Raw genomic sequence first — 109,178 nt, 5'->3', positions numbered from 1 at the left:
CGCCACGGTGTTGCCGATGTCGTGCAGCTTGAGATCGACGAACACCTTCTTGCCGGCATCGACCAGTTGCGGCACCAGCGCGAGCCCGCCGGCATAGGCGAGCTGATAGCCGATCTTGTAGAAGCCGACGCTGTCGCCGAGCTTGTCGATCATCGCTTTCGCGGTGTCGACGCCGGGCACATCCAATGCAACGATCAGCCGGTCGCGATCGGCGGGGTCGGCTTGCGCCATGACCTGTTACCTCATCATCTGTTGGGCGAAGTCGATCAGTTGCCGCACCATCGCCTGCAGCGCGGCGACGTCGGCGGGAAGTTTCAGCCGATCGGTGTCGTCATAGGCCTGATGCGCGAAGGAGAGCGCGAGCTGATTGGGAATCACCGGCGCGCGGCAGCCCGACAGGATCAGCCGCAGCGCGGCGAGGCAACGCGCGCCGCCGAGTTTGCCTTCGGAGGCAGACGCCAGCGCGAAGGCGCGTTCTCGAAACACCTGACCTTGGGTCTCGTGCGGGTCCTCGACCCGCGATACCCAGTCGATCGCGTTCTTCACCAGCGGCGGCGGCGCAGAATTGTATTCCGGGCTGACGATCAGCACGCCGTGATGCGCGCCGATCATCCGCTTCAGATTGATGGCATTGACCGGCACGCCGGATTTGGCTTCGAAGTCGCCGTCGTAGATCGGCAGCGGAAAATCGGCCAGCGACAGCCGGGTGACGTCGATGTCGGCGCGAACGAATGCATACGCGGCGGCGGCCGCCAGCCGCACATTGTGCGAGCCGGTCCGCAACGAGCCGGGAATGATGAGGATCTTCACCGCTGACATGACGCCGACCTCCTGCCGACAAGCGCGACCATGGCCGCGCCCTGTTTAGCCAAGTTGTCAGGGGAAGGAACGCCGGATTTTCCCGGAGCGTCAGCGTCTGTGGAAAGGCGCTGTCACGAGCGGCGGCACGGCCGACGGCTCAGCCCTTGCGATAGACCCAGACCCGGGCAGGCGGGATGTTCATCCAGATCCGCTCGGACGCCTCGGTGGCGACGCCCGGCAGCGATTTCGGAATTGGCGGCGCAACCGAATAGGTGAACTGCACGAACGGCGCGCCGGGTTCGAGCAGATTGAAGGAATCGCGGATCAGCTTCATCCGGGTCAGCATCGGCTTGGTCACGAGCGGAAGCCCCGACACCACCGCGGTGGCCGGCTCGGGCAGCACGTCCCACAGCGTATCGCGCAGCCGATAGGCATCGCCCTGGACGATCGTCGCTTGCGGATAGCGTTCGCGCAGAAGCGCGCAGAAGCTCGGATTGTATTCGACCAGCACCAGGCGTTTCTGATCGACGCCGTGCTCGACCAGCGCATTGGTGATCGCGCCGGTGCCCGGGCCCAGTTCGATCACCGGCCCGGTGGAATGGATGTCGACATATTGCGCCATGGTCCGGGCCAGCAGCTTGCCGGACGGCATCACCGCGCCCATGTGCAACGGCTTCTCGATCCAGGAACGCAGGAAGCGAACCTCGTCGTCGAGACGGGGCTGCTTCTTCAACGCGCGAACCGAGGACTGCAAAGCCATTCCGCTACCAAACCGGGGAGGTATTTTGGCCCAGTGTCAAATTATTGTTACAGAACAACTATAGGGCACTCCCCGGCCGGTCAAGCTAGACGGTTAGGGAGTGTTCGCGCGGGAGCCGAAGAAGTCCTTGACCTTGGAGAAGAAACCCGCAGCTTCCGGTTGGGTTGCACCGGAGGATAATTTTTCGAACTCGGCCAGCAGCTCCTGCTGCTTCTTGGTCAAATTCTGCGGCGTTTCCACGGCAACCTGGACATACATGTCGCCGACCTGACGCGAACGGAGCACCGGCATGCCTTTTCCCGCAATGCGGAATCGCCGGCCGGTCTGGGTGCCCGACGGCACCTTCACCTTGGTTTTGCCGCGCTCGATCGTCGGCACCTCGAATTCACCGCCCAGCGCCGCCGTCACCATCGAAATCGGCACCCGGCAGTGCAGATCGGCGCCGTCGCGCTGGAAGATCGCGTGCGAGGCGAGCGACAGGAAGATGTAGAGATCGCCGGGCGGCCCGCCACGGAGGCCGGCCTCGCCTTCGCCGGCGAGACGGATGCGGGTACCGTCCTCGACCCCCTGCGGAATGTTGACCGACAGCGTCCGTTCACGGGTGACACGGCCGGAGCCTGAGCAGGACGGACACGGGTCTTCGATGATCTGGCCGCGGCCCTGGCAACTCGGGCAGGTGCGCTCCAGCGTGAAGAAGCCCTGGGCCTGACGGACGCGGCCGGCGCCGCCGCAGGTCGAGCAGGTTTTCGGCTTGGTGCCGGCCTTGGCGCCGATGCCAGAGCAGGACTCGCAGGTGACCGAGACCGGGATTTCGATCTGCGCGGTCTTGCCCTTGTAGGCGTCCTCCAGCGTGATCTCCATGTTGTAGCGCAGGTCGGCGCCGCGCTCGCGGCCGGTGCCGCGACCGCGCTGTCCGGCCATGCCGAACAGGTCTTCGAAGATATCGGAGAACGACGAGGCGAATCCGGCGCCGAAGCCGGGACCGCCGCCGCCCATGCCCTGTTCGAAGGCGGCATGGCCGTAGCGGTCATAGGCGGCGCGCTTGTCGCCGTCCTTGAGGATTTCGTAGGCTTCGTTGATTTCCTTGAACTTGATCTCGCTCGACGCATCGCCCGGATTGCGATCCGGATGCCATTTCATCGCGAGCTTGCGGAAGGCGCTTTTGAGCGTCGATTCGTCGGCGCTCCGCTCGACTTCAAGGGTTTCGTAGTAGCAACGCTTGGTGGTGGACATCCGTCAAACCTGCTCGATTCAATTGACCCTCGAGGGAACGTGCACGCTTCATGCAGTCCCAGGCCCAACGAAAGCAACCCCCACCTGAAGTCCGCAAGCGCGTTCGTCAGATGGGGGTTACGTTATCCGTCATGCGGCCCTTAGGCTGACTTCTTGTTGTTCTTGTCGTCGTCGACCTCGGTGAAGTCGGCGTCGACGATGTCTTCCTTGGCGGCGTGCTTGGCCGCGTCGGACTCCGCCTGCTGCGTGTACATCGCTTCGCCGAGCTTCATCGAGGCCTGCGCCAGCGTATTGGTCTTGGTCTTGATCACCTCGGCGTCGTCACTCTTGAGCGACTCGCGCAGATCGCTGAGCGCGTCCTCGATGGCACGGCGCTCCGGCTCCGCGACCTTCGAACCGTGCTCGGCCAGCGCCTTCTCGGTGGAATGCACCAGCGCATCGGCATGGTTCTTGGCGTCGACCGCTTCGCGGCGGCGCTTGTCCTCGGCGGCGTTGGCTTCGGCGTCCTTGACCATCTTGTCGATGTCGGAATCCGACAGGCCGCCCGACGCCTGGATGCGGATCTGCTGCTCCTTGCCGGTCGCCTTGTCCTTGGCCGAGACGTTGACGATGCCGTTGGCGTCGATGTCGAACGTCACCTCGATCTGCGGCATGCCGCGCGGCGCCGGCGGAATCCCCATCAGGTCGAACTGACCGAGGATCTTGTTGTCGGCCGCCATTTCGCGTTCACCCTGGAAGACCCGGATGGTGACCGCGTTCTGATTGTCTTCCGCGGTCGAGAACACCTGGCTCTTCTTGGTCGGGATCGTGGTGTTGCGCTCGATGATCCGGGTGAACACGCCACCCAGCGTCTCGATGCCCAGCGACAGCGGGGTGACGTCGAGCAGCAGCACGTCCTTGACGTCGCCCTGCAGCACGCCGGCCTGGATCGCGGCGCCGATCGCCACGACTTCGTCCGGGTTGACGCCCTTGTGCGGCTCCTTGCCGAACAATTGCTTCACGACTTCCTGGACCTTCGGCATGCGGGTCATGCCGCCGACCAGCACCACTTCGCCAATCTCGCCGGCGGTGAGGCCGGCATCCTTCAGCGCCTTGCGGCAAGGTTCGATCGTCTTCTGCACCAGATCGTCGACCAGCGCTTCGAACTTGGCGCGGGTGAGCTTCATCGTCAGATGCTTCGGACCGGACTGGTCCGCGGTGATGAACGGCAGGTTGATCTCGGTCTGGGTTGTCGACGACAGCTCGATCTTGGCCTTCTCGGCGGCTTCCTTGAGCCGCTGCAGCGCCAGCTTGTCGTTGCGCAGGTTGATGCCCTGCTCCTTCTGGAATTCGTCGGCGAGGTAGCTGACCAGACGCATGTCGAAGTCTTCACCGCCGAGGAAGGTGTCGCCATTGGTCGACTTCACTTCGAACACGCCGTCGCCGATCTCCAGGATCGAGACGTCGAAGGTGCCGCCGCCGAGGTCGTAGACCGCGATCGTGCCGGCCTTGGTCTTGTCGAGGCCGTAGGCCAGCGCCGCCGCGGTCGGCTCGTTGATGATGCGCAACACCTCGAGGCCGGCGATCTTGCCGGCGTCCTTGGTGGCCTGACGCTGGGCGTCGTTGAAGTAAGCGGGGACGGTGATCACCGCCTGATCGACCTTCTGGCCGAGATGCGCCTCCGCGGTCTCCTTCATCTTCTGCAGAATGAAGGCGGAAACCTGAGAGGGCGAATAGGTCTGGCCGTCGGCCTCGACCCAGGCGTCGCCATTGGAGGCTTTGACGATCTTGTAGGGAACGAGCTTCTTGTCCTTCTCGACCATCGGGTCGTCGTAGCGACGACCGACGAGGCGCTTCACGGCGAAGAAGGTGCGCTCGGGATTGGTGACGGCCTGGCGCTTGGCGGGCTGACCGACCAGCCGCTCTCCGTCGTCGCTGAATGCGACGATCGAGGGGGTCGTGCGCATGCCCTCTGCGTTCTCAATGACCTTGGAATTCTTGCCGTCCATGACGGCGACGCACGAATTGGTGGTGCCGAGATCGATCCCGATGACCTTTCCCATGGTGCTCATATCCTTCTTTTTGCGGCGAGTCGGGCGGGCCCTGACGGCGCACCAGCCCCAACCCCCAAATATCAAATGCTCGCGATTGTGCGGCGGTGAGCCTCATATAGGAGGGGGGGGTGGGGGCTGCAAGGACTGGCGGGCGGCCTCGCCTACGAAAACATCGGCTTTGATGAATCATCATCGGGCTCCGACGCGCCGCCGGGGGCGGTGGTTTTGCAGCACGGCAAAAGGGGTCCGCTTGCGGCCGGTCGTCCCAGTGTGCGGTTGCGCCTTGACCGGACGTCAGGACGTGATCAGGTGCCCTTCGGCCGTCGCATCTTCGCCCGTGCGATCGCCCCGACGGGCAGCCGCCACCAACCATCGAACGGCCTCAATGCGACTTCAGTAGAGCCCACCATGAGACAGATAGCGCGCCTCCTCGCCTTTGCCCTGGTGCTTGCCGCGACGCCCGCAGTCGCCGACACCATCTATCCACGTGGCATCCGCGTCGGCCTCACGCCGATGCCGGGAATGACCGAGTCGAAGGCCTTCCTCGGCTTCGAATCCGCCGGCCACGGCGCCAAGGTGCTGTTGGCGGAATTGCCGGGCCCGGCCTTCACCGAGGTCGAGGCGGCCTTCAAGGCGGTGCCGGAAGGCGCGATGGGCAAGGTGAAACCCGAGAGCCTGGAGACCGCCGCAGGCACCGCCTACTACACGGCCGAGGACGGCGTCGTCGGCGCCGACAAGGTCCGTCGCTACTCGCTGATCGTGTCGGGCAGCAAGGCGTTCTCCGGCTATGTGGCGGTGCAGGTCGCCGACAGCGAGGCCAAGACCTACTCGGACGAGGCCGTGAAGAAAATGCTGAGCTCCGTCTCGGTGCGGCAGCAGGTGCCGGTCGAGGAGCAGGTCGCGCAGATGCCGTTCGACATCCGCGAACTGGGCGACTTCAAGACCGTGCGCACGCTGGCGCCCGGCGCCGCGCTGCTGCTCGCCGACGGCAACGAGGACACCGGCATCGAAGGCGCGCCGTTCATGGTGCTGGGCCTGATCGGCTCGGTGCCGGAGCAGACCGACGATCGCGCCCGCTTCGCCCAGCAGGCCGCCGCCACCATTCCGGGTCTGCGCGATGCCAGGATCACAACGTCCGAACCGATGCGGATCGACGGCTCGCCGGGCTTCGAGACCCGGATCGACGCCGTCAGCGGCAAGGACAACACACCCGTCACCGTGGTGCAGTGGCTGCGGTTCGGCAATGCCAGCGTGGCGATGCGGGTGATCGGCAGCTCGCCGCGCGACCGCTGGTCCGACGCGTTTCCGCGCTTCCGCAAGGTCCGCGACGGGCTGAAGGCGCGCTGATCAGGCGCTGGTGTCGGTGCCGTTGGCGGCTGCGGGCGCGGGCTTCGCGCCGCCCTTTGAAACGCCGACCAGCGCCGGGCGCAGCACGCGCTCGCCGATCATGAATCCGGCCTGCACCACCTGCACCACCGTGCCGGCCGGCACCGACGGATCCGGAACTTCGTACATCGCCTGCTGGAAGTTGGGATCGAACTTCTCGCCCTGCGGATCGAACTTCCGGACGCCATTCTTTTCCAGCGCGTTGATCAGCGACCGCTCGGTGAGTTCGACGCCCTCGATCAGTCCCTTGAGACCGGCGTCGGCATTGGCGCGGGCTTCGGCCGGCACGGCGTCGAGCGCGCGCTGCAGATTGTCGGCGATCTCGAGCACGTCGCGGGCGAAGGCGCTGACGCCGTAGGTCCGCGCATCGGCGACCTCCTTCTGGGTCCGGCGGCGCAGATTCTCCATCTCCGCCAGCGTGCGCAGCATCTTGTCGCGCGCCTCGGCGGCTTCCTTGACCAGCGCTTCGTTCGCACCTTCTTCCGGGTCGTCCGGCATGATGTACGGCTTGGAAACCACCGGATCGGCAGCGGCCTGCGGCTGGTCCTGGTTGTTGTCCTTCGGTCCGTTGGAATCGGTCATCACGCTACCTTTTCGAAATTTCGTCTGGATCGGTCGGGAATTGGGCTGGCCGGGATATCGTGGTTTGCGCCGCCAAAATCAAGCTTGGCGGCGTCTCAGCCGCCCAGCATCTGGCTGACGATGCGCGCGGTGTAGTCGACCATCGGGATCACCCGCGCGTAGTTCAGCCGGGTCGGACCGATCACGCCGAGCACGCCGACGATATGGCCGGCGCCGTCGCTATAGGGCGCGATGATGGTCGAGGAACCGGACAGCGAGAACAGCTTGTTCTCCGAGCCGATGAAGATCCGCACGCCCTCGGCGCTCTCGGCGCGGCCGAGCAGATCGACCACGCCGCGCTTGGTTTCGAGATCGTCGAACAGCCGCCGCACCCGTTCGAGGTCTTCCAGCGCGTGCAGATCCCCCAGCAGATTGGCGTGGCCGCGCACGATCAGCTGGCGATCCTCGCCGTCGCCGCCCGACCAGCTCGCGATTCCAGCCGAAATCACCTTCTGGGTCAGCTGATCGAGCTCGGTGCGGTCCTGCGACAGCATGGTTTCCAGCTCGAGCCGCGATTCGGCCAGCGTCCGGCCGCGGATCCGGGCGTTGAGGAAGTTCGATGCCTCGGTCAGCGCCGATGACGGCACGCCCGGCGGCAGCACCAGCACCCGGTTCTCGACCTGGCCGTCTTCGGCGACCAGGATCACCAGCGCGCGCTCCGGCTCCAGCCGGACGAATTCGATGTGCTTGAGCCGGACGTTGGATTTGGCGGTCAGCACCACGGCGGCCGCCCGGGTCAGGCCGGACAGCCGGGTCAGCGCTTCGCCGAGCGCGGCCTCGACGGTTTTGGCCTGCCCAACGGACGAGAGCTGCGCCTGGATCGATTGCCGCTCCGGCTCGGTCAGGTCGCCGACCTGCATCAGCGCATCGACGAAAAAGCGCAGGCCGAGTTCGGTCGGCAGCCGGCCGGCGGAGGTGTGCGGCGCGTAGATCAGGCCGAGCTGTTCCAGATCGGCCATGACGTTGCGCACCGAGGCCGGCGACAGCGGCATCGAGATCAGCCGGGAGATATTGCGCGAGCCGACCGGCTCCCCGGTCGCGAGGTAGCTTTCGACGATCTGGCGAAAGATATCCCGCGAGCGCTCGTTGAGCTGCGCCAGTCCGGTATTGGGCGCGATCAGGCCGATCGGTTCATGATGAGCCAACTTGTCCTCCGTTGCCGTTCTAATCTGTCGTCGCCGGCGTCAGGTTACAAGTCGGGAGTCTGGCCATGAGCAACCGCTTTGGGCGACCGCCCTTGCCGCTGGAGCGCTCCGCCCCTAAAAGCAGCCCGGATCGCCATTTCCCGAAATTGACGGAGAATTCCCATGCGGCCAAGCCGCCGTGCGCCCGACGAACTGCGCGCCGTTTCGCTGGAGCGGGGCGTCGTGAAATACGCCGAGGGCTCCTGCCTGGTAAAATTCGGCGACACCCATGTGCTGGTGACGGCGACCCTCGAAGAGCGGCTGCCGCCGTGGCTGAAGGGCCAGGGCCGCGGCTGGGTGACGGCCGAATACGGCATGCTGCCCCGCGCCACGCTGGAACGCACCCGTCGCGAGGCCGCGGCCGGCAAGCAGAACGGCCGCACCGTCGAGATCCAGCGTCTGATCGGCCGCTCGCTGCGCACCATCGTCGACCTGCAGGCGCTCGGCGAGCGCCAGATCACGGTCGATTGCGACGTGCTACAGGCCGACGGCGGCACCCGGACCGCCTCGATCACCGGCGCCTGGGTGGCGCTGGCCGACTGCCTCGCCTGGATGAAGACGCGCAACATGCTCAAGGGCAATGTGATGCGCGACAACGTCGCCGCGATCTCCTGCGGCATCTACAACGGCACGCCGGTGCTCGACCTCGATTACGCCGAGGATTCCGAGGCCGAAACCGACGCCAATTTCGTCATGACCGGCGACGGCCGGATCGTCGAGGTGCAGGGTACCGCCGAAAAGACCCCGTTCTCGCAGGACGAGTTCCTGGCGCTGATGGCGCTGGCGCAGAAGGGCGTGGCGCGGCTGGTCGATCTGCAGAAAATGGCGGTGGCGTGAGTCATTCTTGCCACCCATTCGCGGCCGCTCCTGAGCTACGCTAGCGCCGCCATGCATCGACGAATCAGCGGCCAGCTCGTGATCGCGACCCACAATCCCGGCAAGCTCGCCGAGATGCGGGAACTGCTGGCCCCTTACGGCATCGCGGCGGTGTCGGCCGGCGAACTCAGCCTCGGCGAGCCGGACGAAACCGGCGACAACTTCCGCGCCAATGCCCGCATCAAGGCCGAGGCCGCCGCGCAGGCGGCGCAATTGCCTGCATTCGCTGATGATTCTGGCCTGGCCGTCGATGCGCTCGACGGCGCGCCTGGAATATTTTCCGCGCGCTGGGCCGGCGAGGGCAAGGATTTCAACGCCGCGATGGCGCGCATCGAACGGCTGCTGCAGGAGCGCGGCGCCACCGCGCCGGCGCAGCGCGGCGCGCATTTCGTCTCGGCGCTGTGCGTCGCCTGGCCTGACGGCCACGTCGAAGAGGTGGAGGCGCGCGCCGACGGCACGCTGGTCTGGCCGCCGCGCGGCACCGCCGGCTTCGGCTACGACCCGATTTTCCTGCCGGAGGGGCATGAGCGAACCTTCGGCGAAATGACCAGCATCGAGAAGCACGGCCTGCCGCCGCTCGGGCTCGGCCTGTCGCATCGCGCCCGCGCCTTCGTCAAACTGGCGGAGATCTGCCTTGCGCGCTGATCCGGATCGCGCCTTCGGCGTCCAAGCCTTTGGTGTCTACGTGCACTGGCCGTTCTGCCTGTCGAAATGCCCGTATTGCGACTTCAACAGCCATGTCCGCCACGCCGCGATCGACGAGGACCGCTTCGCCCGCGCTTTCGCGCGCGAGATCGAGACGACCGCGCAGCGCATCGGTCCGCGCGAGGTCACCTCGATCTTTCTCGGCGGCGGCACGCCGTCGCTGATGCAGCCCTCGACCGTCGGCGCGATCCTGGATGCGATCGGCAAGCATTGGCGCGTTGCGCCGGACGCCGAAGTCTCGCTCGAGGCCAACCCGACCAGCGTCGAGGCGACGCGGTTTCGCGGCTATCGCTCAGCCGGCGTCAACCGCGTCTCGCTCGGCGTGCAGGCGCTCGACGACGTTTCGCTGAAAACGCTCGGCCGGCTGCATAGCGCGCAGGAAGCGATGGACGCGGTGGCGATCGCCCGCTCGGCATTCGACCGCTACTCGTTCGACCTGATCTATGCGCGTCCGGGGCAGACGCCGGCGATGTGGGAGGCCGAGCTGCGCCGCGCGATCGGCGAAGCCGCCGAGCATCTGTCGCTGTATCAACTCACCATCGAAGCCGAGACGCCGTTCTTTGCGCTGCATCGCGCCGGCAAATTGCAGACGCCGGACGAATCCGCATCGCGCGCACTCTACGATGTCACGCAATCGGTCTGCGCCGAGCTCGGACTACCCGCCTATGAGATTTCCAATCACGCCCGCCCCGGCGCCGAGTGCAAGCATAATCTCGTGTACTGGCGCGGTCAGGAATATGCCGGGATCGGCCCCGGCGCGCATGGCCGGCTCGACATAGGCGGCACGCGCTACGCCGTCGCCACCGAAAAACGACCGGAGAGCTGGCTGATGCGGGTCGAGGCCAGCGGCACCGGCGTGGTGACCGACGACCGCCTCAACAGCGAAGAGCGCGCCGACGAATTCCTGCTGATGGGCCTGCGGCTCGCCGAAGGCATCGACCCGCGGCGCTATCAGGCGCTCGCCGGTCGATCGCTCGATCCATCGCGGATCGCGATCCTGCGCGAGGAAGGCGCCATCATCGTCGACGCCGACGGCAGGCTGCGCGTGACGCAGGCCGGTTTCCCGGTGCTCGATGCGGTGGTGGCGGATCTGGCGGCGTGAAGTTGTCATTCCGGGGCGCGCCGCAAGGCACGACCCCGGAATCTCAGTTCTCATCACCGCGGGATTCCGGGGCTCACCGCTGTGCGGCGTCCCGGAATGACCGGCTGAACTAAGCCCCGAAACTCTTCGGCGAGCCGGCCACCGGCTGGCCGCCGCCGGTGGCGACGCGCATCACGGCGAGTCCGCGTTCATTGCTGCCGTCGGCGCGGAAGCGGAACAGGCCGTCGATGCCGGCGAAACCCGACGGACTGGTCAGCACGGCGGACGAGAACCGCTGCGGGCCTTGCGTGCGCGCCAGCGCGGCGACGAGCGCTACCGCGTCGTAAGCCAGCGTCGCGGTGCGCACCGGCTCCTGGCCGAAGCGGGTGCGATAGCGACCCGAGAAACTGCGGAAGCCGGACGGATCGGGTGCTGCGTAAAGGCCGCCCTGCAACGCCGGCGTTGCGAACACCCGCGGATTGTCCCACAGCCCGGTGCCGAGCAATTGCACGCGGCGCAGATCGGCGCCCGCCGCGGTCAGCGCGTCGGTGACGCTCGCCAGCGCGTCGCCGTCATCGGCCAGCAGCAGCGAGTCGGCGCCCGACAGCGCCTGCGCGATGGTCCGGGCCGGGCCGGCACGGTCGGCGCCGTATTTCTCGAACGCGGCGATGCGGCCGCCCTTGGTCCCGACCATCTGCTTGAAGGCGGCCTCGACCACGCCGCCATAGGCGTTGTCGGGCAGCAGCGCCGCATAGGAGCGTTTGCCGACGCTCGACGCATAGCCGATGATCCGGTTGACGTCGGACTCCGGCAGGAAGCTCAGCAAATACACGCCGCGGCCGGCGACGCTCGAATCCGTCGAAAACGCGATCATCGAGACGCCGCGGGCACGGGTGAGCTGCGCCGCGGCCGGCACCGATTGCGCGAACAGCGGGCCGAGAATGATCTCGGCGCCTTCGTCGAGCGCCTGCTGGGTCGCGGCCTGCGCGCCCTGCGGATTGCCGGCGTCGTCTTTCAGCAGCAACTGGATATCGGGATTGTTGAACTCGGCGAGCGCCATCTCGGCGGCATTCTTCATCGACTGCGCGGCGACGCCGGCATTACCGGCCGCCGACAACGGCAGCACCAGGCCGACCTTGACCCGGCCGCTACCGACCGATTGCGACTGCGGCGCGGCCTCCGGTGCGTTCGGCTGCTGGCCGAACTGGCTGGAGAGAGTCTGCTGCGTCCCCGAACAGGCGGCGAGCAACGGCGCGCCGAGGATCAGTCCGACCGCCGTGCGGCGGGTCGTTCGCAAAGACTTCGTGTTTGGATCGCGCAGTTCCGCCATGACATCTCTTGCAGGGACCGGCGACGCCAGTCCGATTTTCCGGTAGTTCAGTCTGGTCCACCGATGGTCGATGGGCCAACCATCATAACGTCGGCGAATGATTAACCAAAACAAAAGGTTTGTGCTCGCCGCCAGTGCCGCGACAATGTGCTGTCCGGTACTCCGCCTTTTCTCCTAGATTGTGTCCATGCGCATAAAATCGGCCAGTCCCGCTGTTCCTGTGTCCGCCTCCGAACCCGACGTCCGGACATTTCTGGTCGCGGGCCAGAAACTGATTGCGCGGCGCGCTGCCCCCGGGCTGCATCTGGTCGCGACGCCGATCGGCAATCTCGGCGACATCACCTTGCGTGCGCTGGAAACACTGGCCGGCGTCGATGTCATCGCCTGCGAAGACACCCGAATCACGCATCGGCTGACCGAACGATACGGCATCCCGGCGCAGCTGAAACCCTATCACGAACACAACGCCGCGCAGGCGCGTCCGAAGATTCTGGAGAAGCTCGCGCAAGGCGGATCGGTCGCGCTCGTCTCCGACGCGGGTACACCGCTGATCTCCGACCCAGGCTACAAGCTGGTGCGCGAAGCGTACGATGCCGGACACGATGTGATCGCACTACCCGGCGCCTCGGCTGTGCTGGCCGCGCTGGCGCTGGCCGCGCTGCCGACCGACCGCTTTTTCTTCGACGGCTTCCTGCCGGCGAAGCAGGGCGCGCGCCGCAGCCGGTTGAGCGAACTGGCGGCGATCGACGCGACGCTGGTGCTGTTCGAGGCCGGCAGCCGGATTCACAACAGCCTGCGCGATCTCGCCGACGTGCTGGGCAATCGTGACGCTGCAGTGTGCCGCGAACTTACCAAGCTGCATCAGGAGGTGCGCCGCGCGCCGCTGGCGGTGCTGGCCGAGACCGCCGAGACGCTCGACACCCGCGGTGAATTCGTGGTGGTGATCGGCCCGCCGGATCCGGGAGCGCAGGTCATGAGCCTGGACGCGCTCGACGGCTGGCTGCGCGAGGCGCTGCAGCGCGACAGCGTCAAGGATGCGGTGGCGCAGGCCGTCGAAATCTCCGGGCGGCCGCGCCGCGAGATCTACGCCCGCGCACTCGAATTGTCGCGGCAGCGCGAGGCCGACGATGGCGAAATCTAAGAGCCCATCGGCTCCGCCCGCGCCGGAACGCGTCGCGGCATTCCAGACCGGTATCTCGGCGGAGACGCGCGCGGCCGCGTATCTGATGGCGAAGGGCTACCGGATCCTGGCGCGGCGATTCAAGACGCCGTATGGCGAAATCGACATCGTGGCGCAGCGGCACAAGCTGATCGCCTTCGTCGAAGTCAAAGCGCGCGCCCGGCTCGACGACGCCGCCTATGCGGTGACGCCGCGACAGCAGCAGCGCATCATCGCTGCGGCCGAGGCCTGGCTGGCCGCCCACCCCGACCACGCCGCATTCGAGCTGCGCTTCGACGCGCTGCTGGTGGCGCCGAAGCGGCTGCCGCAGCATCTGCCCGCAGCGTTCGACGCAAGCCCATGACCGCCGAATCCTCGACCTCCAGATCCTCGACCGCCTCGCCCGACGGACCGATCGCCCCTTTCGCTCACAACCCTGGAAGCTCTGCATGACATTGAAGGTCGCCGTCCAGATGGACCCCATCGCGCGGATCAACATCCGCGGCGATTCGACATTCGCGCTGCTGCTGGAGGCGCAGAAGCGCGGCCACGCGATCTCGTACTTCACCCCCGACAAGCTCTCGCTGCGCGGCAACGACGTCATAGCGTCCGTGCAGAGCCTGAGCGTGCGCGATCAGGAGGGCGATCACTTCACGCTGGGCGAGCCCGAACGCGTCGATATGCGCAACTTCGATGCGGTGCTGCTGCGCCAGGACCCGCCGTTCGACCTCGCTTACATCACCAGCACGCATCTGCTGGAGCGGATCCATCCGCACACGCTGGTGGTCAACGATCCGGCCAGCGTCCGCAACGCGCCGGAAAAGCTGTTCGTGATGGATTTCGCCGAGCTGATGCCGCCGACGCTGATCAGCCGCAATCTCGACGAGATCAATTCGTTTCGCGCCGAGCACGGCGCGGTGGTGATGAAGCCGCTGCACGGCCATGGCGGCGCCGCGGTGTTTCGCGTGCTGCCGCAGGACATCAATTTCGGCTCGCTCTACGACATGTTCGCCGTCACTTTCCGCGAGCCCTGGGTGATCCAGCGATTCCTCCCCGAGGTGAAGCACGGCGACAAGCGCATCATCCTGGTCGACGGTGAGTTCGCCGGCGCGGTCAACCGGGTGCCGGCGGCGGACGACCTGCGCTCCAACATGGTGCGCGGCGGCGCCGCCGCCGCGACCGACCTGTCGGAGCGCGAGCGCACCATCTGCGCGACGCTCGGCCCGAAGCTGCGCGAGCGCGGGCTGTTATTCGTCGGAATCGACGTGATCGATGGTTACCTCACCGAGATCAACGTCACCTCGCCGACCGGCATCCGCGCCGTGGCGCGGCTCGGCGGTCCGGATATCGCCGGACGGGTCTGGGACGTGATCGAGCAAAAGCGGTCGTAAGCGGCGCCAGCGCCAGCGCCGGTATTTGACGTTAGTTGGGTCGTCCCCTCTTGCTAGTTCGCCGACGCCGCTCCAGAAGTAACGGGTGCAGGCGGAGCATTGGCGATGTTGGCAGGCGAAAGTCATCTGTGGGGACGGCGTGCGCTGGAGTTCGTCGATGCCGCGGACCGGCTCGACGGCCCGTCGCTGGTTCGCCAGTTCGAAGCCCACATCGCCAGCGCCGGCTTCACCGCCTACATCATGGCCGGGCTGCCTTCGCCCGGCGCCGGGCTCGCCGACCTGACACTGGCCGATGGCTGGCCCAGCGGCTGGTTCGAACTCTATGTCGGCCGGAACTACATGGCGGTCGATCCGGTACCCCGGCACGGCGCGACCACGGTGCAGCCGTTCGAATGGTCGGAAGCGCGCTACGATCGCAGGCAGGATCCGGCCGCGCACAAGGTGATGACCGACGCTACCGAATTCGGCCTGGTCCGCGGCTATTGCATTCCGCTGCACTACGACGATGGCGGCGCAGTGATCAGCATGGCCGGCGAAAAGCCCGACCTCGACCCCACAGCAAAGAGCGCGATGCAGCTGATCGGCGTCTATGCCCATAACCGGCTGCGCTCGCTCAACCGGCCCAAGCCGCAGCGCCGACTTCTGACCGCGCGCGAATGCGAGATCCTGTCGTGGGCGGCGCAAGGCAAGACGGCGTGGGAGATCTCGATGATCCTCCGCATCGCCGAGCGCACCGTCAAATTTCATCTGATCCAGGCTTCCCGGAAGCTCAATGCGGTGAACCGCACGGCCGCCGTCGCCAAGGCGATGGCGCTCGGACTGATTAGGCTGTGACCTGTCCGATCGGACAGTAGGACGCAACCGACCGCCACGTCACTCTCCCTTCCGCGTATCGATACGGGGGGAAGGACGATGGACGTTCACGTCGTACGTCGCGAGAACCGCGACCTCTATGCGGATCTGATCGAGCGTCAGTTTCGCATCCGTCACCAGATCTATGTCGTCGAGCGCAAGTGGACCGAACTCGGCCGGCCGGACGGCCGCGAGATCGATCCGTTCGACACCGACGACACCGTGTATCTCCTCGGTCTGCAAAACGGCGAAATCGTCGCCGGTATCCGAATGGTGCCGACCACGTCCCCGACGCTGCTGAGCCACGTCTTCCCGCAGCTCGCGCTGGACAGCCCTGTGCGGCGCACCGACGTCTATGAATTGTCACGGATCTTCGTCGTCCCGAACAGGCGCGGCGAGCACGCCGGCCCGCGCGCCGAGGCCGTCATCCAGGCCGCCGCCATGGAATACGGCCTCGCCATCGGGCTGTCCGCCTTCACCATCGTGCTGGAGTCGTGGTGGCTGCCGCGTCTGTTCGATCAGGGCTGGCGCGCGCGGCCGCTCGGACTGCCGCGGGACATCGACGGCATGTCGACCACAGCAGTGCTGGTCGATGTCGATGACGACGCCTGGCTCGAAATCTGCGCCCGCCGGTCGGTCCCCGGGCCGATCCTGCAGTGGCGGGGCCTCGACAACGTCGACCGCAATCCACTTCCCAACATCATGGAGCTGTCATGAGCACTCAACCCACCCCGCGCGCCAACCCGACCGTCGCGTCCGACGCCAGCGTCGCCCGCGCCAGGTCGGTGTCGATCGATACGCTGGCGACGACAATCAACCGTGCCATCGAGCAGGCCGAGGAGCTCCGCATCCCGTCAGCCGTGCAGTTGCTGATGATGGCGCGGCTCGAGGTCGACCTGACCGAGATCGCGCTCGAGACCAAACAGAAAGAATCGGCCTAGGCGGGTACGGCACCGGGCCGCGGGGAATTCTGTTCCCGTAATGTTCTTGCGCGAGATCGGGAACCGGGTTAGCCTTCCGGCAGCAGAGGGGCGTCATGGTTCAGCACGTGTCCACCGTGGCTTTCGAAGGCATCGATGCGCGCGCCGTCGATGTCCAGGTCCAGGTGTCGCCCGGGCTGCCGGCCTTCGCAGTAGTCGGACTTGCCGACAAGGCGGTGTCGGAAGCGCGCGAGCGGGTTCGCTCGGCACTGATCGCCTCCGGCCTGGCGCTGCCGGCGCGCCGCATCACGGTCAATCTCGCGCCCGCCGATCTGCCAAAGGAAGGCAGCCACTACGACCTGCCGATCGCGCTCGGACTGATGGCGGCGATCGGCGCCATCCCCGGCGACGCGCTGGCCGGATACACCGTTCTCGGCGAACTCGGCCTCGACGGCTCGATCGCGCCGGTGGCCGGCGTGCTGCCCGCCGCCATTGCGGCCAACGCCCGCGACGAGGGCCTGATCTGCCCGGCCGCCTGCGGCTCCGAGGCGGCCTGGGCCAGCCCCGACATCCAGATCATCGCGGCCAGTTCGCTGATCCAGATCGCCAATCACTTCAAAGGGACGCAGCTGCTCAGCCGGCCGCAGCCGCGGGTCCACGCGGCCGAGAGCTCGACCCTCGACCTGCGCGACATCAAGGGCCAGGAAAGCGCCAAGCGCGCTTTGGAGATCGCCGCCGCCGGAGGCCATCACCTTCTGATGGTCGGCTCGCCCGGTGCCGGCAAATCGATGCTGGCGGCGCGGCTGCCGTCGATCCTGCCGCCGCTGTCGCCGGCCGAACTGCTCGAAGTCTCGATGATCGCCTCGGTGGCCGGCGAGATCCGCGACGGCGCGCTGACCGCGAAGCGGCCGTTCCGCGCGCCGCATCATTCGGCCAGCATGGCGGCGCTGACCGGCGGCGGCATCAAGGCGCGGCCCGGCGAAATCTCGCTGGCGCATCAGGGCGTGCTGTTCCTCGACGAACTGCCGGAGTTCGATCCGCGGGTGCTGGACTCGCTGCGGGCGCCGCTCGAGACCGGCGAAGTCGCGGTGTCCCGCGCCAACCACCGCGTCACCTATCCGGCGCGCGTGATGCTGGTGGCGGCGATGAATCCGTGCCGCTGCGGCCGGGCCTACGAGCCGGGCTACGCCTGCAAGCGCGGGCGGGTCGAGCGCTGCAGCGCGGACTATCAGTCGCGGATTTCCGGGCCGCTGCTGGATCGCATCGACCTGCGGATCGAGGTGCCCGCGGTCACCGCCGCCGATCTGATCCTGCCGCCGGCGGCGGAAGGCTCCGCCGAAGTGGCGGCGCGGGTCGCCGCGGCGCGCGACGTGCAGCGGCAACGTTATGCCGCGATCGGACTGCCGCAATTCCGCACCAATGCCGAGGCGCCGGCGGCCGCGCTGGAGACCACAGCGCAGCCGGATTCCGCCGGGCTGAAGCTGTTGCGCGACGCCGCCGAGACGATGCGGTTGTCGGCGCGCGGTTATCATCGCGTGCTGCGCGTCGCCCGCACCCTCGCCGATCTCGACGGCGCCGGGAAGATCGGCCGGCTGCATCTCGCCGAAGCGCTGTCCTATCGCGCGCTCGGCGAGGACATCCGACGCGCAGCATGACTCGCGCCGGGTGATGGCGAATCACCGATCGGTCCTGTCAACCGGACGGTAACGAGTTTCGTTTACCATCTGCGAACCATAGCTCTGCGTATCAGGGCTGCGTTACGGATGGATGTGATGTTGCGTGTCCGGGTTCTGGCCTCCACCCTTCCGCTGCTGGTCCTGGGCCTGCTGGTCCGCGGTGAATTGATCGCCGGCCCGCAACCCTGCATCGCCATCGGTGATCGCACGGTGCAGATCGCACCCGCGCTCGAGCGAGCTCATCTTCATGTCGCTTTCACCGACGATCCGGCGCGCGCCACGGTCCGCGTCCAGATCGTCGACAGTCCCGATGCCGCCGATTTCGCCGTCACCGACGATGCTATCACCGACGAGCCCGGCGGCTGTGCACTGACGCCGGAAACCAGACTGGTGGCGATCGCAGCAAATCCGGCGGCGGCCGATCCGGTGATCTATCTCTCGCACGACGACGGCGACGGCGCCGACTACCGGATTTTCGTCCGCGCCAGGAGCTTCACTGTGCGTGACGCGGCCGCGCTGCTGGTCGGCGCCTCCGGCCGACATGCGCCGATCACCACCGCCTCGATCGGCGGCCGGTCTTAAGTTTCGGTCAACCCTGTCGGCAGAGCACGTCGCAACTATCTGGCGTTTCAAGCTGTTTGCAAGGTCGAGGGCCGATGCTGGCGACGCCGGCAAGGTCGATCGGGTTGGGCGGATGAAGCGGTGGTTGCGGATCAAAGCGAGACGGCGTGCCTTCGCCAGACGGTTTCCGCGGCTGGTGTTCGCGGTGCGCTGGATCATGATATTCTTGGCGGCGTTCGGCGGCGCCTATGGTTTCATCATCGGTAGCCGCGCCGAATCCTCCGGCTACAACCCGCACGCCTTCGCGATCGGCGCGAGCTTCCTGTTCGCGCTCGCCTGCCTCGGTCTCGCCGTCCAGAGCATGCGACTGCGCTGGATGCGCCGGCGCTTGCAGGCGCTGGAGCGGCACAACGAGGCGCTGGCGGACCGCAACTGGGAGCTGAAGGAAGCCGAGGAACGCGCCCGCGTTGTGCTCGACAGCCACGGCCAACTGATCGCCCGTCGCGACGATTCCGACGCGACGACCCGAGCGAAGTCGCGGCTGCTGGCGATGGCGTCACACGAAATCCGCACACCGCTGAATGGCATCATCGGGATGAGCGGCCTGCTGCTCGACACCGCGCTGACGCCCGAGCAGGCCACCTACGCCCGCGCGGTGAAGACCTCGGGCGATGCGCTGGCGGCGCTGATCGACGAACTGCTCGACCACTCCCGCATCGAGGCCGGCAGGTTCGAACTCGACAACCGCCCGTTCGCGCTGACCACCCTGATCGAGGACATCGTCGAACTGCTGGCGCCGCGGGCGCAGGCGGGCGCGCTCGAGATCGCGGCCGATATCGATGACCGGTTGCCGGCGCGGGTGATCGGCGACGCCGCGCGCCTGCGCCAGGTGCTGCTCAATCTCGCCGGCAACGCGATCAAATTCACCTCCGTCGGCGGCGTCGTGCTGATCGTCGAGCCGGGCGAACGCGACGGCGAGATCAGCTTTGCGGTGCGCGACACCGGGATCGGCATCGCGCCGGAGGCGCGGACGCGGATCTTCCGTGAATTCGAACAGGCCGACGACGGCATCGGGCGCAGCTATGGCGGCACCGGCCTCGGGCTGAGTATCAGCCAGCGGATCGTCGAGCGGATGGGTGGGCGGATCGCATTGGAGAGCCAGCCGGGCAGAGGCTCCACCTTCACGGTCTCGATCCCGCTCGCGGCGGCGGACGATTCCGGCGCGTCCCCTGCGATCCAGCCGCCCGACCTCACCGGCCAGTCGATCATGATCGCGGCGCCGCAGACCATCGAGGCGACGCTGGTCGGCCAGCGGCTGCAGCGCTGGGGGGCGCAAGTGTGCGCCGCGTCCGAACTCGCGGCCGCGCGCGCGGCGCTGCCGGAGCGCAGCTGGTCGGCGATTCTGATCGATGCCGGCTTCGGCGCCGAAGCGGCCGAGGCGCTGGCGGGCAGCGCCGGACCGTATGCGACGCAGCGCATCGTAATGCTGACGCCCGCCGCCCGGTCCGAACTGTTGCCGGAACTGCCGGCGGCGTTCACCGGCTATCTGGTCAAACCGCTGCGCGCGGCGTCGCTGGCGGCACGGCTGGCCGGAACGCTGATCGACACCGTCGCGCCGGGGATCGCCGACGGCGATCCGCCGGAGACTGCGGCAGCGGATGCGGACACGCAGGTCGGTCGCCGGCTCTCCGTTCTGGTCGCGGAGGACAACGAGGTCAACGCGCTGCTGATCCGCTCGCTGCTGGCCAGGCTCGGCCATCGCGCGGTGGTCGCCGGCGATGGCGAACAGGCGCTGCAGAGCTGGCTCGCGGCCGACGCCGAGGGCGTGCCTTTCGACCTGGTGCTGATGGATCTGCAGATGCCGGTGCGCGACGGCATCGCCGCGAGCCGGCAGATTCGCGCGCACGAGGCCACACACCCGGCGCGGCGGACGCCGATCCTGGCGCTGACCGCAAATACGCACGTCGAAGACCGCGATGCCTGCCTGGCGGCGGACATGGACGGCTTCCTGGTCAAGCCGCTCGACCGCGACAGTCTGGTCGCTGTGCTCGATGAGGTGGTGACCGCGAAGGCCGCCGTCGCATAGTCGAGGCATGCCGTTACCGGGCGCCGCTCCGGACTACAAACTTCGAGGCGGTGTCACGCGGCGGCAATCGTCGTGTCACATCGCTGTTGAAACGCCGTGATTGTTGATGCCCCACAGGCCGCGCATCACCCGATTCGGTTGCATGCGGCCGCGAGGATCACATGCAGACCGACCATCTCGCCCGCTCGAAGAAATTCATCCGATTGCTGCGGCCGGACATGGCCGGCGCTGCGGCGCAGACCGCGATCACCTGGTTCAAGCCGGCTCTGAAGATCGTCGATCACGGCAGGCCGATCGCGCCTCCGTCACTGACGCCGGCGACGCTCGGCCGGCTCGGCGCGCTGGAGGTCCGGCTGGCGCAGAAGAAGCAGGACATCAAACGCGCGCAGAAGCTGCGCTACCGCGTTTTCTATCAGGACGGCACCGCGATCGCCGACGCCGCCGCGCTGCTGGCGCGCCGCGACAAGGATGCGTTCGACCGCATCTGTGATCATCTGCTGGTGATCGACCACGCCGGCAAGCCGTCGCTCAGCGGCAAGCAGCCGGTGGTCGGCACCTATCGCCTGCTGCGCCAGGAGATCGCCAATCGCCACGGCGGTTTCTACACCGAGAGCGAATTCGAGATCGGCGGCATGATCGCGCGCCATCCCGGCTTGCGCTTCCTCGAACTCGGCCGGTCCTGCGTGCTGCCGCCCTACCGCAACAAGCGCACCGTCGAGCTGTTGTGGCACGGCATCTGGAGCTACGTCCGCCAGCACGGCGTCGACGTGATGATCGGCTGCGCCAGCTTCGACGGCACCGATCCGGAGCGGCTGGCGCTGCCGCTGTCGTTCCTGCACCACTACGCATCGGCGCCGGAGGCGTGGCGCGCCCGCGCCAACCCGTCGCGCTATGTCGAGATGAACCGGATGCCCAAAGAGGCGGTCAACCAGAAGGCCGCACTGCGCGAGCTGCCGCCGCTGATCAAGGGCTATCTGCGGCTCGGCGCCACGATCGGCGAGGGCGCGGTGATCGACCACCAGTTCGGCACCACCGACGTACTGATCATCATGCCGGTCTCGGCGATCAGTTCGCGCTACATCGAACATTTCGGCGCCGACGCCACGCGGCACGCGGCTTAAGGTCTCGAAGAGACGTCATTGCCGGGCTCGACCCGGCAATCCATCCTCTTCGAAAAATTCTTCGATGGCACGCTTCGCGCGCGATGGATCCGCGGGTCGAGCCCGCGGATGACGGCCGGTGGATCGCTCTAAAGCCGCCGCAGCGCGACCGAATCCACCACGTGATCGGCGCCCTTCTTCAGGATCAGCGTCGCGCGCGGGCGCGTGGGCAGGATGTTGTCCTCGAGATTGGCGAGGTTGGTGCGTTCCCAGATCGCGATCGCGGTCGCGGTGGCTTCCTCATCCGACAACGGCGCGTAGCGGTGGAAATACGATCGCGGGTCGTGGAACGCGGTGTCGCGCAGCGCCAGAAAACGACGGATGTACCAGTCGCGCAGCACCGGCTCGTCGGCGTCGATATACACCGAGAAGTCGAAGAAGTCCGACACCACCGGCACCGCCTTGCCGTCGCGCGGCAGCCGGCCGGTTTGCAGCACGTTGACGCCTTCGACGATCAGGATGTCCGGCCGATCCACCACCGCGAACTTGTTCGGCACGATATCGTAGGTGAGATGCGAGTAGATCGGCGCGCGGACCTTGCGGCGGCCCGACTTGATATCACTGAGAAACGCCAACAGCGCCGGCAGATCGTAGCTTTCCGGAAAGCCCTTCTTCTGCATCAGCCCGGCGCGCTCCAGCACCGCGTTGGGATGCAGGAAGCCGTCGGTGGTGATCAGGTCGACCTTCGGCCGCGGCGACCAGCGCGCCAGCAGCGCCTGCAGCACGCGCGCGGTGGTCGACTTGCCGACCGCGACCGAACCGGCGACGCCGATGATGTAGGGCATCTTGCGCTCGACCACACCGAGGAAGCGGCGCTGCGCGTAGTACAAATGCTGCATTGCGCCAACATGGATCGACAGCAGCCGCGACATTGGCAGATAGATTTCCTCGACCTCGGAAAGGTCGAGCCGGTCGTGCAGCGAGCGCAGCGTCGAGACCTCGTTGGCGTCGAGCGTCATCGGCGTATCCTGACGCAGATTGGCCCACTCCGACCGCGAGAATACCCGGTACGGGTTGTAGTGGTGCAGTTCCGACCTGGCATCCATCGCGTGGTCCTCGCCTTGTTCCGTTGCCGGCTTTTGTTGTTGTTGCGGCCGCTGCGGCCGAAGAAATTCTGTAACCGGTATCGCTTCGCCCGACGCGCTATTCGCGCTTGCGCGACGCCTTCTCCTCCAGCCCCGACATCGCGGTGCGCTGCCCCAGCGCCGCCTCGACCTCGTCGAGCGTCACGCCGCGCGCCTTCAGCAGCACCAGCATATGGAACATCACGTCGGCGGCTTCGGCAATCAGATGGTCGCGATCGTTCTCGACCGTCGCGATCACCAGCTCCACGGCCTCCTCGCCGAATTTCTTGGCGCAATGCTGCGCGCCTTTGTCGAGCAGTTTCCGGGTGTAGGACGCCTCGCCGCCCGCAGCCGCGCGGGCCTCGATGGTGGCTTCGAGATCGTGAAGGGTGAAACGGGCCATACGCCTACTCTGCCGGTTCTGCCGGTGCGAGACTACCGTCTCCGCCGGCCCGAATCTAGGGATCGAGCCGCATCGGCAGCCCGCAGCGAACCATATGATCCTTGGCCTGCCGAATGGTGTACTCGCCGAAATGGAAGATCGACGCCGCCAGCACCGCCGTGGCGTGGCCTTCGCGGATGCCGTCGACCAAATGATCGAGATTGCCGACGCCGCCCGAGGCGATCACCGGGACCGCGATGCTGTCGGCGATCGCGCGGGTCAACGGCAGGTCGAAGCCTGCCCTGGTGCCGTCGCGATCCATCGAGGTCAGCAGGATTTCGCCGGCGCCGAGCGACACCACTTCCTGCGCGAACTCGATGGCGTCGATGCCGGTGCCCTTGCGGCCGCCATGGGTGAAGATCTCCCAACGGTCCCGTCCCGGCACGCGCTTGGCGTCGATCGCCACCACGATGCACTGGTCGCCGAACTTCTCCGCGGCTTCCTTGACGAATTCGCGCCGCGCCACGGCTGCCGAATTGATCGACACCTTGTCGGCACCGGAGCGCAGCAGCGTCTTGATGTCGTCGACGGTGCGGACGCCGCCGCCGACCGTCACCGGCATGAAGCAGGCCTCGGCCGTCCGCCGCACCACGTCCAGCATGATGCCGCGGTTCTCATGGGTGGCGGTGATGTCGAGGAAGCACAGTTCGTCGGCGCCGGCGGCGTCATAGGCGATCGCCGCCTCGACGGGGTCGCCGGCGTCGCGCAGATCGACGAAATTGACGCCCTTGACGACGCGGCCGTCCTTGACGTCGAGGCAGGGAATGACGCGGACCTTGAACATCGCTCGTCCTCAAGCCGCCCTGGCGGCGCCGATCAGCGCCAGCGCTTCGGCCGGATCGAGCCGGCCGTCATACAGCGCCCGGCCGGCGATCGCGCCTTCGAGCTTTTGCGCATGCGGGCTCAGCATCGCTTTCACGTCTTCGATCGACGCGAGACCGCCGGAGGCGATCACCGGAATGCTGATGGCTTCGGCCAACGCGATCGTCGCGTCCCAGTTGATGCCTTTCAGCAGACCGTCGCGGGCGATGTCGGTGAAGATGATCGCGGCGACGCCGGCGTCCTCGAAGCGTTGGGCGATCTCCAGCGCGGTGACCTGCGAGCTCTCCGCCCAGCCTTCGACCGCGACCTTGCCGTCGCGGGCATCTAGGCCGACCGCGACGCGACCGGGAAAGGACTTGGCGGCCTCCTTCACCAGTGCCGGGTCTCGCACCGCGGCGGTGCCGATGATGACGCGGGCGATGCCTTTCGACAGCCAAGCCTCGACTGTCGCGAGGTCGCGGATGCCGCCGCCGAGTTGCACCGGCATCGAGACCACTTTCAGCATCGATTCCACGGCCTGGGCGTTCATCGGCTTGCCGGCGAAGGCGCCATCGAGGTCGACCACGTGCAGATACTGAAAGCCCTGCGCCGCAAAGCTCTTCGCCTGCGCGGCCGGGTCGAGGTTGAACACGGTCGCGCGCGCCATGTCGCCCTGTTCGAGCCGCACGCACTGGCCGTTCTTGAGATCGATCGCGGGGAAGAGAATCATGAATGGCAACCTGTTCCGGCGTCATCCTGAGGTGCGCGCCGCGCAAGCGGTGCGCCTCGAAGGATGCTGTCGCGGTCAACGCGGCCACCCTTCGAGGCCGTCGCTGCGCGACGGCATCTCAGGGTGACGGCAGTGTCGTGGTGAGCGCGAAAGCCCATCACGGCTTCCACTTCAGAAAGTTCGAGATCAGCGCCAGCCCGAAACGCTGGCTTTTCTCGGGGTGAAACTGGGTGCCCAGCATGGTGTCGCGACCGACCACCGCGGTGACCGGGCCGCCGTAGTCGGCGCGCGCCAGCACGTCGGCTTCGCTCTGCGCGGCGAGGTGGAAGGAATGCACGAAGTAGGCATGCAGGCCCTTCGGCCCGAGCGGCAGCCGCTCCAGCACCGGATGGTCCTGCATCACGTCGAGCGTATTCCAGCCCATATGCGGGATCTTCAGGTCGTCCTGGTTCGGCGCGATCCTGACGACGTCGCCGGGAATCCAGTCGAGCCCGTCGGTGGTGACGTGCTCCTTGCCGCGGGTCGCCATCAGCTGCATGCCGACGCAGATGCCGAAGAACGGCCGCGCCTTGACCCGCACCGTCTCGTTCAGCGCCTCGACCATGCCGTCGATCGCGTCGAGCCCCTTGCGGCAATCAGCGAAGGCGCCGACGCCCGGCAGCACCACGCGATCGGAGCGAAACACCTGCTCCGGATCGCGGGTGACGATGATCTTTTCGGGGACTTCCATGCTCCGCGCGGCGCGCTCGAACGCCTTCGCGGCGGAGTGCAGATTGCCGGAGCCGTAATCGACGATGGCCACGCTCATCGCGACGATCCCGGGCGCGGGAACGAGCCGACGATATCGCCATAGATCGACGACGACGGCATCGGCACGCTACGGGTCGGCGGCGGCGCGCCGCGGTCGACCGGAAACGAAAAGCCCACCGGCGTCGACTGCCGGCTGGTCCAGCGGTCGAAGAAGCGGCGCTCGGCGCTGGGCAGATCGTCGCCGATCACCACGTCGAGCTGGCGCCAGCCGCGCCGCCTCAACGTCCAGCGCCACAGGCTGGCGGCCTCGAGGCCGAGCAGCAGCGCCATCAGCAGCATCACGACGAAGCGGGGACCGGCGCCGACGCGCAGCGCCGCCAGCGCGACCGTCATCGCCACAATCACCACCAGATAGCCGAGCAGCGCCAGCCAGAGCCGGCGCGTCAGCAGCCACAGCGGCCCGAACACGAACGCCCAGACATAGAACCCGTCGCGCACGAAAATGAAGCGCTCCGGCTTGGCACCGCGCTCGTCGTCGACCGACGGCGGCGCATGGACTGTGTAGACCGGCATTTTGCCTTCTCCGCCGATGGACGGCGCCCTAGCCGCCGAGCTGCCCCTTGGTCGAGGGCACTTCGCCCGCCGCCTGCGGATCGATCGCCACCGCGGCGCGCAGCGCCCGCGCCAGACCCTTGAAGCAGGATTCGGCGATATGGTGGCTGTTCACGCCATATAGGGTTTCGACGTGCAGAGTCACGCCCGCATTCATCGCGAAAGCCTGGAACCACTCGCGCACCAGCTCGGTGTCGAATTCGCCGATCTTGTCGCGCGGAAAGTCCGCCTTGAACACCAGGAACGGCCGGCCGGAGACGTCGATCACCACCCGCGTGAGCGTCTCGTCCATCGGCATCAGCATGCTGGCATAGCGGGTGATGCCCGCCATGTTGCCGAGCGCCTGCCTGACCGCCTGGCCGAGCGCGATGCCGACATCCTCGGTGGTGTGGTGGAAATCGACATGCAGGTCGCCCACCGCCTTCACGTTGATGTCGATCCGGGAGTGCTTGGCCAAGAGATCGAGCATATGGTCGAAGAAGCCGATCCCGGTCGCCGCATTGGACACGCCGGCGCCGTCGAGGTTGACGGTCACCTCGATGTCGGTCTCCTTGGTCTTGCGCTTGATCGTGGCCGTGCGCATGAAGCGGGCTCTCCGGTAAAAAACGCCGTCCTTGTAACAGGCTGGTGACGCCTTCGCTACTGCGGGGGCCGCGGCCGCGCCCCGATCTTCGTCCTATGGTGACCGGATTTTGCGCGTCCGCCGCGGCCGATCGTCCGCCGGTTTGCAAGCCGGCCTCACAGTGCCTAGATCAGCGCTCGCGAAAGGGTTCCTATGACGATGTATTCCGCTACGGGCCAAGGCTGGCCCCAAGGCTCGCCAGAAGGCTCGCCTCAGGTCTGGCACGGCACCACCATCCTCACCGTCCGCAAGGGCGGCAAGGTGGTGATCGGCGGCGACGGCCAGGTCTCGATCGGCCAGACCGTGATCAAGGCCAACGCCAAGAAGGTCCGCAAGCTCGGCAAGGGAGACGTGATCGGCGGCTTCGCCGGCGCTACCGCCGACGCCTTCACGCTGTTCGAGCGGCTGGAGGCCAAGCTCGAGCAATATCCGGGACAGCTCACCCGCGCCGCAGTCGAGCTCGCCAAGGACTGGCGCACCGACCGCTATCTGCGCCGGCTGGAAGCGATGATGATCGTCGCCGACAAGGACGTCTCGCTGGTGCTGACCGGCACCGGCGACGTGCTGGAGCCGGAATACGGCGTGATGGCGATCGGCTCGGGCGGCAATTACGCGCTGGCCGCGGCGCGCGCGCTCGCCGACACCGACCAGGACGCCGAGACCATCGTCCGCAAGGCGCTCGATATCGCCGCCGACATCTGCGTCTACACCAACCGCAATCTGACTCTCGAGACGTTGACCGCGTGACCGGTTTCTTCCCCTCTCGCCTTGTGGGAGAGGGTGCCCGAGCGAAGCGAGGGCGGGTGAGGGGCAGCCTCTCCGTCTCGCGACACCCCTCACCCGGCACGGACTTCGTCCGCGCCACCCTCTCCCACAAGGCGAGAGGGAAAGAAGTAGAATCATGACCGACTTCTCTCCCCGCGAAATCGTTTCCGAACTCGACCGCTTCATCGTCGGCCAGGCCGACGCCAAGCGCGCGGTCGCCATCGCGCTGCGCAACCGCTGGCGGCGGCTGCAGCTCGAAGGCGCGCTGCGCGAAGAAGTGCTGCCGAAGAACATCCTGATGATCGGCCCGACCGGGGTCGGCAAGACCGAGATCGCGCGCCGGCTGGCGAAGCTCGCCAACGCGCCGTTCCTCAAGGTCGAGGCCACCAAATTCACCGAGGTCGGTTATGTCGGCCGCGACGTCGAGCAGATCATCCGCGATCTGGTGGAAGTGGCGATCGCGCAGGTCCGCGAGAAGAAGCGCAAGGACGTGCAGGCGCGCGCCCAGATCGCCGCCGAGGAGCGTGTGCTCGATGCGCTGGTCGGTCCCGGATCGAGCCCGGCGACGCGGGATTCGTTTCGCCGCAGGCTGCGCTCCGGCGAACTCGACGACAAGGAGATCGAGGTCGAGACCCAGGCGGGCAGCGGCTCGCCGATGTTCGAGATACCCGGCATGCCGGGCGGCCAAATCGGCGCAATCTCGATCGGCGACATTTTCGGCAAGATGGGCGGGCGCACCAAGACGCGCCGACTCACCGTGGTCGATTCGCACGACATCCTCGTCAACGAGGAAGCCGACAAGCTGCTCGACGACGATCAGCTGGTGCAGGAAGCGATCAATGTGGTCGAGAACAACGGCATCGTGTTCCTCGACGAGATCGACAAGATCTGCGTGCGCGACGGCCGCAGCGGCGGCGAGGTCTCGCGCGAGGGCGTGCAGCGCGATCTGCTGCCGCTGATCGAGGGCACCACAGTCGCCACCAAGCACGGCGCGGTGAAAACCGATCACATCCTGTTCATCGCCTCGGGCGCGTTCCACATCGCCAAGCCGTCCGATCTGTTGCCGGAATTGCAGGGCCGGCTGCCGATCCGGGTCGAGCTCAATGCGCTGTCCCGCGACGACATGCGCCGGATCCTGACCGAGCCGGAAGCCTCGCTGATCAAGCAGTATGTCGCGCTGCTGCAGACCGAAGGCGTGACGCTGGAATTCGGCGACGACGCCATCGACGCGCTCGCCGATGTCGCGGTCGCGGTGAATTCCAGCGTCGAGAACATCGGCGCGCGGCGGCTGCAGACGGTGATGGAGCGCGTGCTCGACGAGATCTCCTTCGCCGCCCCCGACCGCAACGGCGACACCATCCGGATCGACGCCGACTACGTCCAGAAGAACGTCGGCGACCTGGCGAAGAACACCGATCTGAGCCGGTTCATTCTGTAGGGTAGTAGCCGTCGGCTCGAGCTGACGAACGCAGGGCGCCTCACCACGTCTCAGCGTCATCCGCCGGGCTTGACCCGCGGATCCATCGCTCTCGCGAGAAGATGGATTGCCGGGTCAAGCCCGGCAATGACGGGAGTTGGAGCCGTCAGCAAGGCGCCGCCAAGTTTCCAACAGTCATCGCCCGGCTTGACCGGGCGACCCAGTATTCCAGGGCGCTGCTGTTAAGTAACAACTTCTCTGCAGTACTGGATCACCCGCTTCCGCGGGTGATGACGGTGCATGTGACTTGGTCCGCAGATGAACGAGCGAGGATCTGGAGGACTAACCGCGCGCGCGTCGCACCCGTACATACAGCGCGCCTTCGCCGCCATGGCCGATTGCGGCTTCGTCGAAGCCGACGACGTAGGTGCGGAATTCCGGCAGGCTCAGCCATTGCGGCACCTGGCGACGGAGCACGCCGCGTTCCGGATCGCCGCCGAGCCTCGCGCCTTTGCCGGTGATCACCAGCACGAAGCTCAGCCCATCATGGCTGGCGCCCTGCAGGAAGCGCAGCAGCGCGTGATGCGCGCGCGCCTGGGTCATGCCGTGCAGATCGATACGCGCGTCGATATCCTTGCGGCCGCGCGACAGATGGCTGCGTTCGCGCCGTCCGAGCGAGGCCAGCGGCGGCGGGCTCATCGGCGTCGCCAGCTTGACCGGTCGCTTGATCGGCTGTTGCGACGGCGGGGGCGGCGGTTTCGCGACGGGCGTATCCGACGGAGCCGCCGGCAGTTCGATCCGGGTCAGTCGCGGGCGGCCGCGCAGCGGCTTGACCTGCTTCGCCACGCTGTCCCACAGCACGCGCTCCTCCTCGCTCAGGCTGCGCTTGCGGCGCGGCGTGGCGGGCGGGTCGAGTGGTGGCACGAAGCGTTTCATCGGCGTCAGCGATGACGTCGGTGTCGATGATGCCGGTGATGCGGGCGATGCGTTCGCTTCGGCGCGGCCACCGGCGCCGCATCCGGCCGCGCCTGCGGCGTCGGAACGGCCTGATCCGCGACTGCGGCCGACGCCGGCTTGTCGTTCGCGGCGGCCTCTTGCGGTTTCCCGGCGGGCGTCTGCGGATACAGTTTGGCGATCCTTGCCGACGGCCGCGGTTCGGGCAGCGGCATGGTGCGCCCGCGCGCCACCGGATCGAGGCTGTTGGGCAGCAGCATCACGAAGCTGATCGGATGCCGCATCCGCCCGGCGACCGCGCCCGCCTCCGTCCCGGCGCCGAAATACAGATCTGCGCGCGCCGGGCCGATGATCGCCGAGCCGGTGTCCTGCGCCACCATCAGGCGGCGGAACGGCGTCTTGGCGTCGGGAGCCTCGACCGGCAGTTCGCCGGTGATGAAGAACGGCGTGCCGTAGACGTGCAGCGCCTTGTCGACCGCGATCGAGCGGCCCGGCGTCAGCGGCACGCCCTGCGCGCCGACCGCCTCGTCGTCGTCCTTCAGCTTGACCTCGCGGAAGAACACATAGGAGCGGTTCGCCCGCCGCAGCTCGCCGGCGCCGCCCGGATTGGCGTCCATCCATTCTCGGATGCGCTGCATCGACATCTGCTCTTTCGGGATGATGCCGCGATCGATCAGGATGCGGCCGACCGGGGTGTAGGGATAGCCGTTGTGGGCGTCGTAATTGATGCGAACGAAGCTTCCGTCCTCGAGCCTGACCCGGGCCGAGCCCTGAATCTGCGAGAACAAGAGATCGGTCTGGCTCTTCAGCCAGCAGATTTCCAGTCCGCGGCCGGCGATGGCGCCGTCCTCGATTTCGGCGCGATCGTAATACGGCACCAGCTTGCGCCGGCCGATCTTGCGATACACCGGTCCACCATTCGGCAGGCCGGCGCCCTGCGAATAGCCGCGGACGAAAAGGTTCGACGGCCGCCGATACACCGGCACATTGTAGACGTCGGTCTTGACCCGCGAGCCGTCGACGATCGGCTCGTAGTAACCTGTGACGAATCCGGCGTCCTCACCGACCCGCGAGATCTGCAGCGGCAGGAAGTGCCGTTCGAAGAAACGGCGGGCGTGGGAGGCGTCGGAGATCTCGGCGGCGCGTGCGGCGCGGCAGGGTTCGGCCAGCGACGATCCAAGCGCCTTGGTGTCGGCGACCGGCTTGCGGCGCGCCACGATCGGCCGGCAGCTCGCACGAAATGTCCTGAAGGCGGCGAGATGATCGTCGGAATCCCAGCCGGCGACCTGATCCCATTTCACCGGGGCATATTGGCCACCGGGGATTTCGATCGGCCAGACCGGCTTGCCATGCCGCTTGTGCGCGGCGGCATGGTGGCTCTTGGCGTGATGCCCGGAAGAATGATGCCCGGAAGAATGATGCCCGGAGGAATTCTGGTGGCGCGGCCCGGCTTCGACGGCGGCCGGCGCCAACAGCAAGGCGGCGGCGAGCACGCCGCGCGCCCAGGCAGAGCGCGATGCGCCCTGCGCGCTAGAGGCCGTTTCCCGTGCCAACCAGCTTCCAGTTCGGATCGCGCGAGCTGATGTCGCGGGCGAAGGTCCAAACGTCGGTGATGTCGGCGACCTTGTCCGGGCTGCCGTCGACGACGGCGCCGGCCTTGTCGCGGGTGACCGAGATCATCTGCGACACGAACTTCACCGTGAGCTGGGCGATGTGATCGCGCACCTCGGCGCCCAGCAGTTCGGCTTTCTCGATCGCGACGAAACGGGTCTCGGTCTTCAGGTCGTTCTTCTCGCGATCCTTGATCGCGGCCTCGAAGCTCTCATAGACCTCGCTCGACAGCAGATCCTTCAACGACCGCCGGTCGCCATTGGCGAACGCCATCACGATCATCTCATAGGCGCCCTTGGCGCCGGCGAGAAAATGGTTGGCGTCGAACGACGAGTCCTGGGTGAACACCGCGTTGAGACCATGCTCCAGCGGCGAATCCGGCTCGGCGATGCCCTTCCAGCGATCCGACGGCGGAACCACGTCGGCGCTCGGGGCAGTCGGGGCCTGATCGATCACCGAGCCCGGCATCGACACGACATTGGTGTCCTGCTTGCCCGGAATCATGTCGCGCGCCGCGGCGCGGTCGAACGGCGGGCGTTCGCTTCCGGTCCGCTGACCAAGTACGTTGCGCAGACGCAGGAAGATGAACACCGCAAGCGCAAGGAAGATGATGGTGTAGATATCCACGTCGCTTCACTTTCTCATCAGCGCCGGCCTGCGGGTGCGGTCTGCACCTGCGGCGCGACGGCCCAGAATGACGATGCGGGGCCGGCCCTCACATGTAGTGAGGAACCTGACCCAGCCAATGGCGCGTTTTGGCACAGCCAACCGGGTTGGCAAGTCCCGTCGCGCGCCAGGCCGGGCGTTGGTGGTTCGAATGTAGGCGCTTCGGCGCAACGGGGAAACCGGATCATTGTAAGAAAGTTCATTCCGCCAGCGATTTAGGCGCCCGTGCGGCCCGGCAACGGGGATTCCGGCGCCGCCGGCCGGCCCGCAGCGCCCGCCCGGCTGCTGCTTCGGTCCACCTTGTGGATGGCCGCAGGCCTATGATAGCCACTCGCCGACAGCATCACCCGCCATTCGCGTGAATGCCGCCGTATCGCCGGCCGCAGTTTCCCGCACACGCTTCAGGAGAGATTTCGATGACCAACGGAAACGGCACGCCTCCGGAAGCCGGCGCTCCGCCGCAGCTCAACGTGCTGGCGCAGTACACCAAGGACCTGTCGTTCGAGAACCCGAACGCCCCGGCCTCGCTGGCGCCGCAGCAGAACCAGCCGGCGATCAACATCCAGATCAATGTCGGCGCCAACAACCTCGCGGCGAACGAATTCGAGGTCACGCTGTCGATCGAGGGCAAGGCCGAATCCGGCAGCACCGTGCTGTTCAGCTTCGAGCTGGCCTATGCGGGCGTTTTCCGGATCGTCAATGTGCCCGAGGAGAACCTGCACCCGCTGATCATGATCGAATGCCCGCGGCTGCTGTTTCCGTTCGCCCGCGAGATCATCGCCAGCGCCGTCCGTGACGGCGGCTTCCCGCCGCTGATGCTCGATCCGGTCGATTTCGTCGGCCTGTATCGCCAGAACATCGACCGCCAGTCGGCGCAGCAGCAGGGCCAGCCGAGCTAACTCCCGGCCCGAACAGACATCTGAAACTTCGTCATGGCCGGGCTTGTCCCGGCCATCCACGTTTTTGGGGTCGATGCATCGGGTCGTGGATGCCAGGGACAAGCCCGGGCATGACGGGATTGTGGATCTGCGCCGCTCACGCGCCGGGGCGATACTCGTTCCAGATCGCCTTGTCGCCCATGGTGGCGATGAAGGCGGCATGCGCCTCGCGGTCGGGCTCGGTGACCCGCGGCGCGAGCGGGGTCGGCCGCGGTCGGCGGGGCGTGTCGCCGCCCGCGCCGCCCCGGTCCGACGGCACCTCGGCCAGAATCAGCTGTGACTGCCGCGCGCCGATCAGATCGATATAGACCTCGGCCAGCAATTCGGCGTCGAGCAGCGCGCCGTGCTTGGTGCGCCGGGAATTGTCAATCGCATAGCGCGAGCACAGATCGTCGAGCCGGTTCGACACGCCCGGATGCTTGCGCCGTGCCAGCAGCAGCGTGTCGACCAGCCGCTCGCGCGGAATCGCGCCGCGCGACAGCCGCGCCAGTTCGGCGTTGAGAAACCCGGCGTCGAACGAGGCGTTGTGGATCACCAGCGGGTCGTCGCCGATGAACTCCAGGAATTCGTCGACCACCTGCGCGAACAGCGGCTTGTCGGCCAGGAACTCGCTCGACAGCCCGTGCACCGCGAAGGCTTCAGCCGGCACGTCGCGTTCCGGATTGATGTAGCGGTGGAAGGTCTGCCCGGTCGGCATCCGGTTGTAGATCTCGACGCAGCCGATCTCGACCAGCCGGTCGCCGCGCAGCGGATCGAGGCCGGTGGTTTCGGTATCGAGAACGATTTCGCGCATCGTGGAACAGCCGGTCTTCGTGAGCTGGCGAATCAGGGCCGCCGGCGGGGCATCCTAGCAGCCGCGTCGAGGATTTCACGGATCTGCGCCCGCACCGGGTCGAGTCCGAACGAAGTATCCACCAGGAAATCCGCGCGCTTGCGCTTTTCGGCGTCGGGCATCTGCCGCGCCAGAATGGCATCGAGCTTTTCGGGCGTCATGTTCTCACGCGCGAGGATGCGCTCGCGCTGCACCTCAGGCGAGGTGGTGACGACCACCACCGCATCGACCCGCTTCTCGCCGCCGGTTTCGAACAGCAGCGGCACGTCGACCACCGCGACCGGCGCGCCCGACGATTCGGCGTCGTCGAGGAAATTCTGGTGATGCGAGCGCAGCATCGGATGCACGATCTGCTCCAGCCGCTTCATCGCGTCGGCGTCGTGAACGACCTTCGCCGACAGCCGCTGGCGGTCGACCTTGCCGTCGATGGTGGTGCCCGGAAACGCCGCCTCGATCGCCGCCACGGCTTCGCCCTCGTAGATCTTATGCACGGTGGCGTCGGCGTCGTAGACCGGTATGCCGGCCTCGCCGAACAGTTTCGCGGTGGTGGATTTCCCCATCCCGATCGACCCGGTGAGCCCCAGCACCAGCATTCGTCCCACTCCCTCGTCCGGATTGTATTCGACGCGTTTGTTCTCGCGCGGCGCTAGAACGCCAGCAGTTTCTGGCTACGCAGAAAGCCCAGCAGGGGCAACAGCGGCAGGCCCAGAATCGTGAAATGGTCGCCATGGATGCCGTCGAACAGATGCACGCCGAGGCCTTCGACCTGATAGCCGCCGACGCTGGACATCGCCTTGTCGCCGGCCTCGTCGAGATACGCCGCGATGTCCTCGTCGCTCAGCGGCCGCATCGTCATCCGCGCGATCGTGACCTCGGCGAACAGCGTGACGCCGTTGCGCACCAGGGCGATCGCCGAATGCAGTTCGTGGCGGCGGCCGGCGAGCTCGCGCAATTGCTTCGCCGCCTCGTTGCGATCGGCCGGCTTGTTGAAACCGCGCGCGCCCAGCGCCAGCGTCTGGTCGGCGCCGAGCACCAGACGGCCGGGATGATGATTCGAGACGAATGCAGCCTTCTCCTGCGCCAGCAGCGCGGCGATCTCGCCCGGTGCCGACAGACCCGAGGCTGCCGCGATGCCGCGTTCGTCGATGTCGGCGGGGATCGCATCGAACGGAATCCCCGCATTGCTCAACAGCGCCTGCCGGGCGCGGCTCTGCGACGCCAGCACCAGCGGCCCCGGACCGAGCCACAGCGTCATTCGGACATCCTCTGGCGTTGACGATCGGCGAGCAGTTTCATGATTGCGGCGGCGGTTTCCTCGATCGACCGGCGGGTGACGTCGAGCAGTGACCAGCCATATTTGGCGCTGAGCTTGCGCGCCAGCAACACCTCGTCGGTGACGGACTGGCGGTCGATATAGGAGTCGTTGCCGGTGCCGGCGCCGAGGCTGAGCAACCGGTTCTGCCGCACCTGGATCAGCCGTTCGGGCGATGCGTGCAGGCTGACCACCAGCGGCTTCTTCAGGGTTTCGAGCTGATGCGGAATCGGAATGCCCGCGACCAGCGGCACGTTGGCGGTCCGGATGCCGCGATTGGCGAGATAGATCGAGGTCGGCGTCTTCGAGGTGCGCGACACCCCGACCAGCACCACGTCGGCCTCTTCCAGCCCTTCGACGTGCTGGCCGTCATCGTGCATCATCGAATAGTTCAGCGCGTCGATGCGCTTGAAATATTCCGCATTCAAGGTGTGCTGCGCGCCGACCCGGCCGGTGGTGGAGGCGCCCAGATAGGCCTCGAACAGCTGCATCACCGGGCCGATGATCGACAGGCTCGGGCTGTTGATCTCCTGGCACTTGGCCTCGAGCCGGCTGACCAACTCGCCCTCCAGCAGCGTGAACAGCACGATGCCGGGCGATTCCTCGATCTCCTGCAGCACGCGGTCGAGCTGCTTCTGGCTGCGCACCAGCGGGTAGACGTGCTCCACCGCGTTGACATTGGCGTATTGGGCCGCGACCGCGCGGGACACCGTGATCAGGGTTTCGCCGGTCGAATCCGACACCAGATGGAGGTGAAAATAGCTGCCGTCGGTCAGCATCATGACCCTGTGTATCCTGTGAACAACGGGGCGAAAGTCGCCAATTGGCGGCCCCGCGGCCGGCGCGGGCGGGATAACCCGGTTTTTTCTTCACAGGCCTCGGGTGAGGAAATCGTCACGGGATGGCGTCGAGGTTAGCGGGCGAATGTGGATTTGTCTCTTGATAAAGAGGCCGGGACGGCCGCGCAAACGCCCATAGGCCAAGGGTCGGGCCGATCCTGGCGGACGGCGCCCCTAGGCTGTGCACATGTGGATCGTGCAAGGACAAGCCGGAGCGTCTGTTGCGCCGGCACAATCCACGTTCACTACGACTCAAACCCTAAGAATCTATAAATATTGTTTAGAGGAGTGGAGCTTGCGGAAAACTCCGCATTCGAGCATTCGAGTAACGCGCTGCGCGGGTGGTGCGTTCCCGACGGGCTCGGGATTGTCGCGCAGGCGGTGGGGCGACCGATGATCGACTGGACCGATATCTATCTTTGGGTGAAGACCCTGCACGTCGTCGCGGTGATCTCGTGGATGGCCGGAATGCTCTACATGCCACGGCTGTTCGTCTATCACTGCTCGGCCGAAATCGGCTCGGTGCAGTCCGAGACCTTCAAGATCATGGAACGCCGGTTGTACAAGGCGATCATGAATCCGGCCATGATGGTCGCCTGGGCGGCGGGTCTGGTGATCGCCTGGGAGCAGGGCTTTTTCACCTCCGGCTGGTTTCACGCCAAGCTCGCCGCGGTGGTGCTGATGACGGTGATCCACCTGATGCTGGGCCGCTATGTGCGCGATTTCGCCGCAGACCGGAACACGCGGACGCATAAATTCTATCGTGTTATCAATGAGGTGCCGACGGTTTTGATGATCGCGGCGGTGATCTTCGTGATCGTCAAACCGTTCTGATGCCGCAAAATCGGTCGGCGTTCGGATGCTGAACGCCTTGCGTGCGGCCGGACGATTTTCTATAGTCCGGCTGTCCCACCTAAAGCAGGCGAATGTGGTTGCGATCTGGTTTTGTATGAACCGGCCGCCGCATCGGGTTTGAAGCCTCTCCGCACCTTCCTTGCTCAAAGACGTCATCGACCCGAAGACCTGCGGCCTCTCTGTATTTTCCAGTCCCCGCTCTCTTCCGCTGACGAATCCCCTCTCTCGGTTTTTTCCACAGGACCACCCCAATGCGGGAAATGAAACTTTCAGACCTCAAGGCCAAGACGCCGGCCGAGCTCGTCTCGTTCGCCGAAGAGCTGGGGGTCGAGAACGCCAGCACGATGCGCAAGCAGGAGCTGATGTTCGCCTGTCTGAAGCAGCTGTCGGCCAAAGAGACCGATATCATCGGTGAAGGCGTCGTCGAGGTTCTCTCCGACGGCTTCGGTTTTCTGCGCTCGCCGGATGCCAACTATTTGCCGGGTCCGGACGACATCTACGTCTCGCCGTCGCAGATCCGCCGCTTCGGCCTGCGCACCGGCGACACCATCGAGGGCCATATCCGCAGCCCGAAGGAAGGCGAACGCTACTTCGCGCTCTTGAAGGTCAACACCCTGAACTTCGAGGACCCCGAGAAGTCCAAGCACAAGGTCAATTTCGACAATCTGACGCCGCTGTTTCCGGATGAGCGCTTCCGTCTCGAGATCGACGATCCGACTCGCAAGGATCTGTCGGCGCGGGTCATCGACATCGTGGCGCCGATCGGCAAGGGCCAGCGCGCGCTGATCGTCGCGCCGCCGCGCACCGGCAAGACCGTGCTGATGCAGAACATCGCCCATTCGATCACCGCCAACCATCCGGAATGCTATCTGATCGTGCTGCTGATCGACGAGCGGCCCGAAGAAGTCACCGACATGCAGCGCTCGGTGAAGGGCGAGGTGGTGTCTTCGACCTTCGACGAACCCGCGGTGCGCCACGTCCAGGTCGCCGAGATGGTGATCGAGAAGGCCAAGCGGCTGGTCGAACACGGCCGCGACGTCGTCATCCTGCTCGACTCGATCACGCGTCTGGGCCGGGCCTACAACACGGTGGTGCCGTCCTCCGGCAAGGTGCTGACCGGCGGCGTCGACGCCAATGCGCTGCAGCGGCCCAAACGCTTTTTCGGCGCCGCCCGAAATATCGAAGAGGGCGGTTCGCTCACCATCATCGCCACCGCGCTGGTCGACACCGGCTCGCGCATGGACGAAGTGATCTTCGAAGAGTTCAAGGGCACCGGCAACTCCGAGCTGATCCTCGACCGCAAGGTCTCGGACAAGCGCACCTTCCCGGCGATCGACATCTCGCGCTCCGGCACCCGCAAGGAAGAGCTGATCACCGATCCGCAACTCTTGAAGAAGATGTATGTGCTGCGCCGGATCCTCAATCCGATGGGCACGATGGACGCGATCGACTTCCTGCTCGACAAGCTGCGCAACACCAAGAACAACGCCGAATTCTTCGAGTCGATGAATACCTGATCGACCGAAGCTTCGAGCAAGTCTGCGAGGGCGCGCGAAACGGGCGCCTTTTTTGCTGCGCGCGATTGAGCGTTGCGTCGGTCGGCGTCACTCGGCAAGACAGACCGATGCATCCCAACGACCAGACCATCTATGCGCTTGCGTCGGGCCCGTTGCCGTCGGCGCTGGCGATTGTGCGGGTGTCGGGGGCGCAAGCGGGCGTGGTGTTGGCCGCTTTGACGGGCTCGCTGCCGCCGCCGCGCAGCGCCCGGCTGGTGCGGATTCGCGATCAGAATCAGGACGTTATCGACGAGTGCGTGGTGCTGTGGTTCGCCGCGCCGGCGAGCGCGACCGGCGAGGACGTTGCTGAATTCCATATCCATGGTGGCCGCGCGGTGCTGGCCGCGCTCGTCAAGGCGCTGGCGGCGTTCGACGACGTGCGGCCGGCGGAGCCGGGCGAGTTCACCCGGCGGGCGTTCGAGAACGGCAAGCTCGATCTCACCGAAGCCGAGGGGCTCGACGATCTGATCCACGCCGACACCGAAGCACAGCGGCGCCATGCGGTGCGCCAGCTCGGCGGGTTGCTCGGCGACAGAGCGCGGCATTGGCGGCAGCAGATCATCGAGGCGCTGGCGCTGATCGAGGCGGGGATCGATTTTGCCGACGAAGGCGACGTGCAGGGCGAACTGATGGCGCCGGCGTTGCGGACGATCGCGGCGCTGCACGATGAAATTGCAGAAGTGCTTGCGGCACAGGGCAAAAGCGAACGGCTGCGGGACGGCCTGGTGGTCGCGATCGCGGGTCCGCCGAATGTCGGCAAGTCGACGCTGATCAATCGGCTGGCGCGCCGCGAGGTCGCGATCGTCTCGCCGCATGCCGGCACGACGCGCGATGTGATCGAGGTGCAGCTCGATCTCGGCGGCTATCCGGTGACGGTGATCGACACCGCCGGGATTCGCGAGAGCGAGGACCCGGTCGAGCAGGAAGGGGTGCGGCGGGCGCGGGCGCGGGCGGCCGAGGCGGATCTGGTGTTGTGGCTTGGCGACGCCGGGGCGGCCGGCGCATCGGTCGAGGGCTCCGCGCCGGTCTGGCGGGTGCGCAACAAGATCGATCTTGGGCCGCAGGTGGATACCGGTTGGGCCGATTCTGGCGGCGCTGGGCTTGCGGCAAACCGGTGGCAAACCGAGGGCGATGCTGCCGCAAGGGCGACGTTCGCGATTTCGGCGAAACGGGGCGATGGCGTCGGCGATCTGATCGCGGCGCTCGGGGAGTTTGCTGCGCAATATTTTGCGAGCGGCGGCGAGGCGGCAGTGATCAGTCGGCACCGGCATCGCGTCTTGCTGCAGGATGCTGCGGGAATGCTGCAGTGCAGCATGGCAGGCGGATTGGGACCGGAGCTGGTGGCCGAGGAGCTCAGGCTGGCGGCGGGCGCCTTGGGGCGACTGCTCGGACGGGTCGATGTTGAAGATGTGCTCGGAGAGATCTTCGGCCGGTTCTGCATCGGCAAGTGAGATCATCGGGAATATAGAAATATAAATATATTCATTTCTTTATAGGTTCCGATCGAAGCCCGACCGGCAGGCCGAACCGCGGACTTCGACTGCGGTCTGGCGCGATGGCTGCGCCGTGGGCCGCTTGCCGGGCGTGTTTCACGTGAAACAAGCCTTGCGCGTCGATTGCTTGCAGCGATTTGACCCTGCCATGAATTGAATCGTCATCTGGAGCGGTTTTGATGGAATTAGCGCTCGCGACCAATTGCCGCCGTCATCCTGAGGTGCCGCCGGGTCGCGCTGTGCGCGGCGCGGCGGCCTCGAAGGATGAGCCGCAGGCGCCTGGGCCGCATCCTTAGAGGCGCGCTACGCGCGCACCTCAGGATGACGACTCTGCACGCGCGAAGGCCGCATAAATCAGTCGATGAAGTGTTCTGAGGAGCCCGGCGAAGCCGGGCCTCTCGAAGGAGGGCGACCCATTCCCGTCCGCCCATGGTTCGAGACGGCGCTTCGCGCCTCCTCACCATGACGTTGTGCCTGTGGTGAGGGGGGAGGGCGACGCCCGGGTTGATTCCACCGCAGACCGAAGCTCTCACGTTTCACGTGAAACACGGCCGAATCCGATACCGCTTCAAAGCCGCCAAAAGCTGGGCTACAAAGCCGGCCATGCGCAATTCCTACGATGTCATCGTCATTGGCGGCGGCCATGCCGGCTGTGAGGCTGCGGCTGCGGCAGCCCGGCTTGGTGCGGCGACCGCGCTTGTGACGCATCGCTTCGCCACGATCGGCGCAATGTCGTGCAATCCGGCGATCGGCGGCCTCGGCAAGGGCCATCTGGTCCGCGAGGTCGACGCGCTGGATGGATTGATGGGCCGTGTCGCCGACGCCGGCGGCATTCAGTTCCGGATGCTTAACCGGCGCAAGGGCCCGGCGGTGCGCGGGCCGCGCGCCCAGGCCGACCGCAAGCTCTACGCCGCCGCGATGCAGGCCGCGATCCGCGCCACAGCCAACCTGAGCGTAATCGAAGGCGAGGCGGACGCGCTGCTGCGCGACGCCGGCCGGATCACCGGAATTCGCCTCGCCGATGGCCGCGAACTCACCGTCGGGGCGGTCGTCGTCACCACCGGGACCTTTCTGCGCGGGCTGATTCATCTCGGCGAGCGGAGCTGGCCGGCCGGCCGGATCGACGAGGCGCCGGCGCTCGGCCTGTCGGCCTCGTTCGAGGCGCTGGGTCTCGCGCTCGGCCGGCTCAAGACCGGGACGCCACCGCGGCTCGACGGCCGCACCATCGATTGGGGCGCGGTCGAGATGCAGCCGGGCGACGATCCGCCCGAGCCGTTTTCCGTGCTGACGCCGGCGATCACCACGCCGCAGATCGAATGTGGCATCACCCGGACGATGCCGGCCACCCATGAGGTGATCCGCGCCAATGTGCATCGCTCGCCGATGTATTCCGGCCAGATCCAGTCGTCGGGGCCGCGCTATTGCCCGTCGATCGAGGACAAGATCGTCAAATTCGGCGATCGCGACGGCCACCAGATCTTCCTCGAGCCGGAAGGGCTCGACGATCCGACGGTCTATCCCAACGGGATCTCGACCTCGCTGCCCGAAGAGGTGCAGCGCGCGATCCTGCAGACGATCCCGGGTCTGGAGCGGACCGTGATGCTGCGGCCGGGCTATGCGATCGAATACGATCATGTCGATCCGCGCGAACTGGAGCCGACGTTGCAGACCAGGCGGTTGCGCGGGCTGTTTCTCGCCGGACAGATCAACGGCACCACCGGCTATGAAGAGGCGGCTGCGCAGGGGCTGGTGGCGGGGCTGAATGCCGCGCTGTCGGCTGGCGGCGGCGATGGTGTCGTGTTCGACCGCGCCGACGGCTATCTCGGGGTGATGATCGACGATCTGGTGACCCGCGGCATCTCCGAGCCGTACCGGATGTTCACCTCGCGGGCGGAATATCGCCTGACGCTGCGCGCCGACAATGCCGATCAGCGGCTGACCGACAAGGGTCTGGCGCTCGGCTGCATCGGGGCGGAGCGGGCGGCGTTCCATCGCGGCAAGATGGCGGCGTTGGCCGAGGCGAAAGCACTGGCGCAATCGCTGTCGATCACGCCGAACGAGGCCGCCAGGCACGGGCTTGCGCTCAATCGCGACGGCCAGCGGCGCTCGGCGTTCGATCTGTTGTCCTATCCGGAGATCGAATGGCCGCAGGTCAGGGCGATCTGGCCGGAACTTGGCGCCGTGGCGCCGTCGATCGCCGTGCATGTCGAGATCGATGCCAAATATGCGGTCTATCTGGAGCGCCAGATCGCCGACGTCGCCGCTTTCCGCCGCGACGAGGGCCTGCTGCTGACCGATATCGACTATGCGCTGGTCCCCGGCCTGTCGAACGAGGCGCGCGGCCGACTGGAGCGGCACCGGCCGCGGACGGTCGGGCAGGCGGGGCGTTTAGACGGCATCACCCCCGCGGCGCTCGGCATCCTGGCGGCGTATCTGCGCCGGGAAGCGCGCAAGCGGCCGACGGTGGCGGACGGCGAGGGATAGGGGCGGGGATGGGCCGCTGTTTCACGTGAAACACCGGCAGGGCGACGTTGGACGCAGTCGTCTTACGGGATGGTCGACCGCAGGCTCAGTGCCCGCGAGCCCTCACCCCCGACCCTCTCCCGCAAGCGGGAGAGGGAGCCGGCCGTGTGGGTGGGATCCGGGTGCCAGATCCGGGGCGTCCGATCCAACGAGCAACGTCATTCAGTTCACGATGAACTCCCCTCGAAATAGACAGAAGCCCCTCCCCAATCCGAGCGTGCTCCCTCTCCCGCTTGCGGGAGAGGGTCGGGGTGTGGGCCGCCGCGGTTGGGGACGCCGAGTCTGGTCCTGCGACGGTCGGCCGAGCCGTTCGCATCGGTCTTTGCCACGCCATTCGGCCCATCAATCGGACGGAACGCCTCTCCCCAGTCACGGCGCGCCCCCTCTCCCGCCTGCGGGAGAGGGCTGGGGTGAGGGCAGCCGCGAGCACCGAAAACGCGATTGCGCAGCAGTGCCTTGCTTGGTCATTCACGCGGGCGCGAAAATCGTCGCAATCGCTCCTCTGCGCCCGACCAAACAGTGGCTGGAATTGTCGCATCGGCTTATGTGTAGTCCGACGATCCCTCCAATCCGAGACCCAGGCCGATGGCCTCCCGACTTTCGCCGATGGTGGTTGCCGTGCCGGACAGCGCCGACAAGGCCGCGGCCCTCAAACTGACCCCTGTTTCACGTGAAACAGAGGCGCGGCTCGATGCCTATCTGGATCTGTTGCGGCAATGGCAGGCCAAGACCAATCTGGTCGCGCCGTCGACGCTGCCGCAGCTCTGGACCCGGCATGTCGCCGATTCGCTGCAGCTGCTCGCGCTCGCCCCGACGGCGCGGCGCTGGCTCGACTTCGGCAGCGGCGGCGGCTTTCCGGGCATCGTGCTGGCCTGTGCGATGGCCGAGCACCCGGGCGGGCACGTCACGCTGGTCGAGCGCAACGCCAAGAAGGCCGCCTTTCTGCGCGAGGCGCTGCGGGTCACCGGCGCGCCGGGCACAGTTATGCTCGCGGACATCGGGGATAATGTGGATAGGTTCCCGCGGCCGCTTGATTGCATCACCGCGCGCGCCGTCGCTCCGCTACACCAGCTGATCGGTTTCGCCGCGCCGCTGATGGCCGAGGGCAGCAAGGCTCTGTTTCTCAAGGGTCAAGATGTAGAGGCGGAATTGACGGAAGCTACTAAGTATTGGAAGATCGAGCCCCAGTTGCACGCCAGCCTGACCGGTGGACAGGGCTGGATCGTCGAACTCGACCAGATTCAACGACAAACCCGTTTCACCGCCAGCAAAGAAGCCGCCGCGAATGACCGTCATTGATGAGATATATCAAGGGGATAGGGCTATGACCGAGCCTGGACGCCCACGCATCATCGCGCTCGCCAACCAGAAGGGCGGGGTCGGCAAGACCACCACGGCGATCAATCTCGGCACCGCGCTGGCGGCGATCGGGGAGCGCGTGCTGATCGTCGATCTCGATCCGCAGGGCAACGCCTCGACCGGGCTCGGCATCGACCGCCGCGACCGCAACTGCTCGACCTATGACGTGCTGGCCGGCGAAGCGCCGCTGCGCGCCGCCGTGGTCCCGACCGCGGTGCCGCGGCTGCACATCGCGGCTTCCACGATGGATCTGTCGGGCCTCGAACTCGAACTCGGCCATTCCCGCGACCGCGCCTTCCGGCTGCGCGACGCGATCGCCGTGCTCAACAAGGATATCGATCCGCCGCTGGACTACACCTATGTGCTGATCGACTGCCCGCCGTCGCTGAACCTCTTGACGGTGAACGCGATGGCGGCGTCGGACGCGATCCTCGTTCCCCTACAGTGCGAGTTCTTCGCGCTCGAAGGCCTGTCGCAATTGCTGCAGACCGTCGAGCAGGTGCGCTCGACGCTGAATCCGGAACTGACCATCCACGGCATCGTGCTGACGATGTTCGACAGCCGCAACAACCTGTCGAGCCAGGTCGTCGCCGACGTCCGCCAGTTCATGGGCAAGAAGGTCTACGACACCATGATCCCGCGCAACGTCCGGATCTCGGAAGCGCCGAGCTACGGCAAGCCGGTGCTGGTCTACGATCTGAAATGCGTCGGCAGCGAAGCCTATCTGAAACTCGCCACCGAAGTGATCCAGCGCGAACGCGAACTACGCACGACGCATTGAGACTTGCGATGGCGCGCGGCGGGGGCCGTGCGCGGTCATCCTTCGAGGCTCGCAAGAGCTCGCGCCTCAGGATGACGGAGAGGGAGTGCCCGCGTCGTCAATTCGCGAGCACTGCGTCATCCTGAGGTGCGAGGGCGAAGCCCGAGCCTCGAAGGATGGGCCACAGGCGCAGGGCGCATACGGCAACTAACAACTCGGCGTCATCGGCGGATGGCGAAGCACCACACGTAACGCGGAGTAACGACGTGAATCCAAGGGAGCAGGCGATGGCCGACGAGCACCGTTCGCGACTGGGGCGCGGGCTGGCAAGTCTGATCGGGGACGTCGGCGGCGAGGCCGCGCATGTCGAGCGGCCGCGCAGCCAGCGCAAGGTGCCGATCGAATTCATCAAGGCCAATCCGCGCAACCCGCGCCGGACCTTCTCGGATTCCGAGCTCGGCGAACTCACCGATTCGATCAGGCAGCACGGCGTGATCCAGCCGATCGTGGTGCGGCCGGTGAAGGGCGCGCAGGATCGCTACGAGATCATCGCCGGCGAACGCCGCTGGCGCGCGGCGCAGCGCGCCGGCCTGCACGAAGTGCCGATCGTGCCGGTCGACGTCTCGGACGCGCTGGCGCTCGAAATCGCCATCGTCGAGAACGTGCAGCGCGAGGATCTCAATCCGCTGGAAGAGGCGCAGGGCTATCACGCGCTCGCCAACGAGTTCAAACGCAGCCAGGAAGACATAGCCAAGATCGTCGGCAAGAGCCGCAGCCACGTCGCCAACATGATGCGGCTGACCAAGCTGCCCGACGACGTGCTCGACCTGATCGCGGCCGGACAACTATCTGCCGGCCATGCGCGCGCGCTGATCGGCGTGCCCGATCCGTCGGCGGCGGCGAAGCGCATCGTCGCCGAAGGACTCAACGTCCGGCAGACCGAAGCGCTGGCGCATGACGAGGGCGTGCCGGAACGCAAGCCGCAGAAGCCGCGCGCGTCGGCAAACGCGAAGCCCGCCAAGGACGCCGACACGCTGGCGCTGGAAAAACGCGTCAGCGACGCGCTCGGCATGAAGGTGACGATCGACGACCGCGACGGCACCGGCTCGCTGCAGATCCGCTACGCCGATCTCGATCAGCTCGACGACATCATCCGCAGGCTCGAGGCGGGCGGTTAGTTGGGGTGCTGCGTCCTTCGCGCTCCGCAACAAGGTCAACGTAATCCTGAGGAGCGCGCCGGACGGCGCGCGTCTCGAAGGATCGGCCGCGGGTACTGGTCGCCGCATCCTTCGAGGCGCGCAAGAAAGAGCGCGCACCTCAGGATGACGATGCCGGTGATGCGACGCCGCCCTACCAACTAACTCCACCGCCGTGCGCTCTCACGAGCGCCGGGAGTCTGGATTCGGGGTTCGCCGCTGCGCGGCGCCCCCGGAATGACGAACGAAAGTTAGTTAGTAGGGTGGGCAAAGGCGCGAAGCGCCGTGCCCACGCCGACTTGCGCGCGACGCCGTGGGCACGCTTCGCTTTGCCCACCCTACCTTTTCCCTACGCCCTACCAACTAACTCCTTCGCCTTGCACTCACCGCGATCGACAAGAGCGTGCGCTGGGCGATGGCGGCGCCGAGGGTGGCCTGGCGTCTCGTGTCGAGGGCGGCGGTGGCGAGCTGGTCGATGATCTGGGCGAGGCGCGAGGTGCCGAGATTGCGCAGCGCGGTTTCGGAGGCGGCCTTGCGCGAGAAGTGCAATCGGGGAAAGCCGCTATCGAGCGCGGTCGCAGCCGGGGCGCCGGCTTCGACCGCCAGACTGGTCTTGTGCAGGAACGCGGCGTGGCGCTGCGCCGCGAGGATGATCTGGCCCGGATAGGTGCCGGCCACCATCGCTTTGGCGAATTCGCTTTCGACGATCTGCGGCTTGCCGGAGAACGCCGCGTCGACGATGACGTCGAGCTTGAGGTCGGAGGCGTCCGACACGCAGGCGATGACGTCGTCGAGCGTGATCTCGCCGCTTCCATGGGCGTATAGCGCGAGCTTGCGGACTTCGTTGCGCGAGGCCTGGCGGTCGCCGCCGAGCAGCGTCATCAGCACGCCGCGGGCGTCGCGGCCGATCTGCAGTTGCGCGCTCCGCAGTTCGTCGTCGATCAGTTTGGCGAGGTCGGCCTCGGCGTCCGGGTAGCAGCCGATCGCGACGGCGCTCGGGGCTTTCTCGCAGGCCTTGCGCAGCGCATTGTCCGGCTTGATGTCGCCGGCCTCGATCACGATCCGGCATTCCTTCGGCGGCGACGCCACCAACGTCTCGACGCCGGCGACGAAACTGCGCGAGCCGGCGCGGATTCGGATCGCGCGGCGGCCGCCGAACATCGGAATCGAGTTCGCCTCGTCGACCAGCCGCGACGGCTCCGCCGCGAGCTCGTCGCCGTCGAGCCGCACCAGCGCGAACGGATCGTTGGGGTCGTCGAGCGCCGAGGCGATCAGCGCGTCGGCGCGTTCGCGCACCAGGCCGGCATCGGGGCCGAACAGCAGGATGATCGGCCGGCCCGGATCGGGGCGGGCCAGAAAGGCGGTGGCGTCTCGTCCACGCAGCGCGACCATGGCGATATCAGACCGGCGATGCGGCGCGGGCGCGCACGATCCGCTCAGATCCCGGCGTAGAAATACGACGCCAGCCTTGTGTTGATGTTTTCGGCGATTTCCTTCGCGGCGCGGTCCTCGGCGTCGCGGCCGGCGCGGGTGCGGGCGAAGCGCTGGGTCTGGCCCGGCACGTCGTACTCGACGCGCGAGAAGGTGTTGCCGGCCATCACCACCTTGCCGGTGGCGATCTCGATCAGCCGGTAGCTGGCGTCGATGCCGTAATTCTCGATCGTCGGCAGCGCGGTGGTCGGGTCGACGATCAGCGACGAGCGCTGGGTGGTGAGGTTCATCTTCAGCGAATACAGCGGCGGGGCGCCGGTGGCGCTGCCGTAAATCTTGAACATCAGCGCGTTGCGGATCTCGACGCCGAGCCGGGCGGTGCGCGAGCCGTTCGGCAGGTCGAGCGGCGGCACCTCGACGGCGGCGAGCTTGTCGCGCAGCGCCGGCGAGCCGTCGCCGCGGTCGGCATACATCGGCTGGAAGCATCCGGCGAGCGGCGCCGCCAGCATCGCGGCGAGCGCCACTTTTGCGATCATCTTCGCCAATGCGGGCCTAACCGACGACATTCACGATCCTCTGCGGAACCACGATCACCTTGCGGACGGGCTTGCCGTCCAGCGCCTGTCTTACCGCATCGAGGGCCAAAACGGCAGCCTCAATTTCCGCGGTCGGAGCGTCCCGGGCCACCGTGACTTCCCCGCGTTTCTTGCCGTTGACCTGCACCGGCAGCGTGATGCTGTCTTCGACCAGCAGATCGCGTTCGATTTGCGGCCACAGCGCCTCCGACACCAGGCCCGGCTGGCCCAGCACCGTCCAGCACTCCTCGGCCAGATGCGGCATCATCGGATGAAACAGTTGAACAAGGATGACCGACGCCTCGCGGATCGCCCAGGCCAGATCCGGGGCAATTTCCTTTGATGCCGTGCCGGGTTTGGCCAGCATTTCGCCGAGGCTGTTGGCGAATTCGCGGATATGGGCGAGGCTGACATTGAAGGCGAGCCGTTCGATGCCGGACAGAACCTTGTCGAGCGCGCCATGCGCCGCCTTGCGCACCGCCAGCGCCTCCGGCCCGAATGTTGCGGGCCGTTCGGCCGGAGTCGATCTGGCGATGTCGGCGGCGTCGTTGACCATCCGCCACAGCCGCTGCACGAAGCGCGAGGCGCCCTTGACGCCTTCCTCGCTCCAGATCACGTCGCGGTCCGGCGGCGAATCCGACAGCATGAACCAGCGCGCGGTGTCGGCGCCGTAAGAGCCGATGATGTCGTCGGGGTCGACGGTGTTGCGCTTGCTCTTCGACATCTTCTCGATCGGGCCGATCTCGACCGGCGTGCCGCCGTCGAGCAGCGTCGCCTTGCGTCCATCGCCCTCGGCCACGATCGCCACTTCGGCCGGCGAGGCGAAATGGCCGTCGGCGGTCCGATAGGTCTCGTGCACCACCATGCCCTGGGTGAACATGCCGCGGAACGGCTCGTCCAGCCCGACATGGCCGGTGGCTTTCATCGCGCGGGTGAAGAACCGGCTGTACAAGAGATGCAGAATCGCGTGCTCGACGCCGCCGATATATTGGTCGACCGGCAGCATCCGGTTGACCACGTCGGGCGTGGTCGGCGCGGTCTCGTTCCACGGATCGGTGAAGCGCGCGAAGTACCAGGACGAATCCACGAAAGTGTCCATGGTGTCGGTTTCGCGCGTGGCCTTGCCGCCGCATTGCGGGCAGGCTGTGTGCTTCCAGGTCGGATGATGATCGAGCGCGTTGCCGGGCTTGTCGAACGAGACGTCCTCCGGCAGCACGACGGGCAGATCCTTATCCGGCACCGGCACGACGCCGCAGACCTCGCAATGGATCACCGGGATCGGGCAGCCCCAATAGCGCTGCCGCGAGATGCCCCAGTCGCGCAGGCGGAAATTGACCTTGCGCTCGCCGACCGGCGAATTGCCGAGCGTCGCTGTCTCGAGGCGCGTGGCGACTTCTTCCTTGGCCTGATCGATCGTCATGCCGTCGAGGAAGCGCGAATTGATCATGCGGCCGTCGCCGTCATAGGCCTCGTCCGTGATGACGAAGCTCGAAGGGTCCTGGCCCTCGGGGCACACCACCGGGGTGTTACCGAGCTGGTACTTGTTGACGAAGTCGAGGTCGCGCTGGTCGTGCGCCGGGCAACCGAAGATCGCGCCGGTGCCGTATTCCATCAGCACGAAGTTAGCGACGTAAACCGGGATCTGCCAGTCCGGGTCGAACGGATGCAGCGCGCGGATGCCGGTGTCGATGCCCTGCTTCTCGGCGGTGTCGATCTCGGCCTGCGCGGTGCCGCGCTTCTTGCACTCCTCGACGAAGGCCGCGACCTTCGGGGCCTTCGCGGCCGCCGCCTGCGCCAGCGGATGATCCGGCGCGATCGCCATAAATTTGGCGCCGAACAGCGTGTCGGGGCGGGTGGTGAAAATCTTCAGCTCGGTCTCGCCGGCCGGCGTCGTCGCGGCATCGAGCGCGAACCGCACCAGGAGCCCTTCGCTGCGGCCGATCCAGTTTCGCTGCATCAGCCGGACCTTGTCGGGCCAGCGGTCGAGCGTCTCCAGCGCGTCGAGCAGGTCCTGCGCGTAGCGGGTGATCTTGAACACCCACTGGTTCATTTCGCGCTGCTCGACCACGGCGCCGGAGCGCCAGCCGCGGCCGTCGATCACCTGCTCGTTGGCCAGCACGGTCATGTCGACCGGGTCCCAGTTGAGCTTGCGGGTTTCCCGTTCGGCGAGGCCGACTTTCAGGAAATCCAGGAACATCTTCTGCTGATGCCTGTAGTAGGCGGGATCGCAGGTCGCGAATTCACGCGCCCAGTCGAGCGACAGCCCCATGGTCTGGAGCTGCTTTTTCATTGCGGCGATATTGTCGTAGGTCCAGGCCTTCGGCGCGACCTTGCGCTCGATCGCGGCGTTCTCGGCCGGCAGGCCGAACGCGTCCCAGCCCATCGGGTGCAGCACGTTGTGGCCGCGCGCCCGCATCGTTCGCGCCACCACGTCGCCCATGGTGTAGTTGCGGACGTGCCCCATATGGATGCGGCCCGACGGATACGGGAACATCTCCAGCACGTAATACTTTGGGCGCGGGTCGTCGTTCCGGGTGGCGAAGATCTTCGCCTCGTCCCATTTCGCCTGCCATTTCGGCTCGGATTCGCGCGCGTTGTAACGTTCGTTGCTCATTGGAGATCAGTCGGCCGGCCGGTTCGAGCGCTCTGCAAGCGGATGGGGAAGCGCGAATGAGCTCGCAAACCGGTGCGGCTCAGGCGGAATTCGCGCGAAAGGCGCGCGGAATAGGCCACGAAACGCTGCGTCGGGTCAATGGGATGGGCGCAAATCCGGGGCGTCGGGCCGGCCGCCCTGTCAGCTCGCGATCGCCATCGACTCCGCCGGGTCGGCGCTGCGGACCAGGCCGTGTTCGGCGACGGTGTTACGGCCGCCGTGCTTGGCGGCGTAGAGCGCGGCATCGGCGGCCTCGAGCAGTTCGCGGGGTTCCGAGGTGCCGATCGGCAGAGCCGCCGCGACGCCGACGCTGACGGTAACGCGCTGAAACTCGCTGGTGCGATGCGGCACCGCCAGTCGCTCGACGGTGGCGCGAACCAGTTCGCCGACCTCGCGCGCCGCGGCCGCCTCGGTATTCGGCAACAGAAGGCAGAACTCCTCGCCGCCGTAGCGCGCCGCAAAGCCGCCGGTGTCGTCGGCCACCGCCGCCAGCACCTCGCCGATCCGCGACAGGCAGGCGTCGCCTTCCGGATGGCCGTAGCTGTCGTTGAACGGCTTGAAATGGTCGACGTCGAGCATCAGCAGCGCAAGGCAATGGCCGGTCTGCTGGCCGCGCGCCCATTCGATATCCAGCCGGCCCTGAAAGCCGCGCCGGTTGGCGAGCCCGCTCAGCATATCCATCGACGCCATCACGGTGAGGTTGTTGTTGATCGCCACCAGCTCGCGCTCGCGCTGGCCGAGTTGCGCGGCCATCGCGTTGAAGGCGCGCGCCAGCGGCACGAATTCCGACGGCAGCCGGGCGCGCGCGGCGCGCGCCGACCAGTCGCCCTCGGCGAATCGTTTGGCGGTCGAGGTCAGCATCGAGATCGGCCGCACGATCAGCCGTTCGGCGGCGATCAGCGCGCCGAGCAGCACGAACACGCACACCAGCGCCAGTTGCAGATAGGCGGTGCGGATCTCGCGGCTGATCGCGGCCGAGACCGTCCCCTCGTCCAGCATCACCACCAGCCGCGCATTGGTGCCCGGAATCCGCGACACCGACAGCTTCTGTCCGGAATCGTTCTGGGCGGTGGCGAGTTCGCGGTTCTGCGGATTGGCGCCGAGGGCGAAATCGAGCTCGGCCTGGCCGAGCTTGCGGCCGACCTTGCTGCGCTGGTCGGGCGGGGTGGCGAGCACCGTGCCCTCGCCGTCGATCAGCGCGACGCTGACGCCGGCCCGGCCGGCGAGATTGGCCATGATGTCCGACAGCCAGTCGAGATTGATCCCGGCGATCATCACCGCCTGTTCGCCGGCATCCAGCGCCGACACCGGATAGGCCGCCAGAATGGTGCCCTTGCCGCTCTGCCCCCCGATCAGGAAATCGCTGACGACGAAACTATGGCTCTCCAGCGCCCTGCGGAAATAAGCGCGCTGGCTGACATCGGAGCCGACGAACATCGCCGCGGTCGAGCAATGAATGACGCCGCGCGCATCCGCGATCGACAGCATCCGGATCGACGGCAGATCGACCCGCAGGCTGGCGCGCAGGATGCTGCAGCTGCGATCCACCTCGGACGCCGCGGCATGGATGTAGGCGGCGGATTTCAGCACCGCTTCGACCGAGGAGATCACTTCGCGCTGGGCGTCGGCGGCGCGCTGCGCCAGCGTCGCGACGGTGGCGGCGACCGCGGCGATTTCGGTGGTGCGGGTCTGTTCGAGCAGACGGACCCGGTCGAGCATCAGCGGGCATACCAGAATCAGCGCCAGCACCACCAGCCTGGCGCGGATTCCGAGCAATCCCCGGAGCTTCGCTTTCTTGCGAATGATGGCGATGCGTGACATCGTAGCCCCCTAAACCCCATAAGCAGACTAGCCCCAAGGGCTCAAGAAGCCTTTCTCCAACTCGTTACAATTCGACTGAAGGCCTACCGTTGAGTGCATCCGCCGTCCGCTTCACGCCGATCATCGATCGTTCACCACCATCGGCGCCGATCGCTGCCGGGAGGACGCGGTGAGCTCGGATCTCGTTCAGGGGCTGGCCGCGGTCGAGCAGGAGATCGCCCGCGCCTGCAGGGACGCACGCCGCGAGCGCGCTTCGGTGACGCTGATCGCGGTGTCGAAGACCTTCGAGGCCGAGGCGATCCTGCCGGTGCTGGCGGCGGGGCAGCGGGTGTTCGGTGAAAACCGCGTGCAGGAGGCCAAGGCCAAATGGCCGGCGCTCCGCGACGCGCATCCCGGCACCGAACTGCATCTGATCGGGCCGCTGCAATCCAACAAGGCCAAGGAAGCCGTGGCGCTGTTCGACGCGATCCATTCGGTCGACCGCGAGAGTTTATGCGAGGCGCTCGGCAAGGCGCTGCCGGCTTCGGGCCGCGCGGTCGAATTGTTCGTCCAGATCAACACCGGCGAGGAGCCGCAGAAAGCCGGCATCGCGCCGCAGGACGCCGACGCGTTCATCGCCGCCTGCCGTGAGCGCTTCGGGCTCGCAATCGCCGGCCTGATGTGCATTCCGCCGGTGGACGAGGCGCCGGCGCCGCATTTCGCGCTGACGGCGAAGATCGCCAAACGCAACGGCCTGTCGAAACTGTCGATGGGCATGAGCGCCGACTTCGCCACCGCGATCGAATTCGGCGCCACCCATGTGCGCGTGGGATCGGCGATCTTCGGGCATCGGTAGAGAACCGCTCGTCGCAACAAGACGAACGGACAGCCGCTGGTCTCTCCCCATCCGCTGCCGTCACCACCCGCGAAAGCGGGTGGCCCAGTATCCCGGAGCGTTGGTTTCTCGGCACTGAGGCTCTGGAATACTGGGTCGCCCGGTCGAGCCGGGCGATGACGGGCGGGGGCGTGGCAGTCACCGCCGTCTCCGCTCTGAGAACGAAGTTACCCGATCACGATCTTCGTCGTCGGCCCGAGCCGTGCCAGCAGCCGGAGCAGATTGCCTCTGGTCATCGCGACGCAGCCGGCGGTGGGGCCGAAATTGTCGCGGGCCAGATGCAGGAACACCGCGCTGCCGCGGCCGGCGACCCGCGGCCTTGTGTTGTGGTCGATCTCGACGATGAAATCATACAGATGGTCGGCGCGCAGCAAGCGGTCGCCGGGCTCGCCGGGGCCGCGGCGCATCGGCCGGTTGTAGTGCCGGCTGGCCGGGTCCTCGCACCAGGCGTCCGCCGCGGTAATGGCCCGGACCGGCAGATGCGTGCGCGGACGCGGCCAGCGGTCGGCCCGCCACCACAGCCGCAGCGGGCGGAACGTGCCGCGCGGGGTGCCGCCGTCGCCCTCGCGCTTGTCGGCGCGGATGCCGCCGCGGCCGAGCGCGACCGGGATCGTCAGTCCCGCGGCGGTCAGCCAGCCGCGGCTGGGCTCGCCGGCGGCGCGGCGGACGCGCAGCATGGGGATCGGGCCGGCCCCCGCCGATGGGATGCAAGAATCTGATTTTAAGAGATTTTTCACGTCGGCAGGCGCTCATCGGAAGCTTCGATCGAGCAATTTTAGCATGCCGCTGTTCAATTCCGCAGAATCGATGCCTATTTGCTGTTCTGCGATACAATCGCGCGTGATCTGGAAGACGCTCCGGCCGCTCCGGCCGTTGCCGCGCGCAAGACCCGAAGGACATCGCTGATGCCGAACGCCCGCAAGATCCTGATCGTGGACGACGACACCGATCTGCGAGACGCGCTGGTCGAGCAATTGTCGCTGCACGAGGAATTCGAGGCCTCCGCAGTCGACACCGGCGCCAAGGGCGTCCAGTCCGCCAAGGCGAATTCGCCCGACTTGGTGCTGATGGATGTCGGCCTGCCCGACACCGACGGGCGCGAAGTGGTGCGGTCCCTGCGCAAGGGCGGCTTCAAGGCGCCGATCATCATGCTGACCGGGCACGATACCGATTCCGACACCATTCTCGGGCTGGAGAGCGGCGCCAACGACTACGTCGCCAAGCCGTTCCGCTTCGCGGTGCTGCTGGCGCGGATCCGCGCCCAGCTCCGCCAGCACGAGGCCAGCGAGGACGCGGTGTTCACCGTCGGCCCCTACAGCTTCCGCCCCGGCTCCAAGATGCTGACCGGCGCCAATGCCAAGAAGGTGCGGCTGACCGAGAAGGAAACCGCGATTCTGCGCTTCCTGTACCGCGCCGGCCAGGCGCCGGTGTCGCGCGAGACGCTGCTGCAGGAAGTCTGGGGCTATAATTCCGGTGTGACCACCCACACGCTCGAGACCCACATTTACCGCCTTCGCCAAAAGATCGAGAAGGATGCGGCGAATCCGGAGATTCTGGTGACCGAGGCCGGTGGCTACAAACTCGTGCCGTGATACCAATAGGGGCCGAATCGTCGCCACAGCTCTGGCGCGTCCCGATCTCTGACCGGTCCCTGATGTCGATCGAAGATGATGTAGCCCTGCTCGAGCGCGTCCCGACGCTGCGGCTGTTGGGCGACACCTCGCTGCGGATGCTGGCGATCGGCTCGGAGCAGCGCGAATTCGCCCGCGGCGACGTGCTGTTCAACGCCGGCGACGCCTCCGACGCCGGCTATGTGGTGCAGAGCGGCGCGTTCCAGGTGACGTCGACCGACGGCGGCCCGCACGAACTGATCGCGCGGCCGGGCGATCTGATCGGCGAACTGGCGCTGGTGCTGCCGATGCCGCGGCCCTCCAGCGCGGTGGCGCTGGAATATTCCTCGGTGATCCGGATCGCCCGCAGCCTGTTCCAGCGCGTGCTCGAAAGCGACCCGCCCGCCGCGATGCGGCTGCGCGACGAATTCGCCGCCCGCACCACCACGATCGCCAAGGACATCATGCGCGCCGGCAGCAAGCTGACGTAGCAATTCGCGCAAGTCCTCGATAGGGGGAAGCGCGTTGCGGGGTGTGAGGTCGCGTATCAACTCGAACTCACAACTACAAACCTACAGCTCCATCGTCACCGTCACCGGGACATGATCGCTGGGGCGTTCCCAGCTTCTTGCGTCGCGCAGGATCCTGAAGTCGGTGACGCGGTCGCGCAGCGCTTCGGAGACCCAGATGTGATCGAGCCTGCGGCCGCGGTCGGCGATGGTCCAGTCGGCGGCGCGGTAGCTCCACCAGGTGTAGATCTTTTCCGACAGCGGAATCCGGTCGCGCGCGACGTCGACCCAGTTGCCGGCGCGTAGCACCGCGAGCAGCTTGTCGCATTCCACCGGGGTGTGCGACACGACCTTAAGTAACTGCTTGTGCGACCAGACGTCGTGCTCGTGCGGCGCGACGTTGAGGTCGCCGACCAGGATGTGCCGCGCGTCGCCCGAGGGGTGCAGCGGCGCGCAGTCCCGCATCTCGTCGAGAAACGACAGCTTGTGCCTGAACTTGATGTTGAGCTCCGGGTCGGGAATGTCGCCGCCGGCGGGCACGTAGAAATTATGCAGCACCAGCGGCGGGTCGCTCTCGCCGGTCTGCAGGGATGCCGAGATGTGGCGCGAGTCGACATTGTCGCAGAAGGTGCGGATGTCGTGCGCGACGAACGGGATCTTCGAGATGATTGCGACGCCGTGATAACCCTTCTGCCCGTTCAGCGCGATGTGCTCGTAGCCGAGACGCTTGAAGCGCTTCGCCGGAAACGCGTCGTCGGGGCACTTGGTCTCCTGAAGGCACAGCACGTCCGGCCGCTGCGCCTTGAGAAATTTCGCCACCAGATCGATGCGCAGCCGCACCGAATTGATATTCCAGGTCGTCAGCGTGAAGCGCATGGGGGGCCGGGGATGTTGCGGGTGCGGCACCGTCATCCTGAGGTGCGCGCTCTTTCTTGCGCGGCGCACGATCGGACGCAAGCCGCTGATGTGCACAACCAGCCAACGCGTGCTGTGGCGTCTTGCGAAGGGGATGGATTGCCGGGTCGGGCCCGGCAATGACGGTGCTGATGGATACGGCCTGCGCCACTCACAGGGCGATCAAGCACAGCGTCATGCGCGGGCTCGACCCGCCTGCGGGGCCGGAGCCCGTTCGGCGCGGCGAAGGCCCGCGCATCCATCGTCCGCGAAGCGGACCAGCGAAACAAAAAGAAGGACAGCGTCAGCCCGGCGGGGTGCCGTAGTCGGTGAAGTCGATCTTGAACATCGACGGGTCGGGCCGCTTGGTGGTGTCGAGATTGTAGATCGCCACCGTGGTGTCGTAGCCCTGCGGATCGGTGACGGTCCATTGCTTGAGCTGGCCGTCCTTGACGCCGAGCATCAACATCAGCCGGCTGGTGCCGATCACCGCGTTGCGTTCCTCGATGATGATGCTGATGTAGAGCTCGTCCGAGGTGATGGCGACCACATTGGTGTCGCGCAGCAGGTCGATGCGGTCGCTCAGCAGATAGCGCAGCGGCGTCTGCGACAGCGGATAGACGTCCTGGGTCGCGAGCTTGCGGTCGCGCACCGCCAGCGACTGGCCGTCCGAGACCATCGAGACCGGGCTCGGCTCGTCATATTCGAACCGCACCTTGCCCGGCTTCATGATGTAGAAATCGCCCTTCAGCCGCGTGCCGTCGGGGCCGACCTGCACGAAATTGCCGACCAGCGTCGACAGCGACGACAGATAGGCGCTGACCTTGGCGGCATCCGCCTTCTGCTTGGCGTCGAAGGTGGTGAAGATCGAGGCCGGCACGTTGCGCCGCGGATCGGGGATCACCGGCTCGGGCGGCGTGGTCAGCTTCGCCACCGGAGGCGGCGCCGCAGGCTGCTGCGGCGGCGGGCGCTGCGGCCGGTTGGGCTCGGCGGCGCTGATCAGTCGCTCGCCGCCTCTCGGCGACGGCTTCGGCACCGGCACGGTCTCGGCGGCTGCGAACGGCGCGGTGACGCCCAGCAGCAATCCGACGCCGGCCGCGATGGCGCGGCGCAGCCCGGGAGCGATCGCCGGCCTCGGCGCCAAACCATTGAAAATATTCGTCAATGCATTGTCCTGCGCAGGCGCCGCGGAGCCGGCGCCATGCTCCCCAGCGGCTACCTCGGCGCTGTGGCGATTTCGCGACTCCGGCCCGGACAATTCCATCACGCTGATCATCCTGCCGCTCAAAAGTCGGAGTCTTCTTCGGCCACCAGGATCTCACGCTTGCCGGCGTGATTGGGCTGGCCGACGATGCCTTCGAGTTCCATCCGCTCCATCAGCGAGGCGGCGCGGTTGTAGCCGATCTGCAGGCGACGCTGAATGTAGCTGGTCGAGGCCTTGCGGTCGCGCTTGACGATGGCGACCGCCTGCTGGAACAGGTCGCCGCCGCCGTCGCCGCCCATGCCGGTGGCATCGAACACCGCGCCGTCCTCGCCCTCGGCGGGCTCCTCGGCGGTGACCGCCTCGAGATATTCCGGCTGCCCCTGGGTCTTCAGATGCCTGACGACCTTCTCGACCTCCTCGTCGGAGACGAACGGGCCGTGCACGCGGCTGATGCGGCCGCCGCCCGCCATGTACAGCATGTCGCCCTGGCCGAGCAGCTGCTCGGCGCCCATTTCGCCGAGGATGGTGCGGCTGTCGATCTTCGAGGTGACCTGGAAGGAAATGCGGGTCGGGAAGTTCGCCTTGATGGTGCCGGTGATGACGTCGACCGACGGCCGCTGCGTCGCCAGAATAACATGCAGGCCGGCGGCGCGCGCCATCTGGGCGAGGCGCTGCACCGCGCCTTCGATGTCCTTGCCGGCGACCATCATCAGGTCGGCCATTTCGTCGACGATGATGACGATGTAGGGCAGCGGCTCGAGATCGAGCTTCTCGTCCTCGTAGATCGCCTTGCCGGTCTCCTTGTCGAAGCCGGTGTGCACGGTGCGGGTCAGCTCTTCGCCCTTGGCTTTGGCTTCGCCGAGCCGGGTGTTGTAGCCGTCGATGTTGCGGACGCCGAGCTTGGCCATGCGCTTGTAGCGCTCTTCCATCTCGCGCACCGCCCATTTCAGCGCGACCACGGCCTTCTTCGGATCGGTGACGACGGGCGTCAGCAGATGCGGGATGCCGTCATAGACCGACAGTTCGAGCATCTTCGGATCGACCATGATCAGCCGGCACTGATCCGGCCGCAGCCGGTACACCAGGCTGAGGATCATGGTGTTGATGGCGACCGACTTGCCCGAGCCGGTGGTGCCGGCGATCAGCATATGCGGGGTGCGGGCGAGATCGATGATGATCGAATCGCCGCCGATGTTCTTGCCGAGACACAGCGGCAGCTTGTGCACGGTCTCGTTGCCGTCCTTCACGCTGAGCAGTTCGCGCAGATAAACCTTCTCGCGATGCGCGTTGGGCAGCTCGATGCCGATCGCGTTGCGGCCGGGCACCACGGCGACGCGCGCCGACAGCGCGCTCATCGAACGGGCGATGTCGTCGGACAGGCCGATCACGCGCGACGATTTGATGCCGGGCGCGGGCTCGAGTTCGTACAGCGTCACCACCGGGCCGGGGTTCGCCTTGACGATTTCGCCGCGCACGCCGAAATCCTGCAGCACGCCTTCCAGCGCGCGCGAATTGGCTTCGAGTTCGGCCTTGTTGAGCGGCTGGCGGTCGGAGGCCTTCGGCGCCGTCAGCACGTTGACCGAGGGCAGTTCGAACTTGCCGGATTTCTTCGCGGCTGGCTTCGGCGCGGCCTTCTTTCGCGGCGCGCGGGCGACTGGCGCTTCGTCCTCCTCGTCCTCATCCACCTCGTCGGCGGAATCGAGCTCGAGCGGTTCGTCGTCGTCGCGTTCGTCGCGCGGCACGATCGGCGGTGACGTCCGGCCGCTGCCGAGCTTCGGCTCCTGACGCTCGAACGAGGCGGCGGAGCGGCCGGCCGGCGCGCTGCTGACGAGGCCGCGATAGCCGAGCTTCATCAGCCGCCACAGCCGCGCCTTGGCGCTGAGCATGGCATGCGCCATCCAGCCGAGCGACACCGAGCCCTCGTCGCGATCCTCGTCTTCGTCGAGCGGCACGTCGTCGGCGATCACTTCGTCCGGGTCTGGCTCGCGCGAGCCGTAGCCGCTGGCGATCACGAAGCACGCCGCCATCGCGGCGCCGAGCAGGACGCTGAGGATGATGCGGAAGATCAGGCCGGGGCCGAAGATCAGCGACGGCGCGCGCACCAGCGCATCGCCGACCACGCCGCCGAGCCCGGTCGGCAGCGGCCAGGCGCTGTCATGCGGAAACGACGAGGCGAAGCCGGCGGCGAACACGGTGCAGAGGATCCAGGCGCCGAACCGCAGCGCGCGGCGATCGAACGGCCGGTGGTTGATCATCCGCCAGCCCCAGGTGGCGACCGGCAGCAGCAGGCCGACGGCGCCGAGGCCGAGAATCTGCATCGACAGATCGGCGCCGATCGCGCCGGGATAACCGATCAGATTGTGGATCTTGCGCGAGGTGGCATGGCTGAGGCTCGGGTCCTGCACCGACCAGGTCGCCAGCGCCGCGGCCGCCACGGTGGCGAGCGCGATCAGGCCGAAGCCCGCGAGTTCACGCAGCCGCCGCGCCAGCGCATCGCGAAGCGATGTCGGCAGGTGCCCGACCAGGGGAATGACGCGCTCGATCGCCGGCATGCTCAATTTTCAGCCCCGCGACTCACTCGAGAATCCGCACCAGGCGGTGCAGCGCTTCGGCGGTGGTCTCACTGTCCTGCACCATCGCCACACGAATGTAGCCGGCGCCGGGATTGCTGCCGTCGGCCTGCGGACGCGCCAGATAGCTGCCGGGAATGACCCGGACGCCGCCCTCCCGGAACAGCTTCACCGTGGCGACCTCGTCGCCGCCCTGCGCGGCGACGTCGAGCCACAGGCAGAAGCCGCCGGCGGGGCGCTGATAACCGAAGCGCGCGCCGATGATCTGGTCGGCGAGATCGAATTTCAGCCGGTACAGCCGTCGGTTCTCCTCGACATGCGCCTCGTCGCCATAGGCGGCGACCGCGACGTGCTGCAGCGGCACCGGCACCTGCGGGGCCGCGACGTTGCGCAGCTCGTGATAGGCCTTGAGAAAATCCGCGTCGCCGGCGACGAAGCCGACGCGCATGCCGGGAAGATTGGAGCGCTTCGACAGCGACTGGAACACCGCGACGTTGCGGAAGTCCGGGCCGGCCGCCTGCAGCGCGCTGCCGGGCGCATCGCGGGTGTAGATTTCCGAGTAGCACTCGTCTGCGAGAATCAGAAAGCCGTGGCGATCGGCCAGGGCCTTCAGCTTCGCGAAGTAATCGAATGATGCGACCGAGCCCTGAGGGTTCGCGGGCGAAGCGATGTAGATCGCCACCGTACGCTTCAGCGTCGCGGCATCCAGCGCATCGAGATCGGGCAGGAAGCCGTTGGCGAGAGTCGTCGGCAGGAACACCGCCTCGCAGCCGGCGGCGCGGGCGCCGGCCGCATAGGCGGGATAGAACGGGTTCGGCATCAGGATCGCCGGCGTGCCGTCGCGCGGCGACACGTAGCGCGCGGCCGCGACCGCGGCGAGGAACAGGCCCTCGCGGCTGCCGTTCAGCACCAGCACTTGCGTCTCGGGATCGGGCGCGCGCGGCAGCGCGAAGCGTTGCGCCAGCCAGGATGCGGCGGCTTCGCGGAACGGCGCGATGCCCTTGGCCATCGGATAGCGGCCGAACTCGGCGGTGTGCCGCGCCAACACCGGGCCGACGAAATCCGGCACCGGATGCTGCGGCTCGCCGACCGACAGATTGATCAGCCGCTCGCCGGGCTGATGCGGCGCCAGCAATTCGCTCAGCCGCGCGAAGGGCGAGCGCTCGCTAACGCCGGCGGCAGCAGGACTGCCGGCGGCGCTCGCCGAAACTGAAGAGGCGCGCAGAGCCATTCAAAAACGCCAGTTTTGCAAGGCGCCCGGCCGCTTTCCGGCACGGGCGAAAACAGATCAGCCACCATAGATACGGCGAGGTTAAGACGCGATTAACCATCGACGGGTGGGGGCGGCGTGCCGTCCGAAGACCCGGGCGCGTCATCGCATCCGGGCTGAATCGTCGCGTCCCAGTTCCGCGCTGAGGGCGGCTCTCAGATCCGGCAAGGCGCGATGCACGGTGTCCCACACCATCTGCGCGGCGACATCCTCGTAGTCATGCCGATAAACATTGCCAGCGGCCGCAATCTGACGCCAGGGAATCGTGGGATGACGCGACCGGGCCTCCTCCGACACCCGACGCGAGGCCTCCGAAATGATTTCGAGACACCGCGTCACGGCGTAGACCGTGCGCAGATCGCGTCTGAACAGGGCTTCGTCCAGATCACCGATGAATGCCGACGCCAGATCGATGTGGTGCAGCATGTCGCGCAAAGCGACCTGTGAGGCCTCAGAACGCGTAGATCGCGTCGGCATCGGCAGCGGGAGCGATGTGAGGTTTGAGTTGCGCGCGGTTCACGACGTCGACTGGACGATCGAACAGGCCGGCGATGTAGTCCTTCAGATCCGCATAGTCGAAAATGGTGACGTGGGCCTCCGGATCGATCTCGATCATGACGTCGATGTCGCTTCCCGTGCGATCGTCACCGCGCGCCACGGAGCCGAACAGCGCGGCGCGGCGGACACCCCTAGCGCGCAGCGCAGGTTGCGATCGTCGAAGAATGTCGAGCGCGATTATCCGGTCCATCTTCGGAATATAGCACGATCGCAATGCCTGGCGACGCCCCGCCCGCACACCTGGCTTCAAAAAAGAAAGGGGTCCCGGCTTGCGCTGGGACCCCTCGACGGCTCGGACAGTGCCGGGAATCTGCCCGAACCGTAGTGCTGGGCGCGGCATCTCTGGAGGAAAGACGCCGCGCCCCCGGGAGAACTTACATGTTGTAAGCGCGCTCGGTGTGCTCGACGACGTCGAGGCCTTCGCGCTCGACTTCGACCGGGGCACGCAGGCCGACGATGACGTCGACGACCTTGAACAGGATCGCCGAGCCGATGCCGGACAGCAGGATCGTGGTGCCGACGCCCCAGCACTGCGCGATCATCTGGGCGCCGAAGTCGTATTCGGCGACCGCGCCGGCGACGTAGTCGTACACGCCGGTGCCGCCGAGCGCCGGGTTCACCAGGACGCCGGTGCCGAGCGCGCCGATGATGCCGCCGACGCCGTGGATGCCGAACACGTCGAGCGAGTCGTCATAGCCGAGCGCGTTCTTCACCACGGTGCAGAAGAACAGGCAGACCACGCCGGCCACGATGCCGAGCACGATCGCGCCCATCGGGCCGACAAAGCCCGCCGCGGGCGTGACCGCGACCAGACCCGCGACTGCACCGGACAATGCGCCGAGCAGCGAGGGGTGACCCTTGAAGATCCATTCCGCGAACATCCAGCTCATCGCCGCCGCCGCCGTCGCGACGAAGGTGTTGACCATGGCGAGGCCGGCGACGCCGTTGGCTTCGAGGTTGGAGCCGACGTTGAAGCCGAACCAGCCGACCCAGAGCAAGGCTGCGCCGATCATGGTCATGGTCAGCGAGTGCGGAGCCATCAGCTCCTTGCCGTAGCCGGTGCGCTTGCCGATCAGCAGGGCGCCGACCAGGCCGGCGATGCCGGCATTGATGTGCACCACGGTGCCGCCCGCGAAGTCGAGCGCGCCCTTCTTGAAGATGAAGCCCGCATCCGCATTGATCTCGTCGAGCTTGGCCTGCGCGGCCGCCTTGGCGGCATCGTCAGTGGCTGCGGCGAGCGCCTTGGCGGCGTCGGTGATCATATCCGGGCCCGGCCAGTACCAGACCATGTGGGCCATCGGGAAGTAGATCAGCGTCACCCACAGCGGCACGAACAGCGCGACCGCGGCGAAGCGGGTGCGTTCGGCGAAGGCGCCGACGATCAGCGCCGGCGTGATCGCCGCGAAGGTCATCTGGAAGCAGATGTAGATCAGCTCCGAGACGTTGGAATCGACGCTGAACGACGCGACCTTGGAGTCGGGCGTGACGCCGGCGAGGAACGCCTTGGAGAAGCCGCCGATGAAATCGGAGCCGCCGGTGAAGGCGAGGCTGTAGCCGTAGACCGCCCAGATCACGATCACGATCGAGAAGGTGTAGAACACCTGCGCCAGCACCGAGAGCATGTTCTTGGAGCGGACCAGGCCGCCATAGAACAGCGCCAGGCCGGGAATGGTCATCAGCACGACCAGAACCGTGGAGGTCATCATCCAGGCGTTGTCGCCCTTGTTGACCGTGGGCTCGGCGTAGGCGGCAGTCGCGGCGAACAGGCCGGCTGCCAGGGCGGCCAGTCCCGCGCCGTAGGGACGTTTGAACGTCATTTGTCGTCTCCTGAGTGGAAGAAAGTTGGGTGAGCGGGAAATCTTAGAGAGCTGCTGCGTCGGCTTCGCCGGTGCGGATGCGCACAGCGTGGTCGAGGCCGATGACGAAGATCTTGCCGTCGCCGATCTGGCCGGTCTTGGCGGCGCTGGTGATCGCCTCGATGGTCTTCTCGACCTGATCGGTGGCGATCGCGACCTCGATCTTGATCTTGGGCAGGAAGCTCACCGCGTATTCGGCGCCGCGATAGATTTCCGTGTGGCCCTTCTGGCGGCCATACCCCTTGACTTCCGTCACCGTCAAACCGTGAACGCCAATGGCGGTCAGGGCATCACGGACTTCTTCCAGTTTGAATGGCTTGATGATCGCCATAACAATTTTCATAGGTCCTATCCCCGCTAGGGCCCGGCCAAAATGGCCGGGACATGAACTCGACTGAAAATCCCCACGCGGAGAGCATCACTACGCGGGCACAGCCACGCCCCCTAGAATCAAATGCCGTGCCAGTCGGCCGACGCGCTGGAATCGTTCATGAAATCGAGACTTTGGCGGGAGACCGCACCGCAACACCGGCTGTGCCATTCCGTCGCGCTCATGGATTGAGCAGAACTGACCAAAAACCGGGCATGACAGGGTGCCGACACAATCGTGCCCAGCCGGCGGGCAGTCCGTGCGGTAGAATATTATGGCAGGTGGCTATTCAGGCGCCGTGCCATGCTCCGAACTACCGAGACGCACGATTCGGCGTCGCCCGCCGCGTCGCGCAGCGGGCCCCCGGCGGCCGGCTCAGAGCGCGTCCGAATCGGTCTCGCCGGTGCGGATCCGCAGCGCATGGTCGATCGGCGTGACGAAGATCTTGCCGTCGCCGATCTGGCCGGTGCGGGCGCCGCGGGTGATGACCTCGACGGCCTTGTCGGCGAGCGCCGAATCGACCGCGATCTCGATCCGCAGCTTGGGCAGGAAGTTCACGATGTATTCGGCGCCGCGATAGATCTCGGTATGGCCGCGCTGCCGGCCGTAGCCCTTGACCTCGGTCACGGTCATGCCGTGCACGCCGATCTCGGTCAGCGCCTGACGCACCTCGTCGAGCTTGAAGGGTTTGATGATGGCGACGACGAGTTTCATGCAGGGCCCCGACTTTACGCGAAAAAGCATCCGCACCGCGTGGCGCGGTGCTTTTGCTCTTTATATGCCGGGATTATCGGCAATGCGCGTAGAAAATAAGCGGAGCGAAGGGTGAGGGCCCGCGCTGGCTCACCCCTTCGGCGTCTCCCGCCGCTGCCGGACCGAGCCTTCCTGGGCGACCGAGGCGACCAGGGTGCCGTCGGCCTTGTAGATCATGCCGCGGGTCAGGCCGCGGCCGCCCTGGGCGGATGGCGAATCCTGCGCGTAGAGCAGCCACTCGTCGGCGCGGAACGGGCGGTGGAACCACATCGCGTGATCGAGGCTCGCCGGCATCATCCGCTTGTCGAACAGGGTGCGGCCATAGCGCGCCATCACCGCGTCGAGCAGCGAGAAGTCCGACGCATAGGCCAGCGCACACATGTGCAGCGCCGGATCGTCCGGCAGCTTGGCGGCGGTGCGGATCCAGACATGGATGCGGCCGTCCTCGATCTTCTCGCCGAAATAGCGCTTCAGCTCGACAGGGCGCAGCTCGATCGGCCGGTCGCTCTCGTAGTAGCGCTTGATGAAATCCGGCATCTCCTTGAAGAACGGCTGCTTGGAGATTTCCTCCGCGGTCAGCGCCTCCGGCGGCGGCACGTCCGGCATCCTGTCCTGATGGTCGAACGCGGTCTCCTCGTCGTCGTGGAACGACATCATCAGCGAGAAGATCGCCTGGCCATGCTGGATCGCGGTGACGCGGCGGGTGGTGTAGCTCTTGCCGTCGCGCAGCCGTTCGACCTCGTAGATGATCGGCACCGCCGGGTCGCCCGGCAGGATGAAGTAGCAATGCATCGAATGCGGCAGCCGGCCCTCGACGGTGCGGCAGCCGGCGACCATCGCCTGGCCGATCACCTGGCCGCCGAACACCCGCTGCCAGCTCGTCTGCGGGCTGGTGCCGCGGAACAGATTCACCTCGAGCGGTTCGAGATCGAGGATCGAGATCAGGTCGATCAGGCTGTTTGACACCGGCTGGCGCTCCCGTGGGTGGCGGCGGCGTGATTTCCCACCGCCGTCGATGTCTGGTAGACCGGGCCCTACCAGCCACGGCTGTTTCAGCCTGTTTCGCCCAGCTCCGGGATGGGCGCAAGAACAGACAGGCGACTCCGGCACACGAGTGAGAAAAATGACGGTACAGCGAAGCATTGTCATCGGTGGCGGCGCGTTCGCCGGTCTGGCGCTGGCGCTGGCGCTGCGCCAGGGGCTCGGCCCCGAGGTCCCGATCGTTGTCGCCGACCCGGCGCTGGCGATGCGGCCGTCGCGCGATCCGCGCGCCACCGCGATCGTCGCCGCCTGCCGCCGGCTGTTCGAAGCGCTCGGCGTCTGGGACGAGGTAGCGCCGACCGCGCAGCCGATCATCGACATGGTGGTGACGGATTCGGCGCTCGAGGATGCGACCCGGCCGGTATTCCTGACGTTTGCCGGCGAGGTGCAGCCCGGCGAGCCGTTCGCCCATATGGTCGAGAACAAATACCTCAACGAGGCGCTGGCCAGTCGCGCCGAGGCCGCCGGCGTCGAGCTGCGCGCCACGCCGGTGATATCGTACCAGGCTGGCGACGACGCGACCCGCGTGACGCTCGGCGACGGCAGCGTGATCGAGGCGAGCCTGCTGGTCGCGGCCGACGGCGCCAAGTCGAAGCTGCGCGAGCGCGCCGGCATTGCCACCTATGGCTGGGACTACGACCAGTCCGGCATCGTCGTCACGGTGGAGCACGAGCGCGACCACAATGGCTGCGCCGAGGAGCACTTCCTGCCGGCCGGGCCGTTCGCGATCCTGCCGCTGACCGGCCGGCGCTCGTCGCTGGTGTGGACCGAGAGCCGCGCCGACGCGGCCAAGATCGTGGCGCTGTCGGCCAAGGAATTCCAGGCCGAGCTGGAGACGCGGTTCGGGCTGCGGCTCGGCGAGGTCAAGCCGCTGGATGCGCCGAAGGCGTTTCCGCTCGGCTATTTCGTCGCGCAATCCTTCATCGGGCCGCGGCTGGCGCTGATCGGCGACGCCGCCCATGTGATCCACCCGATCGCCGGGCAGGGGCTGAATATGGGGCTGCGCGACGTTGCGGCTTTGGCCGAAGTCGTGGTCGATGCGGCGCGGCTCGGGATCGATCCCGGCCAGGCCGACGTGCTGGAGAACTACCAGCGCTGGCGGCGGTTCGACACCATGGCGATGGGCGTCGCCACCAACGGGCTGAACCTGCTGTTCTCCAACAAATCGCCGCTGCTGCGCAGCGTTCGCGACATCGGCCTCGGCATCGTCGACCGGCTGCCGCCGCTGAAGGACGTCTTCATCCGCCAGGCCGCCGGCCTCGCCGGCGAAACCCCGCGCCTGCTGAAGGGCGAGGCGCTGTAGAGGGCCGCCGCTCCGGGTTCCGCCGGCGCTCGCCGCCCGATCAACTCCCGCTGAGACGGCGGCCTCCGGAGAAGGCCGCATTGCCTGCGCTCGCCCATCCCATTATCAGGGATGCCATGACGCTGACCGAACTCGCCAACCCGACCCGGTTCCTGACGCTCGCCGGCCGCCTGCTGCCGTGGCTCGCGGGCGCGACCGCGCTGCTGCTCGCCGTCGGGCTGGTGCAGGCGATGCTGGCGCCGGACGACTACCAGCAGGGCGCCACCGTCAAGATCATGTTCGTGCATGTGCCGAACGCCTGGCTGGCGATGTTCGTCTGGGGGGTGATGAGCGTGGCCTCGCTCGGCACGCTGGTGTGGCGGCATCCGCTCGCCGACGTCGCCGCCAAGACCGCCGCCCCGATCGGCGCCGCCTTCACCTTCCTGGCGCTGTTGACCGGCTCGCTGTGGGGCCGGCCGATGTGGGGCACCTATTGGGAATGGGACGCGCGGCTGACCTCGATGCTGATCCTGTTCCTGATGTATCTCGGCCTGATCGCGCTGTGGCGCGCGGTCGAGGACCCGTCGCGGGCCGCCCGCGCCGCCGCGGTGCTGACGCTGGTCGGCGCCATCAACCTGCCGATCATCAAGTTCTCGGTCGACTGGTGGAATACGCTGCACCAGCCGGCCTCGGTGGTCCGGATGGGCGGGCCGGCGCTGGACCAGTCCTTCCTGATTCCGCTGCTGGTGATGGCGTTCGGCTTCTCGCTGCTGTTTCTGACGCTGCACGTCGCCGCGATGCGCAACGAGATCCTGCGCCGCCGGGTGCGCACGCTGCAGATGCTGCAGGCCAGCCGCGCCGAGGCGGCGTGATGTTCGGTCGCTACGCCGAGTTCATCGTTTCGTCCTACGCCGCAGTCGCGATCGTGATCGCGCTGCTGATCGTGTGGGTGATACTCGACTATCGCCGCCAGAAGGCGCGGCTGCGCGAGCTCGAGGCGCGCGGTGCCACGCGGCGCTCCGGCCGCAGCGCAACGGATCTGACATGACCACGCCCGTCACCGACGCCCCCTCGCCGACCCGCCGCTCGCTGATGGTGGCGCTGCCGCTGCTGGTGTTCGCAGGCCTCGCGGCGCTGTTCTGGATCCGGCTCGGCGATCGCGACATTTCCCGCATTCCCTCGGCGCTGATCGGTCGCGAAGTGCCGCAGACCGTGCTGCCGGCGCTCGACGACCTCGCCCGCGACGGCGCGGCGGTGCCGGGGCTCGATCCGGCGCTGTTCAAGGGCAAGGTCAGCGTCGTCAATGTCTGGGCGTCGTGGTGCGTGCCGTGTCACGACGAGGCGCCGATCCTGACCGCGCTCGGCGACGACAAGCGCATCCAGATCGTCGGCATCAACTACAAGGACAAGCCTGACAACGCCCGGCGATTCCTCGGCCGCTACGGCAACCCGTTCGCCGCGGTCGGCGTCGACGCCAATGGCCGCGCCGCGATCGAATGGGGCGTCTACGGCGTGCCGGAGACCTTCGTGGTCGGCCGCGACGGCAGGATCGCCTACAAGCTGGTCGGCCCGATCACGCCGGACAATCTCGACAAGGTGCTGAAGCCGGAAATCGAGAAGGCGCTGGCGAAGTCCTAATCCGAGTTCATCCACAGCATCTCCCCGACCGCTGCGAGCTCCCTCTCCCGCTCGCGGGAGAGGGCTGGGGTGAGGGCGCCCCAGACACTGACTCACTAACTCGCGGAGCGGAGTACCCTCACCCGGATCGCTGCGCGATCCGACCTCTCCCGCGAGCGGGAGAGGTGCGCGCCCCCCGGAGCCAGCTCATCCCGACAAATAATCATCAGCGTTTATCGGCGGTTCATTTGCCGGCCACGGCCGCGCCATGAATCGGCGGCTAGCTCCATGGCGTTACTAACAACGTCCGTGGAGGACACCCCGATGCTTACTTCGAAACTGCGCCACCTCGCCCTCGCCCCGCTCGCCGCCGCGCTGGCTTTCGGCCTGCTCGCCGGCAGCCCCGCGATGGCGCAAGGGACCGCACAAGGCACCCAGACCGCGCCCGCCGCCGACAAGATGGCGCCGCCGGTGGCGACCAAGACCTCGCCGACCGCCGGCGCCAAGGTCGAACTGCTCGACATCAACACCGCCACCGCCGACCAGCTCGACGCGCTGCCCGGCGTCGGCAAGGCCTACTCCGCCGCGATCATCAAGGGCCGCCCCTACAAGGGCAAGGACGACCTCGTGCACAAGAAGATCCTGCCCGAGAAGACCTATGACGGCATCAAGGACAGGATCATCGCCAGGCACAAGAGCTGAGCGGGGGGCGCCCGTCGCCACCAAGTAACAGGTCATGCCCGGGCTTGACCCGGGCATCCATCGCTGTTCGCAAGAAGATGGATTGCCGGGTCAAGCCCGGCAATGACGTCTTTGAAGTAGCAGGCTCACCGACCCGAGACGTCGCCCTCGTCGGCGGCGCTCTGCTCCAGCGTCGCCGGCGCGGCGGCGTAGCGCTTGGTCAGCGGCATCTGCGCAAAGGCGAACAGCATGGTCAGCGGGATCATGCCGAACACCTTGAAGTTGACCCAGAAGTCGGTCGACTGGGTGCGCCACACCGCTTCGTTGAGCAGCGCCATCGCGGCGAAGAACAGCGCCCAGCGCAGCGTCAGTTTGCGCCAGCCTTCCGGCGTCAGATTGAACACCTGATCGAACATGATCGCGATGAAGCTGCGGCCGAACAGCAGCCCGCCGCCGAGCACCGCGCCGAACAGCGCGTAGACGATGGTCGGCTTCATCTTGATGAAGGTCTCGTCGTGCAGCACCAGCGTCAACGTGCCGAACACCAGCACCACCACGGCGGTGACGATCGCCATGATCGGCACGTGCTTGGTCACCACATAGGACGCGATGATCGCCGCGATCACCGCGACCATGAAGGCGCCGGTGGCGGCGAACAGATTCCATTTCGAGTTGACGAAGAAGAACACCAGCAGCGGGCCGAGCTCGGTCGCCAGCTTGAACAGCGGATGCGGCTGGTTCTTGGGCAGGATCTCGTCGGACGTCGAGGGCTTCGTCATGTGGCCTCCGTGCCGGCGATCGCCTGGGCGAAATCGCGCGCGGTGAACGGCGCCAGATCCTCGACGCCTTCGCCGACGCCGATGAAATGCACCGGCAATTTGTGCTTCTCGGCGATCGCGACGAGAATGCCGCCGCGCGCGGTGCCGTCGAGCTTGGTCATCACCAGGCCCGTCACGCCGGCGGTCCTGGTAAAGGCCTCGACCTGCGACAGCGCATTCTGGCCGACCGTGGCGTCGAGCACCAGCAGCACCGCATGCGGCGCGGTGTCGTCGACCTTCCTGATGACGCGCACCACTTTTTCGAGCTCGTTCATCAGCTCGGTGCGATTCTGCAGCCGGCCGGCGGTGTCGATCAGCAACACGTCGCGGGCTTGTTCCTTCGCCGTGGTCAGCGCGTTGAAGGCGAGGCTCGCCGAATCCGAGCCCTGCGCGCCGGCGACCACCGGCGTGCCGGTGCGCTCGCCCCAGACCTTGAGCTGCTCGATCGCCGCCGCGCGGAAGGTATCGCCCGCCGCCATCATCACCTTGTGGCCCTCGGCCGCATAGCGCGCCGACAGCTTGCCGATCGTGGTGGTCTTGCCGGAGCCGTTGACGCCGACCACCAGCACGACGAACGGCTTCTTGGCGCGGTCGATCACCAGCGGCTTCGCCACCGGCGCCAGCACCTTCTCGACTTCGGCGGCGACGATCTCCTTGACGTCACCGGCCGAGATCATCTTGTCGTAGCGGCCCTCGCCGACCGCATCCGAAATCCGCGTCGCCACCCCAGTGCCGAGGTCGGCGCGCAGCAGCACGTCCTCGATCTCGTCGAGCATCGCCCGGTCGAGCTTGCGCTTGGAAATGAATTCGGACAGCGCCGTGCCGATCGAACTCGACGTGCGCTTCAGTCCGCTGGACAGCCGCCGCCACCAGCTCGGTTTTGAATTTTCCGGAGTGTCACTCATCGGGCGCTGTGTTAGCCGTTTCGCGTCATGAACGAAAGCCACACCGATCAATTCGACGTGCCGGAACTGTCGGCGGAGGACATTCAGTCGCGGGTGCTGCATCGCGACGGGCTGATGCTGGTGATCGACAAGCCGCCCGGCCTGCCGGTGCATCGCGGCCCGAAGGGCGGGCCCAATCTGGAAACCTCGTTCGAGTTCCTGCGATTCGGCCTGCCGCGCCCGCCGGTGCTGGCGCATCGGCTCGACCGCGACACCTCCGGCTGCCTGGTGCTCGGCCGCCACCGCAAGGCCACCGCCACGCTTGGGCTGTTGTTCAAGCACAGCAAGATTTCCAAGACCTATTGGGCGATCGTCGAGGGCGGGCCCCTGGAGGACCAGGGCACCATCGACCTCCCGATCGGCCGCCTCAACGCCGAACGCGGCTGGTGGCAGAGGATCGACCCGGCGGGCCTGCCGTCGCTGACGAAATGGCGCGTGATGGGGCGCTTCTCCCCTCCCCCTTGCGGGGAGGGAGTGGGGGTGGGGGTCGGCAACGGGAGCCTCGCTTCGGGGCACCCTCACCCCAACCCTCTCCCGCAAGCGGGAGAGGGAGCTCGCTCTGCTGGGGGCGAGGCCGCCGATCTGTCTCGAAAGCCGGGCGCGATCCTCGACGCGCCTCCCCCGACGCGCCTCACCTGGCTCGCGCTCGAGCCGATCACCGGGCGGACGCATCAGCTCCGGGTGCATTGCGCGGCGATGGGGTGGCCGATCTTCGGCGACAACATCTATGGCAGCGGTCCGCGCTTCGGCGAGCCGAAGCTGCATCTGCATGCCCGCGAAATCACCATCCCGCTGTCGCGCAACAAGCCTCCGGTGGTGGTCACAGCGCCGGCGCCGGCGCACATGCATCCGCGGCTGACGGCCTGCGGGTGGACGGGCGCTTAGCGACAGCTCAGGTGTTCAACCGGGCGCCATCGTGGCCCGCGATGATGAGTTCGCGCACCTTGCCCGGCGCCGCGCCTTCAATCGCCACCGGCAGGAAATGCTCCGTCCGGCCCTGTGTCGGGCTTTCGATCAGCACCGCGCGTACTTGCCCGATCTCCGCCGCAAGGCGCTTCTGCAGCGCCGCTTCGCCTGCGGCGCGGAGTTGCGCGGCACGTTGGCGCACGACGCGGCCGTCGAGCTGCGGCATCCGGGCGGCCGGGGTGCCGGGGCGCTTGGAATACGGAAACACATGCAGGAAGGTCAGGCCGCACTCCGCGACGAGATCGAGCGAGCGCTGAAACATCGCCTCGGTCTCGGTCGGGAAACCCGCGATCAGATCGGCGCCAAACGCGATGTCGGGGCGCAGTCGCCGCACCTCGTCGCAGAACGCGATCGCATCTGCGCGCGCGTGCCGCCGCTTCATCCGCTTCAGGATCATGTCGTCGCCGGCCTGCAGCGACAGATGCAGATGCGGCATCAATCGCTCTTCGCTGGCGAGCGCATCGAGCAGGTCGCGGTCGGCCTCGATGGAGTCGATCGAGGAAATCCGCAGCCGCTGCAACTCGGGGACGTGGCGCAACACTTTCTTAACCAGCGTGCCGAGCTTCGGCGCGCCCGGCAGGTCGGCGCCGTAGCTGGTGAGGTCGACGCCGGTCAGCACGATCTCGGCATGGCCGCGTTCGGCCAGCGCGCGGACCTGATCCACCACCGCGCCGACCGGCACCGAGCGGGAGTTACCACGCCCGAACGGGATGATGCAGAAAGTGCAGCGATGGTCGCAGCCGTTCTGCACCTGCACGAACACCCGCGGCAGGCCGCTCTGGTAACCGTCGATGAGATGCGGCGCCATCTCGCGCACCGCCATGATGTCGGCGACCGCGATCTTCTGCTCATTGCCGAGCCCGAACGCATCGGCGTCGAACGCCGCGCGCGCGGCGCGCCAGGCCTCGCTGCGCAGCTTGTCGTCATTGCCGACGACGCGATCGACTTCGCTCATCGCCGCGAAGGTGGCCGGCTCGGTCTGCGCCGCGCAGCCGGTGACGACGATGCGCGCGTCGGGCCGCGCGCGCTTCAACTTACGGATCTGCTGCCGGGCCTGCGCCACCGCCTCGCCCGTCACCGCGCAACTGTTGACCACAATGGCGTCGGCGAGCCCCGCGCCCTCGGCCTCGCGACGGATCACTTCGGATTCGAAGGCGTTGAGGCGGCAGCCGAAGGTGACGATCTCGACCATCACGCGACGGTCGCGTCGCGCGCCTGCGCAAACAGCGCCGGATCGAATCGGCCCTCGAATTCGAGCTCGGCGCCGCCGGTCATCAGCACGTGATCGTCGCGCTCGCGCCATTCGATGGTGAGCTGGCCGCCGGGCAACGTCATCTCGACGATTCGGTCGGCCCGCCGCAGCCGTGCGGCGGCGACCGCGGTGGCGCAGGCAGCCGAGCCGCAGGCGCGGGTCAGCCCGGCGCCGCGCTCCCAGGTCCGCATCGTGATGTGCTGGCGATCGACGATGTGGGCCAGCGTGATGTTGGCGCGCTCCGGAAAGATCGGATGGCTTTCCAGCAGCGGTCCGAATTTGCCGAGATCGTAGGCGTGGATGTCGTCGACCCAGAAGATCGCATGCGGATTGCCCATGCTGACGACCGACGGCGTGTGCAGGATTGGCGCGTCGATCGGGCCGATCTGCAATTCGATGCCGCGGGTGTCGCGGAATTCCTCGGCGAGCGGAATGTCCTGCCAGCCGAATTTCGGCGCGCCCATGTCGACGGTGTAGAGCTCGTCCGCGGGGCCCCGCCAGCAGTTCAGCAGGCCGGCGCGGGTCTCGAAGGTCAGGGCCTGCTGGTCCGAGCCCGCGAAGATCCGCCGCGCGACGCAGCGCATGCCGTTGCCGCAGGCACCGGATTCGGAGCCGTCATTGTTGTAGATCCGGACGAATGCTTCGGTGCCGGGCAGCCGCGCCGGCTGCAGCAGCATCAACTGATCGTAGGGCACATGCGCCGCCACCGCGCGGGCATCGTCCGGCGTCACCGGCGCGGGCTGGTCGCGCAGATCGACCACGACGATCTCGTTGCCGATACCGTTCATCTTGGCGAAAAGGCGGTTGTCCAGCGCGCTCATGATCCGTTCCCTGTCGGGCCTATATGGCGAAGCACGGCGGTTTTGGCCAGTCCGGCGATCCGCGCCGGCAGCGCCGCCACAGTCAGGCCACACGCCGATCGCAAGGGACGAAAGCGGCTGCCGGATGTTATGAAGGGCGCCCGGGCCGCCGATCCGCCGGGCGTCCAGGATCGCGGTGATCGGATGCGGCCGCGGTTTGCGGCCAGGGAGACATTGAATGAACCGCCCCCGCTCGTTTCACCCCGCACTGCTCGGGCTGGCATCGGCCGCCGCGCTGACGCTGGTCACGGCCGCCGCCTCGGCGCAGACCGAGACCAAGCCGGCCGATCCGGCGGCGCCGCCTGCCGCGACGGCGCCCGCTGCGCCGGCTCCCGCGACACCGGCGCCTCAGCCGGCCGCGACCGAAACGCCGCCGCCACCCGCGGCCGAGGCGCCTGCCGTGCCGCCGGCTTCGAAGGTGCAGAGCGCCGATCCGTTCGGCGAGGAGATCACGCTGGAGCCGAAGACCGCGGTGATCCTCAAGGGCAAGGCCAATTGGGACAATGCGTTCGAGAGCCTGATCGAAGCGTTCAAGTCAGTGACGGCGCTGCTCGACAAGCAGGGCATCAAGTCGAACGGCAATCCGATGATCGTCTACACCTCGACCGACGACAACGGCTTCACCTTCCAGGCCGAGATCCCGGTGCCCGAGGCGCCGAAGAATCTGCCCCAGACGATGAGCATGGGGACGACGCCGGACGGCAAGGCGCTGAAATTCGTCCATCGCGGTTCCTACGACAACATGGACAACACCTATGAGGCGATCACCAACCACCTCGACGACAAGAAGCTCGAGGCCAAGGACACCTTCGTCGAGGAATACACCACCGACCCGCTGACCACCGCGGAAGACAAGCTCGTGATCAACGTCTATGTGCCGATGAAATGATGATGATGCAGTTCAACACGTTCTCCGCCATCGCCATGACCCTCGCGGTGCTCGGCACGGCGCCGGCGCTGGCCCAGTCCGCGCCGCCATCGCCGCCGCCGGCGATCACCGTGACCGGCGAGGCGCAGAAATCGGTCGCGCCGGACATCGCGCAGATCGAGGCCGGCGTCTCCAACATCGCGAAGACCGCCCGCGCCGCCGCCGAGGCCAACAACGTCGCGATGGGCAAGGTGCTGCTCGAACTGAAGAACGCCGGCGTCGACGGCAAGGATGCCCAGACCTCGCGGCTGTCGATCCAGCCGCAATACGCCTCGAACCGTTCGGGTCCGAGCGAGATCAACGGCTATCTCGCCTCCAACCTCGTCACCGTCCGGGTGCGCGACGTCGCGCGGGTCGCGGGGCTGGTCGATACGCTGGTGACCGCCGGCGCCAACGAGATCCGCGGCATCGGCTTCCGCGTCGCCGATCCGTCGAAGCTGCTCGACGACGTCCGCGCCGAGGCGATCGCCGACGCCCGCCGCAAGGCCGAGGTCTATGCGCGCGCCGCCGGCGTGACGCTCGGCGCGCCGCTGCTGATCACAGAGGACACCCAGCAGGGCATCGCGCCGATGCGCAAGATGGTGGCGATGCAATCCGCCACGCCGGTCGCCGCCGGCGAGGAAACGCTGGGCGTCAACGTGACGGTGAGCTGGGCCATCAAGGCGCCGTAGTCGCCTACTGCCTTCTCCCCTCGTGGGAGAAGGTGGCGCGGACATCGTCCGCGCCGGATGAGGGGAGCCGCAAGCACGGCGTAAGCCCCTCACCCGGCGAGCTTCGCTCGCCACCCTCTCCCACGAGGGGAGAGGGTGATCTCCTCAGACCTCAAATACCTGACCCGGCTTCAGAACCGGAAAACGCTCGCGCGGCACGGCGGCGGCGTCGAGCGCCGCATACAGCTCCTGCTCCGGCGCATCGATCGCCTCGTCGGTGAGCTGGAAGGTGCCGTGATGATTCGCCAGCGCCTGCTCGGCGCCGCAATCCGCCAGCGCCATCACGGCGTCCGCCGGGTTCATGTGCTGGTCCTTCATGAACCAGCGCGGCGCGTAGGCGCCGATCGGCAGGATCGCCAGCCGCAGCGGCGCGTGCGCGTCGCGCACATTGCGGAAGTGCCTGCCGTCGCCATAGCCGGAATCGCAGACGACGTAGATCCTGCCGGCGGGAGTCTCCAGCACGAACGACGCCCACAGCGCGCGATTGCGGTCGAACGGGCCGCGCGCGGTCCAGTGCCGGGTCGGCACCAGCGTCACGGCGACGCCGTCACCGAGTTCGACGCGGTCCTGCCAGTCATAGGCCTCGGCGCGGATCGCGCTGTCGTGCGAAGCCATCGTCAGATCGTTGCCGAGCGGCGTGATCACCCGCGGCGCATGCGCTGCCGCCAGCCGCGACAGCGTCGCCAGATCGAGGTGGTCGTAATGGCCGTGCGACACCAGCACGACGTCGATCTTCGGCAGCTTGTCGAAGGCGATGCCGGGATCGTTGTGCCGCTTGGGGCCCGCGAAGCTGACCGGCGACACCCGCTGCGACCACACCGGGTCGACCAGGATATTGAGCCCGCCGGTCTGGAGCAGCCAGCTGGCATGGCCGACGTAACTCAGCCGCGCCGTGTCGCCGGTGACCCGCGGCGGCGGGGTGTCGGCGAACGGGCTCGGCGCCCAATCCGGCCATGGCGCGGGCTTCGTGGTGAACCGCCAGCGCAGCACGTCGAGCCACCCCTTCGGCGGCGCGCTGTCGCGATCGAAGAAGCGCTCACCGTCGAAATGATCGGTGATCGGGCCTTTGTAGGAGGTCATGCGGGAAACCCAGAAGGAGGAAAGCCCGGCCGTGGCGGCGAGGGCGGCGACGCTCGCCAGCAACGTTCGGCGCGAGATCGGGTTCATCGGCTCATGCGACCAGCGCGACGCCTTCGGCCGTCGCTGCCCGGACAAGCGCCGCGTCGAGCGTCGCCAGCTCGATCCGCTCGCGTTGCGCCAGTTCGAGATAGGCGGCGTCGTAGAAGGTCAGGCGATGGCGCTGAGCCAACGTGATCAGAGAGCGGTCGTCAGGGATTGGTGCAATCTCGATCGCCACAAGATTGAGTTGCAGTAAAAAGCTCTCGAGACGTGGAAGCTCCAATCGCTTACGGCGAACTGCCACCAGCAATGCATTTCGTGTTTCGAACCACCAGTGAGCTGGAACGATTGCGGTCGCGATTCTCGACAGATCGAATGCTCGATCCGCTATAGCCGAAGCTTCGTCCTGCATGCACCACGACACGGCAACGGACGCGTCGACAACGAAGCGCACGTTAGCTCCGTCCCTCGTCGCGCCAGGACAGGATCTCTTCCACAGTGGCACGCGGCGCGGTCTTTCTGAGCTCGCGAATTTCTTCGATCGCTCGGCGAGCTTCTTCTCTTCTGCTCTCGTCGAACGGCGGCGCGATTTCGAACGATTTTGCCCCATCTCGGCTGATCGTCACTGTCTCGCCGCGCTCGACTTCGTCGAGCAGCTCCGCGATGTTGGCGCGTGCATCCGCCAGGCTGACGTGCTTCATGACCTTCGACCTTTGTTAAGTCACCGATATATAGCAGTTTTCCGTCCGCCCGGCAGTCCCGTCGAAAGCGCCAAATGCCGCAATTCTTGACTTCGGCACGGCGTCGAGTCTAGATGCCGGCGAAATCTCGAAAAGTTCTCTTTTCGATCCGCCGACCGGTCCTGGAGGCCGGAGGTCAACGCCCGACAGCGCGATGCGCCCTCGGGCGCCACAGGTGTTTGGATTTACAGGCCTTTTCGTAGGGCCGGGTTGGAACTGGACCGATGTTCGACAATCTGTCGGAAAAGCTGGGTGGGATTCTCGATCGGCTGACCGGACGCGGGTCGCTGAGCGAGGCCGATGTCGATGCGGCGATGCGCGAGATCCGCCGCGCGCTGCTCGAGGCCGACGTTGCGCTCGAAGTGGTGCGCTCGTTCACCGAGAAGGTCCGCGAGCAGGCGGTCGGCGCCACCGTCGTCAAGTCGGTCAAGCCCGGCCAGATGGTGGTCAAGATCGTCAATGACGAGCTGATCGCCATGCTGGGCTCCGACAGCCAGGCGATCGACCTCAATGCCGTGGCGCCGGTGCCGATCATGATGGTCGGCCTGCAGGGCTCGGGCAAGACCACCACCACCGCCAAGCTGGCGCGCCGGATGACGAGCCGCGACAAGCGCAAGGTGCTGATGGCGTCGCTCGACGTCTACCGCCCGGCGGCGATGGAGCAGCTCGCGGTGCTCGGCCGCGATCTGCAAATCGACACGCTGCCGATCGTCGCCGGCCAGAAGCCGCCGGACATCGCGCGGCGCGCGATGGAAGCCGGCCGGCTCGGCGGCTACGACGTCGTGCTGCTCGACACCGCTGGCCGCACCACGCTCGACGAAGACATGATGACCGAGGCGGCCGAGATCAAAGCCGCCGCCAATCCGCACGAAGTGCTGCTGGTCGCCGACAGCCTGACCGGCCAGGACGCGGTCAATCTGGCGCGCGCCTTCGACGAGCGCGTCGGCCTCACCGGCATCGTGCTGACGCGTATTGATGGTGACGGCCGCGGCGGCGCGGCGCTGTCGATGCGCGCGGTCACCGGCAAGCCGATCAAGCTGATGGGCACCGGCGAAAAGACCGATGCGCTGGAAGACTTCCACCCGAGCCGGATCGCCGGCCGCATTCTCGGCATGGGCGACGTCGTCTCGCTGGTCGAGAAGGCCGCCTCGACGCTCGACGCCGAGAAGGCCGCCGCCGCCGTCGAGAAGATGCGCAAGGGCAAGTTCGATCTCGCCGACATGCGCGAACAGCTCGAGCAGATGACCAAGATGGGCGGCATCGGCGGGCTGATGGGGATGATGCCCGGCATCGCCAAGATGAAGAACCAGATCGCCGCCTCGGGCGTCGACGACAAGATCCTCAAGCGCCAGGTCGCGATCATCGATTCGATGACCCGCGAGGAGCGCAAGAACCCCGACATCCTCAAGGCCAGCCGCAAAAAGCGCATCGCCGCCGGCGCCGGTATCAAGGTCGAGGACGTCAACAAGCTGTTGAAGATGCACCGCAACATGGCCGACATGATGAAGGCCGTGGGCCGCGGCAAGGGCGGCCCGATGGCCGGTCTCGCGCAGGCGATGGGCTTCGGCGGCGGCTTGCCCTCGGCCGAACAGATCAAGGCGATGCAGGAACAGGCGCGGCAGGGCGGCGAGCTGCCCGGCGGCATGCCCGAACTGCCGAAGGACCTGCCCGCGAGTCTGCGCACCGGCCTGCCGAAACTGCCCGGCCTGACGGGTCTCAGCGGCAAGCCGACGCTGCCCGGCCTCGGCTCCTTCCCGGGCTTCGGGAAGAAGAAATGAGCGCCTTGCTCGCCCTCTCGGTCATTCCGGGGCGCCGCGCAGCGGCGAACCCGGAATCTCTGTCACAGAACACCTCGGGATTCCGGGTTCGCGCTTCGCGCGCCCCGGAATGACGAGCTGATTAGCAACACACACACCGAACCCCACCTTAAGGAGCTCCCATGTCCGTCGTCATCCGCCTCGCGCGCGCTGGTACCAAGAAGCGCCCGTTCTATCACGTCGTCGTCGCCGATTCGCGCTTCCCGCGCGACGGCCGCTTCATCGAGCGGCTCGGTTACTTCAATCCGCTGATGGCCAAGGACAACGAGGCGCGCCTCAAGCTCGACATCGACAAGGTCAAGGACTGGCTCGCCAAGGGCGCGCAGCCGTCCGACCGCGTCGCCCGCTTCCTCGACATCACCGGCGTCAAGAAGCGCGAAGCCCGCAACAACCCGGAAAAGGCGGTGCCGCGCAAGGAGCGCAAGGCCGCCGCCGAAGCCGCCGCCAAGAAGTAAGCGCCGATGCCGTCCGGGCCGATCTCCGTCGCCCGGCAAGTCTGCGTCGCGCGAATCGGCGCGCCGCACGGCGTGCGCGGCGCGATGCGGCTGTGGAGCTTCACCGCCGATCCGCTCGCGGTCGGCGACTACGGCCCGCTGTCGACCAAGGACGGCGCACGTTCGTTCGAGATCGCCACCGCGCGCGCCGCCAAGGATCATCTGGTGGTGACGCTGAAGGGCGTCACCACGCGCGACGACGCGGTGCGCCTCAACGGCCTCGAACTGTATGTGCCGCGCGACCGGCTGCCGCCGACGCAGGACGACGAATACTACCACGCCGACCTGATCGGCCTGCCGGCGATCACGACGTCCGGCGAGCCTCTCGGCCGCGTGCTGGCGATCCACAATTTCGGCGCCGGCGACATCATCGAGATCGCGCCGGCCTCGGGGCCGACGCTGCTGCTGCCGTTCACCAACGCGGTGGTGCCGACCGTCGACCTCGCCGCCGGGCAGGTGATCATCGAATTGCCGGGCGAGATCGAGGGCGACACGCCGAACCATCCGGAGGCGTGAGGCGCGGGCGGCATTGTTTTCGCGCACGCGTCGCAACACTTATGATCGTCATCGCCGGGCTTGACCCGGCGATCCATCTTCTTGCGAAGGCGATGGATGCCCGGATCAAGTCCGGGCATGACGTCCGAATTCGCTGCACGGCCTACGCATGACCTGGCGCGCCACTGTCCTCACGTTGTTTCCGGCGATGTTTCCCGGCCCGCTCGGCGTCAGCCTGGCGGGGCGGGCGCTGGCGTCCGGGGTTTGGGCGCTGGAGGCGCGCGACATCCGCGACTCGGCCACGGACCGGCACCGCAGCGTCGACGACACGCCGGCTGGCGGCGGGCCCGGCATGGTGCTGCGCGCCGATGTGCTGGCGGCGGCGATCGACGCCGCCGATCCTGTGCCGGGCCGGCCCCGGCTGGTGATGAGCCCGCGCGGCCGGCCATTGACCCAGGCCCGCGTCGCGGAGCTGGCGACAGGCCCCGGCCCGCTGATCGTCTGCGGCCGGTTCGAGGGCATCGACCAGCGCGTGATCGACGCCCGGAACCTGGAGGAAGTCTCGATCGGCGACTATGTGCTGTCGGGCGGCGAGATCGCAGCATTCGCGCTGATCGATGCCTGCGTCCGGCTGCTGCCGGGGGTGATGGGCAAGCTGGATTCCTCGACCGAGGAGAGCTTTTCCGCCGGATTGCTGGAATATCCGCAATACACCCGACCGCAGATCTTCGAGGGCCGGCCGATCCCCGAGACCCTGATTTCGGGCGACCATGCCAAGGTAGCCGCCTGGCGGCAGGTCGAGGCCGAGGCCCTGACCCGGGCGCGCCGGCCGGATCTTTGGGGCGCAAGATCTGTGGCAAGACCCGCCGCAAACGCCCCGGCAAAAGGCGAATCGCAAAAATCGCCAAAAGACAAGACGGACGGGTGACAAACCCCCAGGATTGCCGTATAGCACCGGCAAATCCGTGCAATGGCAGGACAGTGATCTTCGCGCAGCCCGCGCCGGGATGGTCGGGCGCGCCGCCGATGGAGAATGACCGATGAACCTCATCCAGACGCTCGAAAAAGAGCAGTTCGACAAGCTGTCCGCCGGCAAGACGATTCCGGAATTCGGCCCCGGCGACACCGTGATCGTCAACGTCAAGGTGGTCGAAGGCGAGCGCTCGCGCGTGCAGGCCTATGAGGGCGTCTGCATCGGCCGCTCCGGCGGCGGCATCAACGAGAGCTTCACCGTCCGCAAGATCTCCTACGGCGAAGGCGTCGAGCGCGTGTTCCCGCTGCTGTCCCCGATGATCGATTCGATCAAGGTGGTGCGCCGCGGCAAGGTGCGTCGCGCCAAGCTGTATTACCTGCGCAACCTGCGCGGCAAGTCGGCCCGCATCGTCGAAAAGAAGCAGGACCGCCCGGCCAAGGTCGCCGCCGGCGCCGCCGAGTAATCTTCAACGCTTCAATCGTTCTGAGAAAGCGCGGGTTCTGCCCGCGCTTTTTTCGTTGGTGTCGGTCCCTGTGTCCCGGGCGCGATGCGGCGTTCTTCACGCCGCTTCGCAGACCCGGGACCCCGGTTGCTTTTGCCACGTCCGAAACCGGGGCCCCGGATCTGCAGTGCACCACGCCGCAAGTGCGGCGCGCTGCGCTGCGTCCGGGGCACGCGATTGCGAACGCAATGACATAGTCGCAGCGTTGTCGTGCCGTCGCATCGTGCTATATGGATGGAATGTTTCCAGATCGCCCCGCACGCATCGTGCTCGATGACCGCAGCCGCCTGCCATGGCGGTTCTTCGGGCGACTGACCACGGCTGCGCTCACGGCCTGAGCGTTCCGGTTTCGCGCGGCTGTTCCGCGAGACGCATTCCGCTTTCAAGCATCACCTAATCCGGTTCGAGGACTGACACGATGTCCGCTGCAAAACCCACCACGCTGTACGACAAGATCTGGAACGACCACCTGGTGCACGAGGCCGAGGACGGCACCTGCCTGCTGTATATCGACCGCCATCTGGTGCACGAAGTGACCAGCCCGCAGGCCTTCGAGGGGCTGCGCACCGCCGGCCGCAAGGTGCATGCGCCGGAGAAGACGCTGGCGGTGGTCGACCACAACGTGCCGACCACCGATCGCTCCAAGCCCAATCCGGATCCGGAGAGCGCCGAGCAGATCGCCGCGCTCGCCGAGAACGCCCGCGACTTCGGCGTCACCTACTACAACGAGTTCGACAAGCGGCAGGGCGTGGTCCACGTCATCGGCCCGGAGCAGGGCTTCACGCTGCCCGGCACCACCATCGTCTGCGGCGACAGCCACACCTCGACGCACGGCGCGTTCGGCGCGCTGGCGCATGGCATCGGCACCTCCGAGGTCGAGCACGTCCTCGCCACCCAGACGCTGATCCAGAAGAAGGCCAAGAACATGCGCGTGACCGTCGACGGCGATCTGCCGGACGGCGTCACCGCCAAGGACATCATCCTGGCGATCATCGGCGAGATAGGCACCGCGGGCGGCACCGGCTACGTGCTGGAATATGCCGGCAGTGCGATCCGCGCGCTGTCGATGGAAGGCCGCATGACGGTCTGCAACATGTCGATCGAAGGCGGCGCCCGCGCCGGCCTGATCGCGCCGGACGAGAAGGCCTATGCCTACCTGAAGGGCCGCCCGATGGCGCCGACTGGCGCCAACTGGGACGCCGCGATGCGCTATTGGGACACGCTGCGTTCCGACGAGGGCGCGCATTTCGACCACGAGCTCCGGCTCGATGCCGCAGCGCTGCCGCCGATCGTGACCTGGGGCACCTCGCCCGAAGACGTGATTTCGGTCACCGGAAAGGTGCCGAACCCGGCCGACATCGCCGACGAGGCCAAGCGGCTCTCCAAGGAGCGCGCGCTGGCCTATATGGGCCTGACGCCGGGGACGAAGATCACCGACATCAAGATCGACCGGATGTTCATCGGCTCCTGCACCAACGGCCGGATCGAGGACCTGCGCGCCGCCGCCAAGGTCGCCGAGGGCAAGACCGTCAACGCCAACGTCAACGCCATCATCGTGCCGGGCTCCGGCCTGGTGAAGGAACAGGCCGAGGCCGAAGGGCTCGACAAGATCTTCGTCAAGGCCGGCTTCGAATGGCGCGAGCCGGGCTGCTCGATGTGCCTCGCCATGAACCCCGACAAGCTCGCGCCCGAAGAGCGCTGCGCCTCGACGTCGAACCGCAACTTCGAAGGCCGCCAGGGCTTCAAGGGCCGCACCCATCTGGTGTCGCCCGCGATGGCGGCGGCGGCGGCGATCGCCGGCCACTTCGTCGACATCCGCGAGTGGCGCTAAGCAACGCACGTCATTGCCGGGCTCGGCCCGGCAATCCATCTTCAGAAGAACGATGGACCGCCGGATCAAGTCCGGCGGTGACGGCGAGAGCAATAGTTAGAGCGCTTCATCGACTGATTGAAGCGATGCGGCCATCTCAAGTGCAGAGTCGTCATCCTGAGGTGCGCGCGTAGCGCGCCTCGAAGGATGCGGCCCCGAGGCGCCTGCGGCCCATCCTTCGAGGTGCCCGCTGCGCCGCGCACAGCGCGGCCCAGCCGGCACCTCAGGATGACGGCGGCAGCCGCATTGGGAGCTCTGATTCTATCAAAGCAGTACTGCGATCACCGAACTACCAATACACCCGCCAGGCGCGGTGGGGGCGCCAGTGGTGCCGCCACGGCCGCAGCTTGCAGATGCGGCGCGGGCCGTAAGAGGTGTAGACCACGCGGCAGAACCGGCGCGGGCCGTAGTAGCGCGGGCCGTAATACGCCGGCGCGTAGTAACGCTGTCCGTAATAGCCATAGACGCGCGGGCGCACATAGTGCCGGCGGAAGCCGTGATGGCGATAGCCGTGATAGCGGGGCCCGAAATGACGGGGCCCGAAATGGCGGCGGCCGACGAAGCGCGGGCCGCCGTGGAACTGGCGATGATGAAACGCCGGGCGCCCGATATGACCGCCACGGAAGCCGCCGCCCTGAAACGCCGGGCGGAAGCCACCACCGCGGAAGCCGCCGCCATGATGAATTCCGCCGCCGCGAAAACCTCCGCCGCCACGGAAGCCGCCGCCACCGCGATGGCCGCCGCCGATCTGACCGACCACCTGGATCGGCTTTTCTGTCGCGACCTTGCTGGTGTTGGCGGTGGCCGGGCTCGCCGGCGACAGCGCCTGCGCGCGCGGCGCGGCGGCGATCGAGAAGGCCAGCGCTGCGGCCGCGGCGAATGCCAACGCGCCGATCCGGCTGGCCAGAGTCGGACGATCAGGGCGATGTGGTGTGATCGCGCCCATATGCGCAGTCGGCATATGGGCAGTCATCGGCGTGTCGGCAGTCATCATCGGCGCGTGCGCATTCATCGGCGCTCCCCCGGCGCCGTCACGCGGCGCGTTGACGTTGGTTGTGTCGCTCCCGGACGCAGGCTAGGAGGCGCAAACTGAACGCGTCATGAATAGCGTGGCCGGAGCATCGCGCGCACCGCATCGATGCGCCGATCGGGCCGTCGCGCTTACCACGACGGCTGAAAGCCGTAGCCGCCGAACCCGAAAGGGAAGAACGGTGCGACTCCGTACGGACGATAGTGATACGGCCGCGCGTAGTAGCGCGGCGCGTAGTAACGCGGCCGCGGCCCCCAGCGGTGACGGCGATGCGCGTATCGCCGCATCTGGCGATGGGCGTGCGCGCGGCCGCGATGCCGCGAGCTGAACTCGGTCGCCGGCACGGCGTTCTCAAGCGTCCCCTCGCCGGCCTGTGCTGCGCGCGATCCGCTCGCCGCGGATGCCTGCGCCGCCGCCGCCGGCATCACGCCGAGCGCAACCGCAACGATCATTGCTGTCATCCAGCTTCGCATCGCCTCATCCTCCGCCGCCGATCACGCCGCACGGTCGTGATGCTAGCGCGACGCGCGCGATCGCGACAGGCCGAAACAAAAACAGGCCCGAAAAACGGGCCTGTTTGCTGAACAATGCGTTCAGATTTGCGCGGCGATCAACGCCAGTGGCGGCGATAATGGTGGCGCGGCGCGTAGTGCCGGTGCGGGCGGTGGATGTGGCGGCGGTAGGCGCGATGGTGCCGGTAGCGGGGATGATGCCGATAGCTGCGGTGATGCCGATACTGCACTTCGCTGGCTTCAGGGATCACGTCGCGCTGAACCGTGGTGGCGAGTCCGGCGCTCGACATCGGCGCGGCCTGCGCGCGATCGGCCGGTGCGGCGATCAGCAGCAATCCCGCGATGGCGGCGAGACCGGAGAGTTTCAGAATGTTCATCGATCAGTTTCCTTGGTTCGAGATGCGCTTTGTCCAGCGTGATGCGGTTTGTTGTCGATCACCGCAGAGCGACTGGCGCCGCTTGTGATCATGCTGGAGCGCGCGACGTGAATGCGGAGTGAATGCCTCCCGCGCGAATGAATGCGCATCGTGTCGCAGTGGTTCCTGCGACGATGCGTTTTCTGCAGCGTGCATCGCGCGACTAATCGAAGTCCGGCGCCGATCTCATCGACTTCTTGCGTCGACCACGACGATGATGACGCGACGACGCCGACGGTTCGCGAAGGGATGCGCTTCGACCTGCGGCATTGTCGCGCTGCTGCTCAACGTCGCACGCGCGGCGCCATGGTCGGCGGATCTCAGCCGCGGCGCCAGAAGCAGTTCATCCGGGGCGTGATCACGGTTCCGCTCGGGCGATATTCCTGCACATAGGTCGCGGTGCATTCGCGCACCGCGTTGCGGCCGGGAAAATAGCGCGGATAGACGTCGTCGCTCGGGGCCACGCGCGGATAGATCCGCAGCCGGCGCGGCGGACGCCGCTCCTGCGCCGACACATCGGTGAGGGGCGCGGCGGCGGACGGCCTCGCCTGCATCGAGGTCTGCGCCTGCGCCGGTTCCGCCGTCTGCAGCAGCAGCGCCGCGGTCAGCCCCGCCGCTGCCAGCCCCAGTGCTTTGGTCATCGCTCGGATCATCGCAACCGCCCCGTCCCAAATCCTCGCCGGCAAAGTCCCCGATCGGCGCCCCGCCGTCAACCGCAGCCATCTGCCGCCTTTGCCGAACGCTCCGCGATCCCCTACAACGCCGCGATGTGGATCACCGCCAAGGCGCCCTCGCTCGCCGAGTTCGAGGAGATGGCGCAAGAGAGTTTCGCCAGACTCCCGCACGAGTTCCGCGCGCTGTGCGAGGACGTGATCATCCGCGTCGACGATTTCCCGACCGACGAGGTGCTGGAGGAACTGGGAGCCCAGACCGAGTTCGACCTGCTCGGCCTGTTCCAGGGGATCGGCCTGCCGCAGCGCTCCAGCCAGGACATCGCGCCGATGCCCAACATGATCTGGCTGTACCGCCGGCCGATCCTGGATTACTGGGCCGAGAACGACGAGACGCTGGGCCACATCGTCAGCCACGTCCTGATCCACGAGATCGGCCACCATTTCGGCCTGTCCGACGACGACATGGAAGAGATCGAGGCGCAGGTGGCGGACTGACAGGACCCGCTCCTCCGTCATTGCGAGGAGCACCCGGATCGGCGCTGTGCGCCGTCCGGGCACAGGCTCCGCGACGAAGCAATCCAGCCCCGTGCACGGCGCTCTGGATTGCTTCGCTTCGCTCGCATTGACGGGTGGGCTGAGCCCCCGCGTCACCCAGCCTCCCGAAAGAATCGCCTTGGAACGCCGGGCCGGGCCGGCTAAAACCCGGCCTCAATCTGGGAAAATCGCATGGACAAGTTCACCACGCTGGAAGGCGTCGCGGCGCCGCTGAAGATCATCAATGTCGACACCGACATGATCATCCCCAAGCAGTACCTGAAGACCATCAAGCGCACCGGCCTCGGCAAGGGCCTGTTCTCGGAACAGCGCTACAATGACGACGGCAGCGAGAATCCGGACTTCGTCCTCAACAAGCCGGCCTATCGCAGCGCCAAGATCCTGGTCGCCGGCGACAATTTCGGCTGCGGCTCGAGCCGCGAGCACGCCCCCTGGGCGCTGTTGGATTTCGGCATCCGCTGCGTGATCTCGACCTCGTTCGGCGACATCTTCTACAACAACTGCTTCAAGAACGGCGTGCTGCCGATCCGCGTCTCGCAGGAGGATCTCGACGAGCTGTTCGACGACGCCGAGCGCGGCTCCAACGCCACCGTGACCATCGACCTGCCGGCGCAGGAGATCCGCGGCCCGGACGGCGGCACGGTGAAGTTCGAGATCGATCCGTTCCGTAAGCACTGCCTGATCAATGGCCTCGACGACATCGGGCTGACGCTCGAGAAGAAGGCCTCGATCGACAGCTACGAAGACAAGCTGAAGACCGAACGCGCCTGGGCTTAGTTCTTGACCTCCCCCCGCGCGCGGGGAGAGGTCGACCGGCGGAGCGCAGCGAAGCCGGTCGGGTGAGGGGGCGCCTCCACGCGGCCGGGACTCACTGCCCGCGTCGCCCCTCACCCCACCCCTCTCCCCGCAAGAGCGGGGCGAGGGAGCAGGCTGCGGCTGTTGCGATCGGCTGCGCCTTCAATTCCCTTCAGTGCCTTCAGGCAATCCATCCAACCCGTCATTCCGGGGCGCCGCGTAGCGGCGAACCCGGAATCTCGAGCTGTCCTGCAATACGGAATCGCCGGGTGTCCTGAACGTCGGGATTCCGGGTTCGCGAGCTGCGCTCGCGCCCCGGAATGACGTGCTCGCGGCTGGCCAGGACCGCAATGACGTGCGTGCGCGCGACGAGCGCTCGCGCAGAGCGCCTACTTCCCCGCCCGCTCGATCGCGTCGGCGATCGCGATGGTCTTCCTGGCGATCTCGGCATGCAGGCGCTCGACCATGCGGCCGTCGAGCTGGATCGCGCCGCGGCCCTTGTTCTCCGGGCGCTCGAAGGCCGCCAGGATGGCGCGGGCCTGCGCCACGTCCTCCGCCGGCGGCGTGAAGGTGGCGTTGCAGGCGTCGATCTGGCCGGGGTGGATCAGCGTCTTGCCGTCGAAGCCGAGGTCGCGCGCCTGGGCGCATTCCTGGGCGAAGCCGTCGACATTGGCGATGTCGCTGTAGGGGCCGTCGAGCACGACGAGGCCGTGGACCCGCGCGGCGAGAACGCAGTGGGTGATCATCGGGATCATGGTGGGGCGGCCCGGCAGCATGCGGATGCCGGTCTCGCGCGAAATGTCGTTGGGCCCGAACACGAAGCCGGCCAGCCGCATCTCGGAATCGCGGCTCTGCGCCGCCAGCTCCTCGGCGTGCAGCACGCCGCGCGCGGTCTCGATCATGATCCAGACCCGGATCGCCATGTCGGCGTTGAGGTCGCTGAGCCGGTCGGCGACCGCCGTCAGGTCCTGCACGCTCGACACCTTCGGCACCAGGATGCCGTCCGGCTTGACCTTGGCGGCCATCGCGATGTCGTCGAGCCACCACGGCGAATCCAGCGCGTTGATCCGCACCAGCACCTCGCGGTGGCCGTAGCCCCTTGCGGCGACCGCGGCGGCGATCTGGTCGCGCGCGGTGTCCTTGGCGTCCGGCGCCACCGCGTCTTCGAGGTCGAGGATCAGGCCGTCGGCCGGCAGCAGGCGCGCCTTCTCCAGCGCCCGCGCGTTCGACCCGGGCATGAACAACAGGCTGCGGCGCGGTCGGATCATCGGTCTGTCCCCATCAGTGCCCGGAAAACCCTGCCGATATCATTTCGGCCTGCGCGCCGGAAGACTTGTTCGCGACGGCATCCTGTGATTATGCGAGCAGGATCAGGCGCGCGCGTATCCTGGTCGCAGCTTTGGTTCCGCTCGAATACGCGACACACTCGCTCCCGTTGGAGGTACAGCGCCGATGACATCGTTTCCGAAATCCCTGATCGCGGGCTACGAGGCGTTCCGGACGCAGCGGCTGCCGACCGAGCAGAGCCGCTACCGCGAACTCTCGGAGCGCGGTCAATCGCCGGAAGTGATGGTGATCGGCTGCTGCGATTCGCGCGTCTCGCCCGAGGTGATCTTCGACGCCGGCCCGGGCGAGATGTTCGTGGTCCGCAACGTCGCCAATCTGGTGCCGGTGTACGAGCCCGACGGCGGCGCCCACGGCGTCTCGGCGGCGCTGGAATTCGCCGTGCAGGTGCTCAAGGTCAAGCACATCGTGGTGCTCGGCCACGCCCAGTGCGGCGGCATCAAGGCCTTCACCGACAAGACGCCGCCGCTGACCGAGAGCGATTTCATCGGCCGCTGGATGTCGATGTTCGTCAAGCCCGGCGAAGTGGTGGCGCAGCGCGACCACGAGAGTCAGCAGGATTTCCGCACCCGGATCGAAAAGGCCGCGGTGCATCGCAGCCTCGAAAACCTGATGACCTTCCCCTGCATCAAGATCCAGGTCGAACGCGGCAAGATCCAACTGCACGGCGCCTATTTCGGCGTCGCCGCCGGCGACCTGTTCGTGCTCGATCCCGACAGCAAGGAATTCCGCCCCGCCGTCCCGCGCGGGTGAGCGAGTCGCGCCGATCATGAGCGTCATCCTGAGGCGCGCGCCCTTGCGCGCCTCGAAGGATGGCCGCAAATGCGGTGCTCGCAGCCGCATCCTTCGAGGCTCGCTGCGCTCGCACCTCAGGATGACGGCGTGCCGGTTGCCTCGATCCACCCCGACGACGTGACGCCCGCTAATGCCCGCCCTTGCCGCTGCCGTGGTCGCTGCCCCAGCGGTCGGACAGCGCCATCACCAGGGTCGAGACCACGAACACCAGATGGATGCCGATCAGCCAGCCGAGCTTGGTGCTGTCATAGCCGGCGTCGAGATTCATGAACGCTTTCAGGACCTGGATCGCCGAGATCGCCACGATCGAGGCGAGCAGTTTCTGCTTCAGCCCGGCGAAGTCGACCTTGGTCATCCACTCCGGCCAGTCCGGATGATCGCGCGGATCGATCTTGGAGACGAAGTTCTCGTAGCCGGAGAACACCACGATCAGCACCAGATTGCCGGTCAGCGACACGTCGATCAGGCTGAGCACGCCGAGGATGATGTCGGATTCCTTGGCGAGGGTGGCGTGCAGGATGAATTCGTACAGCAGCATGACGAATTTGTAGAGCAGCACCACGAGGCTGATGACGAGGCCGAAATAGAACGGCGCCATCAGCCAGCGGCTGTTGAACAACACCGTTTCGAAACCGCGCTCGATGCGTTTGGTCGATGACAGGGGTTTCGGCGGTTCGGGCTGGTCGATCATGATGCGGCCGTGGGCGATGAAGCTGCGGCAGCCTAGCGCGCCGGCGCGCTCGCGTCAGTACCGTTGCGCACCCTGAATGCAAATGGCCGGGGACGAGCCCCGGCCACTTGCAACCCTTTGCACGAAACGGTCATCCCGAGGTGCGAGCGAAGCGATCCTCGAAGGATGCGGCGACGGCTGCAGCGTGTGCGGCCCATCCTTCGAGGCCGCCGCTGCGCGGCGGCACCTCAGGATGACGGAGCAGATCCGGCCGGCGACTACGCCGCTTTCTGCTTCGCGGTGATCAGCTTGCGGTTGATCAGTACTTCGGCGATCTGGATCGCGTTCAGCGCCGCGCCCTTTCGCAGATTGTCGGACACGCACCACAGCACCAGGCCGTTGTCGACGGTCGGGTCGGTGCGGATGCGGCTGATATAGGTCGCGTCCTCGCCGGCGGCTTCATAGGGTGTGACGTAGCCACCCGGCTCCTGCTTGTCGATCACCAGGCAGCCCGGCGCGCTGCGCAGGATGTCGCGGGCCTCGTCGGCGGAGATCGGATTCTCGAACTCGATATTGACCGCTTCGGAATGGCCGACGAACACCGGCACCCGCACGCAGGTGGCCGAGAGCTTGATGGCGGGATCGAGAATCTTCTTGGTCTCGACCATCATCTTCCACTCTTCCTTGGTGTAGCCGTCCTCCATGAACACGTCGATCTCGGGGATCACGTTGAACGCGATCCGCTTCGGGAACTTCTTGTTGATCAGTTCCTGGTTGGTGTAGACGGCCTTGGTCTGCGAGAACAGTTCGTCCATGCCCTCTTTGCCGGCGCCCGACACCGACTGATAGGTCGACACCACCACGCGGGTGATCTTCGCCTTATCGTGCAGCGGCTTCAGCGCCACCACCAGCTGCGCGGTCGAGCAGTTCGGATTGGCGATGATGTTCTTCTTGGTGAATCCCGCGGCGGCCGCGGCGTTCACTTCCGGCACGATCAGCGGCACGTCCGGATCCATCCGCCACGCGCTCGAATTGTCGATCACCACCGCGCCCTGGGCGCCGATCTTCGGCGACCATTCCTTCGACACGGCGCCGCCGGCCGACATCAGGCAGAGGTCGATGTCGCTGAAGTCGTAGTGCTCCAGCGCCTTGCATTTCAGGGTCCTGTCGCCGTAGCTGACCTCGACGCCGATCGAGCGGCGCGACGCCAGCGCCACCACCTCGTCCGCCGGGAACTTGCGTTCGTCCAGAATGGCGAGCATCTCGCGCCCGACATTACCGGTCGCACCCACTACCGCGACTTTGTAACCCATCGTTCACTCTCCGAAGGAATTTGCTCCGCCGCGGCACGCCGCAGCAAGGAGAAGTCAGCGCTTCTATGCGAGAATTGCCGCTGACACAACTTGATACCTGCCCGCGCTTTTCCCCGCGTTCTCAATCCTTCCGCGAGCGGTGCCCGGAGCCTTGCCGATGCGATCGAATCCGGCCCTCCGGGCCGCGCGTTCCCAGGACCGGATCCACCCGGCGCTGCGCAGCTTCGCCGACGAATGCCGCGAAACCATGATGCGGCTGCTGGCCTATGTGGGCGCGCTGGCGCTGATCGGCCTGATCATTTTCACCGCCGCCAATCCGCTGACCGACGCCGCGATCAGCGCCGCCACCACGACCGCCAACGCCCTCCGGGACCGGCCCGGCTGGAGCGTGGCGACGCACTCGCATCCCGCTTTCGCCGTCAGCCAGATCGACCTGCCCGGCGCGGTCGCGAGCACCGAAATCCTCCGGCATCCGGATGGCGGCCGCAAGGACGTCCTGCGCTGGGCCGCGCCGGGACAGGCGCCGGTCGCGGAGATCGAGCTGTACCGCCTCGGCGACGAGGCGCACGGCGTGCCGGACGCGGCCGCCGACCTCGCCGCGCGACTGGATCCCGGCGTTACCGGCGAAGCGCAGCCGGCCGGGCTGATCGACAGCAAGTTCGGGCCGGTGGCGCTGGTCGACCTCGCCGGGCCATCGACCCACTGCCTCGGCTTCTTCAGGCGGATCGACGACGCGGCGCTGCGCATCTCCGGCTGGACCTGCGCGGGCGACAGCCTGCCGCAGCGCCGCGCCGCGGCCGCCTGCATGCTCGACCGGCTGGTGCTGCTGACCGCCGGCGGCGATGCGGCGCTGGCCGACACGTTCGCGCAGGCCGAATTGCGCCGGCAGGGCTGCAATCCCAGCCGCCCCCAGACGGCAGGGAGAGACTGGATATTTTCCGGACGCGACCCGGACCTCCGAGGACGATTGTCGCTCAATTGAGAGGATCAATGATGAGCAGCCAATTTCGGGCGGCCCTTGGCACAGCCGGCAGCGCCTTCCGCTACGCCTTCCTTCTGTCTGGTACGTTGTTCTTCGGCATCGTGGCGCTGGCTGTGTGGCGGGGTTGGAGCGCGGTGTCGAGCGTGGTTCCGACAGCGTTAGAGCCGGTGCAGATCACAGTTCCCGAACTGGCGCGGCTGAAGCCGAGCAACAAGGCCTGGAAATCCGGTTCCGGTTGGCAGCAGGAGGTGCAATACGGCCGGATCTACGATCGCGACACCGATTTCCGGCTGCTGCTGACGATGCCGTCGCAGACCGTGCAGAATTTCTCTTCGGCCTCGTTCACCCAGCTGCCCGACATTCGCAAATTTGCGCGGGCCAGATACAGCTATCCGCAGGTCCATTACGATCTCGAGACCCGGTTCGGCCCGATCCGGGCCGCTCAGTTCGAGGCGGATGTCGATGGCCGGATCAAGCTCTGCCTCGGTTATGCCAGCCGGTTCGATACCGCCAGCTTCGCCTACCGGGGCTGGTTCTGTGAGGCCAATGGCGCCCGCCCCAGTCCCGCGGCGCTGGCCTGCATGCTCGATCGCATCGTCATCGCCGGCAGGCTGCCCTCCTCGGAGGCCCAGGCCTTCGTCGACACCATGGCGAAGCGGTCGGGCCGCTGCACGGCAGATCCGGTGTCGCAGAGCGTCGACACCCGGCCGCCGCGCCCGCCGCGCCGGCTATGACCGCCGGACCGAATCACCGCTTCGCAACCGGCTGTTCTCGATGCAACATTTCGGCGCGGCGTGGATTGAATGTTTGTCGTCGGGTGTGGCCCGTTTGACCTTGTGGCGCGGCCACCTGGACGGCTACAAGAGGCCTAATTCGCAATGCGCCTGCCGATGAGGACCCGATGACCCTGAAATTCCCAGCCGCCAAAACCTGCGCCAAGAGCTGCGCGAAGGCGTTTGCGGTGCTGCTCGCGACGGTGGCCGTGGTGGCAATCGGCGTCGAATCGGCGGATGCGCAGCAGTCGAAGCGCTACCGCAGCAACGACCAGGTCCGCTACGGCGATCGCGGCCCGAACGTGTCGTACCAGTCCGGCCCGCGCACCCGCGTCTACATCACCAAGCGCTCCTGGCTCGACGCCGGCACCGAAGTGCTGCCGGGCGAGCGCAAATTCACCGACTACGCCTTCCCGCCCGGCACCTCGTTCGCCCGGCAGAACGGCCAGCGCCCGCTCGACCGCCAGCCGCTCAATCCGGCCTCCGACCTCGGCGGCTACCCGGAGCGCTTCCCGCTGTACTGAGCGGCGCGAACCTCGACCGATACGAAAATGCCCGGCTCAGCCGGGCATTTTTTATGGCGGGACGTCGGTTCACTGATGGATCGTCATCCTGAGGTGCGCGCTCTTGCGCGCCTCGAAGGATGCGGCCACGGGCGCCGGCGGCCCATCCTTCGAGGCCGTCGCTGTGCGACGGCACCTCAGGATGACGCTCAGGATGACGTTGAATGCGTTGCGACGAGCTCACGCATCGTAACCGGGGTCCCGGGTCTGCGAAGCGGCATGAAGAATGCCACATCGCGCCCGGGACACGAAGCTGGAGGTGCCTTGCCTCAGCCGTGCAGCGCCTGCATCTCCTGGACGATGGCTTCGCCCATCTGGCTGGTCGACACCACGGTGGAGCCTTCGCTCTTGATGTCGGCGGTGCGCAGGCCGCGGGCCAGCACGGCGGCGATCGCCTCATCCAGCTTGTCGGCGAGTTCGCCCATGTCGAGCGAATAGCGCAGCGCCATGCCGAACGAGGCCAGCATCGCCACCGGATTGGCCAGCCCCTTGCCCGCAATGTCCGGGGCCGAGCCGTGCACCGGCTCGTACATTGCCTTGCGCTTGCCGGTCTTGTCGTCGACCGCGCCGAGCGAGGCCGACGGCAGCATGCCGAGCGAGCCGGTCAGCATCGCGGCGATGTCGGAGAGCATGTCGCCGAACAGATTGTCGGTGACGATGACGTCGAACTGCTTCGGCCATTTGACGAGATTCATGCCGCCCGAATCGGCGAGCTGGTGCTCGAGCTGGACGTCGTTGTATTCGCGCTGGTGCACCTGGGTGATGACCTCGTTCCAGAGCACGCCCGTCTTCATGACGTTGCGCTTCTCCATCGAGGTGACCTTGTTGCGGCGCTTGCGGGCGAGGTCGAACGCCACCCGGCCGATCCGCTCGATCTCGTAGGTGTCGTAAACTTGCGTGTCGATCGCGCGCTTCTGGCCGTTGCCGAGATCGGTGATGGTCTTCGGCTCGCCGAAATACACCCCGCCGGTGAGCTCGCGGACGATCATGATGTCGAGGCCCTCGACCACGTCGGGCTTCAGGCTGGAGGCCTCGGCGAGCGCCGGGTAGCACACCGCAGGACGCAGATTGGCGAACAGCGCCAGATCCTTGCGCAGCCGCAGCAGGCCGGCCTCGGGGCGCGCGTCATACGGCACCGCATCCCATTTCGGGCCGCCGACCGCGCCGAAGATCACCGCGTCGGAGGCCTGCGCCAGCGCCATGGTGGCGTCGGTGATCGCGACCTTGTCGGCATCATAGGCGGCGCCGCCGACCAGGCCGTGCTCGGTGGCGAAGCTGGCGATGCCGGCCTTGTCGAGCCAGTCGATCAGCCGCGACACCTCGGCCATCACTTCGGTGCCGATGCCGTCGCCGGGAAGAAGCAGCAGTTTATGCGTCGCCATGATTGGGGCCTCGATACTTGGAAGGTCGTCATGCCCGGGCTTGACCCGGGCATCCATCTTGTTCGGAAGAAGCTGGATTGCCGGGTCAAGCCCGGCAATGACGGTCGAATGTGAAATCGCGGCCGAGTGCTAAAGCGCCGTTGCGGGCTTGGCAAGACAGTGTTGTTCGGGGCCCGGTTGCCCAATCGGCGAACTCCCTGCCACAATGGCGGCGGGAGAAACGCTTGACCCTGCTCGACCGCCCCGAGGCGCCGCCGGCCCATCCGGCGCGGCTGATCCTGATCCTGTCGCTCGCGCCGACCGTCGGTCTGGGGATCGGCCGCTTCGCCTATTCGCTGCTGCTGCCGGACATGCGCGACAGCCTGCAATGGTCTTATTCGGCCGCCGGATTCATGAATACGATCAACGCGGCGGGCTATCTCGCCGGCGCGCTGGTCACCTCGCAGCTGGTTCGCCGCTATGGGCTGGCGGCGGTGGTGCGCGCCGGAACGCTGGCCTGCGTCGCCTCGCTGGCGCTGTGCGCGCTGTCAGGGAATTTCGTCGCGCTGTCGGCGGCACGGCTGATCGCCGGGGTCGGTGCGGCGCTGGCCTTCGTCGCCGGAGCGGCGCTGGCGAGCACGATCGCGCAATCGCAGCCGGGGCGCTCGGCGTTCCTGCTCAGTCTGTTTTACGCCGGCCCCGGCATCGGCATCGTGTCGTCGGGCCTGATCACGCCGTTTCTGCTGCAGACCGCAGGGCCCGGCTCGTGGTGGATCGGCTGGCTGGTGATGGCAGCGCTGTCGGCGGCGATGACGCTGCCGCTGCTGCTCGTCCGGCTCGACGGCCACGCCAGCATCGGCGGCGGATCGGCGACGCACTTCACGGTCCGCCCGGTTTGGATCTATCTGCTCGGCTATTTCATGTTCGGCGCCGGCTACATCGCCTACATGACCTTCATGATCGCCTATGTGCGCGACGCCGGCGGCGGGGCGGCGGCGCAGAGCGCGTTCTGGTGCCTGATCGGCTGCAGCGCGTTCGTCACGCCCTGGGTGTGGCGGCGGGTGATGGCGCTCGACCGCGGCGGAATGTCGACCACCATCATCCTCGGCGTCAACGCGGTCGGCGCGGCGTTGCCGCTGCTCGGGCTGTCGCCGCTGCTGCTGACGATCTCGGCGCTGGTGTTCGGGGTGTCGTTCTTCGCGGTGGTGGCCTCGACCACCGCCTTCGTCCGGTTCAACTACGCGCAGGCGTCGTGGCCGGGCGCGATCGCGGCGATGACGGTTTCGTTCGGCATCGGCCAGACGCTCGGCCCGCTGCTGGTCGGCGCGATCACCGACGCGATCGGCAGCCTGTCCTCGGCGCTGGCGGTGTCGGCCGCGACGCTGGCGCTCGGCGCGCTGCTGTCGGCATTCCAGCGGCCGCTGCGGCGCGCCTGATCCAAGCACGTCATTCCGGGGCGCTCGCGGAAGCGAGCGAAACCGGAATCTCGAGGTGATGAGCACAGCAGACCAGCTCCGGATTCCGGGTTCACGCGCGTTGCGCGTGCTCCGGAATGACGGTGGGGGGATCGACTACAATCCGCTGAACGAATTGTAGCCCTGGTCTTCCCAATAGCCGCCTTTGTAGTCGTTGGTGACTTCCATCGAGACGACGTATTTGGGGTTCTTGAAGCCGAGCTTGGTCGGGATCCGGATCTTCATCGGATAGCCGTAGGCGCGCGGCAGGATCTGGCCGTCGTATTTCAGCGTCATCTGGGTCTGCGGGTGCAGCGCGGTCGGCATGTCGATCGGCGAGGTGTAGTCGTCGGCGCAGCGGAACCAGACGTATTTCGCGCGCGTATCGGCGCCGACCAGCTCGAGGAAATCGCTCAGCCGCACGCCGCTCCACGAGCCGATCGCGCTCCAGCCTTCGACGCAGATGTGGCGGGTGATCTGGCCGACCTCGGGCAAGGCCGACAACTCCGCGAGCGTCCAGCTCTTCTTGTTGTCGACGAGGCCGGTGACCTCGAGCGCCCATTGCTTGCCGTCGACGTCGGGAGCTTCGTCCAGCGAATAGAACGCGTTGAACGGGAACGGCCGGGTGATGTCCTTCTCGCTGTAGGTCGGCGCCAGCGTATTCGGGTCGAAGATCGCCGCCTGTACCGAATCGTTGAACTTCGATACCTGCGCCAGCAGGTTCTCGGCCGAGGCGCCGTCGATCACGTCGCAGCCGGTCAGCAGCGTCAGCGCGCCGAGGCTGGCGCCGCCGCCGAGAAATCGCCGGCGCGTGAGGTCCGGCATCAGCCGGGCGGCGTCCTTGACGAGAAGTTTCTTGTCGACGCCCGGAATCAGCAGCGATTTGATGCGCAACATCGTCTATCTCCCGATGATCATCGCGCGCAGGCTCTTCGGCACCAGCAGCGCCAGCACCACGTGGACGGCGAGGAACGCCACGATCGCGGCCATCGCGAAGAAGTGCACGTAGCGCGCGGTGTCGTAGCCGCCGAACAGCGCCGTGAGCGTCTGGAACTGCACCGGCTTCCAGATCGACAGCCCGGACAGCACGACCAGGACGCCGACCAGCAAGATGCCGGCATAGAGCAGCTTCTGGACGTAGTTGTAAGTGGTGAGGTCGGCGTGCGACAGCCGGAAGGTCGCGGCCCTGGCGAGGTCGGAGGCGACGCCCCGCGGCGTGATCGGCCACAGCTTGCGGCGGAAGCGGCCGGTGGCGAAGCCGAGCGCGACATACAGCACGCCGTTGATCACCAGCACCCACATTGCCGCGAAGTGCCACAGCAATCCGCCGCCGAGCCAGCCGCCCAGCGTGATGCTGCGCGAAAACTGGAAATCGAACAGCGGCGAAGCGTTGTAGATCTGCCAGCCGGACATGATCATCACGATCATCGCAATGGCGTTGATCCAGTGCATGATCCGCACCCAGGCGGGCTGAATCACTTTTCGCGCGGCGTCGGTGCCTGCTGGGGCAGCGTCGGCCTGTTCGCTGATCGTGGTGCTCGACATCGGCAGTTATCCTGAAGCGGTTCGTCGTGACGGCGATGGTCCTGACGATACGGACTATAGCCCCGCCTCGTTACGCCTGCTTCCCTTCCACGGCGATGCCGACATCACCATTCCGATCACGAAAGCGCGAGCCGGTGTCCCGGCCCGCGCCCTTCGCGAAGCAGCGTGGGGGGCGCCGCTTCATCCGCCGCCTCGGGGGACGTTGGAAGCGGCGGAAGCGATGATCAGGACGGCATCAGCACGGTGTCGACCACGTGGATGACGCCGTTCGACTGGTTGACGTTCGGGATCGTCACGGTCGCGCTGCCGCCCTTGGTATCGACGAGGGTCACCTTGTCACCCATGCGCTTCACGGTGAGGATCTCGCCCTCGACGGTGGTGAGCTTCTTGCCGTCGGTGAGGTCGGCGGCTTCCATCTTGCCGGGGACGACGTGATAGGTGAGAATCTTGGTGAGCTGCTTCTTGTTCTCGGGCTTCACCAGCGTGTCGACGGTGCCGGCGGGCAGCTTGCCGAAGGCGGCGTTGGTCGGCGCGAACACCGTGAACGGGCCCTTGCCTTCCAGCGTCTTGACCAGGCCGGCGGCCTTCACGGCGGCGACCAGCGTGGTGTGATCCTTGGAGTTCGCCGCGTTCTCGACGATGTTCTTCGACGGATACATCGGCGCGCCGCCGACCATCACGGTGTCGCCGCTCATTTCGCTCTTCATCATCTTCTTGGATTCGGCATGGGCCGGCACCACCACGGTCGCGGTGAGGGTCAGCGCGCTCAGCGCCGCGGCGGACAAATAAGCAATTCGCTTCGACATGTTTCGTCTCCCGATGGGTTGATCCCGCGGCCAGGCGCGGGCGAGTTTGGCGAACGACGGCGCACAGTCGCGGGAAGCCGTCGTTGCAGCGAGCTACGGGAGGTTTCCGGCGCAGTTTCAGAATAGATTTTATGTCGCACGGTGAAACTAATCGCGAGGATCGACGTTCAGGCGCGTCGCGCGAGCGATGCCATCGGGCTTGATAATAGGTGGCGAACGGTCGCAGCCGCCGTTTCCCCCACCCCCAACCCTCCCCCGCAAGCGGGAGAGGGGGCGCGCTGATCGCGCGGCGGACGATGCGGATGATCAGTTCGGTCAGAAGGCCTCGGACTATTTTCATCAATTAGTATCGATAGCTGATTGAAAGGGACGATCAGCCGACCGCTGCCGGACTCCCTCTCCCGCTTGCGGGGGAGGGCTGGGGTGGGGGCGACGCGGGTGTTGAGTCAGCGAAACAGGTCCAACTTACTCACAACCCGCCCACGAACGACCGATTCCAGGTCGGGCTGATCAGGATCTCGTTGACGCAGACATGCGGCGGCATCGATGCGACGAAGGCGATGGTGCGGCCGAGATCGTCGGGCTGCAGCATCCGAGCCTGATCCTGCGCGCTCGGCACCACCGGACGCATTTTCAGGATCGGCGTCGCCACTTCGGCCGGCATCAGGCAGCAGGCGCGCAGGCCGTTGACGCACTCGTCCATGTTGAAGGAATGCGTCAGCGCCAGCACCGCGTGCTTGGTGGTGGTGTAGGCCGGCCCCGGCATCTTCGAGACGTGCCGCCCCGCCCAGGACGACACGTTGATGATGCAGCCGTCGCGCTGCGCGCGCATCGCCGGCAGCACCGCGCGCATGCAGTACAGCACGCCGTTGAGATTGATCTCGACGAGCTTGTTCCAGCCGTCCAGCTCCATATCGGCCCAGCTCCGCTTCGGCACGTTGATGCCGGCGGAATTGACCAGGCAATCGATCCGGCCGTGGGTCGCGACGATCCGGTCGGCCGCGGCCGTCACCGCGTCGACATCGGCGACGTCGAGCGCGATCGCTTCGGCGGCGCCGCCTTTGGCCGTGATCTTCGCCACCACCGCGTCGAGCGCGTCGGCCCGTCGTCCCGACACCACCACGGTGAATCCGTCCGCCGCCAGCGCCTCCGCGCCGGCCTCGCCGATGCCGCTGCCGCCGCCGGTGACCCAGGCCACGCGTTTCCCGTTCTTCGTCATGCAAACTGTCTCCGTTGCTTTGCGATGGACGTTCTTGCTATGCAATCGCCCTTCCCGAATGATGCATGAACGCGCACGGAACACCAACATGAACGCCAATCTGTTTGCCCGCCTGTTCGCTGCGCTCGACGATCCGGACCGGCTCGCGATCGAAACCGCCGACGGAGGCAGGATCAGCTACGGCGATCTGGTGGCGCGCGCGGGCCGCGTCGCCAATGTGCTGGTGGCGCGCGGGGTGAAGACCGGCGATCGTGTCGCGGCGCAAACCGAGAAGTCGGTCGAGGCGCTGGTGCTGTATCTGGCGACGGTGCGGGCCGGCGCGGTGTTTCTGCCGCTGAACACCGCCTATACGCTGCACGAGCTCGATTACTTCATCACCGACGCCGAGCCGTCGCTGGTGGTGTGCGATCCGGAAAAGCGCGACGGCGTCGCGGCGATCGCCGCCAAGGTGAACGCCGCGGTCGAGACGCTGGGCGCCGACGGGCAAGGCTCGCTGAGCGATGCGGCGTCGCAGGCGTCATCCGACTTCGCCACCGTGCCGCGCAGCGACGACGATCTCGCGGCGATCCTCTACACCTCGGGCACCACCGGCCGCTCCAAGGGCGCGATGCTGTCTCACGACAATCTCGCCTCGAACTCGCTGACGCTGGTCGATGTCTGGCGGTTCACGCCCGAGGACGTGCTGATCCATGCGCTGCCGATCTATCACACGCATGGGCTGTTCGTGGCGAGCAACGTCACGCTGTTCGCGCGCGCCGCGATGATCTTCCTGCCGAAGCTCGATCCCGACAGGATCATCGACCTGATGCCGCGCGCCACCGTGCTGATGGGGGTGCCGACCTTCTACACGCGGCTGCTGCAGAGCCCGCGGCTGACCAGGGACGCGACCGGCCACATGCGGCTGTTCATCTCGGGATCGGCGCCGCTGCTCGCGGAGACGCACCGCGAATGGTCCGCGCGCACCGGCCACGCCGTGCTCGAGCGCTACGGCATGACCGAGACCAACATGAACACTTCGAACCCGTATGACGGCGACCGCGTGCCCGGCGCGGTCGGCCCGGCGCTGCCCGGCGTCTCCGCGCGCGTCACCGATCCGGAGACCGGCCGCGAATTGCCGCCGGGCGAGATCGGCATGATCGAGGTGAAGGGCCCGAACGTGTTCAAGGGCTATTGGCGGATGCCGGAAAAGACGAAGACGGAATTCCGTCCCGATGGCTTCTTCATCACCGGCGACCTCGGCAAGATCGACGAGCGCGGCTACGTCCACATTCTCGGCCGCGGCAAGGACCTGGTGATCACCGGCGGCTTCAACGTCTATCCGAAGGAGATCGAGAGCGAGATCGACGCCATGCCGGGCGTGATCGAATCCGCGGTGATCGGCGTGCCGCACGCCGATTTCGGCGAGGGCGTCACCGCCGTGGTGGTGCGCGACAAGGCCGCGTCGATCGACGCGGCGCAGGTGCTCAAGGGCCTCGACGGCCAGCTCGCCAAATTCAAGATGCCGAAGCAGGTGATCTTCGTCGACGACCTGCCGCGCAACACCATGGGCAAGGTGCAGAAGAACGTGCTGCGCGAGACCTACAAGGACATCTACAAGTAACAAGTCGCGTCATTCCGGGGCGCGCGTGAAACGCGCGAACCCGGAATCTCGAAGTTGTTGCACGCTAGGTTGTTTCCATCACTCGAGATTCCGGGTTCGCTCGCTGGCGCGAGCGCCCCGGAATGACTGATGTGCGGGGGCTCCCTCCCCGCAAAGGGGGAGGGAAAACTCAAGTACCGCCCCTACACCACGTGATCCGGCGCCAGCGCGCAGGGCGTTTCGGGGTTGGTCTCGATCTGCACCGTCGCATGGGCGATGCCGAAATCGTGCTGCAGTTCGTGGGCGATCTCGATCAGGAAGGCGTCGCCCGGGGCGCCGGACGGAATCACCAGGTGGCAGGTCAGCGCCACTTCGGTGGTCGACATCGGCCAGATGTGCAGATCGTGCAGTTGCGTCACGCCGGGCCGGCTCGCCAGGAACGCGCGCACCGCAGCCGGATCGACCCCGCGCGGCACCGCCCCGAGCGACATTGCGGTCGAGTCGCGCAGCAGGCCCCAGGTGCCCCAGACGATCACGCCGACCACCAGCAGGCTGACCGCCGGGTCGATCCAGGTCCAGCCGCTGAACAGGATCGCGACCCCGGCGACCACCACGGCGGCCGAGACGCCGGCGTCGGCGACCATGTGCAGATAGGCGCCGCGAATATTCAGATCGCTGTCGCGGCCGGCAAAGAACAGCCACGCCGTGGCGGCGTTGATGACGATGCCGACGCCCGCCACCACCATCATGGTGACGCCGGCGACCGGTTCGGGATTGAACAGCCGCAGGATCGCCTCCCAGCCGATCGCGCCGACCGCGAGCAGCAGGAACACCGCATTGAACAGCGCCGCGAGGATCGACGAACCGCGCAGCCCGTAGGTGAAACGCTGTGACGGCGGCCGCTTCGACAGCTCGGCGGCGATCCAGGCGACGGCGAGGCCGAGCACATCGGACAGATTGTGGCCGGCGTCGGCGAGCAGCGCCATCGAATTGCCGAGCCAGCCGAACACCGCCTCGACGATCACGAAGCCGATGTTGAGCCCGATCCCGATCGCAAAGGCGCGACCGAAATCCTTCGGGACATGGCTATGCGAACCGTGGCTATGCGAACCGGGCCCATGGCCATGCGGGTGCTCATGCGGGTGGTCATGGCCGGTGGCGCGGCCGTGATCGTGCCGGCCGGCATGCTTATCGGGGGAAAGATCGTGGGTGCGGGTCATCTGGACTTCGGACGCGAGAGGGTCAGCGGGCCGTGATCGGGGTCGTGACCGAGCATCGCACGGCAATCCCGCGGCAGGAAGCGACGCCGCTCAGAACCGCTTAGAGTGGTTCGAAAGTGCTGCATTTTCCTACCTTTGCGGCGTGACGGGCGTGGCGGGGGCACCCGAAAACGGCTCCGGCGGGAGCGATGAATCAGGTTTCATTTGTGCCGGCAAAGCGCTGCGACCGAAAGCATCATCGCCTTGGCAGAGCGTACACTTCAAACAGTGAGTTAAAATTCAATAATTGTGATTTCGTCGTTGCGCTCGTTGAATGTCCTTCGTAAATAGGGTCACCTTCGCGAGCCCTGCCCCGGGCCCTGTCCGCTTGCAGCCAACCCATAGCAGCCGATGACCGCCAGGACCGAACGACCGCTTTCACCTCATATGCAGGCCTATCGCTGGAGCCTGACGATGGCCCTGTCCATCGTCCATCGCGCCACCGGTATTGCGCTGTATTTCGGAACCCTTCTGCTGGCCTGGTGGCTGATCGCCTGCGCCGCGGGGCCAGCCGCCTACGCCAACGTCCAGGCCTTCACCGGCAGCTGGATCGGCCGGCTGATCCTGTTCGGCTACACCTGGGCGCTGATGCACCATCTGCTCAGCGGCGTCCGTCATTTCGTCTGGGACCTCGGCTACGGCTTCAAGACCGCCGACCGCGAATGGCTGACCTGGGCTGCGCTGATCGGCGGCATCGTGTCGACGGTGCTGCTCTGGGTGATCGCTTTCACGATGGGGGTCGCCCGATGAGCGTCGAGGAATCCCACGGCACCGCGCGGCGGAACGTGAGCACGATGCGCACGCCGATGGGCAAGGTGCGCAAGCTCGGCCCGGCCGGCTCCGGCACCTCCGATTTCTGGCAGCAGCGCATCACCGGCGTGGCGATGACGCTGCTGATCCTGCCGGTGATCGTCGTGATCATGATGCTGCTCGGCCGCAACCAGGCCGGCGCGGCGCAGATCCTCGGCTCGCCGCTGATCTCGCTGACCATGATCCTGTTCATCATCGCCAGCGCGATCCACATGAAGATCGGCATGCAGGTGGTGATCGAGGACTACATCCAGAACGAGAAGCTCAAGCTCGTGACCGTGATGGCCAACAATTTCTTCTCGATCGCCGTGGCGCTCGCCGCGATTTTCGCGATCTTCAAACTCGCATCCGGAGTGTAACGTATGGCGGCGAACGGCAACGGCGCAGCGGCCGCGGGCGGCCACGCCTATCCGATCGAAGATCACGTCTATGATGTCGTCGTGGTCGGCGCCGGCGGCGCGGGCCTGCGCGCGGTGGTGGGCTGCAGCGAAGCGGGGCTGCGCACCGCCTGCATCACCAAGGTGTTTCCGACCCGCTCCCACACCGTGGCGGCGCAGGGCGGCATCTCGGCCTCGCTCGGCAACATGCACAAAGACGACTGGCGCTGGCACATGTACGACACCGTCAAGGGGTCGGACTGGCTCGGCGATCAGGATTCGATCGAGTACATGGTGCGCAACGCGCCCGAGGCGGTTTACGAGCTCGAACATTGGGGCGTGCCGTTCTCGCGCACCGAGGACGGCAAGATCTATCAGCGGCCGTTCGGCGGCATGACGCTGGATTTCGGCAAGGGCCAGGCGCAGCGCACCTGCGCGGCCGCCGACCGCACCGGCCATGCGATGCTGCACACGATGTACGGCCAGGCGCTGCGCCATTCGGCCGAATTCTACATCGAGTTCTTCGCCATCGACCTGATCATGGACGATCAGGGCTGCTGCCGCGGTGTGGTTGCGCTGAAGCTCGACGACGGCACCATCCACCGCTTCAAGGCGCAGACCACGATTCTCGCCACCGGCGGCTACGGCCGCGCCTACGCATCGTGCACCTCGGCGCACACCTGCACCGGTGACGGCGGCGCGATGGCGCTGCGCGCCGGCCTGCCGCTGCAGGACATGGAGTTCGTCCAGTTCCACCCGACCGGCATCTACGGCTCGGGCTGCCTCGTCACCGAAGGCGCCCGCGGCGAGGGTGGCTATCTGGTGAATTCCGAAGGCGAGCGCTTCATGGAGCGCTACGCGCCCTCCGCCAAGGATCTCGCCTCGCGCGACGTCGTCTCGCGCGCGATGACGATCGAAATGCGCGAGGGCCGCGGCGTCGGCAAGAAGAAGGATCACATCTTCCTGCATCTCGACCATCTGGCGCCCGAAGTGCTGCACGAGCGGCTGCCGGGCATTTCGGAATCGGCGCGGATCTTCGCCGGCGTCGACGTCACCCGCGAGCCGATCCCGATCCTGCCGACCGTGCACTACAACATGGGCGGCATCCCGACCAATTTCCACGGCGAGGTCGTCACCAAGAAGGACGGCGACGACAACGCGGTGGTGCCGGGCCTGATGGCGATCGGCGAGGCCGCCTGCGTGTCGGTGCACGGCGCCAACCGCCTCGGCTCCAATTCGCTGATCGACCTCGTGGTGTTCGGCCGCGCCGCCGCCTTGCGCTGCGCCGAGAAGCTGACGCCGAACGGCAAGCAGCCGGAACTGCCGGCGGATTCCGCCGACATGTCGCTCGGACGGCTCGACAAGAATCGCTACGCCTCGGGTGGCACGCCGACCGCGAAGCTGCGCGAGGGGATGCAGCAGGTGATGCAGAACAACTGCGCGGTGTTCCGCACCGGCGAAGTTCTGTCCGAGGGCAAGGATCTGATCCGCAAGGTCCACGGCGGGGTCGCCGACATCGGCGTGTCGGACCGCTCGCTGGTGTGGAATTCCGATCTCGTCGAGACGCTGGAATTCGACAATCTGATCATCCAGGCGGTGGTGACGATGAACTCCGCCGCCAACCGCACCGAAAGCCGCGGCGCCCATGCCCGCGAGGATTTCCCGGATCGCGACGACACCCAGTGGATGAAGCACACGCTGGCGTGGATCGACGAAGGCGGCGGCACCACGATCGATTACCGCCCGGTCCACGACTACACGATGACCAACGACGTCCAGTACATCCCGCCGAAGCCGCGGGTGTATTGAGCGCCGTCGATTGATGCTGTCATGCGCGGGCTTGACCCGCGCATCCATCGATCTTCGAAAGAAGATGGATGGCCGGGTCAGGCCCGGCCATGACGAAAACGGCAGAGGCAACGAAATGGTTGAATTCGCACTTCCGAAGAATTCGAAGATTGTCGGCGGCAAGGCCTGGCCGAAGCCGGAAGGCGCGACCGAGGTCCGCGAATTCCGCGTCTATCGCTGGAATCCCGACGACGGCAAGAACCCGAGCGTCGACACCTACTACGTCGACAAGCACGATTGCGGCCCGATGGTTCTCGACGGCCTGATCTGGATCAAGAACAACATCGATCCGACGCTGACCTTCCGCCGCTCCTGCCGCGAGGGCGTCTGCGGCTCCTGCGCGATGAACATCGACGGCGAGAACACCCTGGCCTGCACCAAGGCGATGGACGACGTCCGCGACGGCGCCGTGAAGGTCAATCCGCTGCCGCACCAGCCGGTGGTCAAGGATCTGGTCCCCGACCTCACCAATTTCTACGCCCAATACGCCTCGATCGAGCCGTGGCTGCAGACCGTGACGCCGACGCCGCAGAAGGAATGGCGGCAGACCCACGAGGACCGCGAAAAGCTCGACGGCCTCTACGAGTGCATCCTGTGCGCCTGCTGCTCGACCTCGTGCCCGAGCTATTGGTGGAATTCCGACCGCTTCCTCGGACCGGCCGCGCTGCTGCAGGCGACCCGCTGGGTCGAGGATTCGCGCGACGAGGCCACCGGCGAGCGGCTCGACAATCTCGAGGATCCGTTCCGGATCTATCGCTGCCACACCATCATGAACTGCGCCAAGGCGTGCCCGAAGGGCCTCAACCCGTCGGAAGCGATCGCCAGCCTCAAGCTCAAGCTGGTCGAACGCCAGATCTGAGCGCTGCGCAGCTTTGTCGCACTGCAACGGCCGGGCTCTGTGCCCGGCCGTTCTGCTTTCGGTCGCCGTCCGGCACCATCCCCCGTCATTGCGAGGAGCGCAGCGACGAAGCAGTCCAGCGCATCCCGTGCCGCCGCTGGATTGCTTCGCTACGCTCGCAATGACGGAGAGGACAACCCCGGAGCCGCGGAACATCGCCGCCAAGGAATCGTTATGCCGGCAGAACAGGATGGAGATCCGAGCAATGACGGCGAACACCAATCAGGGCGACGCGCAGCACGCCTGGGATCTGATGAAGAAGATCACCTTCGCGATGCTGGCGACGCGCGACGGCGAGAAGATCCGTTCGCGGCCGATGGCGGCCTATATTCGTCCCGAGGAAGGCCTGATCTATTTCCTCACCGATGTCCGCCGCCACAAGGACGACGAGATCGCGCAGGACCACCACGTCAATCTCGGCTTCGCCGATGCGAGCGCGCAGAAATACGTCTCGGTGTCGGGCTATGGGGCGATCAGCAACGACCGCGCCAAGATCAAGGAGCTGTTCGGCACCGCTGCGAAAGCGTGGTGGGACAGCCCCGACGATCCGAACATCCGCATTCTCAAGGTCACGCCGGAAGAGGCCGAGTACTGGGATTCGCCCGGCACCATCGTCAGCTATGTGAAGATGGCGGTAGCGGCGGCGACCGGGTCGCGCCCCGACCTCGGCGATAACCGCAAGGTCGCGATCTGATGATGCCAGAACCGCAGGAAGTCCCTGACACGCCCGGCCCGGCCGAGCCGCCGCCGGAAGTGCCGCCGAGCACGCCCGGCACGCCGACCGAACCACCGTCGGAAGCGCCGCCCGGCAATCCCAATCCGGATATTCCGCCGCCGATCGACGAGCCTGGCGCGCCGCCGCTTCCGGAGGAATTGCCCGGGCAGACGCCGACCGAAGTACCAACGCCGCCTTCGCCGGGGCCCGGTGCGCCCAATCCGGCGATCATGTAGGACGGCGCGTAGTAGCATCGCAGGGCGATGAGGCACGGTGCGATGCCGCACCGCTCTTGGGTGCTCTCATCCGGTGCCGCTGATCATGCGACACCGATGCGGCCGCTGCGTAGCATACGCCTGAATGCGCGATGAATAGCGGCTCGTCCGACCGCAACACGTCCCGAAATAATTAGCTGCTCCGTGATGCGGGCTGCCACAATGCGGCCCCACGGGTCATCGTTGATCGGACCGCACGAGCCGGCTTCGTCCGCACTGGATAGTTTGGTTCGCAGCGTTTTGATTCGCGGGGAATACCGATGAGAACGATTCAATTAGCCTTGCTCGCCTCGACTGCGATCGTCGCCTGGCAGTCGGCAAGTCTGCCGGCAAGCGCCGGGACGACCTCGATTGTCGCGTCGTCGATGCAGGTGGCGCAGGCCGCTCCCGACAAGGGCGACGAGAAGAAGGGCCCGCCGGCTGGCGAGCGCAAGGGGCCGCCACCGGGCGCTACCCCGCCGCCGCGTCCGGCCGCTCCGCCCGCCGCCGCTCCGCCTGCCGGCCGCATCGGTGAACCGCCGGCCGCGCCGCGCGCCGAGCCTCCGCCGCGTCCGGCTCCCCCGCCGGCGCCCAAGGTGGAACAGCCGGCCGCCCCGCGCGCTGCGCCACCGCCGCCTCCGCCCGCGTCCGCGACGCCCCCG

At 66.8% G+C, this 109,178-nt stretch carries 112 protein-coding genes and 1 pseudogene (1 of these 113 running past the window's edge); 56 read left to right on the top strand and 57 right to left on the bottom strand.

Annotated features, from left to right (window positions below):
* The 5 genes from pyrF to dnaK all read right to left on the bottom strand — a co-directional run.
* Positions 1-231, bottom strand: partial view of an orotidine-5'-phosphate decarboxylase gene (gene pyrF / locus ACTZWT_RS16380; protein ID WP_444770741.1) — the 5' portion only. 477 nt of this gene lie to the left of the window's left edge; 231 of the gene's 708 nt are visible here — the first part of the coding sequence; it begins with the start codon at positions 229-231; its stop codon lies off the left edge, out of view.
* A gap of 6 nt (positions 232-237) precedes the next feature.
* On the bottom strand, positions 238-819 hold the full coding sequence (locus ACTZWT_RS16375) for an NADPH-dependent FMN reductase (RefSeq protein WP_444770740.1): 582 nt from the start codon (positions 817-819) through the stop codon (positions 238-240).
* Positions 820-958: 139 nt separating this feature from the next.
* Entirely contained in the window at positions 959-1,561 is a 603-nt protein-coding gene (locus ACTZWT_RS16370; RefSeq protein WP_444770739.1) for a class I SAM-dependent methyltransferase, read from the bottom strand.
* Between the two features lie 93 nt (positions 1,562-1,654).
* On the bottom strand, positions 1,655-2,794 hold the full coding sequence (gene dnaJ / locus ACTZWT_RS16365; protein ID WP_444770738.1) for a molecular chaperone DnaJ: 1,140 nt from the start codon (positions 2,792-2,794) through the stop codon (positions 1,655-1,657).
* A gap of 140 nt (positions 2,795-2,934) precedes the next feature.
* Entirely contained in the window at positions 2,935-4,836 is a 1,902-nt protein-coding gene (dnaK, locus tag ACTZWT_RS16360; protein WP_444770737.1) for a molecular chaperone DnaK, read from the bottom strand.
* A 399-nt stretch (positions 4,837-5,235) separates the two neighbouring features.
* Between dnaK and ACTZWT_RS16355 the strand changes: the two genes are divergently transcribed.
* Positions 5,236-6,174 carry a hypothetical protein gene (locus ACTZWT_RS16355; protein WP_444770736.1) on the top strand — a complete coding sequence of 313 codons (939 nt, stop codon included), beginning with the start codon at positions 5,236-5,238 and terminating at the stop codon, positions 6,172-6,174.
* Here the strand turns inward: ACTZWT_RS16355 and grpE are convergent, their stop codons facing one another.
* Positions 6,175-6,795, bottom strand: a complete 621-nt coding sequence (gene grpE / locus ACTZWT_RS16350) for a nucleotide exchange factor GrpE (RefSeq protein WP_444770735.1) — start codon at positions 6,793-6,795, stop codon at positions 6,175-6,177.
* A gap of 95 nt (positions 6,796-6,890) precedes the next feature.
* Positions 6,891-7,979 (bottom strand): heat-inducible transcriptional repressor HrcA, encoded by a 1,089-nt coding sequence (gene hrcA, locus ACTZWT_RS16345; protein ID WP_444770734.1) that lies wholly within the window; start codon positions 7,977-7,979, stop codon positions 6,891-6,893.
* Between the two features lie 162 nt (positions 7,980-8,141).
* Here hrcA and rph point away from each other — a divergent pair, with 162 nt between their 5' ends.
* Genes rph through hemW form a run of 3 tightly spaced genes read left to right on the top strand, consistent with a single transcriptional unit; the run spans position 8,142 to position 10,701 of the window.
* Positions 8,142-8,855 carry a ribonuclease PH gene (rph, locus tag ACTZWT_RS16340; protein ID WP_444770733.1) on the top strand — a complete coding sequence of 238 codons (714 nt, stop codon included), beginning with the start codon at positions 8,142-8,144 and terminating at the stop codon, positions 8,853-8,855.
* 51 nt (positions 8,856-8,906) lie between these two features.
* On the top strand, positions 8,907-9,539 hold the full coding sequence (gene rdgB, locus ACTZWT_RS16335) for an RdgB/HAM1 family non-canonical purine NTP pyrophosphatase (RefSeq protein WP_444770732.1): 633 nt from the start codon (positions 8,907-8,909) through the stop codon (positions 9,537-9,539).
* Positions 9,529-10,701, top strand: coding sequence for a radical SAM family heme chaperone HemW (hemW, locus tag ACTZWT_RS16330; RefSeq protein ID WP_444770731.1), 1,173 nt, complete (start codon positions 9,529-9,531; stop codon positions 10,699-10,701). Before rdgB ends, hemW begins: the two co-directional genes overlap by 11 nt.
* Before the next feature lie 109 nt (positions 10,702-10,810).
* Here hemW and ACTZWT_RS16325 read toward each other — a convergent pair whose 3' ends face one another.
* Entirely contained in the window at positions 10,811-12,010 is a 1,200-nt protein-coding gene (locus ACTZWT_RS16325) for a penicillin-binding protein activator (protein WP_444770730.1), read from the bottom strand.
* 187 nt (positions 12,011-12,197) lie between these two features.
* Here ACTZWT_RS16325 and rsmI point away from each other — a divergent pair, with 187 nt between their 5' ends.
* The 10 genes from rsmI (at position 12,198) to olsB (ending at position 21,776) form a co-directional block, all read left to right on the top strand.
* Positions 12,198-13,151, top strand: a complete 954-nt coding sequence (rsmI, locus tag ACTZWT_RS16320) for a 16S rRNA (cytidine(1402)-2'-O)-methyltransferase (RefSeq protein WP_444770729.1) — start codon at positions 12,198-12,200, stop codon at positions 13,149-13,151.
* Complete coding sequence (locus tag ACTZWT_RS16315; protein WP_444770728.1) at positions 13,138-13,533, top strand: YraN family protein; 396 nt, start codon at positions 13,138-13,140, stop codon at positions 13,531-13,533. The genes rsmI and ACTZWT_RS16315 overlap by 14 nt, the downstream gene beginning before the upstream one ends.
* Before the next feature lie 85 nt (positions 13,534-13,618).
* Complete coding sequence (gene gshB / locus ACTZWT_RS16310; RefSeq protein WP_444770727.1) at positions 13,619-14,560, top strand: glutathione synthase; 942 nt, start codon at positions 13,619-13,621, stop codon at positions 14,558-14,560.
* 105 nt (positions 14,561-14,665) lie between these two features.
* Positions 14,666-15,394: a helix-turn-helix transcriptional regulator gene (locus tag ACTZWT_RS16305; RefSeq protein ID WP_444770726.1), complete on the top strand. Its 729-nt coding sequence runs from the start codon at positions 14,666-14,668 to the stop codon at positions 15,392-15,394.
* Between the two features lie 78 nt (positions 15,395-15,472).
* Positions 15,473-16,129 carry an acyl-homoserine-lactone synthase gene (locus tag ACTZWT_RS16300; protein ID WP_444770725.1) on the top strand — a complete coding sequence of 219 codons (657 nt, stop codon included), beginning with the start codon at positions 15,473-15,475 and terminating at the stop codon, positions 16,127-16,129.
* Positions 16,126-16,353, top strand: coding sequence for a hypothetical protein (locus tag ACTZWT_RS16295; protein WP_444770724.1), 228 nt, complete (start codon positions 16,126-16,128; stop codon positions 16,351-16,353). The genes ACTZWT_RS16300 and ACTZWT_RS16295 overlap by 4 nt, the downstream gene beginning before the upstream one ends.
* Positions 16,354-16,448: 95 nt before the next feature.
* The gene (locus tag ACTZWT_RS16290) at positions 16,449-17,987 is read left to right on the top strand and encodes a YifB family Mg chelatase-like AAA ATPase (RefSeq protein WP_444770723.1); all 1,539 of its coding nucleotides are present in this window, start codon (positions 16,449-16,451) and stop codon (positions 17,985-17,987) included.
* Between the two features lie 117 nt (positions 17,988-18,104).
* Positions 18,105-18,590, top strand: a complete 486-nt coding sequence (locus ACTZWT_RS16285; protein WP_444770722.1) for a hypothetical protein — start codon at positions 18,105-18,107, stop codon at positions 18,588-18,590.
* Positions 18,591-18,702: 112 nt separating this feature from the next.
* The gene (locus ACTZWT_RS16280) at positions 18,703-20,655 is read left to right on the top strand and encodes an ATP-binding protein (RefSeq protein WP_444770721.1); all 1,953 of its coding nucleotides are present in this window, start codon (positions 18,703-18,705) and stop codon (positions 20,653-20,655) included.
* Positions 20,656-20,816: 161 nt separating this feature from the next.
* A complete protein-coding gene (gene olsB / locus ACTZWT_RS16275) occupies positions 20,817-21,776 on the top strand; it encodes a l-ornithine N(alpha)-acyltransferase (RefSeq protein ID WP_444770720.1) in 960 nt (319 codons plus the stop codon).
* Positions 21,777-21,904: 128 nt separating this feature from the next.
* On the opposite strand, the gene coaA is transcribed toward olsB, so the two are convergent.
* From coaA to hisB, 7 genes are all read right to left on the bottom strand, one after another.
* Positions 21,905-22,861, bottom strand: a complete 957-nt coding sequence (coaA, locus tag ACTZWT_RS16270) for a type I pantothenate kinase (RefSeq protein WP_444770719.1) — start codon at positions 22,859-22,861, stop codon at positions 21,905-21,907.
* A gap of 97 nt (positions 22,862-22,958) precedes the next feature.
* The gene (locus ACTZWT_RS16265; protein WP_444770718.1) at positions 22,959-23,282 is read right to left on the bottom strand and encodes a phosphoribosyl-ATP diphosphatase; all 324 of its coding nucleotides are present in this window, start codon (positions 23,280-23,282) and stop codon (positions 22,959-22,961) included.
* A gap of 55 nt (positions 23,283-23,337) precedes the next feature.
* The gene (hisF, locus tag ACTZWT_RS16260; RefSeq protein ID WP_444770717.1) at positions 23,338-24,105 is read right to left on the bottom strand and encodes an imidazole glycerol phosphate synthase subunit HisF; all 768 of its coding nucleotides are present in this window, start codon (positions 24,103-24,105) and stop codon (positions 23,338-23,340) included.
* Between the two features lie 9 nt (positions 24,106-24,114).
* Positions 24,115-24,852 (bottom strand): 1-(5-phosphoribosyl)-5-[(5-phosphoribosylamino)methylideneamino]imidazole-4-carboxamide isomerase, encoded by a 738-nt coding sequence (gene hisA / locus ACTZWT_RS16255; RefSeq protein WP_444770716.1) that lies wholly within the window; start codon positions 24,850-24,852, stop codon positions 24,115-24,117.
* A gap of 157 nt (positions 24,853-25,009) precedes the next feature.
* The gene (gene hisH, locus ACTZWT_RS16250) at positions 25,010-25,660 is read right to left on the bottom strand and encodes an imidazole glycerol phosphate synthase subunit HisH (protein ID WP_444770715.1); all 651 of its coding nucleotides are present in this window, start codon (positions 25,658-25,660) and stop codon (positions 25,010-25,012) included.
* Positions 25,657-26,175, bottom strand: coding sequence for a DUF2628 domain-containing protein (locus tag ACTZWT_RS16245; RefSeq protein WP_444770714.1), 519 nt, complete (start codon positions 26,173-26,175; stop codon positions 25,657-25,659). Before ACTZWT_RS16245 ends, hisH begins: the two co-directional genes overlap by 4 nt.
* A 28-nt stretch (positions 26,176-26,203) precedes the next feature.
* Positions 26,204-26,797, bottom strand: coding sequence for an imidazoleglycerol-phosphate dehydratase HisB (gene hisB, locus ACTZWT_RS16240; protein ID WP_444770713.1), 594 nt, complete (start codon positions 26,795-26,797; stop codon positions 26,204-26,206).
* A gap of 192 nt (positions 26,798-26,989) precedes the next feature.
* Here hisB and hslV point away from each other — a divergent pair, with 192 nt between their 5' ends.
* Both hslV and hslU read left to right on the top strand, forming a co-directional pair.
* Positions 26,990-27,583, top strand: a complete 594-nt coding sequence (gene hslV, locus ACTZWT_RS16235; protein ID WP_444770712.1) for an ATP-dependent protease subunit HslV — start codon at positions 26,990-26,992, stop codon at positions 27,581-27,583.
* Positions 27,584-27,737: 154 nt separating this feature from the next.
* Positions 27,738-29,039 carry an ATP-dependent protease ATPase subunit HslU gene (gene hslU, locus ACTZWT_RS16230; protein WP_444770711.1) on the top strand — a complete coding sequence of 434 codons (1,302 nt, stop codon included), beginning with the start codon at positions 27,738-27,740 and terminating at the stop codon, positions 29,037-29,039.
* 321 nt (positions 29,040-29,360) lie between these two features.
* Here the strand turns inward: hslU and ACTZWT_RS16225 are convergent, their stop codons facing one another.
* The 3 genes from ACTZWT_RS16225 to ACTZWT_RS16215 are packed head-to-tail and all read right to left on the bottom strand — an operon-like array spanning position 29,361 to position 32,210.
* Complete coding sequence (locus ACTZWT_RS16225; protein ID WP_444770710.1) at positions 29,361-29,954, bottom strand: Smr/MutS family protein; 594 nt, start codon at positions 29,952-29,954, stop codon at positions 29,361-29,363.
* A 5-nt stretch (positions 29,955-29,959) separates the two neighbouring features.
* Positions 29,960-31,465 carry a murein transglycosylase A gene (gene mltA / locus ACTZWT_RS16220; RefSeq protein ID WP_444770709.1) on the bottom strand — a complete coding sequence of 502 codons (1,506 nt, stop codon included), beginning with the start codon at positions 31,463-31,465 and terminating at the stop codon, positions 29,960-29,962.
* 37 nt (positions 31,466-31,502) lie between these two features.
* On the bottom strand, positions 31,503-32,210 hold the full coding sequence (locus ACTZWT_RS16215) for a Tim44/TimA family putative adaptor protein (RefSeq protein WP_444770708.1): 708 nt from the start codon (positions 32,208-32,210) through the stop codon (positions 31,503-31,505).
* Positions 32,211-32,665: 455 nt separating this feature from the next.
* On the opposite strand from ACTZWT_RS16215, the gene secB reads away from it, so the two are divergent.
* Complete coding sequence (gene secB, locus ACTZWT_RS16210; RefSeq protein WP_444770707.1) at positions 32,666-33,148, top strand: protein-export chaperone SecB; 483 nt, start codon at positions 32,666-32,668, stop codon at positions 33,146-33,148.
* A 136-nt stretch (positions 33,149-33,284) separates the two neighbouring features.
* Here the strand turns inward: secB and dnaQ are convergent, their stop codons facing one another.
* Genes dnaQ through ACTZWT_RS16190 form a run of 4 tightly spaced genes read right to left on the bottom strand, consistent with a single transcriptional unit; the run spans position 33,285 to position 36,110 of the window.
* The gene (gene dnaQ, locus ACTZWT_RS16205) at positions 33,285-33,980 is read right to left on the bottom strand and encodes a DNA polymerase III subunit epsilon (RefSeq protein WP_444770706.1); all 696 of its coding nucleotides are present in this window, start codon (positions 33,978-33,980) and stop codon (positions 33,285-33,287) included.
* 32 nt (positions 33,981-34,012) lie between these two features.
* Positions 34,013-34,612 (bottom strand): dephospho-CoA kinase, encoded by a 600-nt coding sequence (gene coaE / locus ACTZWT_RS16200; protein WP_444770705.1) that lies wholly within the window; start codon positions 34,610-34,612, stop codon positions 34,013-34,015.
* Between the two features lie 53 nt (positions 34,613-34,665).
* Complete coding sequence (locus ACTZWT_RS16195) at positions 34,666-35,274, bottom strand: Maf family protein (protein ID WP_444770704.1); 609 nt, start codon at positions 35,272-35,274, stop codon at positions 34,666-34,668.
* A complete protein-coding gene (locus tag ACTZWT_RS16190; protein ID WP_444770965.1) occupies positions 35,271-36,110 on the bottom strand; it encodes a pyruvate, water dikinase regulatory protein in 840 nt (279 codons plus the stop codon). Before ACTZWT_RS16190 ends, ACTZWT_RS16195 begins: the two co-directional genes overlap by 4 nt.
* Before the next feature lie 453 nt (positions 36,111-36,563).
* Between ACTZWT_RS16190 and hemJ the strand changes: the two genes are divergently transcribed.
* The 7 genes from hemJ to ACTZWT_RS16155 all read left to right on the top strand — a co-directional run bounded on the left by hemJ (position 36,564) and on the right by ACTZWT_RS16155 (position 45,894).
* The gene (hemJ, locus tag ACTZWT_RS16185; protein ID WP_444770703.1) at positions 36,564-37,004 is read left to right on the top strand and encodes a protoporphyrinogen oxidase HemJ; all 441 of its coding nucleotides are present in this window, start codon (positions 36,564-36,566) and stop codon (positions 37,002-37,004) included.
* A gap of 272 nt (positions 37,005-37,276) precedes the next feature.
* Positions 37,277-38,542, top strand: coding sequence for a transcription termination factor Rho (gene rho, locus ACTZWT_RS16180; protein WP_011439294.1), 1,266 nt, complete (start codon positions 37,277-37,279; stop codon positions 38,540-38,542).
* 107 nt (positions 38,543-38,649) lie between these two features.
* Entirely contained in the window at positions 38,650-40,032 is a 1,383-nt protein-coding gene (mnmE, locus tag ACTZWT_RS16175; protein ID WP_444770702.1) for a tRNA uridine-5-carboxymethylaminomethyl(34) synthesis GTPase MnmE, read from the top strand.
* A 645-nt stretch (positions 40,033-40,677) separates the two neighbouring features.
* Positions 40,678-42,558, top strand: a complete 1,881-nt coding sequence (mnmG, locus tag ACTZWT_RS16170; protein ID WP_444770701.1) for a tRNA uridine-5-carboxymethylaminomethyl(34) synthesis enzyme MnmG — start codon at positions 40,678-40,680, stop codon at positions 42,556-42,558.
* 624 nt (positions 42,559-43,182) lie between these two features.
* Positions 43,183-43,896 carry a 16S rRNA (guanine(527)-N(7))-methyltransferase RsmG gene (rsmG, locus tag ACTZWT_RS16165; protein WP_444770700.1) on the top strand — a complete coding sequence of 238 codons (714 nt, stop codon included), beginning with the start codon at positions 43,183-43,185 and terminating at the stop codon, positions 43,894-43,896.
* Positions 43,883-44,737, top strand: a complete 855-nt coding sequence (locus ACTZWT_RS16160) for a ParA family protein (RefSeq protein WP_444770699.1) — start codon at positions 43,883-43,885, stop codon at positions 44,735-44,737. Before rsmG ends, ACTZWT_RS16160 begins: the two co-directional genes overlap by 14 nt.
* Positions 44,738-45,003: 266 nt before the next feature.
* Positions 45,004-45,894 (top strand): ParB/RepB/Spo0J family partition protein, encoded by an 891-nt coding sequence (locus ACTZWT_RS16155; protein ID WP_444770698.1) that lies wholly within the window; start codon positions 45,004-45,006, stop codon positions 45,892-45,894.
* Positions 45,895-46,275: 381 nt separating this feature from the next.
* Here ACTZWT_RS16155 and holA read toward each other — a convergent pair whose 3' ends face one another.
* The 4 genes from holA to ACTZWT_RS16135 all read right to left on the bottom strand — a co-directional run bounded on the left by holA (position 46,276) and on the right by ACTZWT_RS16135 (position 52,392).
* On the bottom strand, positions 46,276-47,304 hold the full coding sequence (holA, locus tag ACTZWT_RS16150; RefSeq protein ID WP_444770697.1) for a DNA polymerase III subunit delta: 1,029 nt from the start codon (positions 47,302-47,304) through the stop codon (positions 46,276-46,278).
* A 44-nt stretch (positions 47,305-47,348) separates the two neighbouring features.
* On the bottom strand, positions 47,349-47,909 hold the full coding sequence (gene lptE, locus ACTZWT_RS16145; RefSeq protein ID WP_444770696.1) for an LPS assembly lipoprotein LptE: 561 nt from the start codon (positions 47,907-47,909) through the stop codon (positions 47,349-47,351).
* The gene (gene leuS / locus ACTZWT_RS16140) at positions 47,896-50,532 is read right to left on the bottom strand and encodes a leucine--tRNA ligase (RefSeq protein ID WP_444770695.1); all 2,637 of its coding nucleotides are present in this window, start codon (positions 50,530-50,532) and stop codon (positions 47,896-47,898) included. The genes lptE and leuS overlap by 14 nt, the downstream gene beginning before the upstream one ends.
* A gap of 180 nt (positions 50,533-50,712) precedes the next feature.
* Complete coding sequence (locus ACTZWT_RS16135) at positions 50,713-52,392, bottom strand: diguanylate cyclase domain-containing protein (RefSeq protein WP_444770694.1); 1,680 nt, start codon at positions 52,390-52,392, stop codon at positions 50,713-50,715.
* Positions 52,393-52,561: 169 nt separating this feature from the next.
* Between ACTZWT_RS16135 and ACTZWT_RS16130 the strand changes: the two genes are divergently transcribed.
* Positions 52,562-53,227, top strand: a complete 666-nt coding sequence (locus ACTZWT_RS16130; protein ID WP_444770693.1) for a YggS family pyridoxal phosphate-dependent enzyme — start codon at positions 52,562-52,564, stop codon at positions 53,225-53,227.
* A gap of 206 nt (positions 53,228-53,433) precedes the next feature.
* Here ACTZWT_RS16130 and ACTZWT_RS16125 read toward each other — a convergent pair whose 3' ends face one another.
* Entirely contained in the window at positions 53,434-53,943 is a 510-nt protein-coding gene (locus ACTZWT_RS16125; protein ID WP_444770692.1) for a L,D-transpeptidase family protein, read from the bottom strand.
* 228 nt (positions 53,944-54,171) lie between these two features.
* On the opposite strand from ACTZWT_RS16125, the gene ACTZWT_RS16120 reads away from it, so the two are divergent.
* Both ACTZWT_RS16120 and ACTZWT_RS16115 read left to right on the top strand, forming a co-directional pair.
* Positions 54,172-54,858, top strand: a complete 687-nt coding sequence (locus ACTZWT_RS16120; protein ID WP_011439282.1) for a response regulator transcription factor — start codon at positions 54,172-54,174, stop codon at positions 54,856-54,858.
* Positions 54,859-54,920: 62 nt separating this feature from the next.
* Positions 54,921-55,367, top strand: a complete 447-nt coding sequence (locus ACTZWT_RS16115; RefSeq protein ID WP_444770691.1) for a cyclic nucleotide-binding domain-containing protein — start codon at positions 54,921-54,923, stop codon at positions 55,365-55,367.
* Positions 55,368-55,448: 81 nt separating this feature from the next.
* Here ACTZWT_RS16115 and ACTZWT_RS16110 read toward each other — a convergent pair whose 3' ends face one another.
* The 10 genes from ACTZWT_RS16110 to tesB all read right to left on the bottom strand — a co-directional run bounded on the left by ACTZWT_RS16110 (position 55,449) and on the right by tesB (position 65,826).
* The gene (locus ACTZWT_RS16110; RefSeq protein WP_444770690.1) at positions 55,449-56,261 is read right to left on the bottom strand and encodes an exodeoxyribonuclease III; all 813 of its coding nucleotides are present in this window, start codon (positions 56,259-56,261) and stop codon (positions 55,449-55,451) included.
* 322 nt (positions 56,262-56,583) lie between these two features.
* Entirely contained in the window at positions 56,584-57,543 is a 960-nt protein-coding gene (locus ACTZWT_RS16105) for an outer membrane lipoprotein carrier protein LolA (protein WP_444770964.1), read from the bottom strand.
* Positions 57,544-57,563: 20 nt separating this feature from the next.
* Positions 57,564-60,041 carry a DNA translocase FtsK 4TM domain-containing protein gene (locus ACTZWT_RS16100; RefSeq protein ID WP_444770689.1) on the bottom strand — a complete coding sequence of 826 codons (2,478 nt, stop codon included), beginning with the start codon at positions 60,039-60,041 and terminating at the stop codon, positions 57,564-57,566.
* Positions 60,042-60,057: 16 nt separating this feature from the next.
* Positions 60,058-61,284, bottom strand: coding sequence for an aminotransferase class I/II-fold pyridoxal phosphate-dependent enzyme (locus ACTZWT_RS16095; RefSeq protein ID WP_444770688.1), 1,227 nt, complete (start codon positions 61,282-61,284; stop codon positions 60,058-60,060).
* Positions 61,285-61,425: 141 nt separating this feature from the next.
* Positions 61,426-61,749 carry a HepT-like ribonuclease domain-containing protein gene (locus tag ACTZWT_RS16090; protein ID WP_444770687.1) on the bottom strand — a complete coding sequence of 108 codons (324 nt, stop codon included), beginning with the start codon at positions 61,747-61,749 and terminating at the stop codon, positions 61,426-61,428.
* A gap of 25 nt (positions 61,750-61,774) precedes the next feature.
* Positions 61,775-62,221 (bottom strand): nucleotidyltransferase family protein, encoded by a 447-nt coding sequence (locus ACTZWT_RS16085; RefSeq protein WP_444770686.1) that lies wholly within the window; start codon positions 62,219-62,221, stop codon positions 61,775-61,777.
* A gap of 34 nt (positions 62,222-62,255) precedes the next feature.
* Positions 62,256-63,698 (bottom strand): ammonium transporter, encoded by a 1,443-nt coding sequence (locus tag ACTZWT_RS16080; protein ID WP_444770685.1) that lies wholly within the window; start codon positions 63,696-63,698, stop codon positions 62,256-62,258.
* 43 nt (positions 63,699-63,741) lie between these two features.
* Positions 63,742-64,080 (bottom strand): P-II family nitrogen regulator, encoded by a 339-nt coding sequence (locus ACTZWT_RS16075; RefSeq protein WP_011439273.1) that lies wholly within the window; start codon positions 64,078-64,080, stop codon positions 63,742-63,744.
* 402 nt (positions 64,081-64,482) lie between these two features.
* A complete protein-coding gene (locus tag ACTZWT_RS16070; protein ID WP_011439272.1) occupies positions 64,483-64,821 on the bottom strand; it encodes a P-II family nitrogen regulator in 339 nt (112 codons plus the stop codon).
* 129 nt (positions 64,822-64,950) lie between these two features.
* Complete coding sequence (gene tesB, locus ACTZWT_RS16065; protein ID WP_444770684.1) at positions 64,951-65,826, bottom strand: acyl-CoA thioesterase II; 876 nt, start codon at positions 65,824-65,826, stop codon at positions 64,951-64,953.
* A 157-nt stretch (positions 65,827-65,983) separates the two neighbouring features.
* On the opposite strand from tesB, the gene ACTZWT_RS16060 reads away from it, so the two are divergent.
* The 5 genes from ACTZWT_RS16060 (at position 65,984) to ACTZWT_RS16040 (ending at position 69,502) form a co-directional block, all read left to right on the top strand.
* The gene (locus ACTZWT_RS16060; protein WP_444770683.1) at positions 65,984-67,204 is read left to right on the top strand and encodes a ubiquinone biosynthesis hydroxylase; all 1,221 of its coding nucleotides are present in this window, start codon (positions 65,984-65,986) and stop codon (positions 67,202-67,204) included.
* Positions 67,205-67,320: 116 nt separating this feature from the next.
* Entirely contained in the window at positions 67,321-68,055 is a 735-nt protein-coding gene (locus tag ACTZWT_RS16055) for a heme ABC transporter permease (protein ID WP_444770963.1), read from the top strand.
* A complete protein-coding gene (gene ccmD / locus ACTZWT_RS16050) occupies positions 68,055-68,231 on the top strand; it encodes a heme exporter protein CcmD (RefSeq protein WP_444770682.1) in 177 nt (58 codons plus the stop codon). The genes ACTZWT_RS16055 and ccmD overlap by 1 nt, the downstream gene beginning before the upstream one ends.
* Positions 68,228-68,821: a DsbE family thiol:disulfide interchange protein gene (locus tag ACTZWT_RS16045; RefSeq protein WP_444770681.1), complete on the top strand. Its 594-nt coding sequence runs from the start codon at positions 68,228-68,230 to the stop codon at positions 68,819-68,821. Before ccmD ends, ACTZWT_RS16045 begins: the two co-directional genes overlap by 4 nt.
* A 303-nt stretch (positions 68,822-69,124) precedes the next feature.
* Entirely contained in the window at positions 69,125-69,502 is a 378-nt protein-coding gene (locus ACTZWT_RS16040) for a ComEA family DNA-binding protein (protein WP_444770680.1), read from the top strand.
* A 125-nt stretch (positions 69,503-69,627) separates the two neighbouring features.
* Here the strand turns inward: ACTZWT_RS16040 and ACTZWT_RS16035 are convergent, their stop codons facing one another.
* Both ACTZWT_RS16035 and ftsY read right to left on the bottom strand, forming a co-directional pair.
* Entirely contained in the window at positions 69,628-70,230 is a 603-nt protein-coding gene (locus ACTZWT_RS16035; protein ID WP_444770962.1) for a septation protein A, read from the bottom strand.
* Positions 70,231-70,256: 26 nt separating this feature from the next.
* Positions 70,257-71,204 (bottom strand): signal recognition particle-docking protein FtsY, encoded by a 948-nt coding sequence (ftsY, locus tag ACTZWT_RS16030; protein ID WP_444770679.1) that lies wholly within the window; start codon positions 71,202-71,204, stop codon positions 70,257-70,259.
* Positions 71,205-71,231: 27 nt separating this feature from the next.
* Here ftsY and ACTZWT_RS16025 point away from each other — a divergent pair, with 27 nt between their 5' ends.
* On the top strand, positions 71,232-72,128 hold the full coding sequence (locus tag ACTZWT_RS16025) for an RluA family pseudouridine synthase (RefSeq protein ID WP_444770678.1): 897 nt from the start codon (positions 71,232-71,234) through the stop codon (positions 72,126-72,128).
* 7 nt (positions 72,129-72,135) lie between these two features.
* Here ACTZWT_RS16025 and mtaB read toward each other — a convergent pair whose 3' ends face one another.
* Positions 72,136-73,404, bottom strand: coding sequence for a tRNA (N(6)-L-threonylcarbamoyladenosine(37)-C(2))-methylthiotransferase MtaB (mtaB, locus tag ACTZWT_RS16020; RefSeq protein ID WP_444770677.1), 1,269 nt, complete (start codon positions 73,402-73,404; stop codon positions 72,136-72,138).
* Positions 73,401-74,282 carry a diaminopimelate epimerase gene (gene dapF, locus ACTZWT_RS16015; RefSeq protein ID WP_444770676.1) on the bottom strand — a complete coding sequence of 294 codons (882 nt, stop codon included), beginning with the start codon at positions 74,280-74,282 and terminating at the stop codon, positions 73,401-73,403. Before dapF ends, mtaB begins: the two co-directional genes overlap by 4 nt.
* A gap of 217 nt (positions 74,283-74,499) precedes the next feature.
* Between dapF and ACTZWT_RS16010 the strand changes: the two genes are divergently transcribed.
* Entirely contained in the window at positions 74,500-75,210 is a 711-nt protein-coding gene (locus tag ACTZWT_RS16010) for a GyrI-like domain-containing protein (protein WP_444770675.1), read from the top strand.
* Positions 75,210-75,920 (top strand): SIMPL domain-containing protein, encoded by a 711-nt coding sequence (locus ACTZWT_RS16005; protein WP_444770674.1) that lies wholly within the window; start codon positions 75,210-75,212, stop codon positions 75,918-75,920. The genes ACTZWT_RS16010 and ACTZWT_RS16005 overlap by 1 nt, the downstream gene beginning before the upstream one ends.
* 144 nt (positions 75,921-76,064) lie before the next feature.
* On the opposite strand, the gene ACTZWT_RS16000 is transcribed toward ACTZWT_RS16005, so the two are convergent.
* From ACTZWT_RS16000 to ACTZWT_RS15990, 3 genes are read right to left on the bottom strand one after another with little or no spacing between them, the layout of a single operon-like run.
* Positions 76,065-77,126, bottom strand: a complete 1,062-nt coding sequence (locus tag ACTZWT_RS16000; protein WP_444770673.1) for an MBL fold metallo-hydrolase — start codon at positions 77,124-77,126, stop codon at positions 76,065-76,067.
* 4 nt (positions 77,127-77,130) lie between these two features.
* Complete coding sequence (locus tag ACTZWT_RS15995) at positions 77,131-77,532, bottom strand: type II toxin-antitoxin system VapC family toxin (protein ID WP_444770672.1); 402 nt, start codon at positions 77,530-77,532, stop codon at positions 77,131-77,133.
* A gap of 1 nt (position 77,533) precedes the next feature.
* Complete coding sequence (locus tag ACTZWT_RS15990) at positions 77,534-77,779, bottom strand: type II toxin-antitoxin system Phd/YefM family antitoxin (RefSeq protein ID WP_444770671.1); 246 nt, start codon at positions 77,777-77,779, stop codon at positions 77,534-77,536.
* Between the two features lie 263 nt (positions 77,780-78,042).
* On the opposite strand from ACTZWT_RS15990, the gene ffh reads away from it, so the two are divergent.
* From ffh to leuC, 6 genes are all read left to right on the top strand, one after another.
* Positions 78,043-79,596: a signal recognition particle protein gene (gene ffh, locus ACTZWT_RS15985; RefSeq protein ID WP_444770670.1), complete on the top strand. Its 1,554-nt coding sequence runs from the start codon at positions 78,043-78,045 to the stop codon at positions 79,594-79,596.
* A 161-nt stretch (positions 79,597-79,757) separates the two neighbouring features.
* A complete protein-coding gene (gene rpsP / locus ACTZWT_RS15980; protein WP_444770669.1) occupies positions 79,758-80,090 on the top strand; it encodes a 30S ribosomal protein S16 in 333 nt (110 codons plus the stop codon).
* A 6-nt stretch (positions 80,091-80,096) separates the two neighbouring features.
* A complete protein-coding gene (gene rimM, locus ACTZWT_RS15975; protein WP_444770668.1) occupies positions 80,097-80,645 on the top strand; it encodes a ribosome maturation factor RimM in 549 nt (182 codons plus the stop codon).
* A gap of 148 nt (positions 80,646-80,793) precedes the next feature.
* Positions 80,794-81,552, top strand: coding sequence for a tRNA (guanosine(37)-N1)-methyltransferase TrmD (trmD, locus tag ACTZWT_RS15970; protein ID WP_444770667.1), 759 nt, complete (start codon positions 80,794-80,796; stop codon positions 81,550-81,552).
* A 112-nt stretch (positions 81,553-81,664) separates the two neighbouring features.
* Positions 81,665-82,060, top strand: coding sequence for a 50S ribosomal protein L19 (rplS, locus tag ACTZWT_RS15965; RefSeq protein WP_011439250.1), 396 nt, complete (start codon positions 81,665-81,667; stop codon positions 82,058-82,060).
* 457 nt (positions 82,061-82,517) lie between these two features.
* Positions 82,518-83,930, top strand: coding sequence for a 3-isopropylmalate dehydratase large subunit (gene leuC, locus ACTZWT_RS15960; RefSeq protein ID WP_444770666.1), 1,413 nt, complete (start codon positions 82,518-82,520; stop codon positions 83,928-83,930).
* A gap of 328 nt (positions 83,931-84,258) precedes the next feature.
* On the opposite strand, the gene ACTZWT_RS15955 is transcribed toward leuC, so the two are convergent.
* The 4 genes from ACTZWT_RS15955 to ACTZWT_RS15940 form a co-directional block, all read right to left on the bottom strand.
* Entirely contained in the window at positions 84,259-84,930 is a 672-nt protein-coding gene (locus tag ACTZWT_RS15955; RefSeq protein ID WP_444770961.1) for a hypothetical protein, read from the bottom strand.
* Between the two features lie 200 nt (positions 84,931-85,130).
* Entirely contained in the window at positions 85,131-85,451 is a 321-nt protein-coding gene (locus tag ACTZWT_RS15950; RefSeq protein ID WP_444770665.1) for a hypothetical protein, read from the bottom strand.
* Positions 85,452-85,609: 158 nt separating this feature from the next.
* Complete coding sequence (locus tag ACTZWT_RS15945) at positions 85,610-85,888, bottom strand: hypothetical protein (RefSeq protein ID WP_444770664.1); 279 nt, start codon at positions 85,886-85,888, stop codon at positions 85,610-85,612.
* Between the two features lie 359 nt (positions 85,889-86,247).
* Positions 86,248-86,580, bottom strand: coding sequence for a hypothetical protein (locus ACTZWT_RS15940; protein ID WP_444770663.1), 333 nt, complete (start codon positions 86,578-86,580; stop codon positions 86,248-86,250).
* Between the two features lie 114 nt (positions 86,581-86,694).
* Here ACTZWT_RS15940 and ACTZWT_RS15935 point away from each other — a divergent pair, with 114 nt between their 5' ends.
* Together ACTZWT_RS15935 and leuD are read left to right on the top strand one after the other, a co-directional pair.
* Complete coding sequence (locus ACTZWT_RS15935) at positions 86,695-87,096, top strand: metallopeptidase family protein (protein ID WP_444770662.1); 402 nt, start codon at positions 86,695-86,697, stop codon at positions 87,094-87,096.
* A gap of 231 nt (positions 87,097-87,327) precedes the next feature.
* Positions 87,328-87,933 (top strand): 3-isopropylmalate dehydratase small subunit, encoded by a 606-nt coding sequence (gene leuD, locus ACTZWT_RS15930; RefSeq protein ID WP_444770661.1) that lies wholly within the window; start codon positions 87,328-87,330, stop codon positions 87,931-87,933.
* A 407-nt stretch (positions 87,934-88,340) separates the two neighbouring features.
* On the opposite strand, the gene ACTZWT_RS15925 is transcribed toward leuD, so the two are convergent.
* Positions 88,341-89,219: an HpcH/HpaI aldolase/citrate lyase family protein gene (locus tag ACTZWT_RS15925; RefSeq protein WP_444770660.1), complete on the bottom strand. Its 879-nt coding sequence runs from the start codon at positions 89,217-89,219 to the stop codon at positions 88,341-88,343.
* 184 nt (positions 89,220-89,403) lie between these two features.
* Here ACTZWT_RS15925 and ACTZWT_RS15920 point away from each other — a divergent pair, with 184 nt between their 5' ends.
* Positions 89,404-90,048 carry a carbonic anhydrase gene (locus ACTZWT_RS15920; protein ID WP_444770659.1) on the top strand — a complete coding sequence of 215 codons (645 nt, stop codon included), beginning with the start codon at positions 89,404-89,406 and terminating at the stop codon, positions 90,046-90,048.
* 169 nt (positions 90,049-90,217) lie between these two features.
* Here ACTZWT_RS15920 and ACTZWT_RS15915 read toward each other — a convergent pair whose 3' ends face one another.
* Both ACTZWT_RS15915 and ACTZWT_RS15910 read right to left on the bottom strand, forming a co-directional pair.
* Complete coding sequence (locus ACTZWT_RS15915) at positions 90,218-90,781, bottom strand: TIGR00645 family protein (protein ID WP_444770658.1); 564 nt, start codon at positions 90,779-90,781, stop codon at positions 90,218-90,220.
* 257 nt (positions 90,782-91,038) lie between these two features.
* On the bottom strand, positions 91,039-92,073 hold the full coding sequence (locus ACTZWT_RS15910) for an aspartate-semialdehyde dehydrogenase (RefSeq protein ID WP_444770657.1): 1,035 nt from the start codon (positions 92,071-92,073) through the stop codon (positions 91,039-91,041).
* Between the two features lie 157 nt (positions 92,074-92,230).
* Here ACTZWT_RS15910 and ACTZWT_RS15905 point away from each other — a divergent pair, with 157 nt between their 5' ends.
* The 3 genes from ACTZWT_RS15905 (at position 92,231) to ACTZWT_RS15895 (ending at position 94,352) form a co-directional block, all read left to right on the top strand.
* Positions 92,231-93,055, top strand: coding sequence for a hypothetical protein (locus ACTZWT_RS15905; RefSeq protein ID WP_444770656.1), 825 nt, complete (start codon positions 92,231-92,233; stop codon positions 93,053-93,055).
* 11 nt (positions 93,056-93,066) lie between these two features.
* The gene (locus ACTZWT_RS15900) at positions 93,067-93,789 is read left to right on the top strand and encodes a hypothetical protein (protein ID WP_444770655.1); all 723 of its coding nucleotides are present in this window, start codon (positions 93,067-93,069) and stop codon (positions 93,787-93,789) included.
* 167 nt (positions 93,790-93,956) lie between these two features.
* Entirely contained in the window at positions 93,957-94,352 is a 396-nt protein-coding gene (locus ACTZWT_RS15895) for a hypothetical protein (RefSeq protein WP_444770654.1), read from the top strand.
* 308 nt (positions 94,353-94,660) lie between these two features.
* Here the strand turns inward: ACTZWT_RS15895 and leuB are convergent, their stop codons facing one another.
* Positions 94,661-95,773, bottom strand: coding sequence for a 3-isopropylmalate dehydrogenase (gene leuB / locus ACTZWT_RS15890; protein ID WP_444770653.1), 1,113 nt, complete (start codon positions 95,771-95,773; stop codon positions 94,661-94,663).
* A 224-nt stretch (positions 95,774-95,997) separates the two neighbouring features.
* Between leuB and ACTZWT_RS15885 the strand changes: the two genes are divergently transcribed.
* Positions 95,998-97,188 carry a YbfB/YjiJ family MFS transporter gene (locus ACTZWT_RS15885; RefSeq protein ID WP_444770652.1) on the top strand — a complete coding sequence of 397 codons (1,191 nt, stop codon included), beginning with the start codon at positions 95,998-96,000 and terminating at the stop codon, positions 97,186-97,188.
* A 135-nt stretch (positions 97,189-97,323) separates the two neighbouring features.
* Here ACTZWT_RS15885 and ACTZWT_RS15880 read toward each other — a convergent pair whose 3' ends face one another.
* The 4 genes from ACTZWT_RS15880 to ACTZWT_RS15865 all read right to left on the bottom strand — a co-directional run bounded on the left by ACTZWT_RS15880 (position 97,324) and on the right by ACTZWT_RS15865 (position 100,776).
* The gene (locus tag ACTZWT_RS15880) at positions 97,324-98,103 is read right to left on the bottom strand and encodes a molybdopterin-dependent oxidoreductase (RefSeq protein ID WP_444770651.1); all 780 of its coding nucleotides are present in this window, start codon (positions 98,101-98,103) and stop codon (positions 97,324-97,326) included.
* Positions 98,104-98,106: 3 nt separating this feature from the next.
* A complete protein-coding gene (locus tag ACTZWT_RS15875) occupies positions 98,107-98,751 on the bottom strand; it encodes a cytochrome b/b6 domain-containing protein (RefSeq protein WP_444770650.1) in 645 nt (214 codons plus the stop codon).
* 224 nt (positions 98,752-98,975) lie between these two features.
* Positions 98,976-99,557, bottom strand: coding sequence for a fasciclin domain-containing protein (locus tag ACTZWT_RS15870; RefSeq protein ID WP_444770649.1), 582 nt, complete (start codon positions 99,555-99,557; stop codon positions 98,976-98,978).
* A 469-nt stretch (positions 99,558-100,026) separates the two neighbouring features.
* Positions 100,027-100,776 (bottom strand): SDR family oxidoreductase, encoded by a 750-nt coding sequence (locus ACTZWT_RS15865; RefSeq protein ID WP_444770648.1) that lies wholly within the window; start codon positions 100,774-100,776, stop codon positions 100,027-100,029.
* Positions 100,777-100,864: 88 nt separating this feature from the next.
* Between ACTZWT_RS15865 and ACTZWT_RS15860 the strand changes: the two genes are divergently transcribed.
* Complete coding sequence (locus tag ACTZWT_RS15860) at positions 100,865-102,376, top strand: malonate--CoA ligase (protein ID WP_444770647.1); 1,512 nt, start codon at positions 100,865-100,867, stop codon at positions 102,374-102,376.
* A gap of 182 nt (positions 102,377-102,558) precedes the next feature.
* On the opposite strand, the gene ACTZWT_RS15855 is transcribed toward ACTZWT_RS15860, so the two are convergent.
* Complete coding sequence (locus ACTZWT_RS15855) at positions 102,559-103,575, bottom strand: cation diffusion facilitator family transporter (RefSeq protein WP_444770646.1); 1,017 nt, start codon at positions 103,573-103,575, stop codon at positions 102,559-102,561.
* Positions 103,576-103,965: 390 nt separating this feature from the next.
* Between ACTZWT_RS15855 and sdhC the strand changes: the two genes are divergently transcribed.
* The 7 genes and pseudogenes from sdhC to ACTZWT_RS15820 all read left to right on the top strand — a co-directional run.
* Positions 103,966-104,364 carry a succinate dehydrogenase, cytochrome b556 subunit gene (gene sdhC, locus ACTZWT_RS15850; protein ID WP_444770645.1) on the top strand — a complete coding sequence of 133 codons (399 nt, stop codon included), beginning with the start codon at positions 103,966-103,968 and terminating at the stop codon, positions 104,362-104,364.
* Positions 104,361-104,783 carry a succinate dehydrogenase, hydrophobic membrane anchor protein gene (gene sdhD / locus ACTZWT_RS15845; RefSeq protein ID WP_444770644.1) on the top strand — a complete coding sequence of 141 codons (423 nt, stop codon included), beginning with the start codon at positions 104,361-104,363 and terminating at the stop codon, positions 104,781-104,783. Before sdhC ends, sdhD begins: the two co-directional genes overlap by 4 nt.
* A gap of 3 nt (positions 104,784-104,786) precedes the next feature.
* Positions 104,787-106,610, top strand: a complete 1,824-nt coding sequence (sdhA, locus tag ACTZWT_RS15840; protein ID WP_444770643.1) for a succinate dehydrogenase flavoprotein subunit — start codon at positions 104,787-104,789, stop codon at positions 106,608-106,610.
* A gap of 115 nt (positions 106,611-106,725) precedes the next feature.
* Positions 106,726-107,508, top strand: coding sequence for a succinate dehydrogenase iron-sulfur subunit (locus tag ACTZWT_RS15835; protein ID WP_444770642.1), 783 nt, complete (start codon positions 106,726-106,728; stop codon positions 107,506-107,508).
* A gap of 244 nt (positions 107,509-107,752) precedes the next feature.
* On the top strand, positions 107,753-108,241 hold the full coding sequence (locus tag ACTZWT_RS15830) for a pyridoxamine 5'-phosphate oxidase family protein (RefSeq protein WP_444770641.1): 489 nt from the start codon (positions 107,753-107,755) through the stop codon (positions 108,239-108,241).
* On the top strand, positions 108,241-108,498 hold the full coding sequence (locus ACTZWT_RS15825) for a hypothetical protein (protein WP_444770640.1): 258 nt from the start codon (positions 108,241-108,243) through the stop codon (positions 108,496-108,498). The genes ACTZWT_RS15830 and ACTZWT_RS15825 overlap by 1 nt, the downstream gene beginning before the upstream one ends.
* A gap of 299 nt (positions 108,499-108,797) precedes the next feature.
* Positions 108,798-109,178 (top strand): annotated as a pseudogene (locus ACTZWT_RS15820) (OmpA family protein); the annotation flags it as partial.

This window comes from Rhodopseudomonas sp. NSM, from assembly GCF_052445935.1.
GTDB lineage: Bacteria > Pseudomonadota > Alphaproteobacteria > Rhizobiales > Xanthobacteraceae > Rhodopseudomonas.
Note: the sequence above shows the minus strand (reverse complement) of the source record. Positions and strands in the feature narration are given on the sequence as shown.

What these genes read in the sequence shown, in the direction of transcription:
- hisA (WP_444770716.1), bottom strand. Translation starts at nt 24,852, where the DNA reads ATGATTCTCTTCCCCGCGATCGATCTCAAGAACGGCCAGTGCGTGCGG.
- ACTZWT_RS15860 (WP_444770647.1), top strand. Translation starts at nt 100,865, where the DNA reads ATGAACGCCAATCTGTTTGCCCGCCTGTTCGCTGCGCTCGACGATCCG.
- sdhD (WP_444770644.1), top strand. Translation starts at nt 104,361, where the DNA reads ATGAGCGTCGAGGAATCCCACGGCACCGCGCGGCGGAACGTGAGCACG.
- rimM (WP_444770668.1), top strand. Translation starts at nt 80,097, where the DNA reads ATGCCGTCCGGGCCGATCTCCGTCGCCCGGCAAGTCTGCGTCGCGCGA.
- ACTZWT_RS16010 (WP_444770675.1), top strand. Translation starts at nt 74,500, where the DNA reads ATGAACCGCCCCCGCTCGTTTCACCCCGCACTGCTCGGGCTGGCATCG.
- ACTZWT_RS16095 (WP_444770688.1), bottom strand. Translation starts at nt 61,284, where the DNA reads ATGGCTCTGCGCGCCTCTTCAGTTTCGGCGAGCGCCGCCGGCAGTCCT.
- ACTZWT_RS16245 (WP_444770714.1), bottom strand. Translation starts at nt 26,175, where the DNA reads ATGCCGGTCTACACAGTCCATGCGCCGCCGTCGGTCGACGACGAGCGC.
- leuC (WP_444770666.1), top strand. Translation starts at nt 82,518, where the DNA reads ATGTCCGCTGCAAAACCCACCACGCTGTACGACAAGATCTGGAACGAC.
- ACTZWT_RS16085 (WP_444770686.1), bottom strand. Translation starts at nt 62,221, where the DNA reads ATGCCGCGCCCAGCACTACGGTTCGGGCAGATTCCCGGCACTGTCCGA.
- ACTZWT_RS15830 (WP_444770641.1), top strand. Translation starts at nt 107,753, where the DNA reads ATGACGGCGAACACCAATCAGGGCGACGCGCAGCACGCCTGGGATCTG.
- ACTZWT_RS16295 (WP_444770724.1), top strand. Translation starts at nt 16,126, where the DNA reads ATGAGCACTCAACCCACCCCGCGCGCCAACCCGACCGTCGCGTCCGAC.
- grpE (WP_444770735.1), bottom strand. Translation starts at nt 6,795, where the DNA reads ATGACCGATTCCAACGGACCGAAGGACAACAACCAGGACCAGCCGCAG.
- ACTZWT_RS16125 (WP_444770692.1), bottom strand. Translation starts at nt 53,943, where the DNA reads ATGCTGCGCGTCCGCCGCGCCGCCGGCGAGCCCAGCCGCGGCTGGCTG.
- ACTZWT_RS16105 (WP_444770964.1), bottom strand. Translation starts at nt 57,543, where the DNA reads ATGGAATTGTCCGGGCCGGAGTCGCGAAATCGCCACAGCGCCGAGGTA.
- leuS (WP_444770695.1), bottom strand. Translation starts at nt 50,532, where the DNA reads ATGAGCAACGAACGTTACAACGCGCGCGAATCCGAGCCGAAATGGCAG.
- olsB (WP_444770720.1), top strand. Translation starts at nt 20,817, where the DNA reads ATGCAGACCGACCATCTCGCCCGCTCGAAGAAATTCATCCGATTGCTG.
- ACTZWT_RS15865 (WP_444770648.1), bottom strand. Translation starts at nt 100,776, where the DNA reads ATGACGAAGAACGGGAAACGCGTGGCCTGGGTCACCGGCGGCGGCAGC.
- ACTZWT_RS16155 (WP_444770698.1), top strand. Translation starts at nt 45,004, where the DNA reads ATGGCCGACGAGCACCGTTCGCGACTGGGGCGCGGGCTGGCAAGTCTG.
- ACTZWT_RS16005 (WP_444770674.1), top strand. Translation starts at nt 75,210, where the DNA reads ATGATGATGCAGTTCAACACGTTCTCCGCCATCGCCATGACCCTCGCG.
- hisB (WP_444770713.1), bottom strand. Translation starts at nt 26,797, where the DNA reads ATGCGCACGGCCACGATCAAGCGCAAGACCAAGGAGACCGACATCGAG.
- ACTZWT_RS15920 (WP_444770659.1), top strand. Translation starts at nt 89,404, where the DNA reads ATGACATCGTTTCCGAAATCCCTGATCGCGGGCTACGAGGCGTTCCGG.
- ACTZWT_RS15835 (WP_444770642.1), top strand. Translation starts at nt 106,726, where the DNA reads ATGGTTGAATTCGCACTTCCGAAGAATTCGAAGATTGTCGGCGGCAAG.
- hemJ (WP_444770703.1), top strand. Translation starts at nt 36,564, where the DNA reads ATGATCGACTGGACCGATATCTATCTTTGGGTGAAGACCCTGCACGTC.
- ACTZWT_RS15990 (WP_444770671.1), bottom strand. Translation starts at nt 77,779, where the DNA reads ATGAAGCACGTCAGCCTGGCGGATGCACGCGCCAACATCGCGGAGCTG.
- mnmE (WP_444770702.1), top strand. Translation starts at nt 38,650, where the DNA reads ATGCATCCCAACGACCAGACCATCTATGCGCTTGCGTCGGGCCCGTTG.
- trmD (WP_444770667.1), top strand. Translation starts at nt 80,794, where the DNA reads ATGACCTGGCGCGCCACTGTCCTCACGTTGTTTCCGGCGATGTTTCCC.
- ACTZWT_RS16300 (WP_444770725.1), top strand. Translation starts at nt 15,473, where the DNA reads ATGGACGTTCACGTCGTACGTCGCGAGAACCGCGACCTCTATGCGGAT.
- ACTZWT_RS15900 (WP_444770655.1), top strand. Translation starts at nt 93,067, where the DNA reads ATGAGCAGCCAATTTCGGGCGGCCCTTGGCACAGCCGGCAGCGCCTTC.
- ACTZWT_RS16000 (WP_444770673.1), bottom strand. Translation starts at nt 77,126, where the DNA reads ATGAACCCGATCTCGCGCCGAACGTTGCTGGCGAGCGTCGCCGCCCTC.
- ACTZWT_RS16285 (WP_444770722.1), top strand. Translation starts at nt 18,105, where the DNA reads ATGTTGCGTGTCCGGGTTCTGGCCTCCACCCTTCCGCTGCTGGTCCTG.
- ACTZWT_RS15880 (WP_444770651.1), bottom strand. Translation starts at nt 98,103, where the DNA reads ATGTTGCGCATCAAATCGCTGCTGATTCCGGGCGTCGACAAGAAACTT.
- ACTZWT_RS16110 (WP_444770690.1), bottom strand. Translation starts at nt 56,261, where the DNA reads ATGCGCTTCACGCTGACGACCTGGAATATCAATTCGGTGCGGCTGCGC.
- ACTZWT_RS16045 (WP_444770681.1), top strand. Translation starts at nt 68,228, where the DNA reads ATGACCACGCCCGTCACCGACGCCCCCTCGCCGACCCGCCGCTCGCTG.
- ACTZWT_RS15955 (WP_444770961.1), bottom strand. Translation starts at nt 84,930, where the DNA reads ATGCCGACTGCGCATATGGGCGCGATCACACCACATCGCCCTGATCGT.
- ACTZWT_RS16060 (WP_444770683.1), top strand. Translation starts at nt 65,984, where the DNA reads ATGACGGTACAGCGAAGCATTGTCATCGGTGGCGGCGCGTTCGCCGGT.
- ACTZWT_RS16305 (WP_444770726.1), top strand. Translation starts at nt 14,666, where the DNA reads ATGTTGGCAGGCGAAAGTCATCTGTGGGGACGGCGTGCGCTGGAGTTC.
- holA (WP_444770697.1), bottom strand. Translation starts at nt 47,304, where the DNA reads ATGGTCGCGCTGCGTGGACGAGACGCCACCGCCTTTCTGGCCCGCCCC.
- dnaQ (WP_444770706.1), bottom strand. Translation starts at nt 33,980, where the DNA reads ATGCGCGAAATCGTTCTCGATACCGAAACCACCGGCCTCGATCCGCTG.
- ACTZWT_RS16070 (WP_011439272.1), bottom strand. Translation starts at nt 64,821, where the DNA reads ATGAAACTCGTCGTCGCCATCATCAAACCCTTCAAGCTCGACGAGGTG.
- ACTZWT_RS15895 (WP_444770654.1), top strand. Translation starts at nt 93,957, where the DNA reads ATGACCCTGAAATTCCCAGCCGCCAAAACCTGCGCCAAGAGCTGCGCG.
- ACTZWT_RS15945 (WP_444770664.1), bottom strand. Translation starts at nt 85,888, where the DNA reads ATGAACATTCTGAAACTCTCCGGTCTCGCCGCCATCGCGGGATTGCTG.
- rpsP (WP_444770669.1), top strand. Translation starts at nt 79,758, where the DNA reads ATGTCCGTCGTCATCCGCCTCGCGCGCGCTGGTACCAAGAAGCGCCCG.
- ACTZWT_RS16090 (WP_444770687.1), bottom strand. Translation starts at nt 61,749, where the DNA reads ATGCTGCACCACATCGATCTGGCGTCGGCATTCATCGGTGATCTGGAC.
- sdhC (WP_444770645.1), top strand. Translation starts at nt 103,966, where the DNA reads ATGACCGCCAGGACCGAACGACCGCTTTCACCTCATATGCAGGCCTAT.
- sdhA (WP_444770643.1), top strand. Translation starts at nt 104,787, where the DNA reads ATGGCGGCGAACGGCAACGGCGCAGCGGCCGCGGGCGGCCACGCCTAT.
- rsmI (WP_444770729.1), top strand. Translation starts at nt 12,198, where the DNA reads ATGCGCATAAAATCGGCCAGTCCCGCTGTTCCTGTGTCCGCCTCCGAA.
- ACTZWT_RS16355 (WP_444770736.1), top strand. Translation starts at nt 5,236, where the DNA reads ATGAGACAGATAGCGCGCCTCCTCGCCTTTGCCCTGGTGCTTGCCGCG.
- ACTZWT_RS15855 (WP_444770646.1), bottom strand. Translation starts at nt 103,575, where the DNA reads ATGACCCGCACCCACGATCTTTCCCCCGATAAGCATGCCGGCCGGCAC.
- secB (WP_444770707.1), top strand. Translation starts at nt 32,666, where the DNA reads ATGACCAACGGAAACGGCACGCCTCCGGAAGCCGGCGCTCCGCCGCAG.
- ccmD (WP_444770682.1), top strand. Translation starts at nt 68,055, where the DNA reads ATGTTCGGTCGCTACGCCGAGTTCATCGTTTCGTCCTACGCCGCAGTC.
- ACTZWT_RS16025 (WP_444770678.1), top strand. Translation starts at nt 71,232, where the DNA reads ATGAACGAAAGCCACACCGATCAATTCGACGTGCCGGAACTGTCGGCG.
- ftsY (WP_444770679.1), bottom strand. Translation starts at nt 71,204, where the DNA reads ATGAGTGACACTCCGGAAAATTCAAAACCGAGCTGGTGGCGGCGGCTG.
- mnmG (WP_444770701.1), top strand. Translation starts at nt 40,678, where the DNA reads ATGCGCAATTCCTACGATGTCATCGTCATTGGCGGCGGCCATGCCGGC.
- ACTZWT_RS15915 (WP_444770658.1), bottom strand. Translation starts at nt 90,781, where the DNA reads ATGATCGACCAGCCCGAACCGCCGAAACCCCTGTCATCGACCAAACGC.
- ACTZWT_RS16370 (WP_444770739.1), bottom strand. Translation starts at nt 1,561, where the DNA reads ATGGCTTTGCAGTCCTCGGTTCGCGCGTTGAAGAAGCAGCCCCGTCTC.
- ACTZWT_RS16325 (WP_444770730.1), bottom strand. Translation starts at nt 12,010, where the DNA reads ATGGCGGAACTGCGCGATCCAAACACGAAGTCTTTGCGAACGACCCGC.
- rho (WP_011439294.1), top strand. Translation starts at nt 37,277, where the DNA reads ATGCGGGAAATGAAACTTTCAGACCTCAAGGCCAAGACGCCGGCCGAG.
- hslU (WP_444770711.1), top strand. Translation starts at nt 27,738, where the DNA reads ATGACCGACTTCTCTCCCCGCGAAATCGTTTCCGAACTCGACCGCTTC.
- hisF (WP_444770717.1), bottom strand. Translation starts at nt 24,105, where the DNA reads ATGTTCAAGGTCCGCGTCATTCCCTGCCTCGACGTCAAGGACGGCCGC.
- lptE (WP_444770696.1), bottom strand. Translation starts at nt 47,909, where the DNA reads ATGTCGTCGGTTAGGCCCGCATTGGCGAAGATGATCGCAAAAGTGGCG.
- gshB (WP_444770727.1), top strand. Translation starts at nt 13,619, where the DNA reads ATGACATTGAAGGTCGCCGTCCAGATGGACCCCATCGCGCGGATCAAC.
- dnaK (WP_444770737.1), bottom strand. Translation starts at nt 4,836, where the DNA reads ATGGGAAAGGTCATCGGGATCGATCTCGGCACCACCAATTCGTGCGTC.
- rdgB (WP_444770732.1), top strand. Translation starts at nt 8,907, where the DNA reads ATGCATCGACGAATCAGCGGCCAGCTCGTGATCGCGACCCACAATCCC.
- ACTZWT_RS15825 (WP_444770640.1), top strand. Translation starts at nt 108,241, where the DNA reads ATGATGCCAGAACCGCAGGAAGTCCCTGACACGCCCGGCCCGGCCGAG.
- ACTZWT_RS16315 (WP_444770728.1), top strand. Translation starts at nt 13,138, where the DNA reads ATGGCGAAATCTAAGAGCCCATCGGCTCCGCCCGCGCCGGAACGCGTC.
- ACTZWT_RS16075 (WP_011439273.1), bottom strand. Translation starts at nt 64,080, where the DNA reads ATGAAAATTGTTATGGCGATCATCAAGCCATTCAAACTGGAAGAAGTC.
- dapF (WP_444770676.1), bottom strand. Translation starts at nt 74,282, where the DNA reads ATGAGCGCGCTGGACAACCGCCTTTTCGCCAAGATGAACGGTATCGGC.
- ACTZWT_RS16135 (WP_444770694.1), bottom strand. Translation starts at nt 52,392, where the DNA reads ATGTCACGCATCGCCATCATTCGCAAGAAAGCGAAGCTCCGGGGATTG.
- ACTZWT_RS16290 (WP_444770723.1), top strand. Translation starts at nt 16,449, where the DNA reads ATGGTTCAGCACGTGTCCACCGTGGCTTTCGAAGGCATCGATGCGCGC.
- ACTZWT_RS16195 (WP_444770704.1), bottom strand. Translation starts at nt 35,274, where the DNA reads ATGACGCTGTGGCTCGGTCCGGGGCCGCTGGTGCTGGCGTCGCAGAGC.
- ACTZWT_RS16225 (WP_444770710.1), bottom strand. Translation starts at nt 29,954, where the DNA reads ATGAAACGCTTCGTGCCACCACTCGACCCGCCCGCCACGCCGCGCCGC.
- ACTZWT_RS16265 (WP_444770718.1), bottom strand. Translation starts at nt 23,282, where the DNA reads ATGGCCCGTTTCACCCTTCACGATCTCGAAGCCACCATCGAGGCCCGC.
- ACTZWT_RS15935 (WP_444770662.1), top strand. Translation starts at nt 86,695, where the DNA reads ATGTGGATCACCGCCAAGGCGCCCTCGCTCGCCGAGTTCGAGGAGATG.
- coaA (WP_444770719.1), bottom strand. Translation starts at nt 22,861, where the DNA reads ATGGATGCCAGGTCGGAACTGCACCACTACAACCCGTACCGGGTATTC.
- hslV (WP_444770712.1), top strand. Translation starts at nt 26,990, where the DNA reads ATGACGATGTATTCCGCTACGGGCCAAGGCTGGCCCCAAGGCTCGCCA.
- ACTZWT_RS15950 (WP_444770665.1), bottom strand. Translation starts at nt 85,451, where the DNA reads ATGATCGTTGCGGTTGCGCTCGGCGTGATGCCGGCGGCGGCGGCGCAG.
- ACTZWT_RS15870 (WP_444770649.1), bottom strand. Translation starts at nt 99,557, where the DNA reads ATGTCGAAGCGAATTGCTTATTTGTCCGCCGCGGCGCTGAGCGCGCTG.
- hisH (WP_444770715.1), bottom strand. Translation starts at nt 25,660, where the DNA reads ATGAGCGTGGCCATCGTCGATTACGGCTCCGGCAATCTGCACTCCGCC.
- ACTZWT_RS15940 (WP_444770663.1), bottom strand. Translation starts at nt 86,580, where the DNA reads ATGATCCGAGCGATGACCAAAGCACTGGGGCTGGCAGCGGCGGGGCTG.
- ACTZWT_RS16115 (WP_444770691.1), top strand. Translation starts at nt 54,921, where the DNA reads ATGTCGATCGAAGATGATGTAGCCCTGCTCGAGCGCGTCCCGACGCTG.
- leuD (WP_444770661.1), top strand. Translation starts at nt 87,328, where the DNA reads ATGGACAAGTTCACCACGCTGGAAGGCGTCGCGGCGCCGCTGAAGATC.
- ACTZWT_RS16120 (WP_011439282.1), top strand. Translation starts at nt 54,172, where the DNA reads ATGCCGAACGCCCGCAAGATCCTGATCGTGGACGACGACACCGATCTG.
- ACTZWT_RS15925 (WP_444770660.1), bottom strand. Translation starts at nt 89,219, where the DNA reads ATGATCCGACCGCGCCGCAGCCTGTTGTTCATGCCCGGGTCGAACGCG.
- rph (WP_444770733.1), top strand. Translation starts at nt 8,142, where the DNA reads ATGCGGCCAAGCCGCCGTGCGCCCGACGAACTGCGCGCCGTTTCGCTG.
- ACTZWT_RS16080 (WP_444770685.1), bottom strand. Translation starts at nt 63,698, where the DNA reads ATGACGTTCAAACGTCCCTACGGCGCGGGACTGGCCGCCCTGGCAGCC.
- rsmG (WP_444770700.1), top strand. Translation starts at nt 43,183, where the DNA reads ATGGCCTCCCGACTTTCGCCGATGGTGGTTGCCGTGCCGGACAGCGCC.
- ffh (WP_444770670.1), top strand. Translation starts at nt 78,043, where the DNA reads ATGTTCGACAATCTGTCGGAAAAGCTGGGTGGGATTCTCGATCGGCTG.
- ACTZWT_RS15910 (WP_444770657.1), bottom strand. Translation starts at nt 92,073, where the DNA reads ATGGGTTACAAAGTCGCGGTAGTGGGTGCGACCGGTAATGTCGGGCGC.
- dnaJ (WP_444770738.1), bottom strand. Translation starts at nt 2,794, where the DNA reads ATGTCCACCACCAAGCGTTGCTACTACGAAACCCTTGAAGTCGAGCGG.
- ACTZWT_RS16190 (WP_444770965.1), bottom strand. Translation starts at nt 36,110, where the DNA reads ATGCTGACCGACGGCAGCTATTTTCACCTCCATCTGGTGTCGGATTCG.
- ACTZWT_RS15905 (WP_444770656.1), top strand. Translation starts at nt 92,231, where the DNA reads ATGCGATCGAATCCGGCCCTCCGGGCCGCGCGTTCCCAGGACCGGATC.
- rplS (WP_011439250.1), top strand. Translation starts at nt 81,665, where the DNA reads ATGAACCTCATCCAGACGCTCGAAAAAGAGCAGTTCGACAAGCTGTCC.
- ACTZWT_RS15875 (WP_444770650.1), bottom strand. Translation starts at nt 98,751, where the DNA reads ATGTCGAGCACCACGATCAGCGAACAGGCCGACGCTGCCCCAGCAGGC.
- ACTZWT_RS16280 (WP_444770721.1), top strand. Translation starts at nt 18,703, where the DNA reads ATGAAGCGGTGGTTGCGGATCAAAGCGAGACGGCGTGCCTTCGCCAGA.
- ACTZWT_RS16055 (WP_444770963.1), top strand. Translation starts at nt 67,321, where the DNA reads ATGACGCTGACCGAACTCGCCAACCCGACCCGGTTCCTGACGCTCGCC.
- ACTZWT_RS16040 (WP_444770680.1), top strand. Translation starts at nt 69,125, where the DNA reads ATGCTTACTTCGAAACTGCGCCACCTCGCCCTCGCCCCGCTCGCCGCC.
- coaE (WP_444770705.1), bottom strand. Translation starts at nt 34,612, where the DNA reads ATGCTGGTGCTGGGGCTCACCGGGTCGATCGGGATGGGGAAATCCACC.
- ACTZWT_RS16160 (WP_444770699.1), top strand. Translation starts at nt 43,883, where the DNA reads ATGACCGTCATTGATGAGATATATCAAGGGGATAGGGCTATGACCGAG.
- ACTZWT_RS16375 (WP_444770740.1), bottom strand. Translation starts at nt 819, where the DNA reads ATGTCAGCGGTGAAGATCCTCATCATTCCCGGCTCGTTGCGGACCGGC.
- leuB (WP_444770653.1), bottom strand. Translation starts at nt 95,773, where the DNA reads ATGGCGACGCATAAACTGCTGCTTCTTCCCGGCGACGGCATCGGCACC.